This is a genomic window from Pedobacter sp. AC379 (assembly GCF_979258145.1).
The window spans coordinates 4,844,223-4,959,565 of sequence record NZ_OZ409839.1 but is presented as its reverse complement, the minus strand read 5'-3'; the positions used below and the strand labels follow the sequence as shown (position 1 = coordinate 4,959,565).

Genomic DNA, 115,343 nt, shown 5'->3' with positions numbered 1-115,343 from the left:
GCTGTCACTGTAAAGCAGGGTAAGCTCGCGAACGTTTAAAATGTTTAGTCCGGTAAGTTCATAATAGCGTTTTAAAAACCAACGGGTAGAAAGATAATCTTCTGCCATCCCGTCTAAAAAAGGCGAACACCAGAGGTTGGCATCGTTAACTTTCCCTTCGGTATATACTGCACTTCCTAAACCCGTACCCAGTGTAATGCCAATAAGGTTCTGATAAGATCTTGCTTCGCCTGCAAATATTTCGCCTGCTAAAAAGCATGAAGCATCATTGCTCATCAAAATCTGCTTGCGGTTAATCTGGAGTTCACTGGCCAGCATTTCTTTTACATTAAGGCCATAAAAAGCAGCATATTTATCATTCCCGGCGATATAAGAAATTCCGTTTTCATAATCAAAGGGCCCTGGCATTGCAATGCCTAAAGTGCCGATTTCCATATTAACTTTTTTATAGGCCAGTTTAATTGCCGTGCACCAGGTATGTATAATCTGTTCGGTTGTACCATGAGAATCAACACGCTCGCGGGTAAAGGAGTTTTTAAGGATATTGCGCTGCTGCATATCAATTACTGCCGCTGTAATGTGCGAGCCGCCAATATCAATGCCCAGTACATATTTATTTTTATTCATTGTATTCTGCTTATATAGATCTATAAATGGCTGGTGCCAGAGTACTGCACCACTAATAAGAATCCTTTTTAATGTTGAATTGCCTACAGCTGGAACATTTTTTTATGAAATATTTTTTATTACCTTACATTTGATTCTAAAACTAACCAAGTTGAAAGCAGGGAAGCCAGATCTAATCGTTTTATGGAATAAGATTTGCCTCGAAGATGACCTTAAATCTTTTGAGCAGCTTTACCGCTTCCTCTACAGCAGGCTATTAAAGTTTTCCGTTTACTATGTTATTGATAAGCAGGCAGCAGAAGATCTGGTTACCGAAGTATTTGTAAAATGCTGGGAAAACCGCGCAGCAAGCACCCATGTGCTAAACCCTGAAAGTTATTTCTTTATTGCAGTTAAAAATCAATCGCTTAAATACATTAAAAAAAATTCTTCTGTTACGTTTATCGATTTAGTAGATGCTGAAGACGATTTGCAGGTGAGTATGGAAACGCCAGTTTACCTCATGGAAACCAAAGAACTGCATAAACAGCTCGATAAGGCAATTGCAGGTTTAGCACCGCAGGCTGCAACAGTTTTCAGGTTGATTAAGGAAAGTGGAATGAAATATAAGGAAGTGGCAGAGCTGCTTAATATTTCGCCACGTACAGTGCAAACCCAATTGTTCAGGGCCATTGCAAAGTTACGGTTGGTGCTACAACCTTTGCACGAGAAAGGAAATGATGAAAAGAAGTTCGGAAAATTAATCTCACTGATTATATTAGGGGGTACTTTATCTTTTTTATATTTTTTGTAGGCAATTTTAACATAAAAAGGAACATACAATAAAGGACGGAAAAAAATGACAGATCAAAGATTTACAGAATTGCTTGGAAAACAATTGGCTGATGAAATATCATCAGATGAATCTGTTGAACTGAAAACTATTTTAGCAGAAAGCACTGCGCACCGATCTGAATATGAAAAGTTGCAAAGCTATTTCGATGCCGTAAGTACTACAGATGAAAATATAGATTCTGTTTTTGAAGAGATTAAAGCGCAAATTCATGTTCCTGCAGAGGCTGGTTTGAATGTTGTAAAGCGTAATAATTACAGCATCTGGCTTAAAGTAGCTGCTGTAGCGGCCATTGTTTTGGCAGGCTTACTGGTATACAATAAAGCAGCTGTTTTCTTTAATCATAACAATTTACCAACCTTAACACAAACAACAACCAAGGCTGCTGAGGTAAAAAAGATTGTACTTGCCGATGGTTCTACCGTTAAAATAAACTCGGGCAGCAGTTTGAAATATCCTGCACATTTTACTGGCAATACCAGGAATGTTTACCTTTTGGGAGAGGCTTTTTTCGATGTAAAAAAAGATCCTCAACATCCTTTTATTGTACATACCGAGCAACTTGCGGTAAAAGTACTGGGCACTGCATTTGATGTTAAAGCGTACCGGGATGATGCTTTTACCGAAACTACATTAATCAGGGGAAGGGTTTCCATCACACTTAAGCACAACGGCACCGCAAGTTTTATCTTAAAGCCAAACGATAAATTTACCTTTGCAAATGGGAAAGCAAATATGAGTAAGCTTAGCCATTATGATGGAACAGGAGCAAACCGGGTAATTGAAACGGCGTGGACAAACCATGAGCTGATTTATAAGAATAACCGTTTCGATGAAATAGCCAAACTTTTCGAGCGTTGGTATGGCATTAATATATCTTTTAAAGAACCTGAACTGAAAACGGTGAGATTTACCGGCTATGTAGATAAAGAAACCCTTGATGAAGCGTTGAATGTTTTAAAATCGATTGAAAACTTCAATTATTCGATAAAAGGTAAAAATGTGTACATCTATCGCTAGCACAATAAGTTAAGCCGTGTATATTTGTAGCCATGAATTTTGCGCAGCGGCTTATATTGTTAATTGGATTGATTTTTCCGCTGGGTGTACAGGCGCAAACCAAGGTTACCTTAAACTTTACCAATGCCAGTTTTGAACAGGTAATTGAAGAAATACAGCAACAAACAGTTTATCATTTTGCTTACGGCGAATTTAAAATTCCCAAACACCAGGTAAATATTAAGGCCGAAGATGAAGAGGCCGTAAAGGTGATCGATCAGCTGCTGGTTGGGAGTGGTTACACTTATTCCGTTTTGCCCAACAACCTGATCGTGATCAGAAAGTATACAGAGGGCAAGGCTGGAGATAGCGTACGTTTTTTAAAAGAAGTGGTAATTACTGCTTTGGGCATAGAAAAAGATAACCAGAAAGTGGGCTATGCTTTAACAACCATTAAAGGCTCATCCATTGCCAAAGCGCGCGAAAGTAATATGATTATGGCCTTGCAGGGTAGGGTAGCAGGTTTAAATATTACCGGGGTAAACGGTGGTCCCGGTTCTGCTGCGCGTGTACTAATCCGTGGGGTTTCGAGTATGACAGCTGCTTCGCCATTATTTATTGTAAACGGTGTACCAATTGATAACAGCATCAGAGGGAGTGCAAACGAATATGGTGGTGCCGATTATGGTGATGGTATCAGCAACATCAACCCCGATGATATTGAAACGATAACGATTTTAAAAGGTTCTGCGGCTTCAGCGCTATATGGTGCCAGGGCTGCAAATGGGGTAATACTCATTAACCTTAAAAGTGGTGGCGAAAATGCTGAGCCGAAGCTCGAATACAATGCCAACCTCTCTTTCGATGTTCCGGTAAATGCTACCGATTTTCAATATATTTATGGTCAGGGAATGCAGAATAAACGTCCGGCCGATTTATACAATGCCATTTCTACAGGTTTGTTGAGCTGGGGTGAAATGATGGATGGTAAATTAACGCCCCAGGTAGATGGTTCAATGCGGCCTTATTCGCCGGTAAAAAATAACATTCAAAATTTCTACCGTACAGCTCCTGCTTTCATTAACACGCTTTCTGTTGTGGGCGGAAATACAAGGAACAATTACCGGGTTTCGGTTTCCAACCTGGATTACAATTCTGTTTTAAGCAACGGTGCACTAAACCGTAAAACGTTCAACCTCTACGGTACAGTGGCCCTAAGTAAGCACTTATCGCTAAGCCTTACAGGTAATTACATCTACGAAAGAAACAAAAATAAGAGCTACCTGAGCGATGGTCCGTTAAACCCCAATTATGGTATTTCAGCATTGGCAACAAGTTTGAATCAATCCATCCTGGCACCTGGCTTCGATGCCGAAACAGGTTTCGAAAGTCGTTGGAATGCAGATGAATACAAAACAAATCCTTATTTTTTGATGAACAAACAGGCCGATTATGCCAACCGGAACCGCTACATCACATCTGCTGTGTTAAAATATCAGCTGGCCAGTTGGGCATCACTTCAGGGGCGGATTGGTTATGATTCGAGCAAGGATGAAGTGGTGAGTATTTTACCTACAGGCACAGCTTTCTCCATCAACAGGCAGGGGGGAATTAATGCATACGATCAAAACCATACTTCAGAACTTAACAGTGATATTTTGTTCAGTGCCAGCCAAAACCTGAGCGATAAACTTAACGTAGAACTTTCAATGGGTGCTAACTACCGCGAAAGAAAAGGGAACAGCGAAAAGTTAAAAGGCTCTCAATTTAAGGTTCCTTATCTGTATGTTCCCGAAAACCTGATTACCAGTACCAAAACCCTCGCCATTTCGAGGATTGTAACAGAATCGGCTTATTACACGGCAGATTTGAGTTATAATCGTTTCCTCAATTTATCGGTTACGGGGCGTTATGATATTTATTCTACCCTGCCGGCCAATAGCCGCGGTATTTTTGTGCCAGGTATATCGGGCAGTTTTATATTTTCAGACTTATTGAAAATGAAAGGTTTGGATTTCGGTAAACTGCGGATTGATTTTGCCAAAACCAGTGGGGAACCCATTGTTCCTTATACCACGCAGATCTATTATACGGTAGATAACCAGGTTAACGGTATTCCTGTTGGTGGCTTTTCGGGCGATTTGCCCAATTATAATTTAAAGCCTTTTACACTGAATGAGATAGAAGCCGGCCTCGACCTTAAGTTTTTTAACAGCAGGCTTGATGTAGATTTTACATATTTCAACCGGCTTACGCACAACGAAATCATCAATGCAAAACAATCAGTTACTACAGGTTTTACTTCAGCTTACGTTAACCTTGGCGAAACCCGCAATGCTGGCATAGAGGTGGCTTTGGGTTACACACCAGTGCTAACCTCGAACAGTAAATGGCAGATTAACTTAAATGTAACCAAGGTAAAAAATACCTTACGCGCTATCGATGGCAATAGTAATTATACACTTACTGGCACATACAGGCCACTAAATGCCAATACCGCATTGGTGGTGGGCAAACCGATTACGCAGATTATGGCTTACGATTACCAGCGCGATGCCAGCGGGAACATAATTATTGGCTCTGATGGGATACCCAAGCGTGGCAATTTTATTCCCATGGGTGGTACCATGCCTACTTTATATGGCGGTATAACCAATAGCTTCAGTTATAAACAGTTTAATTTTTCATTCCTGATTGATTACCGTTTTGGAAATAATATTTTATCGGCAACAGAATATTATAGCTATGTGCTCGGTTTAAACAAGGCCACTTTAAGTGGCAGGGAAACTGGTATTGTTGCTGATGGTGTGTTGGAAAATGGCCAGAAGAATAATATAAATGTTCCGGCCTATGCTTACTACCCTGAACTGGCCACCAATATTTCGGCACTGGCGGTGCTTAACGGAAGTTTTATTAAGTTAAGACAGGCCACATTGGGCTATACTTTTAGCAATAATTTTTTAAAAAGAACACCTTTCAGCAGTATTGGGATTGATCTTGTGGCGCGCAACGTACTTACTTTGCTTAAATACACCAAAAATATAGATCCTGAATCGCAATTTTCGCCTACGCTTGGCTATGCTGGTATTGAGGGGGCTTCGTTGCCTGCCACACGCAGCTTTGGGATTAATTTTAACTTTAAATTTAAATAATGATGGGCAGGATAAGGATTTATTTTATTGTTGTGCTATTGTTATTGTTAGCTGGCAGCTGTTCTAAAGAAAAGCTCGATGAAATTAATACCGACCCCACCAAACTTACCGAAAACAATTACGATCCGAACAGCCTGCTGGCCCAGGCACAACTTAAATATGCCAACCTAGGTTATTACCAGCTGCTGTACCAAAGTACCATGATGCAGTTACTGGCATCAAGTTATTACTATTATAATAATGGCGATAAATACATCAATGTTGGCAGCTTTACCGATTACCAGGGGCGAATTTTCGACGAAGGTTATGCCGATGCTTCCTACATCAGGGAAATGCAGCGACTGGCAAAACTTAAAGATCCGGCAGCTTATCAAAACCTGATTGCAATAGGTGATATTATGTATGTGCTGGTTTTGCAAAGGATTACCGATACCTATGGAGATGTGCCGTATTCGCAAGCGGTTAAAGCGATGCAGGGCATAAAATACCCAATCTACGACCGTCAGGAAGATATTTACACCCAAATGCTCAACGATCTTGAAGCCGCTACCACCCAACTTGATGCTGATAAGCCTGCTCCAAGCGCAGATCTTTTTTATAAGGGGGATATTGTAAAGTGGAAAAAATTTGGTTATTCTTTAATGCTTAGGGTTGCAATGCGGTTAACAAAAATCGATGCGGCTAAGGCTAAATTATGGGCAGAAAAAGCTGCGGGCAAAACCTTTGGCAGCATAAACGATAATGCAATTCTGTTAACTGATGCTTCTTCTTTTAACAGCCAGAATGGTACATCCCTTGCTTTAAGAACGTATTCGGATTACCTGGAAGTACGTTGGAGCAAAACGCTGATTGATCAGCTAAAAAATACGAACGACCCAAGGTTGGGCATAATTGGTGAGGTGCCGAAAGATGGACTGGCAAAAAATGCAGATCAGAACCTGAGTGGCAATACAGATCCGGCTGTTCAGTTGGGGATGCCAAACGGATTTGATCTGCAGGGTGGGGCTACAGACATTAGTCATTCTCCTGATTATCCTGGTGGAACAGGAAATGGGAGTGATTTTGCACCACTTGGTAAATATTCCAGGCCGCGTACCGAAATGTACCTGAAACTTGGAGGTCCGATTTTTATTTTGAGCTTTGCCGAAACAGAGTTTTTGCTTGCCGAAGCAAAGGTGAGGGGGTGGAATATTGACGGGACAGCAAAATTGCATTATACGAATGGATTAACGGGAGCAATACAGTCGCTTGCCCAACTCGATCCTTTGGCTGCGGTTGATGCCAATAAAATTACTGCATTTGTAAACCAGAACCCGCTTGATGAAAGCAATAGCGAAAAAGCTTTAGGTACTATTAACACACAATATTGGGTAGCTACAGGTACTAATTTTAATTTTATAGAAGCCTGGTTAAATTGGAAAAGGAGCGATTATCCTAAACTTATTCCTGTAAATTACAAAGGCAACGTTACCAATTCGACCATTCCACGCCGGATGATATACCTATCAACAGAGGTACTGAACAACCCTCAGAATTATAAAGATGCTGTGGCCAGGATAGCGGGAGGAGACGTACTTACCGCCAGGGTTTGGTGGGATAAGTGATGTATTAACTGCCACTTCAAACCTAGCTACTGCAACTTAAAAACAATTTGTAATATATACCTCTCGTTCATAATGAGGAGTGAGGAGATTCGCATTTCTAATGCGATAAGATAATTTCTCGTGTAAGATTTTTTTCTATTGGTCGGTGTCTCACCGACCGAGGAAGAAAAGTTTAAGACGGGAACATGCGTAGAGATTTAGTGAGTAAAAATCTAGCTAATGCATTAAGATTCCCGCATGTGCGAGAATGACGACCGCAAGTTAAAACTGAAAAGATTGCTTCAGCTCGCTCTCCCCCAGCTTCGCAATGACGGATTTAACGCATTCCCTGTATCATGCTATTTAAACCCCCGCTATCTGCAGCCTGCTTTCTGCTCCCTGCATTCCGGCCTAGGAAATGATGGAAGGAAAAAACGTTAAAGCTTTATCAATAACTTCTTCTTTATAATTGCATTAAGGCAGCACACACTTTCCGCCTCCTTCGGCGGAACTTGTGCTGACGACCAAAAAGCTTTAACGAATTTATCCGACATCAATTCCAAGCCTTGATTTTTGGTTACCTTTTTATCAAGAAAAAGGTAAAAGCCCTTCGGTGGCCAACCGAGGCAACCCAGAGCGAAGCGAAAACATTAAGATTCCCGCATGCGCGAGAATGACGACCGCAAGTTAAAACTGAAAAGATTGCTTCAGCTCGCTCTCCCCCAGCTTCGCAATGACGGATTTAACGCATTCCCTGCATCATGCTATTTAAACCCCCGCTATCTGCAGCCTGCTTTCTGCTCCCTGCATTCCGGCCTAGGAAATGATGGAAGGATAAAACGTTAAAGCTTTATCAATACCTTTCCCTCCATCGTTGCATTGAGGCAGCACACACTTTCCGCCCCCTTCGGCGGAACTTGTGCTGACGACCAAAAAAGCTTTAACGAATTTATCCGACATCAGTTCCAAGCCTTGGGTTTTTGTTACTTTTGGGCCAAGCCAAAAGTAAGAGCCCCTCGGTGGCCAACCGAGGCAAGCCCGAGCGGAGCGAAAACATTAAGATTCCCGCATGCGCGAGAATGACGACAGTATTTCATCAAATTAAAAATCCTTTAACAAAAAATGCCTTCCAAATTTGGAAGGCATTTTATTATGATTTGGAAGTCTCTTGTTTTAGAAAGAATAAGTCAAACCGCCGAAAATGTTAAATCCATTTGCCTGGTAAAATAAGTACCTGCTGTAATTGGTATTTAAGATATTGTTTGCTTTGGCAAAAACAGAGAATTTTTTATTAATCCTGTAATCAGCACCCAGACCTAAATCTACATATCCTTTAACAGTTTCAATTAATTCAATATTGGTGTTTGGGATCACGTATTGTGAGGCAGGAACAGGTGTACCGGTATACACTTTAGCTTTTACATCATCCTGTATAACAACCGCTGCATTAAAGCTTAATTTCTTGTTGAAGGTATACATAAAATTCGAACTTACTTTTAAGCCTGGTTTAAACCATGAGTAAGTTTCAGAAGCAGGTTTCCAATCATCAAGGTTCAGTTTACCGGTCCATTTTAATGCATCGCTTACCTGTATAGAGATTTCACCTTCCAATCCTGTCAATTTTGTTTTACCAAAATCGTAAATTACATCAAACTTGTTAAAATCAGTAAAGTTGTTTACAAACAATGGCATATCATCAAATTGTTTTACATAGATACGCGCCTTGTAACCAAAGCCAGGTCCGCCAGTACCTTTAATACCCGCACTGAAACTTAATTTCTCTACTGTGTTTTTAACTAAGATGTTGCTGTTTAACCAAGGGTTTTCATCGGTAAAGCCTTTTAACGAATTTCTGTTTACATCACCCTTAACTTCTCCGAAAACCTGTAAATAATCAGGAATTAAAGTAAAGTCGGCAGTAACAGCGGGGAATATTTTAGAGCTGCTATAGGCACCAAACTCCTGTACTAAGTTAATTCCCGCAGTTATTTTAGCTCCTTTAACCTGTAAACGGATGTATGGGTTTAAGCGCAAAAGGTTATTGCCAACACTGGTTAAAGCATCTTTTGTATTCCCAAATTCGGTTGAAGCAGCCAGGCCCAGGTTTAAAGAATTAATACGTTTGTTAACATAGCCGTTTAGGCTCAGGTAGTTTTCTTTTGCACTAAACTTATCGTTCCAGATGTAGCCATTCGCTTTTAAGGCATAACTAAAAGCATCCTCATCTTCGGTAAAGTTTTTTACCAGTTCGCCTTCCAGTTCAATTGTGGTGAGTGCCTGTTTATCAGGATTAGGGTTTAACGTTGGGCGGGCATCATCTATACCATAAAAATATGTGCCATTACGTTCAAAGTTTATGCGGCCACTAACGGTATTCTGGTCTAAAATACTGCGACCAAAAACACTCAACTGCTGGTTGCTGCTGTTCTGTTTGTTCAGCTTTCCTTCCTGACTAAAGTGTTTAAAATAACCACCAACCTGTAAACCTTCATCTTTACCGGTGTTAAAATAAGCTTCGCCCAAAAGGGTAGCCAATGAACCGAATGCACCTTTTACATAATTGTTAACCAAAATGCTTTCTTTTTCTTCAGCCAGGGCCTGTGCCTGTAACTTCTGAATATCACTGTTCAATTCCAGCTTCCTATCCAGAATGCTGTAGTTCAGTTTTGCCTTATAGGTTTTAACATCGTCTAAATTCGGACTTCTTCTCAGCTTTACAGCCTCTGCCAAAATTGGTTTATAAGGGCGTACTACCTCAATTTCTTCATTTACAACACCTTTTTCTTCAGGCTTTTTATCCTGCGCCTGTGCAGTCATTAATCCAGCAGCTAACAAAAACAGTGAACTATATATATATTTAATTGATTTCATAATGCTACTTCTTCTGGTTTAGTTTTTCAAGTTTTTCTTTGGCTGTAGGGATGATATCATCCTTGCCTTCGTAATTATCAATTATACTGAGAAGTGTGCTTTTTGCCTGTAAATTATCTTTCAGTGCCACATAGTTATCAGATAAAAGGATAAAAGCTTTTGCTACCCAATAATCGTAAGAAGCCATGTTATTGATCAGATCGAAACAGGTTTTAGATGAAGTTTTGAAATCACCTTTATCGTATTCTAATAAAGCCAGATTGTATTTTGCTTCTGCTGCTGCAATAGTTTTTGTTTTAGCCACTACATTTTTAAATTCTTTTACCGCAGTAGTGGTATCGCCTTTTAACAAATAAGCTTTACCAGAGTATAGGCTAGAGCTGTTTTTTTCTTCCTCAGAAGCCTTTTCAGATTCTTTGGTAAGCTGGGCATATTTAAGCATGTCATCAGGCATATTTAAAGCCGTATAAGCTTTTAACAGGTTATTGATGGCAAAGCTATAGTGCGATTTGTAATCGGTAGTGGTTTCTAATCTTTTCAGGTAAACTATTGCCTCGTTGTATTTCTTTTGGTTTAAAAACAAGGTCGAAATACTCACCAGTGAGCGTTCCGTATAATCACTTGTCCAATCGTTTAAAATAAACTCGTAATCAGGAATGGCTTCGTCAGGGCGACCAAGTTTAACAAGCGATTCAGCCCTGATAAATTTAGCTTCCTTCTCGTGGTTTGCCTTCGGGAATTTATCAAAATAAGCATTAACAGCCTGAAATGCACCGTTGGCATCGCCTTTTAAATAAGTATTGTTGGCGGCAGCAAAAACGATATTATCCTGTTCAGAGCCTGAGTAATTTCCAAGAGGGGTAGTGGCTGCATAAGTAATAAAACCGTTTGCATCGCCTCGGTCTACATAAATATTTTTGATCGACTCCATGGCCTGTTTGGCTTCATCAGCAGTAGGGTAATCGCGGATTACCTTTTTAAATGATTCTAAAGCAGCATCATCCTGATCTTGGTTGTACTGTACCAAACCAATGGTTACCAAAGCCTTTGCCACATAACTGCTGCGTGGGTATTTGGCTACAAGCGCTACAAGATCTGATTTAGATTTATCAAAATCGCCTTTATTGAAATAAGTATAAGCCGTTTCGAAACCAGCATCATCAGCATAGTTTGAATTTGGAAAAGTATTTAACAAACTCTGCATGGTTGCAATTTTTGCATCATACTGGTTTTCCAACCCCTGGATCATTCCTTTCTGGAAAGTGGCATAATCCTCTGAAGTGGTTTTGCGACTGATGATCTTATTGTAATTTGCCATTGCATCGCCGTAACTTTTATTCACAAAATACGAATCGGCTAAACGGATGGTGGCATCATCAATTGTTTTTTGGTCTTTATCATTTCCTGAAAGGAATTTTTCGAAGTAGGTAGCAGCTTTGCTATATTTTTCATCTTCGAAAGCCGCATAAGCCAGGGCATAATTTGCAAAATTGTAAACACCGGTTTTATCAGCATCAGGCATTTTCAAAAACTTTTCAAAGGTACTAACTGCTTCACCAAATTTGCGCAATTCGTACATCGATTCAGCTTTCCAATAAGTATTTAAAGCATTGATTTCATTGTCTTCAGGAAACTTTTCTGACCGTAAAAACATTGATAATGCATTCGGGAATGCTCTTTCGTTATAAAACTCCAGACCACGGAAATACGTAACCTTTTGATAAGCTTCTTTAGCCTCTAAATTTTTATCCGGAATGGGTTCGAGGATATCAACTGCTGCCTGATAATTTTTGGTTGTTAATAAAACCTCACCCAATAAAGTTTTGGCTTCATTAATCTTACGCGATTTCGGGAAAGTTTTTAAGAAACCTTGTGTTGCTTCTAAAGCCTGCTGGTGAAATTCCAATTCGTAACTTAATTTGGCATAGTTTAACCATGCTTCTTCCTGTATACCCTTATCAAAACTTAAACGCGAAGCCCTGAAAAAGGCACTCTGCGCTTTTTGTTTATTGCCCAGCTGGATAAAGGCTTTACCCAGGGTGTGCATACCGTTTTGCAGGTATATATCGTCGTTATTCAGTTTTTCTAAAACTGCAACAGATTCTTTGTACTTTTTATTCTGGAATAAAGAGTAACCGTATTGATAAATGAAAAGGTTGTTTTTAGTCTCATTTTTATCCTTTGCATAATATTCAGCAAAATATTTTTCTGCATTTTTAAATTCAGATTTTGCAAAGTAGGATGCTGCAACCAAACTTAACATTTCTGGTTCAAACTGCTGCTTTGTTTTTTGAATAGAAGCCAAAGCATAGCTGATTACATCATCGTAACGCTCATCAAGATAGTACATCGAAGTGATGTAATACGGATAACTTGCCTCATAAGTAGGGGAGCCCTTTAACTTTTCGAAATTGGCTAATGCTGTTTTATACTCTTTATTTAAGTAGTTGATGTAAGCAAAATAGTAAGTGGCACTTTCCTGAAAATCGCCCTCATCTTTTTTAACTTTTTCGAATAATGGTTCTGCTTTATCGTATTCTTTCAATTCGAAATAAGCATAACCCTGTTTAAACTGGTATTCGTTTCTTTGCTTACCCGAAAGCGTAGATGGATCTGTTTTTTCGAACCACTCTAAAGCTTTTTTATAGTTTTTCTGGTTGAAATAAGTTTTTCCAACGTAGAAATAAGCCAGTTTAGTGTTCGGGTTTAACGGGTAATCACGGATAAACGCCTGAAATAAACTTTCGGCATCAGCATTGGTTAACTCCAGTGCGCAAACAGCAGCATAGAATTTTGCATTCTCTTTAAGTAAAGATAACTCGGCATTACTTTCAGTTTGGGTAGAAGGTTTATAACGTTGCAGCTCAACTAGTTTAAACTGTTGTGCAGCCGCAGTGTATTTCTCTTTGTCTAATAATTCTAAGCCCGTTTGATAGTTTTTGTTGAGGTTCTGCACAGCGCTAACCTGAGCGTAGGTGCTAAAACTTCCAGCTAAAAATAGCGGAATTAGTAAGTATTTTTTCTGCATTGGTTTCAAATATGGTTGGTACTAAATTATAAATAGTATCAAAGCTTATCAACAGAAGTAATTAACATCTGTTAATAACACAAATTAACGACGGGATTTTTGGTTTGGTATTGAAGGGTATACGAATGTGGAAAAGTTGAATGGTTCATTGGTTTAATGGTTGGTTACCTACGGATGATGGTTTGATAGTTCATAGTTGATGGCCAAGTGGTTAAACTAACAGTTTATGAGTAAGTTGCCAGTGTTTATGGTTCAATGCGTACTGGGTTATCCGTATGGCTATCCAGTTATTTACCATGAACTATTAACCAAAACTTTATGGATTGGCGTAGTTTACTATCCAGTACTGAACGTTAAGACTCTGGCCTCAAGACTCAAGACTAATAACTTCGCACTGAGGACTATGCACTATGGACTATTGACTCCAAACTCCAAACTCCCCACTCAAAACTACCCCTGGCTTGCCAATAAATACAGCACGGCCATTCGTACGGCAACACCATTTTCTACCTGTTCTAAAATGATCGATTGTTTACTATCGGCAACATCACTGGTAATCTCTACGCCGCGGTTAATCGGGCCTGGGTGCATTACAATGATTTCTTTATCCAGGTTATCTAAAATCTGTTTGTTTAAGCCGTACATCATGGCATATTCTCTCAATGAAGGAAAATATTTAATGTCTTGCCGTTCCAGTTGAATGCGCAGCATGTTGGCCACATCGCACCAGTTTAAGGCCTTAATTAAGTTGTGCTCTACTTTTACACCCAATTGATGAATGTGTTTTGGAATTAATGTTGTTGGTCCGCAAACCATTACCTCGGCACCTAAACGCTGCAGGCAGAGGATGTTTGAAATGGCTACGCGAGAGTGCAGGATATCGCCAACAATTACCACTTTTTTACCTGCAACATCGCCCAGTTTCTGGCGGATGGAGAAAGCATCCAGTAATGCCTGCGTTGGGTGTTCGTGCGCACCATCGCCTGCATTTACAATCTGTGCTTTAACATGTTTACTTAAAAACTGACCAGCACCAGCGTAAGGATGTCGCATTACCACCATGTCAACCTTCATGGAAAGGATATTGTTTACCGTATCGATAAGGGTTTCGCCTTTACTTACTGATGAAGAAGATGCAGCGAAATTCACTACATCGGCCGAAAGCCTTTTTTCTGCAAGTTCGAACGAAAGTTTGGTACGGGTTGAGTTTTCGAAGAAAATATTGGCAATTGTAATGTCGCGGAGCGATGGAACCTTTTTAATCGGTCGGTTAATCACTTCCTTAAAATTATCTGCAGTTTCGAAAATCAATTCGATATCATTCCGGTTAATATCTTTAATGCCTAAAAGATGTCGGGTTGATAGTTTTTCTGCTGCCATTTTTATTTATTGTTTTCCGATATTAAAATCACTTTATCTTCACTTCCTTCACTCGCCCAGGTTACTTTTACCTGTTGCGAATTTAAGCTATCTACCTTTTGTCCGATATAATCGGGTTCGATAGGTAAATGCCTGCTAAACCTGCGGTCTATTAAAACCAAAAGTTCTACTTTCTCCGGGCGGCCATATGCAAGCAAGGCATCAAGCGCCGCTCTGATGGTTCTGCCTGTCCAAAGTACATCATCAATTAAGATTACCTTTTTGCCTTCAATTATAAAATCGATAGAATTGCTGCTTGCCGTAACCAAACCGTCTTTACGACGGAAATCATCTCTAAAAAAGGTAATATCAAGGTTTCCCTTTAAAATTTTCTTGCTTTTAAGAATCTGTTCAAGTTCCTGGTGAATACGGTCAGCCAAAAAAATACCCCTCGGCTGGATGCCAATTAAAACGGTATTTGCGAAATCGTCGTGGTTTTCAATTAATTGATGGCAAAGCCTCTTAATTGTAATCTGAATTTTTTGTCCGTCAAGAAGTGTTTTCTTTTGCATTGAAGAAGGATTGGGCAAATATATAAAAATGTTTTAAGGTAGGAAAGTTGAAATCGGATTGTTTTAATTTTGATTGCTAAAAGGTTCTATTCCAGTATTAAAAATTCGATCCAGGCTGTGTTTTCTTTCATTCGATGTTTAGATGCAACTTCTTTTACCAGATTATAAAAACGGTTGAAGTAATCCTGGATAGAAATAGGAGTATGGTTATTTGTTTTTAGTAATTAATAGAAAATTATATGCTTGTTAAACCTTGGTAATTGATGATTATTGCACATCATTATCCCTCTTATCGCCAATAAGGCAATTAAAATAAATTGGAATTATACATAAAGCTGATTTTTATTGCTGCGTTAATGGCTAACTTTATTTAATGGAGCAACCGGTAATTTTTTTTGATGGTGTTTGTAATTTATGCAATGCATCCGTGCAGTTTGTTATCGAACATGATGTAAAAAACAAGTTTCATTTTTCGGCATTGCAGGGAGATTATGCTAAAGAAATCTTGGCGAAATTTAGTGTAAATCCAGAAAAGCTTAATACAATTTTATTATTGGAAGGTGATAAAGTATATACCAAATCGTCAGCGGCATTAAGAATTGCTAAAAAACTCAATGGATTTATTCCAGTGCTTTCTGTATTTCTGATTGTTCCAAAATTTATCCGCGATTGGTTTTACGATATCATTGCCAAAAACCGTTACCGTTGGTGGGGGAAAGAAGAAAGCTGCTGGGTGCCTACTCCTGAACTGAAAAGCAAGTTTTACTGATTGTTTTTCTTCCTGCCCGGAGACCATAACCAAAGCGACAGGAGAATAAGTGGAATGCAGATACTTAAAGAAATTACAATTAAAATCGGACGCTGTTTCACCATGTCTGCCTCATGAGATAGGAAAACATAAACCGCTTCTTTGATGGCAAACAAGGTAATGATGGTAGAAAGGACGGCAAATAGTTTACGCATGATTTTGTTTTGAATGCAAAGATTGCATTTATTTTTAAAATTTAAGCAGGTATTCATTGGGAGTTACCTGCAAAACATATACTTTATATGTATTCTCCTGCTAACTGAAGCGTAGCGCAAAGCTGGGCATTAATTTATTCTGCATCTATCTTGCCTGAACCCTGTAAAAATTCAAGGTGAGGTAATAAAAACAAAAAGGCCAGCTGGATTGCTCCAAACTGACCTCTATTTAAACTAACTAACTAAAACTATTCTGCCGTTTTTACAGGAACTAAATTATCCAACTCTTCTGCTGTAAATAAACGGTAATGAATCTTGAAAGTTTTTTGAAGGGGCGTTTCCAGCGAGAAGCCGCCAACACCAAATCCATCCAATACATCCAATGTAAAATGAGAGAATTTCCAGTACTCAAATAAATCCCTGTCTACCCAAAATTCACAGCCTTCTACTTCGCCCAAACAAACATCACGCATGCGCAGGTAATAGCCACCTTTTTCGAAACATTGTGGTTGTGTTCCTTCGCAACATCCGCCTGCCTGATAAAACATGAGTGCTCCGTGTTTTTCTTTTAGTACTTCAATCAGTTCTTTCGCTTTTTCCGTACTGTCTATTCGCTCGATCATGATTATTTATTGTTAAGAGTTAATAGTTTGATGGTTGATAGCCATGTTGCCTATCGCATGTCTGTTTTCTAATCTGCTAAGCTACTGTAATAACTCATAAGCCATGAACCAATCAGCCATTAACCATGAACCAACAAACCATTAACTAGTATCTACTAAAAGAAACCTAATTTATTCTTATCATAAGAAATCAGCATGTTTTTAGTTTGGCGATAATGCCCCAACATCATTTTATGGTTTTCTCTTCCTACACCCGATTGCTTGTAGCCACCAAAAGGAGCACCTGCAGGATAAGCGTGGTATTGGTTTACCCAAACCCGGCCAGCCTGGATAGCTCTCGGAACCTGATACAGCTCGTGGGCATCACGAGTCCACACGCCGGCACCCAAACCATATAAAGTATCGTTTGCAATTTCAATAGCTTCTTCAACGGTTTTAAAGGTGGTTACAGCCAATACGGGACCGAAAATTTCTTCCTGAAAAATCCGCATTTTGTTGTGGCCTTTAAAAATGGTTGGTTTAATGTAGTAACCACCGCCCAGTTCGCCAGGCAGTTCGTTTACTTCTCCGCCTGTTAAAATTTCTGCACCTTCTTCTTTTCCCAATTTGATGTACTGAGCAATTTTTTCGTATTGAATTTTCGAAGCCTGTGCACCCATCATTACTGTTCTATCCAAAGGACTGCCAATTTTAATGGCTTCAGTTCTTTCAATAACTTTGGCGATAAATTTTTCATAAATATCTTCCTGAATCAATAACCTTGAGGGGCATGTACAAATTTCGCCCTGGTTTAAGGCAAACATTACCGCTCCTTCTACCGCTTTATCTAAAAAGGCATCATCTTCGGCCATTACCGAACTAAAAAATACATTTGGCGATTTTCCACCAAGTTCCAGTGTAACCGGGATAATATTTTCGGTAGCATATTGCATCACCAAACGGCCGGTAGGGGTAGAGCCTGTAAATGCGGCTTTAGAAACTTTGGGGTTGGTTACCAATGCCCGGCCTAGTTCTGCACCAAATCCGTTTACCACATTTACCACTCCCGGAGGCAATAAATCGCCAATTAATTCCATTAAAACCATAATCGAAATTGGCGTACTTTCTGCTGGCTTTAACACCACGCAATTCCCGGCGGCAAGGGCAGGAGCCAGTTTCCAGATGCCCATTAATAATGGAAAGTTCCACGGAATAATTTGTGCCACTACGCCAATTGGTTCGTGTACAATAAGCGAAACGGTATTGTGGTCGAGTTCAGATAACGAACCCTCTTCGGCACGAATTACACCAGCAAAATACCTGAAATGGTCTATACCCAAAGGTAAATCTGCAGCCAAGGTTTCCCTAACCGCTTTGCCATTATCAATGGTTTCTACCGTGGCCAGGTATTCCAAATTGTCTTCCATCCGTTGTGCAATCTTATTTAAAATAATGCTTCTTTCGGTTGAAGAGGTTTTGCTCCAGGTTTTAAAAGCCTCATGCGCGGCATCAACGGCTAATGCTAAATCTTCCTTAGTAGAGTGTGCGGCTTTGGTAAAAACTTTACCATCAATGGGTGAAATATTATCGAAATAAGCACCTTTAACAGGAGCTACAAATTTCCCGTCGATATAATTATCGTAATGGGACTTGAATGATGGTTTCTCAATTAAATTTTCCATAATTATTATTGATTATTTATACCTCAAAAGCCATTATGAGCAAATTGTAACAAGAAATTTTAATTGATTGCTCATAATGATTTTTGCGGTAATTAGATTTGGTTAATACAAACCTAATGGCAATGCCAATGGTGCAGATAGTACAATCGAATCAATTGGTAGCACTATTATTTCAGCTGTTGTAACCAATTTGAAACCATAGTGATAGGAGAGAGTTATAGGCAACATTAAGGTAGAATTATATAGGTTGCTTATATTGGCGACTGCAATTTGCTGATTGAAATAGTTATATTTGATTTAAGTAAAACATATCTAACCAAATTTTCTCGGTTTATGCAACATACATTAGATCAGGTGAAACTAAGTGCTTCGGAAACGTTGCAAACTTTGGTAGAAAACAGAACATCCTATACCCTGGAGCGGTGCGAATTGAATGTTTTTGAAACCTATACCCAATCGTACAAGGTACCGCTTACTTTTAACGATTTTGTTATTACCAGTATGCTGAGGGGTAAAAAAGTAATGCATTTATTCGATAAAAAAGGTTTTGATTACTTTCCCGGTCAAACCGTGATTGTTCCGCCTGCCGTTACCATGGAAATAGATTTTCCTGAAGCCACAAACATTAATCCTACCCAATGTATTGCCCTTGCGATTGATCAGGAACAGATTCAGAAAACAATTGTTTATTTGAACGAATTTTTTCCAAAAGATGGAAGTAACGAAAAGTGGTTGCTTAATTATGATGAATACCATTTTTATAACAACGAAGAAATTGCATACCTCATTAATAAAGTAATCAGAATCTGTTCCGAACGGACAAAAGAGAAGGATGTTTTGGCAGATTTAACTTTAAAAGAACTGTTGGTACGCATTATGCAAACTCAAAACCTTAAAACCATTAGCGATGAAGGTTATAACCTGAATCAAAATCCATTGGCTTTTGTGTTGAATTATATTAAAACAAACCTCAGTGAGAAAATTAGTATCAACAGTTTGAGTGATAAGGCCTGCATGAGCAAAGCTACTTTTTACAGGCTGTTTAAGCGGGAATTGGGAATCAGTCCAAACGATTTTATTTTAACAGAAAAAATTAATAAAGCAAAAATTTTACTCGCACAGCCTGGCACAAAAGTCGCGTCGATTAGTTATGAGCTGGGTTTTGGTGATGCTAATTATTTCATCAGGGCTTTTAAAAAGGTAGTAGGCATTACCCCCGGAGCTTATCAGCTTCAGATTGCTAAACAATTGATTCACTAATTTTCCAGGTACCGTTTGGAGTAAGTAATTCCCATTAAATCGTAGCGTTTAAACTGTGTTTTCAACCTTTTTTGAAAATCCGGATAATTCCGTTTTCCTTTTGGACTCCACAAAATTTCGCTCAAGGCATCTAATCTTGGGAATAATAAATACTGAACCTTTTCCCGGCTGGTAATGTATTCGCTCCACAAACAGCCTTGTCCGCCCCAAATATATGTAGCCTGTTCTGCCGTGAGTTCAGCAGGTACAGGTTCATAATTGTACACATCAATTAATGGCGAAAATTTATTTGCTGTAAGGCTATCTTCTTTTACAAATTGAGCGTGATTGAAATACATTTTATCTTCGGGCGTCATAATGGCTTTGTGTTTCTGCTTGGCCGCATCAACACCACCTTTTTCCCCCTGCCAGCTCATTACGATTGCATTTGGTGCCAATCCTCCCTGTAAAATTTCGTTCCAGCCAATAATCGTTTTACCTTTACTGTTTACAAATTTTTCCATTCGACGGATAAAATAACTCTGAAGTTCGCTTTCATTTTTTAAACCGTTTGCGCTCATTATTTCCTGAGAAGCGGCAGATTGTTTCCACCATATTTTAGAAGCTTCATCTCCACCAAGGTGAATGTATTGCGAGGGGAATAAAGCCATTACTTCTGTTAATACATTTTCCAGAAATTTAAAAGTGGTATCCGATGCCTGAAGTACATTATTGTATTTATTCATCATTCCCCAGGTTTGGGCAACTTCATACTTCTTATTTGGTTCGGTACCTAATTCAGGGTAAGCAGCCAATAAAGCCATACTGTGCGCTGGCATTTCAATTTCAGGTATAATCGTGATGTAGCGTTTGGCAGCGTAATCAATCACATCCTTAATCTCGTCCTGGGTGTAAAATCCACCGTGTTTAATACCATCAGTTTTGAGTACCGCATCATTTGGTGTAATCTTCACTGTTTTTGGCAATACCTGATATTTTATATTCTCGTTTCCTTTTCCAGGCCATAAGCCAATAATACTTCCATCTCGCCAGGCACCAATCTCGGTAAGTTTTGGGTATTTTTTAATTTCAATCCGCCAGCCATGGTCATCAGTTAAATGCCAATGGAAATAATTCATTTTATGTAATGCTAAATAATCGATGTACTGTTTTACAAAATCTACAGCAAAAAAATGGCGACTAACATCGAGGTGCATGCCACGGTAACCAAAGCGGGGATAATCGATAATATCTACTGAAGGAATACTGATTTCTTTATCAGCATTTGTTGGTAATAACTGTATAATGGTTTGAACTGCGTAAAACAAACCCTGTGGAGAAGAAGCACCTGCATTAACTGTGGAAGATAATACAGATACAAAGTATTTATCGGAGTTTTTATACAATTGATCTGAAATAATGAGATTAATGGCATTTCCCTTAGTTCCCACTAGATTATTACTTACTTCTAAGTTAAGATTATAATGATTGGCAATATAATTTTTAAGAAAGATAGCAGCGTTCACCGCTGTAGAATCCAATATTCTGATCGTGGTACTATTGTTAATTTTGAATTTATCTGACGGAAAAGCTCCAGGCCTTAGTTCTACGGGTTGGGGAATTATATTCACTTCCTGTGCAGAAAGTTTAAACGAAATAATTGATAAAAACAAAAAGATAAATTTCTTCATTACAAGGGATTTTCCTTTTCAAAAATAATAATTATAGACGGATGAAAGGAAAAGGTTTGGTAGAACGAACTACTATGTTACATAAACCCGATAGGATGAATGCCGTTTTTCACGGCAGAAAGTATAGCGGGGCTGTATTTACCGATGAGCACTAGCTTTCATTTTCTAATTATTATTATTTATCATATCAGGATTTAAGAAAATATAAGCTCCTGCTTTGTTCTCAATTGCATTAATGAGATTGCTTCGGCAGCTGAAAAGCCTTCCTGTATCCGGTAGCTATCGGATGATTATTCATAGGAGGAAGTCCGTGCGTGCTGTGTTTCCGTGGCAAAAGCATGATCAAAAAAAAATCCCGATAACTTTCGCTATCGGGATTAATATAATCAGTTAAAAAGAACTAGCCTTTTTTAGCTTTGCTTTCTTCGCCTTCTAATTGCGATTTCAATTGAGCCAATACGTCTAAGTCTCCTAAAGTAGATTTCTCTACAGAATCTTTAACTTTTTTAACCGCAGTTACAGCAGCTTTAGCTTCTTTTTTCTTAGCATTTCTTTCTTCTGCTACAGCTTCAGCTTTAACCTCTTCCCAAATACGGGCGTGAGATACTACAATGCGTTTTGCTTCTTTGTTAAATTCAATGATTTTGAAGTCATTGGTTTCTTCAGCTTTAACTGAAGTACCATCTTCTTTAACCATGTGTTTAGTTGGTACGAAACCTTCTACACCATATGGTAAAGCAATAACAGCACCTTTATCAGTTACTTTAACAACAGTACCTTGGTGAACCGAATCTAAAGTGAAGATCGTTTCGAAAGTATCCCAAGGGTTTTCTTCCAATTGTTTGTGACCTAAGCTTAATTTACGGTTATCAACATCAAGTTCTAAAACAACAACATCTAATACATCACCAACTTTAGTGAATTCGTTAGGGTGGTTTACTTTTTTAGACCATGATAAATCAGAGATGTGGATTAAACCATCAATACCTTCTTCGATTTCAACAAAAACACCGAAGTTAGTCATGTTTTTAACAGTTGCTTTGTGCTTGCTTCCAACTGGGAATTTAGCAGCAACTTCTTGCCATGGATCGTTAGATAATTGTTTAATACCCAAGCTCATTTTGCGCTCGTCTCTATCTAAAGTTAAAACTTCAGCTTCGATCTCATCACCAACTTTTAAGAATTCTTGTGGATTTCTTAAGTTTTGCGACCAGCTCATTTCAGAAACGTGGATTAAACCTTCAACACCTGGGATGATTTCTAAGAAAGCACCGTAATCTGCAACTGTTACGATTTTTCCTTTTACTTTAGAACCAACTTGAATGTCGGTGCTTAAGTTCTCCCAAGGGTGTGGAGTTAATTGTTTTAAGCCTAAAGCGATACGTTTTTTCTCATCATCGAAATCTAAAACAACAACGTTGATTTTCTCATCTAATGATAATACTTCTTTTGGATGCTCTATGCGGCCCCAAGAAATATCAGTAATGTGAAGTAAACCGTCAACACCACCTAAATCGATGAACACACCGAAATCAGTAATGTTTTTAACAGTACCTTCAAGTACCTGACCTTTTTCTAATTTAGAAACGATCTCTACTTTTTGGCTTTCTAAATCGTCTTCGATTAACACTTTATGAGAAACAACTACGTTTTTAAACTCATGGTTAATTTTAACAACTTTAAATTCCATTGTTTTACCCACGTATACATCGTAATCGCGGATAGGTTTAATATCAATTTGAGATCCTGGTAAGAAAGCTTCAACGCCCATGATATCAACAATTAAACCACCTTTAGTACGGCTCTTAACGAAACCGTTGATGATTCTATCATTTTCAAGAGCCTCGTTAATCGCTTCCCATGATCTTTGGGTTTTTGCTCTTTTGCGAGAAAGGATCAATTGACCGTTAGCATCTTCTGGTGCTTCAACGAAAACGTCAACTGAATCGCCGATTTTAAGATCTGGTGTATCACGGAATTCTGAAGTAGAAACTAAACCGTCTGATTTAAAACCTACGTTTAATACTACATCTTTGTTGTTGATTGAAACAACAATACCACTGATAATTTCACCTTTAGTGATCTGATTGAATGTTCCAGCATACATATCTTCAAACTTTTTACGGTCTGCATCATTGTAATTACCGAAAACTTTTTCATCTGCATCCCAATCGAAATCTTCCGATGGTGTAGCCAATGATGATTTGATCGATTCGATCGAAACTGAATCAGCTTCTGATTCAATAGTTTCTTTTTCAGTTAGGCGTCCGCCTTCTCCCTGAAGTTCAGCTGTTTTTGCTGCTAATTCTTTTTCTGCTACTTGTTTTTTAGCCATTAATTAATTTTCTCCTTTTTTCCCTATTTAGGGACTGCAAAGGTAAAAATATTTTAATTAATAGGAAAGATTTTTTTAATAAATCTTGCTGATTTTTAGCGCTTTATAATTCTCCTCTCATGGAGGGGTGCCTCACAGGCAGGGTGGTCTTTTTCTTTTGCACGGTCTTTATGATGAAAAATGAATGCTTTTTAGCAAAAATTCGCGTTTTTTCATACTATTTTGAAAATGGCCAATAACAAAATTATTGGCTACCTGGCAAGCGTCTCCATGGGACGGCTCGTTGCTTAACAATAAAGGTTGGAATCAAAAAAGATTAATTATTAAAATCAAAATAAGTGACACATTTGAAGGAAATAAATCCACTCATATGCTTGTTGTACACTACGTTCAAACTCCAGATTAATAAATCAATCTTCTATTTTTTCGTAAACGTACCTCTTGTAAAACCTTCGCCTATTAACGTTTTTTCATCTCTGATTAAGAGCATAATCGTATTTTGCTGATCATACAATTTAATCATATCACCATCAATTACATATTTGGATGTGAATATCGAATCCTTATAAGCATCGGCTACAGTTACCGAATCTTTAGATTTAAAATCAAAGGTTTTATATTGTATATCTTCATTGCTCGCAAATGTGCCAGAAACTACCTTTTTTTGGATAAAAGTAATGTAGCAGAAATACCCGGTAACAAGAATAATTACCACCGAGAAACCAATCAGGGCCTTATTGCCACTCGCATATTTAATCGAGAAATATAAAATGGCAATCAGAATTAAGGCCACTATAACAAAAAAAACAACGTTTGTATAATCTTTATTTTCGTGTGGTACCGATGCAGCAACAGTTCCTTTATTTGCAGCAGGCTTATTTATTGGCGAAATCCGTACTAAAAATTCTTTACTCACCCAGCCTTCACCATTGGTCACTTTTATTTTATAGAAACTTGCATCTGATGAATCGATAACAGCTACATTTTCATTTTTCGGCAGGTGTCCAACAATTTTACTTTTGGCATCAGCTTTTTCTCTAACCCGCAAATCATCAGTAGTAGTGCGGTACATGTCAACATTTGTTGCTGCCTGGGCGGTGGTACTGGGTTGAGCAGCACTTGGTTGCACTGCATTAGGTTGCGTGGCGGCTGGTTTAGCCACAGGAGCAATTTTTTCAACGAAATCTTTGCTCACCCATCCCTCTTTGTTCTTAAACTTTACTTTATAGAATTTGGCATTGCTGGCATCTGTAACCGTTATATTTTCGCTTTGAGCAATATTACCAATAACTTTGCTTTCCGGATCGCTTGATGCCCTAACGCGTAGTTTATCTGCTTTTACACGGTAAATATCCTGCGCATTTAAAGTGATCGAAAAAGTAATGAAGGCAATAAGAATAAATAAGATTCTGGTCATGTTGTTTTTTTATAGATGCTTTAACAGAGCGTTAACTGCAAAAAAAGCATCAATGTTAAGATGCCTGGCGAGCCATTATTATGCCAAAAATAGAAATTCTTTTAGTAAAGCTTCCAGAAGATTTAAAAGATTTTTCAGTTTGCCGGTTAAACAACAATAAAAACTTATCCTAAAATAGCTGCAAAAACTATTTTCTTTTGATTACGTATAGTCCATTTGCACCACGATCGCCAATATTTGTTCCATAAGAAAGGATAATAAAGGCAACCTCCGATTTATTTTCAAATGCTTTTGGTACCTTATATAAATCCACACTAATTATTGGTTCGGTAAAAAAACCAACGTTTTTTATTGCAATTTCCTTAAAGCAAATTTCTTCATTCTTATGTTTTAATGTGAGGTAAGCATCTCCACCCCAGGTTTGGGGCAAGCCGCTGTAAGGCGCCCGGCCTTGCAAACGTTCCTTTTTAAAATATTTTAGCACAACCGGATTTGTATTGTCCTTCCAATTGTAACTGAGTTTTTCCTCATTATTGCGGTTTTTATAGCTCAACAATGAGTATTTTCCATCAATACTGCTTTTTAAAGGAATAAATCTATTGCCTTTAACCGGAAAACCTTTAAAATCCAACTCGTTATCTGATCCCGTATCCTGGTAAATTCTATTATCATTCTTTTGAGTATTCATGGCCATCCATCCATCGGATGTTTTAAAGTAGAAGGTTAAATAATCCCAATCTTTACCGGGTTTATACGTAACCGCTAAAGCATTTTTGTAATTACGCTCAAAATTTTCTTCCCAGGCGTTCCCTTCCATTTTAAAATCTTTGTTTAAAAAATTGATAAAAGGTTGCTTGCTTTTGTTGCCAGAGGTATACCAATCAATAAAATAGTTTGCCCCAAAAACAACACCCTCATTGCGGAAAGTATGTATCGCAGTGGTATCGTTAATTAAAGAGTCCGTTACATTCCCCTTTGCATCAAGTTTATGGTAAACTTCAAAATCCTGGTTTACATGAGCGGTGGTGATGATAAAACCATCGGTTTTGGTATCATAATCAATATTTGCAGGATCAAAAAACAGGTATTCAACTTCGAAATTTGCTGATCCAGCACGATTGTTTAAATATGGATAATTTTTAAGTGCATTTGGGAATAAGATATTCGATAATGATATATTAATGGCTGTAAATTTAATAAGGTAAACTATTAATAATGTGGACAATACAGATAAAAAAATCAACATCCTTTTCTTTGTCATAAAATTAGTTTACCAGCTACCCCCGGTACCACCGCCACTGCTGCTGCCACCGCCCCAGCTACTGCTAGAGGATGAAGATGATGAACTGCCGCCTGATGATGAGCTTGATGAAGAACTGGATTCCACCAGCATCGCAAGAGTGATCCATTTAATAAATTCTGTTTTTTTACAGAAACTGCATTCATTAATCAGTTTTGCCTGTCCGTCGTGGCTATATGTAGCTTGCTTAACCGTTACCTGTTTATTTAATTTATAAGTTCTAAAAGTACACTCAGGGCATTCTATATAGCTACTGTATTTTTCTGCCGGCCAGGCTTTAATGATGTGTTCTTTATGGTCGGCACTTTCCCATATATCATAATCGTAAGCTAAAACAACTTCTTCTTTTCGTTGTCCTTCAGTTAAAAATGGTTTGCCTTCAATATTAATATCACGGTCAATACGCGTCATCGGATTGTTTTTACTGTCCATAACCGGTTTAAAACGATCAACTGTTTTGGCGCGTTTTATGAAATGGATTATAATAGCAAAGAGAATAATTGGCGAAAAAAGTATTAACCACCAGTTTTTCTTATGGAAAACCAAAACAGAATCGAAGAAATTTTTATCATCCTGATGAGCTTTCCGCAGGGCAGAAATGCAGAAGAGATACCTGAAAAAAAGACCGATGGCTAAAACGGCGAATAAGATATAAGGTATATGTGCACCCCTTATGTTGCTGAAAATATTGAAAGAGCCTGAAAAAACAAAGATAAATACCGAAACAAATACAATAAATATAATTACTCCACAGCCTTTTGCTATGGTAGTATCCCTACTGTTATTCTTGTCAAAACCTTCTATATATAAACCGTTTTTACCTTGCCTGTTTAAAATTTTAAATACACCAAAAAAGGCCAGTATAATGGCAATTGATGGCAGCCACCAAATATTTAGCGCATTGCTACCATCTCGCTGGGTAAAAAACTGGTTTAGTTCCGATTTATTTTCTGGATTTAAAATAATTTCACCAGTTGCATTAATGGTGTTCGTAATACCGGTACTGAAATCATTTTTCCTAAAAGCTGGCAGGAGCTGCTGCTCGGCAATGTGTTTGAGCTTTACATCGGGCAATACGCCTTCAATTCCAGTACCGGTAATGAAACGGTATTTTTTCCTGTCTTTGGCAATAAAAAGGAGTAAGCCATTGTTACTGGTTTTGGAGCCAATGCCCCAGGTTTTAAACAGCTCATATGCAAAATCAAAGTCTTCTTTATCAGGGTCAAAATCGTTAACAATAACCACCGCCACCTGAACATTGGTTTCTTGTTCAAAGTGGGCGATAGTGCTGTTTAACGAAGAAATTGCACCTTCATCCAAAATTTTATCAGGATCGCTTACATAACCGCCGCCATTTTTCTTGGGATCAGGAATATCTGCAACCTTATAAGCGGTTTGAGCAAAAGAAATATTAACAGCAAAAAGGAAAAATAATAAGGAAAGCGATTTAAATAGATGAAATTTGAGCATCGTACAAATTTAGGTGTAAGCTTTTACATCATCTTTTAACAGCTAAGTGCGAATATGGTTTACTCTTTTAAGATTTTTGCCAAAATCTTGTCCAGTTTAGCTTTATCTTTCATATAAGCTTCCAAATCGTAAAGCTGCACCGTTTTAAACTCTATCGGATGGCTTTCGCTTTGTAATGAAATATAACCTGAAGTTAATGGTTTTCCATCTATTTTAACCTTCGGATCAAAATTGGAAACGCTACCGCCACCAATTTGAGGCTTTGTATACTCCAACACCACTTCACCTGCTATAATGTGTTTTATTACCGAATCGCCTAAAACTAAAAATTCTGCAGTTACCCATTGGTCGCCAGCGTATGTTTTAGATTTTGAATCTAAACAGTGGGGGGTAAACAATTTGCCATTGTAATTAATTAAGGTGCCTGGTGTACATACATTGTTGGTATGGCGTTCATGTTCACCATCACCGCCAAGAATTTGACCTTCAATAGAAATCGGGAAATCCTGATTTTTTAACATGGTTGCCGGATCCTGACAATGCAACATCGCACCGCTATTTCTTGTGGCCCAACCTTCGCCACCTTTAGCCTGATCGCCAACAAAACGGTATGTAACTTTTAAAAGGTAGGCAGAAAAAGGCTTTTTATAGAAAATATGGCCGTATTGCTGGTCAAATTCCGAGTATCCGTCGTAACTTACTTTCATTACTCCGTTTTCTACCCGAAAAGTATTGGCATAATTCTCTTTGTAGTCGTGTTTTGCAATTTTAATGTTCCAATCTTTGAGATCTTTTCCATTAAAAAGATTGATCCAGCCTTTTTGGGCACTGGCGTTTGAGATTATTAGGGATAAAAATAATACTGAAAGGTAAATTGATTTTAATTTCATGGTTAGCATTTGGGTTAGGTGCTAAAAGTATGAAATTTTTTCGTTTCAGGAAACAAGAGTGAGTTAGAGATTAAAGCGTATGTAGTCCAATGTTGATAGTTTATCCTTGGAGCATACAGATCAAAAACAGGTTTTCAGTTGACAATTTACAAAAGGCAATTTTTAATTAACCAATTACAACAGTTAACCAAAACTTAATGAGCTAAAAAAGGCTGAACTCTTTCCAATGCGAATGCCAGTTGTTCTTCTTGTGTAAGATCAGTATTATCTAAAATAACCGCATCATCTGCCCTAACCAAAGGACTTTCCTTTCTGGTGGTATCAGCGTAATCGCGGTGTGCAAGATTTTCAAAAACTTCTTCCAAAGTGGTTTTATTATTGCCTTTACTTTCAAGTTCCTTAAATCTTCGTTCGGCCCTTATTTTTGGATCAGCCGTCATAAAGAATTTTACAGGCGCATCCGGGAAAACGGTTGTGCCGATATCGCGACCGTCCATTACTATGTTTTTTGATTTGCCCATGCGCTGTTGTTGTTTAACCATCTCATGGCGTACAATTTTATGTGCAGAAACCTCACTTACATTTTCTGAAACAGGCATTAAACGGATTTCATCAGAAACTTCTTCGCCGTTTAGGGTAATGTGCGATTCGTAATCGCGTGAGTGAAAATTCAATTCGATGTGCTGTAATGCATCTACAACTTTGGCATCATCGGTAACATCAATGTTGTTTCTTAAAAAATATAGCGTAACGGCACGGTACATTGCCCCGCTATCTACATAGATGAAGCCTAATTTTTTTGCTAATGCCTTTGCTAATGTGCTTTTTCCGCAAGATGAGTAGCCATCAATTGCGATTACAAGGTTTTTCTTCATCGTAGCGCAAAGGTAAAAAATAGAAACAGAATGCTCAATTTTTAGCACTATAAAGATAAAATCTGATAAAATTTTTAATAAATAAATGGTTTGGCAGCTGATAATTAATTAAATAAAATACAAAATTGTAAGTTGAGGTGATTAGGGAAGGGACGAAATTTGTTTCAAATTCCTATTTTTGGTACATGTTACCTACAAGAGATGAAATTTTACGGTCTGTTACTTTCAAAACTTCCAGAAGCGGGGGGAAAGGTGGGCAGAATGTAAATAAGGTATCGAGCAAGGTAGAACTGATCTTTGATATTAATGCCAATGAAAGTTTAAGTGATAACGAGAAAACTCTTTTAAAAGAAAAATTATCGAATCGCCTGGATAGTGAAGGCCTGTTGCATATTGTTTCGCAGGAGGATAGGAGCCAGCTTTTAAATAAAGAGAAAACGATTGCTAAATTGATCGATTTGTTAAAACGGTCACTTATTGTACAGAAAAAGAGAAAACCAACTAAAATTCCTAAAGGAGTTATCGAAAAGAGGTTGAAAAATAAAGCCTCCACAGCAGAAAAGAAAAAAAACCGGAAAATAACTGATTTTTGAAATAAAATATCAGATGGAAATATTTGCCATTACATTTATATAGTTGTTCTTAGTAAAGTCACCTTGAATTTATTTCAGGGCCTTTAACGCAGGAGAGATGATGATCCCCAATCTTCGGGTCAACATGGCAATCGCGGCTGGTAATAAGCTTAGCAATGAATGCCAAACAATATAGGAATTCTAAGTCTTCCCAAACCTGTAGTACAAGCTTAAGCCACCGTAATTCTGTGCCTTAGCTACACTTTTTACTTCTTTAGTTTTAAAAATTACATTAAAATCAGCTGTAAACCTTTTCGAACTATAATTTACACCAAATTGCTGCTCAAAAACAATCGGTTTAACACCAAAGGTAACCGGGCTATTGTTGTTAAAAAGACTGCCCTGAATCGTGGCATCATAAGCTACAAAATTAAGCTGTGGTTTTATATAAAAGAAAAATTCTGAATTGTGTAAGCTTTTCGTTTTGGCATTTCCGATTACTGCATTATGATATGCGCTATTGAATAATTGGTTTACCTTACCAATTCTGAATAAAAGCGATGTTCCCAAGCCAGAAAATGTTGTACCCAAATTGGCATAACCCTGGGCGCTGATATCCACAATCGGATCTTCCGGCCTGAAAAGCAATTTACTATAATTTGCAGCAAGATTTATGGCCAATTCATTTTTAATCTGATAATCCCAACCTGCGGGCGTATAAAAACCAACTGTTTTATGTAAAAAACGTTGTGCTGTTTGAGCGAGCGAATTAGGCCCAACCGTTCCTAATTCTACACTGGTTTTTAAAACACTTTCGTTTTTGTAAAAAATAGAATAAGCACCGCCAGCATACAGATAACCTGCAAAAGGTCGGTCTTGATCTTCCTTGTTTGCTACCATGCCCCAATAAGGCGTATACATTTTCTGGCCCGCAGAAATTTCATAAGTCTTTTTCTCAATTTTATCCGATAGTTTTTCGGTATTTATCGCATGGCGGAAGTAAATAAACAACCCATTTGTATAATAGCGATCGTTTAACGTAGCCAGATAAGCATCGTTTTCGGTTTTAAAACCAAATTCGTTTTTAAACGACTGCGCAAAACTGGTTGAAGCAACCAAACAAAAAACTATGGCAAATAAAAATGATTTCATAAAAAAGCCCGGGCAATTACCCAGGCTATAAAAGTATTTATTGTTATTGGATTTTTGATGATAATCCAAAAGAATTACAATTTAGTTAACAATTGGCGCAATTTTAACGCTCAAATCCAATGGTTTTTTAACCTTGTTTTTGGTTAAGGCTAACTCAATTACCTCACTCATTTCGGTTACATAATGGAATTTTAAATCCTTGATGTAACTTTCTTTAATTTCCAAAATATCTTTGCGGTTGCTTTTGCAAAGAATAATCTCTTTAATATTAGCACGCTTGGCAGCAAGTATTTTTTCTTTTATTCCGCCCACAGGAAGCACCTTTCCCCGTAAGGTAATTTCTCCCGTCATGGCCAGGTGTTGTTTAACTTTACGTTGTGTAAATGCAGAAGTTAATGCGGTAAGCATAGTTACTCCAGCCGATGGACCATCTTTTGGTGTAGCACCTGCAGGCACGTGAACGTGAACATCCCAATTGTCAAACAATGAATAATCGATGTCGAATTCTGAAGCATGCGCTCGTAAATAGGCCAGGGCAATAACCGCCGATTCTTTCATTACATCGCCAAGGTTACCCGTTAGCGTTAATTTTCCTTTACCCGGACTTAAACTCGATTCGATAAATAAAATGTCACCGCCAACGCTTGTCCAGGCTAAACCCGTAACAACACCAGCCACTTCGTTACCTTCATATAAATCTTTATCGTAAATCGGTGCGCCTAAAATACGTTCAACATCATCATTGCTTAAGTTGGCATCATAGGTTTCTTCCATGGCAATTTTTGTAGCAACACCACGCACCAATGAACCTATTTTTTTCTCTAAGCCACGAACCCCCGATTCTCTGGTATAATCTTCGATCACTTTCTCAATCAATGCAGTTTTTAAGCTGATATCTTTCGTTTGTAAACCATGATTTTCCTTCTGTTTTGGCAAAAGGTATTTTTTGGCAATTTCTATTTTTTCTTCAATGGTATAGCCGTTTACCTCAATAATTTCCATACGATCCAACAAAGCAGGTTGTATGGTACTTAAAGAGTTCGCGGTTGCAATGAACAAAATATTTGATAAATCGTAATCTACCTCTACATAATGATCGTAGAAAGCATTGTTCTGTTCAGGATCTAAAACCTCAAGCAAAGCTGATGATGGATCGCCACGGTGGTCAGTTCCTACTTTATCAATCTCATCCAATACAAAAACAGGATTATCTGCACCGGCTTTTTTAATGGAAGAAATAATACGGCCTGGCATAGCACCAATATAAGTTTTACGGTGACCGCGAATTTCTGCCTCATCGCGGATGCCACCTAAAGCCATACGCACATATTTACGGCCCAATGCCTTTGCAATTGACTTTCCTAATGAAGTTTTACCAACTCCCGGAGGGCCAACCAAACATAAAATTGGCGCTTTCATATTGCGCTTTAATTTTAATACAGCCAGGTATTCGATAATGCGCTGCTTAACTTTTTCTAAACCGAAATGATCTTTATCTAAAATCCGCTGTGCTCTTTTTAGGTCGAAATTATCTTTGGTAAATTCACTCCAGGGCAAATCCAAAAGTAACTCCAGGTAATTTAACTGTACCGAATAATCAGGTGCAGCCGGATTCATTCTGCCCAGCTTATCAAGTTCTTTATCAAAATGATCTGCAACAGTTTGGGCCCATTTTTTCTTTTTGGCTTTTTCCTGTAAAGCATCAAATTCTAAATCGGCAGAATTGCCACCAAGTTCTTCCTGAATGGTTTTTAATTGCTGATTTAGGAAATAATCACGTTGTTGCTTATCTAAATCAGTACGTACTTTCGATTGAATCTGATTTCTCAATTCGAGCATCTGCAATTCAACCATCAAAAGTTCCATTACCTTTTGTGCCCTTTCCTGCAATTTATCCATTTCCAGGATTTTTTGCTTATCGGACATTTCGGCATTCATGTTTGACGAAATGAAATTAATCAGAAACGAATTGCTCTCTATGTTTTTAAGTGCAATACTGGCTTCACTCGGTATATTTGGAGAAAGCTGTATAATCTGGGCTGACATTTCGCGGATAGATGCAATCAGCGTTTTAAACTCTTTATCTGCTTTATGTTTCTGCTCTTCGAATTTTTTTACAACCGCTTTAATGTAAGGCTCGTTCTGCACTTCTTCAATCAGGCTGAAACGTTGCTTACCCTGGATAATTACCGTAGTATTACCATCAGGCATTTGCAAAAGCTTGATGATGTTTGCAACCGTACCAACAGTGTTAAGTTGCTCAAAAGTAGGGTCTTCGATAGAAACATCCTTCTGAGAAACAACCCCGATGATTTTATTTCCTTTGTAAGCTTCTTTAATTAATTTAATTGATTTATCTCTTCCAACTGTGATGGGAATCACCACACCTGGAAATAAAACTGTGTTTCGCAAAGGCAATATCGCCAATGTATCCGGTGTTTCCTCATTGTTCATTTCCTCCTCGTCTTGTTGAGACATTAAAGGGAAAAATTCGGTATCCTCATTTATAATTGGCATTGCTGTATGGAAATCAAATATATCTTGTTTACTCATTATCACATTTTCCGCTAACGACAAACTGGCAGTTTAATCGTATTCACTTTGTTTAATTTTGGTATTAAGTTAATAAATTCAACTCTTGTGCCAAACTGAAAATAACATTAATCTTATGTTAAAAAGGCAGAGTAACATAAATATTTCAGCCACTATCATATAAAGCATATTTTAGCGTTTAAGCTAATGTTTAGGACAGTTGGTTTTAAATGAAAGATAATTAAAAACTTTTAAATTATCAGAATAGGATTATATTGCAAAAAATTTCTCCTATAAAATTACGTTAGGCGTTTGATTTGTTAAACTTATTACTCATACATGAACTATTTTAAAAAGGCTATTTTAGGATTAATTATTTTTTCATCAACCAGTAGTTTTGCCCAAAGCAGTTACGAAAGAAGTATGCAGGCCATGATGAAAGGTGATTATAAAACTGCCGCCGCTCAATTAGAAAAAGCCGATACCAAAACACCTGATAATGCCAACGTATTAAAAATGCTTGGTTATTCTTATTTTCAGAACCATGAGTATGAGAAATGCATTGCAACTTATAGCCGCTTATTAACCATAAAGCCTACCGAAGTTACTGCCTACTATTACCGGGGGATAGCAAGGTTGAAAATAGCCAATGATCCTAAAGAATCATTAAATACCATGCGCGAAAATTTTTACCTGGCTTCACTTAAAGATTTTACCAAAGCCATCGAAATAAATGGTGATGAAGATGCCCAGATGTTTCAAAACCGTGGATTAGCCTACAAAGATTACGCAATTTTTAAATCTTTTAAGGCAAAGAAAAAGGACGAAAAGGCTGCTTGCGTAGCTTTATTTAATAACTCTATAGTCGATTTTCAAAAGGTATTAACGTTGCAACCGCTAAGAAAAGATATTATTGACTGGGTAACATATGATAAAGCGCAAATTGCGAGTTTAAAATAGAATAATATTTAAAAAGAAAAGGGGACTTGAATATTTTCGAGTCCCCTTTTTTTATTTTAATTTACCAACTATCGAATATTTTTTCTCATTTAACAACCTGATTTTCTGCTGCTTTTTGATCGAATACAAACTATCCGGGAAATAAGTTAAAGTATCCAGCGATCGGTATAAGATATTTTTATTATCGACGATGATCTCTATTTTATCGGCTTTCTCACCTTTCCATGTTATAGAAACCTTTTTGATCGGGATTTTTTTATTATCGGAAATATAACTATCTACTCCGTTTTGTTCTTTTATTTTAAAACTTCCTTTCCACGAGGTTTTATTAATGTCGGCATTAACAAATATGGCCAGCTCTTTTGTCCAGTTGGCTATTTTGGCTATTTTATTTTCTGCCGCGCCATTTATGCTAACCGTTTTGTTTACCTCAGGATTTAACTTTTGAAGGCGGTTAATTTCCTTTTCGAAATATCCTTTAACATCAAAATACAATAAATCAGTATTTGCTTCGGCTTCTTTCCGCTGGTTGCAGGAAAACAAGGCCAAAGCAAATACCAGAAAATACAGTTTCTTAACCATTATACTAAAACATTTCCTGTCATTTCTTCTGGAATGGCAACACCTAATATTTTTAAAACAGTAGGGGCAATGTCGCCTAGCTTTCCATCAGCAATGGTTTTATAATCTTTATCGATTAAAATACATGGAACAAGATTGGTGGTGTGTGCAGTATTTGCAGATCCATCTCCGTTAACCATAAACTCCGAATTACCATGATCGGCTAAAAGAATAAATGAATAACCATGAGCTAAACCTGTGTTTACCACAATTTCTGCACATTTATCAGCGGTTTCTACTGCTTTTATTACGGCTTCAAAAACACCTGTATGTCCAACCATATCAGGATTGGCAAAATTTAAGCAGATAAAATCAGCCCAACCAGTTTCCATTTCTCTGGTAATGGCTTCCGTAATTCCTGCTGCGCTCATCTCCGGCTGAAGATCGTAAGTAGCCACTTTTGGGGAAGGAATTAAAAGTCGCTTCTCATTTTTAAATTCAGCTTCCCTTCCTCCTGAGAAAAAGAAAGTTACGTGAGGGTATTTTTCCGTTTCTGCAATGCGGATCTGGTTTTTGTTGTTATTGGCCAATACTTCGCCAATCGTTTGGGTTAAATCATCTTTAGTGAAAATTACATTAACCCTTTCAAAACTTTCGTCGTAAGTAGTCATTGTAACATAATACAACGGTAATTTGTGCATTTGTTGCTCTGGAAAATCCTTTTGAGTTAAGGCTGTTGTTATTTCACGGCCTCTATCAGTACGGAAATTGAAACAGATCACCACATCATCGTTTTGAATAGTGGCTACCGGAGCACCATCAGCTTGCGTTAAAACTATTGGTTTTAAAAATTCGTCGGTTACGCCCTCTGCATACGATTTTTTGATCGCTGCCAAAGCATCCTGAGTTTTCTCACCAACTCCATTAACCATCACATCATAAGCCTGTTTAACGCGTTCCCAGCGGTTATCGCGGTCCATAGCGTAATAACGGCCAACCATAGTTGCTAATTTAGCATTGGTATGCTGAATGTGGTTTTCGAGGTCGGTTATAAAACCCAATCCAGAATTTGGATCAGTATCGCGGCCATCTAAAAATGCGTGTATAAAAGTGTTTGGTACTTGCGCTTCATTAGCGGCATCGCACAAAGCTTTTAAATGTTCAATGTGGGCATGTACGCCACCATTGGAAACCAGGCCTATAAAATGAACAGCTTTATTATTTTGTTTTGCATAATCGAATGCGTTTAACAAAATAGGGTTGGTATGCAATTCTCTGTCGGTAATTGATTTGTTTATTCTTCCAAGCTCCTGGTAAACTACCCGGCCAGCACCTAAATTCATATGCCCAACTTCAGAATTACCCATTTGCCCGGCTGGTAAACCCACTGCTTCACCAGATGCTTCGAGCTTAGAGTTTGGATAGTTTTTTAATAACGAATCGAAAAAAGGAGTATTTGCAGCATAGGCGGCATCGGAATTATCTTGTTTTCCGTAGCCCCAACCATCTAGAATTATTAGCGCGAGTTTTTTATCGTTTACCATCTTTATAGAAAAATTTATTGATCCACATTAAAACATTTTCATGTATAACATGTTTTAGTGTTTTGTTAATATCGCAAATATAGCTTTATTGAAGCTTATACAAATTAAGAAATCCTTTTTTTGATGTGCTAATGGCATAATTTTAGCTAGAGGGTTCTGTATAAAATACAGAAATGATCCGGAGCTTATTTTTATTCATTATCAGTTTATCTTCATTATATGGTCCAACAGTTATCCAGGCTGATATAATTGATGATTTATCCTCGTATTTTAAGTCTGCAAACTCAAAAGAAATAGCCAAAAATTTTGCCTCAACTATCGAACTTATCATTATTGATGAAGAAGATGTATACTCAAAAGCACAGGGTGAACAAATTTTGAGAGATTTTTTTATCAAACACCCCCCAGTTAAAACAAGTATTTTTCATAAAATTAACACCAATCCAAACTACCGCTTTGGTGTAATCATCCTGAGTACCGCAAAGGAAACTTTCAGGATTTCCATCACAATGAAAAAATTCAATACCAGTTTTTCAATTACTGAATTACGGATAGAACCGGCAAAAGATTAATTGTCCCAAAGCCATTATATATTTTACCATCGCTTTGCTTTTTGCCGACTCCCCAAGTTGTAGAGACAATTATATAAACTTCTGAAGTTAACAGCTCACTTTAAAGCTTCAGTAAATTGTCTGCTAATAAATATTTCTTATTTTTGCGGCATAAAATCTACATTTTGGATATTAAGCTTATACATCAGTTCATAAAAAATGCCCTTACCGAAGATGTTGGTGATGGCGATCATACTTCACTTTCAACCATTCCTTCAGGAACACAGGGAAAAGCAAAACTGATCATCAAAGAGGATGGTATTTTAGCCGGAATCGAACTGGCGATTGAGATTTTTAAGGAAGTAGATGCCAATTTGAAAGTTGATGTTTTATTGCATGATGGGGCGGAGGTAAAAGTAGGTGATATTGCATTAACAGTTGAGGGCAGTACCCATGCTATTTTAATTGCCGAACGTTTAGTTTTAAACTGTATGCAGCGCATGAGTGGCATTGCAACAAAAACGCATCGGATTGTTTCATTGCTAAAAACAACTAAAACTAAAATTTTGGATACCCGTAAAACTACCCCAGGACTTCGTTATTTGGAAAAATGGGCGGTTAGAATTGGTGGAGGTGTAAATCACCGCATTGGTTTGTACGATATGATTTTGATTAAGGATAACCATGTAGATTATGCCGGAGGAATTTCGAATGCGATAAATGCGGCTCATCAATATCTGTCAAATGAGAATAAAGTGCTTCAGATTGAAATAGAAGTAAGAAATTTAGAAGAACTGGCTCAGGTTTTGGCTATTGGTGGTGTAGATCGCATTATGTTAGATAATTTTAGCTTTGAAAATTTAAAGGCTGCGGTTTCATTAATCGATGGTAAATTTATTACAGAAGCTTCTGGTGGAATTACAGAAGAAAATGTTGCAGAATATGCCGCTTGTGGTGTTGATTATATTTCGATGGGGGCGCTTACACATTCTGTAAAAAGCCTGGATATGAGTTTAAAAGCATACTAAAGTGAATTGCTATAAAATTAAAAGCTTATTTTTTGTATCATTGTAGGCTATGGTTACGGTTTATTCTCTCAGCGCACTATTAATTGCCTACCTTTTTGGATCTATACCAACAGCTGTATGGCTTGGTCAGGCCTTTTATGGGGTTGATGTAAGAGAATATGGAAGTGGCAATGCCGGTGCAACCAATACTTTTAGGGTATTAGGTAAAAAAGCCGGGATCGCTGTAATGATCATCGATATAGCAAAAGGTTATACCGCAACCAATCTGGCCTATTTTATCGGCATGTCGGTAACCGGACCGCAAAACTCAGTCGTTTTTGTTAATTATCAACTCGCCTTAGGGGTAACCGCAGTAATGGGGCATTTATTCCCTGTTTTTGCAGGTTTTAGGGGAGGAAAAGGTGTGGCTACACTTTTTGGAATGATTTTGGCAGTTAACTTCGAGGCATCTATGCTTTGTGTTCTGGTTTTTGTGGTGGTATTGTTATTAACTAAATACGTTTCATTAAGCTCCATCTGTGCAGGATTTACTTTTCCGCTCAGCGTTGTGTTTTTGTTTCAGGTTTCCATTAAATCTGAAGTATTATACGGGATGGTAGTTTGTGTTCTTATCCTGGTTACCCACCAAAAAAACCTCGAAAGATTGCTGAAAGGCAAAGAATCTAAAGTGTATTTGTTTAGGAAGAAAACTAATTAATTAACAAAACACATTTCACTAAAACATATTTATAGGCTTGCTGTTTAATCATCGGTTTTGCTTATCAGTATTTACTAATCATTTAAAATCGTATTATGAAAAAGTTATTTTTAACAGCAAGTGTTGCTGGGATCTTATTATTTAACTCCTGCTCTACCGTTCCTTTAACAGGGCGCAGCCGGTTTGATTTAGTGAGTAACGATCAGGTTTTGCCGATGGCCTTTCAGGCTTACAGTACGTTTTTAACAGAAAATAAATCAACTGTTTTACCAGCCTCAAATGCACAGGCTTTAAAAGTGAAAACCATTGGAAGCAGGTTAATTACAGCTGTAAAATCTTATATGAACAGCAATAATTATGGTAACCTGATTGCAGATTACCAATGGGAAGTTAATGTTGTTCAAAATAACGAGAAAAACGCATGGTGTATGCCCGGTGGAAAAATTGTAGTTTATACTGGTATTTTACCTGTAACACAGGATGATGCAGGTTTAGCTACCGTAATGGGCCACGAGATTGCTCACGCCATAGCAGGTCACTCAGCAGAACGTATGTCGCAAGAGATGGTTGCACAGGGAGTTGGTGCGGCAGCAGGTGTAGCATTATCTAAAAACCCTAAAACACAGTCTATTTTCAATACGCTTTATGGCGTTGGTACACCGGTTGCAATGCTAAAATTCAGCCGTAATCAGGAGTTGGAAGCAGATCGTTTGGGTTTGATTTTCATGGCTATGGCCGGATATAATCCTCAAAGTGCTACTGCTTTCTGGAATAGAATGTCGGCTGCTTCTGCAGGTGCGCAAAAACCAGCGGAGTTTTTAAGTACGCACCCTAGTGATGCCACGCGTATTGCACAGATTCAAAAATATTTGCCTGAAGCACAACAATATTATAAGAAATAAGGTTAGAAGCCAGAAGGTATAAAGGTGGAAGGTTTTTGCGTCATGCAGAAATTTTCCACCTTTTTGTTTTCGTAATCTTCAAAACGTCCCTAAGCTTCGGGATCAGCATCTTCCTTGCTATAAGATCCTGAAATAAATCCGATAGCTATCGGATTACGATGACGGATTTCTATTCGTTAAGTTGGAGCCAGGCGTTACGATCAGATTATAATCAATTACTTAATAAACCAATCCTGAAATGAACTAACTAGCCAAAACCTTCAAAATTGCACTGGCTTTTAATAAACATTCTTCATATTCTGAAACGGCATCGCTTTGATATGTAATTGCACCACCAACCTGAAAAGATAGGTATTTGCAAGTTGCGTTGTATAAAATACTTCTGATCACAACATTAAAATCGAAATCTCCATCCGGACTGATGCAGCCGAATGAGCCTGAATAAATGCCTCTTTTGGTTACTTCATATTCTTCAATCAGTTTCATGGCTTTAACTTTAGGCGCGCCTGTCATGGAGCCCATTGGAAATGCGTTTTTAATGGCATCTATAGCATTAACCCCGGGATCTAATTCACAGCTGACGGTAGAAATCATCTGGTGTACCTGCGGAAAGCTGTAAATACCAAATAACTCATCCACCATAACAGAACCCTTAACAGCCGATTTCGTAAGGTCATGACGTACCAAATCAACAATCATAACGTTTTCTGCTTGTTCTTTAATACTGTTCCTGAGCTGCATTTTTATATGCTCGTCTTCAATTGGATCTAAGCTTCTTTTTGCGGTACCTTTAATGGGCTGAGAGGTCAATTTTGATCCTCGTTTGCAAAGAAACCTCTCTGGTGTTGCGGATAGAATATATTTATCGTAAACTTTAAAATAGCCAGCAAAAGGGGTGGGGGATAATTGATTTAGTGCCTCAAAAGTTTCAACTGAGTGTATTTCTGCATTTTTAGCAAAAAATTCCTGACAAAAATTAACCTCGTAAATATCGCCCCTAATAATATGATCTCTTAAAGCTTCTACCTTATTAATATATTGATCTTTCGATAATCTTTGTGCAATTGTTATGGCCTTCGCGAGTTTTTTTCCTGGTAAGTTAAAAGTCTCTATTTCTGTTAGTATGGATTGATCTCCAAGCAAAACCTCTGCTTTGCCGTTTTTAAATGCAATTAAATGTTTTGGCACAAAAAAGTAAAGATCAGGAAAATTTAAGTGGTCTGGATTATTAGAATGGACTGCTTCAATCTCATTTTTTAAATCATAGCTAAAGAAACCAAAAACCCATTGTTTATGTTCAGCATAAAAGCTTTTCAACTGCTGAAAGGCATTGCCTGATGTATATTTAAGTTCATGATGTGCATCGGCAGCTAAAATAAAATCATAGGCAGAATAGGCGTCTTTGTAATCATTTGAATCTAAAATGCAGCACACTTCAAATTGGTTGGCCCAATGCAATGCTTTTTGTTTAAAATTAGATATGTTTTGTGTGGTTTTCAAGCTTCGGCAAAGGTAAAAATAGCGTTGATAATTGTAAGAAATTAATTTTTATCTTTTGGAACGGCTTATTGATTTTCTCATGCCAATTTCATTCAGATAGATCGTCATTTCGAGCGGAGTGCAACGCAGTCGAGAAATCTGTTTAGATAGATCTCTCCGCTTTGGTCGAGATGAAATTTCGGGTAGATAGAGAGCCCTGGAGTCTATTGCATTAAGATTCCCGCCTGCGCGAGAATGACGATTTTTTTATAATAATTAACTAAAAAACAAAAAAGCAACCCGGTTGTGGGTTGCCTTTTCTTTTATGAACCGTCAACCTGAATTTATTTCTAGACGACGGAATCTTATGTTTTAACGTAATTCAAGCGTTTGTGCTCTATCTGGTCCTACTGAAAGGAATTTAATCGGCACTTCTAACTCTTTCTCTAGGAAAGCTATATAATCGTTCAATTTAGCAGGAATTTCATCTACAGATGTAATTTTGGTTACATCAGTAGCCCAACCATCAATTGCTTTTAACACTGGTTTTGGTTCGATTGAAATAATATCGTATGGCATATAATCGATCGTTTCACCATTATATTCATAGTGTGTACAAGCATAGATCGTATCGAAAGTATCCAGAACATCAGCTTTCATCATAATTAACTCGGTTACACCGTTTAGCATGATGGCATATTTTAATGCAGGAAGATCAATCCAGCCACAACGACGGGCACGGCCTGTTGTTGCACCAAATTCGTGACCTAAAGCCCTTAAATTTTCGCCAACTTCATTATCAAGTTCGGTAGGGAAAGGTCCGCCGCCAACACGTGTGCAATACGCTTTGAAGATACCATAAACGGCACCCACCTTATTTGGTGCAATACCTAAACCAGTACAGGCACCAGCAGTGGTAGTGTTGCTTGAAGTTACAAAAGGGTATGAACCGAAATCCACATCCAATAATGTTCCTTGCGCACCTTCTGCTAAAACTGCTTTTCCTTCTCTTAAGAAACCATTCACATAATGTTCGCTATCTACATGAGGAATCGTTTTTAAGAATTCGATTGCTTCAAAGAATGAGGCTTCTTTTTCTGCCAGTTCGTATTCAAAACCTTCATAATGAGAAAGGATTTCAGTGTGTTTTTCTACCAATTTAGCATAACGCTCTTTGAAATCAGGTAGTGTAGTATCACCAACCCGTAAACCGTTACGGCCGGTTTTATCCATATAAGTTGGACCAATACCTTTTAAGGTTGATCCAATCTTATTTTTACCCATGCGTGCTTCATTAGCAGCATCCAATAACTGGTGGGTTGGTAAAATTAAGTGTGCTTTACGGGCAATTACCAGTTTGCCATCTGCAACAGGGTCATGACCAGCTTTTTTTAAATTATCTAACTCTCTTTTAAGGATAATTGGGTCGATTACTACGCCATTACCGATAAGATTCATGGTTTTTTCGTTAAAAATTCCTGAAGGGATTGTATTTAAAACGAATTTTTTGCCATCGAACTCTAAAGTATGTCCGGCATTTGGGCCACCCTGAAAACGGGCAATAAGATCATATTTTGGACTTAGTACATCAACGATTTTTCCCTTTCCTTCGTCGCCCCATTGCAGGCCGAGAAGTACATCTACTTGCGTCATTATTTAATAAATTAAGCTGGTTTTATTTGTATTATGATTTAATTTCTTCGATTTTTTCAGCTGATGCTGCACTTTCGCTAACTTTTCTGGCCATACTGCAATCAGAGCAGAAACCATAAAGGTTTAACGAATGGTGTTTTACATCAAATTTTAAAAGATCTCCAACCATGGTTTGGATCTGGTGAATTCGTGGATCGCAGAATTCTACTACTTTACCACATTCTATACAGATTACATGATCGTGCTGGCGGTAACCATAAGATTTTTCGAATTGCGCCATGTTTTTACCAAACTGGTGTTTGGTAACCAAATCGCACGAAACCAATAACTCCAATGTATTGTAAACCGTAGCACGACTTACGCGGTACTTTTGGTTTTTCATATGGATATAAAGGGTTTCTACGTCAAAGTGGTCGTTTCTAGAATATATTTCTTCCAATATAGCGAAACGCTCTGGTGTTTTACGTAGATTTTTGTTTTCTAAATAAGCCTCAAAAATCTTGCGAACGAGCTCATTTGTTTTTTGTTCAGACATAGTTTTTAAACTCCATTCAAAGGTAGGTAAATTGTTTTGAAAAATGATTACACCGATGAAATGATTACACAGATTTGTAATTAGTTAGTGGGCCGTGGCCGGAAGTTAGAAGTTTAAATTGCAAATAACATCCGGCATCTAATTTCAAACTAACTAAGCATCAAACCTCGTTACCCCGGTAACACCTCTTACTTTCAATAAATTTTTAATCAGGTTTTCCAGGTGCTCGGTATCGTTTACAAAAATCATAATCGAACCATCAAAAATGCCTTCATTGGTATCTACTGTAATCGACCGCATGTTTACTTTAAAGTCGGTAGAAATAACCCTGGTAATGTTATTAATCAAACCTACATCATCAATGCCTACAATGCGTAAGCCGGTTAAGAAAGTGAGTTCCTGTTGTTTGTTCCATTTGGCTTTCACCACGCGATAACCATAATTTGCCATCAGCTGGGCAGCGTTAGGGCAATTGGTACGGTGTATTTTAATGCCTTCGCTCACGGTAATAAAACCAAAAACATCATCTCCAGGAATTGGGTTACAACAGGCTGCAAGAGTATAATCAATGCGCTGCATATCTTCTCCGATCAGTAAAATGTCAGATTCTCCGCCTTTAATTTTACTTTTTATGCCATCAACTGAGAGATTTTCAGGGCGTTCTGGTCCGCGGTTTTCAACTTCTTTTTCGCTCGAAAGGTATTCTTTGATATCTTTCAGTTCGATTTTTCCAAGGGCTACATTAACAAAAAGCTCCTGCGTAGAAGGGAGTTTAAAGAAATAACTGAGTTTTTGTAAATTATCGGTATTGTAAGTGATTTTTAACGATTTAAGCTTTCTTTCCAGAATTTCCTTGCCATTTTCGGCAATTTTCCGCTTTTCTTCTTTTAAAGATGATTTAATTTTTGATTTGGCTTTCGCCGTAACCACTACATTAAGCCAATCTTCTTTAGGCGTTTGTTTGCTTGAAGTGATAATCTCTACCTGATCGCCATTTTGCAGTTTATACGAAATTGGAACAAGTTTGTGGTTTACTTTAGCACCAATACAGGTTGCACCCACATCTGTATGAATTTCGAAAGCAAAATCAAGGGCGGTAGCACCTAATGGCAATTGGATTAATGCGCCTTTTGGGGTAAAAATGAAAATCTCATCAGAGAAAAGGTTCATTTTAAAATCATCAAGAAAATCCAAAGCATTGGCTTCGGGGTTACTCAGCATTTCGCGCACTTTCTGAATCCATTGATCCAAACCGTTATCATTGCTCGATTCCTTATACTTCCAGTGCGCAGCAAAACCTTTTTCTGCAATCTCATTCATGCGTTGTGTACGAATCTGTACCTCAACCCATTGGCCGCGAGGCCCCATCACTGTGGTGTGCAAACTTTCATAGCCATTTCCTTTTGGCGAAGATACCCAATCGCGTAATCGATCGGGATTAGGGCGGTATAAATCGGTAACGATAGAGTAGGCTTTCCAACAATCGGCTTTCTCATTTTCGGGGGCAGAATCCAAAATAATCCGGATGGCAAAAAGATCATAAACCTCTTCAAAAGGAATATTTTTCTTTTTCATTTTATTCCAGATGGAGTGTATTGATTTCGGCCTGCCATATACGTCGGCCACTAAACCCTGTTCATGAACGATTTCATCAATAGGCTCCACGAATTTTTTAATAAAAAGCGCACGCTCGGCTTTTTTCTCGTTTAATTTCTTTGCGATAAATTTATAGGTGTCAGGGTCAAGATATTTCATTGAAAGATCTTCCAACTCTGATTTTATGGCATATAAACCCAATCTATGGGCTAATGGAGCGTATAAGTAAATGGTTTCTGATGCGATTTTAAGTTGCTTGTGGCGCGGCATAAAATCCATTGTACGCATATTGTGCAAACGATCGGCAAGTTTGATCAGGATTACACGAACATCATCGGCCAGGGTAAGCAGCATTTTACGGAAATTTTCGGCCTGTAAAGAGCTGTTGGTATCGAAAACCCCAGATATTTTGGTTAATCCATCGATAATTTTAGCAGTTTTTTTGCCGAATTCGCGTTCAATATCTTCTAAAGTTATATCGGTATCTTCTACAACATCATGCAGTAACGCACAAACAATAGAGGTTGTTCCAAGCCCAATTTCTTCGGCCGCAATTTGCGCTACTGCTATGGGGTGATAAATATAAGGTTCGCCAGATTTTCGGCGCATATCTTTATGGCTTTCCAGCGCCATATCAAAAGCTTTCCTGATTTCTTTTTTATCGCCCTTTTGTAAAGTAGATTTGCTTGCCCGTAATAATGCCCTATATCTTTTTAGAATTTCTTGCTTTTCCGCCTCTAAATCAATCACTAACTCTGTTTTCATTTGTATTTTTTGCGTAAAAATTGCGTCTTATTTATGAATAAAACTTATATTAGTTTTGTGAAACACCTAATATATGAAATAACACCTAACTTTGTAAAAGTATAAATTTATGAAATTTAAAGGGCTCTTTTTTCTTTGTATTGTAATGATTTGTAGCTTTTCGCTACGGGCTCAGGATTCAAATGCCCCTATGTTTCCTAAAATGGGGAAAAGTGATACAATAAGAGTAGCCTCTACAAATGATAATGGTGTAATGATTCCATGGATGCAGTTGCAGGATGTAAGTATCTATGCTGCACGAATCTGGAAATCGCCGGCAGAGCAAGCGGCTTACAACCGTTTACGGTACAATGTATTAAAGGTAATGCCTTATGCATTGTTTGCAAAGCGGAGATATGAGCAACTGGAGCAGGATATTGCAAAAACACCAGAAAAAAAGGAACAAAAACAGTTGGTTAAACAATGTGATAAGGAAATTAAAGACATGTTTAACCGCGAAATAAAAGATTTAACGATTACCCAAGGTCAGATTTTAACGAAACTGATCGACCGTGAAGTGGGCAGAACAACTTATGAAATTGTGAAGCAGACCAAAGGTGGTTTTGCTGCATTTTCATACCAGATTGTTGCGCGTGTAGTGGGCCATAATTTAAAAAGCACTTACGATCCGAACGAGGATAAGGATATAGAATCCATTATCCGTACCTCGGGATTTTATCAATAACATAATGCAGGAACGCATTCCGAATATTTATTCATTTAAGGTAAAGAAAATTAATGGCGAAGAACAGCCGTTATCTGCCTACCGAAATAAAGTTGTTTTAATTGTAAATACAGCTTCAGAATGTGGTTTTACACCACAATTAAAAGAATTGCAACAGCTTAAAGATGAGGTTAATAACCCTGATTTTGAAATTTTAGGTTTTCCTACCAACGATTTTGGTAAACAGGAACCTTTAAACGGGACTGACATAGCTTCTTTTTGCGAAATTAACCATGGCGTAAAATTCCCCGTGTTTGATAAAATTATGGTGCGTGGCGAACATGCCCATCCGCTTTACCAGTTTTTGAGCGATAAAAAACAAAACTCAAAATTAAGTTCCAAACCCCGCTGGAACTTTCATAAATATATTGTGAACAAAAATGGTGAACTGGAAGATTATTTTCTAGCGTTTACCAAACCATTGAGTTCGAAAATTAAAAGAAAATTCAGCAATTGCTGAATCAAAATGCCCAATAATTACATCATGAAATTAGATATTTTAGTTATAGCCGTGCATCCAGATGATGCTGAGCTTTGCTGTTCAGGTACTATTTTGAAACACATTGCGCTTGGTAAAAAAGTTGGAATTGTAGATTTAACCCGTGGCGAGCTGGGTACACGTGGTACAGCAGAAACCAGAGATGAAGAAGCTGCCGACTCTGCAAAAATTTTGGGTTTACATGCCCGCGAAAATTTGAGGTTAAGGGATGGGTTTTTTCAAAATGATGAATTTCACCGCCTGGAAGTAATTAAGGCAATCCGAAAATACCAGCCCGAAATTATATTGAGCAATGCGCTCGAAGATCGCCACCCCGATCATGGAAGAGCTGGCGATTTGGTATATGATTCAGTTTTTTTATCCGGTTTACCAAAAATAGAAACTGCTATAGATGGTATCAGTCAGGAAGCACACCGCCCAAGGTTATTGTTGCAATACATCCAGGATCGGTACTTAAAGCCTGATATTATTGTTGATATATCTGATCATATGGATAAAAAAATTGAATCGATAAAGGCTTTTAAAACGCAGTTTTATAATCCTGATGTTGAAGGTTTACAAACCTATATTTCTTCACCAGAATTTTTTGAAACTGTAATCGGCCGATCGAGAGAATTTGGCAAAAGCATTGGTGCAACTTTCGGCGAAGGTTTTACTTCAAGGAAATTGCTAGGGGTTGATAATCTGTTTGATTTAAAATAAAAACAATTTTTTAACAAATTGAAAGCGCATGCCTGCATTATCAGGCATGCGCTTTTGTTATAAATAACTATTATTTGTTTGCCTCAAAATTTCCCTTTATCTCACCAGCTTTAAAGGCAGCTTGTGTTTTTAGGTCATCGGTTTTATCAGCAGCTTTTTCGGCCAAATCACTAGCCTTGTCTTTCAAAGTTTCGCCTGTTGTTTCTGCTTCACCTTTGGCTTCTCCGGCAGCAAATGCGCCTTTCGTTTTCAGTTCATCATATTTATCTTCAGCCTTATCTTTTAAATCTTCGGCTTTGTCCTTTACATCTTCCCAAACATCTTCAGCTTTATCTTTTGCATCGTCCCAGGCATCCTCAGCTTTATCTTTTAAGTCGCTTAATTTACTCTTGGCCTTATCAAAGAAACTTTGTTCTTCTTCAGGTAATTGATTTTCTGTGCTCATACAATTAAATTTAAATTAGAACGATAGAACAGCGCTTTGTTGATAATGTTTTATGTTACACTTTTTGGTTGTGAAGTTACAAGATAACGTAACCGATCTAGGTCGTCGCCCAACAAAACAACCCTTCATTTGTTACTCTCAAAACGAATAATAATGGCGAACATATTCTCTTCTCTTAAAAACGCATACAATCTTTTCAAACACGTAGATTTTGATAAGTTAGAAGCTTTGTCGAAAAAAGTAGACCTGCCAAAAATGGTCGAAACCATATCCAGTTTAGATGATAAACAGATACAGGGCATGATGAAAATGATGGGTGGCTCTGGTAAAAAGAGAGAATTACCTCCTATAGAAGGTGATTTTTATCATTTGGGTGATGAAGCCTTAAAAGAGGAAGACCGTGAACTTCAGTTAAAAGTACGCGCTTTTTTAGAAAAAGAAGTAAAACCCATAGTGAACCATTATTGGAACAAAGCAGAATTCCCTTTTGAGATTATTCCAAAACTTGCTGAACTAAATATTTGTGGATTAACTTATAAAGGTTATGGCTGTCCGGGCAAGTCGAATTTAATGGAAGGGATTTTAGCAATGGAAATGGCCCGGATTGATACCTCTATTTCTACGTTTTTTGGTGTTCAAAGTGGTTTGGCAATGGGATCAATTTATTTATGCGGATCTGAAGAACAAAAACAACAATGGTTGCCGCTTATGCAGCAATTTAAAATTATAGGTGCATTTGGATTAACAGAACCCGAAGTTGGCTCTGCCGCTGCGGGTGGTTTAACAACAACGTGTAAAAAAGTAGACGGCAAATGGGTATTGAATGGGCAGAAAAAATGGATTGGCAATGCAACTTTCGCCGATATTTTAATTATTTGGGCGCGTGATGAAGATAGTGGCGAGGTGAAGGGTTTTATTGTGAAAAAAGATAATCCTGGCTTTGCGGTAGAAAAAATGCAGGATAAAATGGCCTTGAGAATTGTGCAAAATGGAATTATCACCTTAACAAACTGCGAGGTAGATGAAGCAGACCGTTTACAAAATGCGAATTCTTTTAAAGATACCGCTAAAGTATTGCAAATGACGAGGGCAGGAGTGGCCTGGCAAGCGGTAGGTTGTGCACGTGGTGCTTATGAAAATGCTTTAGCATATACACGCACCAGGAAACAGTTTGGAAAACCAATTGCTTCTTTCCAATTGATTCAGAACCACTTGGTAGAAATGCTATCCAATTTAACCGCTATGCAAACGCTTTGTTTCCGTTTATCTCAATTGCAGGATCAAGGATTATTAAAAGATGAACATGCCTCGCTGGCAAAGGTATTCTGTTCGTTAAGAACACGCGATGTGGTGAGTAAAGCACGGGAAGTAATGGGCGGAAATGGAATTCTGCTTGAATATAATGTAGCAAGATTTGTGGCCGATGCAGAAGCCATTTATTCGTACGAAGGCACAAAGGAAATTAATACGCTGATTGTTGGCCGGGCGATAACCGGGTTTTCAGCATTTGTTTAAGGTGGGGAAACTTCGTTTGTTTAAGCGGAACACGTGCTAAATCATAAAAGATATTTTTCAATCTGAACTTATGGGTTTTGCCAAGGAAACACAGAAAGCACGGAGAATTTATAGATGATTATACTACATCGTCCTCGTTTGTAACGAGGATGTACGGGTAAAGCGATTTTATCGCTCTTAAAGGAATTATTTTTGCATTGCAAATGCGTACCTCAAAAATCCTCGTTACAAACGAGGGCTACTTAAGAACTTTAACCACAGATTTACACAGAGGTCGGTTTTTGCTACGGAAACACAGAAAGCACGGAGAATTTATAGATGATCATCTACATCGTCCTCGTTTGTAACGAGGATGTACGAGTAAAGCGATTTTATCGCTCTTAAAGGAATTATTTTTACATTGCAAATGTGGGACTATTTAAGATTTTAGGTTTAGGAAACGAATGTCAGCATTTCATAGGTGCTGTAGTCCTGCCATTTGCTTTATCCCGATGAAGAATCGGGATGCTCGCTGCTGTCAGGTTTATAAACAAAGGTAGTGCGCCTTTTAACCCAATGCCATTAAGCTAAGCCCTATAAAAAGGCAATCCTACTTTAAACATAGGTAAAAAGGATATACACAGGTATAAAAATCTGTGTTTATCAGTGTCTATCTGTGGTTAACAATTTTTAACTTAATAAAATTGAAAGCGTAAAACGGGAAGAAACTTATTTTTTGAACAGGTCTTGGGCTTCTTAAGAAAATTTATGTTTTAAAAATGAAGTGTTTATAGCCCTGCCTTAATCATTTAAATCGCTTTTAACACCCAGGTTTCGCGGATTCTCCCAACTTTATTTGACTGCTCTTTTATTTTTTTGATTAACGCTGCATCAATATATTTTAGCGATGAGAGTTGATGCCAAACAGAGGTTGCTTTGGTGATCAGCTTGAAACCTTGTGCCAAGAAGAACTGTTCTGCTTGCTCAAAACTTTCAAACTTGTTATCATCTACATGATGTGCGGCTAAAAACTGAGAAAAATGATCGTCATTGTCATTTTTAAGGTCTGGCCGTTTAATGTAAACATCAGCGGTAATCCAATAACCACCTCTTAGTTTTAGTGATTTGTGGATAGTTTTACAAAGAGATATCTTTTCTTCGGTATTTAAATACACCAATAAACCTTCGTTAATGATACTTACAGGGCCAAGCGGCATTTGATTTATGGCATTTAAAAAAGCATCCTCGTCCAAGGCATTTAAGGCCTCAATTTTGAGTTTTCCTTTTAATGATAACTTTTCTTCAACTATTAATCTGTTAACCAAATCTTTCTTAATGTCGATTACACCCGGTAAATCGGTATCCAGGTAATAAATAGTTGGGTGCCTTAAAACAAGATCAAGCCCTCTAAACGAGTAACCGGAAGAAATTTCAAGGATATTTAGGGAGCCTGAAGCAAAAAGTAAACTATCCAGCGATAAATACCTGCTTTCGAAATGCACCAGCCGTTTTAAAAATATCTCATCAAAATCTTTAGTGTACAAATTTTCAAGGTCGTGGTTACCATAAATTAATTTAACAGCATCAGCAACAAAGGGGATATTGGTTAAACTTTTGGCAAGTAGCAAAGATTTCGCTGAAGGACTTATCGAACTATAATCACGATTCATTTGTAATTATAACAAAAAAAATCTGCGTTTAAAACGGATGTTTATTAAATGCCACCTGGCTCATTGCACTTTTTTCGAATAGTGCGATGCAGGATTTATTGTATTGAGGATCAAAGTTCACTTCTCCAGGTTCTAATGTTTTAGGCACATTGGTGTGCTCCATAAAGAAGTAAACTTTTGTATTTCCATATTTGGTATGCGGCATTAAATTGCCATAATCTTCCATCTCTTTCCATACCGAATCTTTAACGGTAACAATATAAATGCGTTGCACAGGCCCAGTATTATTGGCATTTCTGTATTTAGCTATTTCTGTAAAACCAGCTTTCATATCTTCAACTCCCTTTTGATTCAGCGTATCCTTCACAATGAAGAAAGTTAGGATTACAACAGCAGCCAGTATAATATAGGTAAGCGAATTTTTCTTCATGCTTACAATAAAGGCAATATTTTTTCCATAACCGTCAGCCCTTCGTCAATATGCTTTTGTTCGATACATAGCGCGGGCCTGAAACGGATTGTTTTTTCTCCGCATCCTAAAAACATTACGTTGTTTTCCAGTCCTTTACTAATAAAATTGTTCCGTATTTCTTTGTTAGGGAAATCGAAAGAGCAGAGTAGGCCTCTGCCGCGTACATTGCTCATTTGATCAAATTTGTGCGAAAATTGGGTCAGCTGATCTTTTAAATATCCACCAACTTTAGCTGCATTTTCGCAAAGTTGATCTTCTTCTACAATTTGTAAAATCTGGGTAGAACGTACCATATCTACAAGGTTTCCTCCCCAGGTAGAATTAATCCGGCTTGGAACCTTAAACACATTTGTTTCAATTTCATCTACCTTGTTGCCAACAAGAATGCCGCAAACCTGCATTTTTTTACCAAAAGCGATAATATCTGGTTGTGCCTTTTCACTAAAGTGCTGATGACACCAGAATTTACCTGTTAAACCAACGCCGGTTTGTACTTCATCATAAATTAAAAAGGCTTCATTTTCATCAGCCAAAGTTTTAAGCTGGATCAGAAACTCTTCCCTTAAATGGTTGTCGCCCCCTTCAGATTGGATTGGCTCTACAATTATTGCACAGATATCATCTTTATTGTCGGCAAAAGCTTTTTTAATTTGTGCCAAAGATGTTTCTTCAGTTTGAATGGCGTTATTTAAATTATCATTTACAAGTGGAAACTTAACCTCAGGAACAGAAACTCTGGGCCAGTCGAATTTGGCAAACCATTTGGTTTTATCAGGTAGTGTATTGGTTAAACTTAAAGTATAGCCTGTTCTGCCATGAAAAGCCCTTTCGAAGTGCAATACTTTAAAGCCTTTTTCTTCGGTATACCCTTTTGCAAAATTCTTCTGTACTTTCCAGTCCATGGCCACCTTAATTGCATTTTCAACGGCTAAGCCACCGCCGGCAATAAAAAAAGCATGAGGAAGGTAAGCTGGAATACCAACTTTAGAAAATGTTTCTACAAACTGTGCATATTGCTGGGTATATACATCCGAATTGGAAGGGTTTGCTAAAGCCGCTTGAAAAAGATTTTTCTTAAACTCTTCATCATTGATCATTTTGGGATGGTTATAACCCAATGGAACGGAAGCAAAACAGGTAAAAAAATCGAGTAAAGTTCTATTGTATTTAGAATCGTAAATGTACGCTCCATTACTTTTTTCCATGTCGTAAGTCAGGTCGAAACCATCAGCCAAAATGTGCTTACTTAACGATTCGCTAACGCGATTTGCAGGTACTGTTAATTGATACATAAACTTGATTTTGGTATATTTCAAATTTAGTTAAATGTGCCTGAAATCAAAATTTAAGCACTTTTTGTGCATTTTAGTTAAAAAATAGGTTTAAACAGTTTAAAGTTAGATTATAGACAAATTCAGGTTTTGGACTTCACAGGTGTGGAAAACTTTTTGATGATAATTTGCCAAATAACGGGCCGTTTTTCTAACTATTTGCTTGCGTATGGATATTTGAGCCGCTAATATTTCATTGCATCGCAATATTTTAAGTCAACACTTTAATCATCCTAAAGTGAACACCTAAAAGGATCACAATAACCCTTTTATTTGAGTTAACATTAACTTAATACGAATCATGTTCTTTTGTTAAAGATTGCAATGGTGATCATAATGACATGTTAAAATACGTTATCCTCCTCCTCATCTCTTTAAGTTTTATTTCATTTACCAAAGCGCAAGACGAAAAGTTTGAGTCTATAATTTCTGTTAATCAAAGAAACCCAACACAGGCATTGGTTGAGCTGAAGAAAATTTATGCACAGGCGATTGATGGAAATGATGAACTTTTAGAAGGAAAGTGTTTACAGCAAATGGGTAAGGTATGCTATACACAAGGGCATTTTAGCCAATCGCTGGAGTTTTTTTTAAAAGCCGATCATATCTTCAACAATGCAGAAAAGCCATTATTAATAGCAGCTAATTTAGCCGATGTGGGTATTTTGTACTATTACATGAAACAGCACGATAAAGCCACGAATGCCTATCGGAAAGCATTGAATATTTACAAGCAGCACGACGATTTAAAAGGGGAGGCTGCTGTTTTTGGTAATATTGGGCAGCTTTACGAAAAGCGGCAAAATTACGATAGTGCCTTTTATTACCAGAATTTGGCCTTAAAAATAAACGAACAGATCAATGATAAAAGTGGTGCTGCTAAAATTTACGAAAACCTGGGAAGCATCTATGAAGATCAGGAAAAATACGACCTCGCTTATGTGAATTTCAAACAGTCGCTAAATCTTTACAGGCTCGATCATAACAATTTGGGAAGCATCGAAGTCATTAACAATTTAGGTGATATTTTGCGTAAAACCGGCCGTTATCGAGAAAGCATTAAACAAACTGCTGCGGCGATGAAGCTGGCTGGCGATTTGGGCAATATCTACCAACTGGCCTCTTGTTGCCGCGATCTGGGTAAAGCTTATGAGCTGTTAAACCAAATGGACAGTGCCTATTATTATGTTAAACTTGGCTATAAATATACAATCGATCTCTACTCACAGGATGGGGCCAAACAAGTGGCTTTTTTACAGGTATTATACGATATCAATAAAAAAACCACCGAAATAAATAAGCTGGAAAATGATAGAAAAGTTAATAAAATAATTGCTTTTGCTTCAACCATAGTCATTATATTATTGGTGGTATTGGGTTTGGTCGTTTTCAGCAGGCAAAGGTTTAAACTCAAAGATCAGCAAACTTTGGCCAGGCAAAAGGATATTGAACACGATATGACGAGTTTGGCGTTAAAAAATCTACAGCTGAAAGAGCATAACTTAAAGCAATTGCTCGAGGTTAAAAGTAGAGAACTTTCTACCCATACTTTAAACCTGATTAAGCAGAACCAGTTTTTGGAAAACCTTCGCACAACTTTACAGGCAATGGTAAAAGATGATAAACGCGATCAGAAAAAGCAGATGAACCAAATTTTGGCCGAGATTAACCAGAGTTTTAACCACGAACGCAACTGGAAAGAATTTACTGTTGCTTTTGAACAGGTGCATCACCAGTTTCTCGAAGGGTTAAAGAAATATAGCAATGAACTTACTTCTGCTGATATGCGCTTAATTGCATTGCTCAAAATGAATCTTGATTCAGGAGATATTTCAACCTTACTTGGCATCTCTACCGATAGCTTAAGGGTTTCGAGATACCGGCTCCGTAAAAAGCTCAACCTGGCGCAAGGCGACAATTTATCTGCATTTATACAGGCATTGTAAGCGTTACATTTATATCAAAATATCACCTTTTTTAAGTGGTTTTTAGGGCTTAACAATTTGTTAATGTAACGGTAATAAAAGCATAACGGCGTTTTTTAAGGTGCTTAAGTATTTGATAATTAGTTTTTTAATTATTGGTGTTGCCTTTTGATATATGCCTCATGTAACGCTGTTGCCTTTATGTAACCCTCATAATTTCTTTGTGTAAAATGGTGTATACACCTTTGCCCGTCGATAAATAAAAAAGACATTACCAAACACAATGAATAAATCATTACAAATTCTGTTTTTACTTCTTTTTTGTGCAGGCACAGCCAATGCCACAAAACTGAAGGGGCACGTTTATGATAAGCAAACTGGAGAGGCTATAGTAGGTGCTACAGTTGTTTTAGATAACCCACGGCGTATTACCAACACAGGCCTGGATGGAACTTTTGAATTTAAGGATGTAAAAGTTGGGGCTACTACAATTAGTGTAAGTTACATTACCTACAAAACGATTGTAAAAACTGTAACTGTGGTGAAAGAGGATAACGATCATTTAAAGTTTTATATGGAAAGTGATTCCCAAAGCCTTGATGACATCACCATTAAAACCAATGCAGTAAGTTCTACCGATCAGGGGGCAAGGCGATTGGAAAAAAATGCCACCCAACTGATGAATATCGTATCAGGCAAATCCATAGAGATTTCACCAGATTTAACTGTTGCAAATGTAATGCAACGCGTTTCGGGGGTATCTATAGAGCGTAACAGCAATGGCGACGGACAGTATGCCATATTGAGGGGGATGGATAAACGTTACAATTATACATTGGTAAACGGGGTTAAAATTCCTAGTCCGGATAATAAATACCGTTACGTTCCGCTTGATCTTTTTCCTGCTGACATTCTCGACCGCTTAGAGGTATATAAAACACTTACACCAAATTTAGAGGGTGATGCCATTGGAGGAGCCATAAATATGGTGATGAAAAATGCGCCCCGTCAGTTACAGGTAAATGCAAATGTATCTACCGGTTACAGCCAGTTGTTTTTCGATCGTAAGTTTACCAGCTACAATGCTTCAGGCATTCAATATAAATCGCCTTACGAGTTAAACGGTAAAAACTATACTGCAACACAGAACGATTTTACAAAAGGCACACTTGATTATAAATATAAAAATCCGGCACCAAATTTAATCGGAAGCTTATCTATAGGTAAGCGTTTCTTCGATGAAAAGCTGGGCGTAATTTTGGCCGGAAGCTATCAAAACACTTACCGCGGCAGCAACAGTACTTTTTACAACAATGCTGTAGTTGGCACCAATGCATTTGCTTCAATTACCAGTAAAAGTTACCGCGAGTTTTCTGAACAACAGCAACGTACCGGTTTACATGGTAAAATTGATTACGTATTTAACAAAGATCACCAAATCAGCTTTTACAATGTGTATGTTAACCTTAAAAACCAACAGGTTAGAGATGCAGTATTCACTACTTATAACGGTGTGTATAATCCTACCGCAGGAAATGCAGAGTTGGTTTACGATACCCGTAGCCGTTTAACCGAACAGCAGATTTACAACAGTACATTGCATGGCGATCATCATTTTTTTGATAATAAATTTAAGGTACAATGGTCGGCGGTATATTCTTCAGCTAAAAATGATGTACCCGAAAACACAAGTATCATTCTGAATGGTGTAGAACAGAATTTCCAGCGCAAACGCACCACTTTGGTCAATACCAATCCGGTTACACGCAGGTGGGAGCGCAATACCGACGAAGATTTAGCAGGATATCTCGACTTAACCTACCACCTTTTAACCGGAACTGATAAACTGGATATTATGGCAGGAGGATTGTACCGTGATAAGCAAAGAAGCAGTTTTTTTAACAACTACAACATGGCTCCAAGTGCGGCGAATGCATTTGATGTTTATGGCATAAATTTCCAGAATTATACTGATTTGAACTTGGTTGTGAGTAACCCAACCGGTGCAGTAGCCAATTCGCTTACCTATGATGCAACTGAAAAAATTGGTGCAGGTTATGGGATGTTTAAATACGCATCAGCTAAGTTGGAAATAGTGGGAGGGGCAAGGGTAGAACACACCAACCAGGGCTATAACCTGCTTTTCGCTGCAGGAGAATCTTTCCCGAAAGGAAATCAGGTTTATACAGATGTGTTGCCAAGTTTAACGGCCAAATATTTTCTAACAGAAAAGGCCCAGTTGCACGCTTCTTATTACAAAGCGTTAAACCGCCCTGGTTTTTATGAAATTGCACCCGGAAAAGTAGTAAATGAAGAGTTTCAGGAACGTGGTAACCCGAATTTGCAACGTGCCCTGGCAGATAATTATGATTTACGGTATGAGCTTTTTCCAGGCGCATCAGAACAGTTGTTGATCGGTGCTTTTTACAAGAAAATCAAAAATCCGATTGAATATACTTTCCAGGCTGATGCCACCCGCGGACAGGACATTTATTATACCCCAAGAAACTTTGGAACAGCCAATAACTATGGTGCAGAGGTAGATTATATCAAGTATTTTAGCAAAATCGGTTTAAAAGCCAATTATACCTATACACATTCGCGCATTGTTACCACTAAAACAACAAGAACCATTAACGCTACCACCGGAGACATCCAGGCACTATCTGTTGATCAGGAACGCCCGCTTTATGGTCAGTCAGCACATATTGCCAACCTCTCTTTATTATTTAAGGATACTAAAAAAGGTTGGGATGCGCAAGTTGCAGGGGCATATACAGGTCAACGTATCAACACGGTTTCCCAGTTTTTAAATAACGACTTATGGCAGAAAGGAGTTATCCAGATGGATGCATCAGCCGAGAAACGTTTTAAAGGGGGGATGAGCGTATTTATAAAAGCAAATAACATTTTAAATACGCCAACCAAATTATTTATTAAAGGTACCAATCCGGAAAACGATAAGATTAATGAAGACCTGGTTAAAAACGGAAATACATTAATCAGAAGTGATTACTATGGCCAAAACTACCTTGTTGGCTTCAGATATAAATTTAATTAAATAGAATTTAAAGATACAAAGACATGAAATCGAATCAGATTTTTAAATTATTAATCCTTCTTGTAGTGGCCCTTGCAGGATGTGAAAAAGCCAATATCGATGTAGATACCACTGCTGTGAATGGCTCGGCAATCGGAGAAATTTCTGGTGTGTGGGCAAAAGGCAGCACACAGGTAATTAAAGGTGATGTAATTATCCCTGAAGGTAAAACCTTAACCATTGAAGAAGGGGTTACGATTTTAATGGATACAGTTGCTAAACCCGAGTTTATTGTAAAAGGCAATCTGTACGCCCTTGGAACAACAGAAAATCCAATTAAATTTACCGTGAATGAGTTTTATAAAACGCCAACAACTAAGTTCGGCAAGCTTTGGGGCGGTATTTTGGCCGGACCAACCTGCGAGGAATTGGTGTTAGATCATGTGATTATTGAATATGGAGGTGCTAAAACTTCCGATGCCTCAACATCTGTCAAAATGGGACTTTACAAGGCTGTTGCCGGCGAAAGTTTGCCGGCACTTTGGTTCGCTAATGCAAAAGGCAAACTTGTTGTTCAAAACACTATTTTTAGAAACCTTCAGGAGGATTGCACTTATATTGAGGGCGGAAAAATTATTTTTGCAAACAATGTTTTTTATACCACAGGTGTTACTGGGGGAGAAGCCATGAATTTTAAATCAGGTTGCCTGGCAGATATAGCCTATAATTTAGTGTATAGCACCAATACCAATGCCTTAAAATTATCCAATACCGGCGATAAAACACCGCAAACTTATATCATTGCCTATAACAATACCATGGTAAATACCGGCTGGAGAAGGCCTACAGCCAAAGGTGGATCGATTTGGTTAGAAAGTAACGTACGTGCCGATCTTTACAATAACCTTTTTGCCAATACCCGCTTTGGGGTGAAAAGAGACCCTAAAAAGCCCGAAGACAGCCGCTCTGCTTATAGCAATAACTGGTATTATGGTTTCGATCAAGCCACTGTAAACCAGTTTCAGCCAACAGGCGATATTGTAGGCGGTAAAAATGATGTGATCAGCAATGTAGCAGGTGCCAACGACCCTAAATTTGTAAATTATCCGGTAAATACTGCCGTAAATACTGCCGATTTTAATACAGCCTGGGATTTTCACCTGCAAGGAAACTCTCCTGCATTAGGCAAAGGAACAACAAACTTTACCCGCCACCATCAGGCAGGTATCATAATGAAAAACGGAATTACCTATACCTCACCACAGCCATCTACCTTTGTTGGCGCTTATGGAACTAAATTGTAAAATGAAGAAAAATAATATTTTAAACCTCGCTATACTTGCTGTTTTAGGCATAACCGTAGCTTGCAATAACAATACAACAAAAAACAATATTAATACAGCTGAAGTAAAACCATTGTACATTTCAGACCCTGTAGATTTTGATACCGATGATCCGGCAATATGGGTAAACCCTGCCGATGCAGCACAATCGCTTGTGGTTGGAACCGATAAAGATGAAAATGGTGGTTTGTATGTATTTGACCTTAAGGGGAAGATTATTAAAACTAAAACCGTTAAAGGCTTAAAAAGACCTGATAATGTAGATATTGCTTATGGCCTAACCTTAGCCGGAAAACCGACCGATATTGCAGTTACTACAGAACGGTTGACGCATAAGCTCAGAATCTTCTCCATGCCTGATATGAAGCCAGTAGACAATGGCGGAATTGAGGTTTTTGTGGGAGAAACCGGTGCTGAGTTTCGCGATTTGATGGGCATTTCGATGTATAAGAATAAAGCAGGACAGATTTATGCCATAGTTGGTCGTAAAAGCGGACCAAAAGAGGGTTCTTATCTTTGGCAATACCTGTTAACTGATGATGGAAAGGGAAACGTTAAAGCAGAATTGGTACGGAAATTCGGTAAATACAGTGGCAAAAAAGAAATTGAAGCCATTGCTGTTGATAATGAGCTAGGTTATGTGTATTACTGTGATGAACAGGTAGGCGTACGCAAATATTATGTAGATCCGGAGAAAGGAAACCAGGAACTTTCATTTTTCGGTCAGGGAGATTTTGCTGTAGATAATGAAGGGATTGCGATATACAAAACCTCAGCAGATAAAGGTTATATTCTCGTTTCCGATCAAGGTGCAAAACAACTTAAAGTGTACAATAGAGTGGCCGATCAGAAGGATGGTGTTTTTACACATCCATTATTAACCACAATTAAGTATTCGGCAAACCAAACGGATGGAATTGATGTGGTATCTGTACCGTTAAATGCTGATTTTAAACATGGTTTGCTCGTAGCCATGAGTGATGATAAAACTTTTCATTATTACAGATGGGAAGATATTGCTGGCAAAAAACTTACTGTAAATTAAGGTGATTGCAGATGGTTGATTATAACCATTTACAATGAGGCTAGTTCTTGATTTGTCAGTCTGAGCGGAGTCGAAGACCATTTGTGATGTAAAAGGCCCTTCGACTACGCTCAGAATGACTGGTTTATTGAAAAGGCTTGGGCCATGAGCCATTAAGATTGCTTCGTCGGCTGAAAAAGCCTTCTCGCAATGACGAATGCGGTACCAGAGGTAACAGGTTTTATAGAAATGATCTCATTTCGAGCAGAGTACAATGCCGTCGAGAAATTTGTTTTGTAGTTACCTATTTGAGATGCTTTAAAAGAAAGATCCTGAAACAAGTTCAGGAAGACGTAAGAACGGGACTTAAATGATTTAAGGTTCTTCGACTACGCTCAGGGTGACTGGTTTAAGGAAAAAGCGTGGGCCATAAGCCATTAAGATTGCTTCCTTTACTTCCCATCCAATATTTTCTTAAAAACCCTCACCAAACTTTCTGCAATTACTTTGTTTCCTTTATCAGATGGGTGCAAACCATCATAGGTCATCCTCATGGCATCAATCGGGTAGGGGTAATCATCACGTTTAGGATCGAATGGAATTGTTGAGGATTCAGGATAGCTATAATTTTGGTAATTACCTGATGAAGGATTTTTTAGCCGTTTAAACTTAACCAATTTTTCGAGTTTAAGCTTTTTGTTGTGGTATAGATCAACCACAACAAAGTTTTCATACTTACCGATTGCGGTTATTGCATTCGCGAAGCTTTCTAAAGTTTGACCGTTTTTTTCTTTGTAAGATCCATACGCATTGTTGTTTGCATTGGCTATATATACAAAATCGTTTCGCTGCATGGGTGTAATCAGCACTATTTTAGCTTTTGGGTTAATACTCCTTATTTTATTAACTATTTTACGGTAAGCACCACAGCTGGTTGCTGTGCCGGTATCATTAATGTAATCGTTAATAGATCCTACAGGAATACCCGCCCACCAATCATTCGTGCCTAGAAAAATAGAATAAAGTTCCGATTCCTCAATGCCTAATTTATCAATCGCTTTGGCTATGCCAACGGTTGTCCAGCCATTATGCCCCTGGTTAATGTAGTTAATGTTTGGCAACCGTTCTTTAACCATATCCAAATATCCTTTTTTTGTCCGGTTGCCAGTTTCATCCAAATGATTATTCAGATAAGTTATAGAGTCACCAATGGCTGTCCATTTCACTTCTTTAACGGGTATAAATGAGAAATTGATAATTGTAATAGCAAGTAATAATATGCTGAAGCGTGTAAAGGATCGTTTGTTCATAAAATAGTATGTTAAATTCATTTCCTTTGCGATCAACCAACTATCAGCAATTCGGCTAAAAGTAAACGATCGGCAATGAATTTAAGGAGATTTCCATTAGTTTTTAGCAATATTTCTTTATTGGTAAAACAGATGTGTATCTAAAGCTACCTTACATCTATTATTTAATGCCATTGCTCTATTTTAATTTCTTTATGAAACCTTGCGCAATACATTTACATTAAGAATCAAATCATCGGGACGGTTTAGAAATCTTATTGGGGTTCCTCAGCAATGAGGGCCCTTTTTTTATTCCATTCCCATAATGTTCATCATAAAATTGATTGCATCTGTACTATGAAGTGCTGCGGTAGATTGCATAGTGATATCTGCCGTTTCTGAAGCCCTTTTTAACATCTGTTTTTCATAGGCGAAAATGGCTTCCCCGCTATTATTGTAACGCGGATCTTTAAAGCAATTGCTAAGCTCCAATGCATCCAGCATGGCCATATTAACACCTTCGCCTGCATAAGGGGGCATTAAATGGGCTGCATCACCCAGCATGGTTAAATTTGGTAGCGACGACCAGTTTTGATCCAGCGGCATACAATACTGAGGGCGTGGAACAAAACCAGTTGAAGCATTTTCGAACAACTCCAGCCAGATCGGATCCCAATCTGAAAACTCATTTTTAAACCAGTTAATTACCTGCAGTTTATCAGAAAAGTTTATGCCCGATTCTTTAACCCAATTTTCTGTGGTATTGCATCCTGTGTAAAATACCAGGCTACCATCACCTTTTGAGCTCACAATTAGCGATTTTTCACCGCCTAGTGCAAATATTTTGCCGCCGTTTAGCAATTTATGCATTTCCGGACTTGAAGTTGCTGATGCATAAACAGCACCTTCCACAATGGTTACGCCAGCGTAAAATGGTTTAATTGGGGTAATGTACGGGCGGATTTTTGAGTTTGCGCCATCTGCTGCGATTACAATATCAGCCGCTAGCAATTTGCCGTTTTTAAATTCAATCAGCCACGAATCTCCGTTTCTTTTAAGCCCTTCAAAATGGCTGTTCCAGATTACAGTTTCTGGTTTTAAAGAATCCAAAAGGATTTTTTGTAGTGGGCCACGGTCAATTTCAGGACGGAAATCTTCTCTGTTTTGATTATCGTTGTCTTCAAATATAATTTCGCCATGTTGATCAATGATGCGGGTCCGATCTGCTCCGGGGCGATAGTTCGCTTTAAAAGCATCCATTAAACCAGCTTCGCGAAGTGCGGCTAAACCCGATTCATCATGTAAATCTAAAGTTGCACCTTTTGGCCTGGCATTTTCGTCAACATCGCGTTCATAAACATTCACCTCAAAACCATTCATTTGTAACAGTCGTGCAAGTGTTAAACCTCCGGGGCCGGCCCCAATAATGGCAATTTTTTTATCTTTAATCTGTTTCATTTTAATGTAGTTATTCCTTTAATCACGGTTTCACAGCAGGTTAAAATCATTTCTTCAGTAATAATCTGAATTGGCCGGTCTGCATGGTCAAAATATTCTGCCACCAGATCATTCACAGGCGAAAAAAGTAAAGCCTTGTATACATCGAGTGGTAAATCAGGTATCAAGCCTGCCTCAATATTTGTTTTTAAAAAGATAGGAATGGGCGCAAAAAATTCACCTTGCCTGATGTTTTTTTCCTGATAAGCTTTATTTAAAAGGGGGGATGATTTGCCGTGTTGGAGCAGGGAAAAAGAAGGTTTGTGGTTTTTAAGGTAATGGAAAGTATTTAACCATAACCTTTTCATCCCTTCCCTGAAATCCATTTTTGGATCAAAATTTTCAAGGATGGCTTTTTCATATCCACCAAGTACTTCCTCTATAAAGAGCTTAATTAAAAGATCTTCTTTGTTTTCATATTTGATGTAGATGGTTCGGGGAGAAATATTGGCCGCTTTAGCCAGTTTCTGCATACTCAAATTCTCCAGTCCTTCCTCAGAAATAATTTGTAATGCAATCGATCGGATAGCATCTTCCTTGATTAAATTTTTTGGCCGCATATATTAATGTTTCAATATGGATCAAAAGTAAGTAAACGTTTGTTTACTTATGATGTTTTTCGAAAGTATTAACTTTAACTGACAATTCTCTAACAGTATTCCAATTGCAATTACATTCCCTAAGCTACTTATTAGACCCGGTGCCGACCCTTTTTCACCCTCGTTGGTACTTAATAGGCCAGGTGCCGACCCTTTTACACCGTCATTGGTACTTAATAGGCCCGGTGCCGACCCTTTTACACCCTTGTTGGTACTTAATAGGCCCGGTGCCGACCCTTTTACACCCTCATTGGTACTTAATAGGCCCGGTGCCGACCCTTTTACACCCTCATTGGTACTTAATAGGCCCGGTGCCGACCTTATTAGGTCCGAAAATGAATTTTTAGAGTGTAAGTTTGAGGTTATTTAGCTCCCCAGGTAGTAAAAAAGCTTTGTTTTGGCGGTTTTTATTAAGGTGAGATAACTAAAGGATATAGTTTTAAGCTAATGTTGATCTGGAGATATCTTTTTTGGTACTAAATTCTATTATTTCATTAGTTTGAAGCTGATAATAGTTGGTTTAAGGCACTTGAATTGGGGAAATAATAAATATTGATTCCCTTAGGCATCTGGTTTATGTTTAAAACTTATCCTTCATGCCAAAAAGCCCCATCAATCCTCCGGTATGAATAGCCAGGATGCGTTCATTACTACCGATAACTTGCTTTTGTTGTAAATCATCAATGGCGAAAAACATTTTTGCGGTATAAACAGGATCTAAAAGTAAGCCGGTTCGACTTGTAAAAGCCTTAATAAAATCAATTAATTCAGGTGTGGTTTTCGCATATCCACCGAAATGATAATCAAGATGGAGTTCGATGTGATTGGAAAGGGGTGTATATTTTGCTATCTCATCGCTAATGAACGAGCCACCTTTTAACACCGGGATAATATGGAGTTTGGTATGCAATACATTTTGTTGAATGCCCCCTAACAGTCCCGCTGCAGTAGTTCCTGTGCCTGCCGCACAAAAAATGTGGTCGTATGTTTCTGTAAGTTCATTAATGATTTCTGCACAACCGATGGTGGCCTCTAAGGATGCACCACCTTCATCAATAAAATAGGCTTCAGGATCATCAGCAAAATGTTGTTTAAACAACTCAGGCTTGTTCCGATAGCTTTCGCGGTCGGTAAACATGAGCTTCATGCCAAATAAACTGCACAGTAACAACATTTCATTTTTTACTTCTTCACCGCGCACAAAGGCTGTTGCTTTTAAACCCGATCTTGATGCAGCTGCGGCTGTGGCCACCAGGTGGTTAGAATAAGCACCTCCAAAGGTAACCAGGTGCGTTTTGTTTCCTGCTTTGGCCTTTGCTAAAATGTATTTAAGTTTCCGCCATTTGTTTCCAGAAATATAAGGATCAATCAGGTCGTCCCTTTTAACGAAAAGCTGGTTAAGGGAGGCAAATTTTATGTGTTGTATCGGGCTATATATTTCTTTGAACACGCGTAAAAATAAATAAAGAATGGTTGATAAAATTGATTTCTTTAAGAATTTGTAATGATGCTCCTTTCCAATTTATAGGAAAGGAGCATAGAAATACTTTACAGGTTTTTTTATGATGATGCGGTTGGCATCTCCTGATGTGCAGCAAAACGAGCGATCTGTGAGTTAAAACAAAATTGCAAGGCAGATTTCCCGGTTGCGCTATGCTCTAAATGATGTAATTTACTATTTACCAATACCTAAGCCTATACCTGCATTAACCATACTGTATTTAGCTGCGGTATAAGAACCATAAAATTTAAAGAAACCGAATTTCAGCTGAAACCCTAAACTACCCCTCACGCCATCAATATCTGTCTGTTTAACCGAAATCGGATCAACATAGGTTGCACTATTAATACCATCTTCAAATTTATATGTTCCTAAAGCTTTTAAATTGGTTTTAGAAGTTTGGTAACCTATGCTGGCGAATGGCGTAAAAAACAGGATGCTTTTAGAAACGATTGCATCAAAATTAACACCATTAAATTTCGCATCAATACGCTGATCTGAATTTTGTGTATTATTCACATTTAAGGGCAGGTTGTATTTATACTGCGTAAATCCTCCGGCAACGGCAATATCTACCGGGATCAGTTTTTCTGTTGTAGAACCCATAAATAGTGGCAAAAGTTCAACCTTTGCGCCAAAACCGATCATTGATAAATCACCAAGATCGCTGCCTATCCCAACTTTAGGCATTGCCCTTAAGGTAACTTCAATATTTTTAGGTAAACCCAAAGTAGCCTGAATCTGCGCTGAAGGTACCACATGGAAACCCACGCCCTGAGGCAGGTTGAAGAATTTTCCTGTAGGAATTCCACCGCTGGTGTATACCTGCATTTTACCACCTTCATGGTCATCGCCAAAGGCAGTTGGCCCTATAGAAGAAGCACCGGGAGCTGGTTTAATGGTACTTAAGCCCAAAGTATTTACATCATAACTTCTGGCCGATTGTGGTACAAATGCTGCCGATACAGATACCCTTACATCAAATTTTAAAAATCCTTTCGATTTTGCGGTATTGGTCCACCCATCTGTTAAACCAAGGCCCAAACCTTTGTATAAAGGATCGAAATAGGCGTTAACCAATTTGGTTGCATCTGCTGGTCCACCAACAAATAAACCTCCAACATCTTTTTGAGCATTTGCTTTTTGCGATATTACCAATAAAAATAAGGCCCCTAAAGCCTTTAAAGAGTAGCATTTTTTCATATAAATAATTTAGAATGTTTTGATTAAGGGTAAAGATAATGCTGTTTTATCGAAAACTGTAATCATTAAAAAATTCTTGAAGTTAAAAGTTTATTTTTGCGCCATGGAAAATGTGGTCGAATTGCAGGAATCAGAGGAGCAGGAATTATATGAACACCTCAAAATAATTGTAGATAAGGGGCAATCTTTGCTTCGGATCGATAAATTTTTGATGGTGCGTGTAGAAAATGCCTCGCGTAACCGTATTCAGAATGCAATTGATGCAGGCAATGTATTGGTTAATCAAAAACAGATAAAATCAAGCTATAAGGTTAAACCTTTTGATGAAATCTCTATTGTTTTGCCTCATCCACCACGCGATACGGAGGTTTACCCGGAAGATTTGCCGCTTGATATTATTTATGAAGATAGCGATCTCCTAGTGGTAAATAAAGCCGCCGGAATGGTGGTGCACCCCGGCTTTAACAATTATACAGGAACCCTGGTTAATGCTTTGGCCTTCCATTTTGAACAACTTCCCCAGCTACCGGGTAATGATGGCCGGCCAGGTTTGGTACACCGGATTGATAAAGATACCTCAGGTTTATTACTCATCAGTAAAAATGAAAAGTCGATTACGCATTTGGCCAGGCAGTTTTTTGATCACAGCATTACCCGTAAATATATTGCGCTGGTTTGGGGCGATATCGAAAATGATGGCACGGTAACGGGCTACATCGGACGAAGTGTGAAAGATCGCCGTGTGATGGATATTTACGATGATGAAGAGAAAGGAAAATGGTCTGTAACGCATTATAAAGTGTTAAAACGCCTGGGTTACGTAACCTTGGTTAGTTGCGAGCTGGAAACTGGTCGCACACACCAGATCAGGGCGCACATGCAACACATCGGCCATCCTTTATTTAACGATGCCATGTATGGTGGCGATAAGATTTTAAAGGGAACTACGTTTAATAAATACAAGCAGTTTGTAGATAATTGTTTTGAATTATTGCCCCGCCAGGCATTACATGCACAAAGTTTAGGTTTTATCCACCCAACCACAAAAGAATACATGTACTTCGAATCCCCTTTGCCACCCGATTTTAAAGCTGGTTTAACCAAATGGGAAAATTATATCGTTACATCATAACATATGCTTAACGAGTACCTTATATTTAATGATGAATTTCATGCTGCAGATGCTCCTGTTCTGACAGCTTCGAACAGAAGTTTCAAATTTGGAGACGGGCTGTTCGAAAGTATGCGCATGATCAATAATAAACTGCAATTTGCCGATTTGCACGCCGATAGGCTTACTGCAGGTATGAAAGTGTTGAAAATTGACGGTCATGCCCTTATGGACGATTATTTTTTGCGCCAGAAAACGGCCGATCTTACCAAAAGAAATAAATGGAACGGCAATGTACGCTTTCGCCTTTCGGTTTACAGGGGCGGAGCAGGGGTTTATACCCCCGAAATTAATAAAGCAGGTTATGTTTTGGAGGGAATTCCCTTAAAAGCATCCACATATGAGTTAAACAGCAAAGGTTTGATCATTGATGTGTTCGACGAGATAACCAAACCCGTAAACAAGCTCTCCAATTTTAAAACATCCAATGCGCTGCTTTATGTAATGGCCGGAATTTTTAAAAGTCAAAACCGTTTGGATGAAGCAATGATTTTAAACCAATATGGTTTTCTTTGCGAAAGCATCAGTGCCAATGTTTTTGTGGTGTATAATAAACAGATTTATACCCCATCATTGGCTGAAGGTTGCGTAAGTGGAGTGATGCGTACCGCGATTATGCAATTGTGTAAAATGAACGATATGCCTTTGGTTGAAGCACAGATTAATCCAGAAATTTTAAAAGAAGCAGAAGAAGTTTTTATTACCAATGCTACACAAGGCATTCAATGGGTGATGGGTTACGGCAGGAAACGTTATTTCAATGAGGTTTCGAAGTTCTTGATCGAAAAGCTGAATGGTATTTAGTTCTTTGGTTCATTAGTGGTTGCTCTTCTACTCCGCTACCATTAGCAGGCTTTAGTAATGCGGTCGTTATTGCGTGGGATGAAGCAATCTTTCCTGCTAATTACCTTAAGGATAAATTGCTTGACTTAAATAGTCCTCGTTTGAAACGAGGATTTTAGAGGTACGCATTTGCAATGCGAAAATATTCCTTTAGGAGCAATAGAATCGCTTTACTCGTACATCCTCGTTACAAACGAGGACGTTATAGCCTGAAAAAGCCTTCTCAGCAATGACGATACCCAAAGGATATTCATTTCCTTAAAATCATGTCACTTATATTGATTTTTACCCAAATAGTCCTCGTTTGTAACGAGGATTTTAGAGGTACGCATTTGCAATGCGAAATAATTCCTTTAGGAGCGATAGAATCGCTTTACTCGTACATCCTCGTTACAAACGAGGACGATATAGCCTAAAAAAGCCTTCTCAGCAATGACGATACCCAAGGGATATTCATTTCCTTAAAATCATGTCACTTATATTGATTTTTACTTAAATAGTCCTCGTTTGTAACGAGGATTTTAGAGGTACGCATTTGCAATGCGAAAATAATTCCTTTAGGAGCGATAGAATCGCTTTACTCGTACATCCTCGTTATAAACGAGGACGATATAGCCTAAAATAGCCTTCTCAGCAATGACGATACCCAAAGGATATTCATTTCCTTAAAATCATGTTACCTCCGTGCTTTCTGTGTTTCCGTGGCAAACTGAGCTGTAAATCTGTGGTTAAAATCCTTCGAATGCCAAATACCTTTACAACCGCATTCCCCTTAAAAAATCCTCAATCAACATCCGTTTCTTACCTTCGTACTGAATATCCAGAAGATTTATAAAACCATCTTTTGCAGCAAACTTAAGGTAAGTTTTACCATCTGTTAAAAAGCCACCGGCGGCAATTCCAGGTTCTTTATCTTCTATTTCTGCTTTAAATACCTTTAAATTTTTATCGTTTAGTAGAGTAAAAGCCGTAGGGTAAGGACTTAAACCACGAATTAAATTATGGATGCGCTGTGCAGTATTGTTCCAATCAATTTTGCAGTCTTCTTTAAAAATTTTAGGTGCATGTTTTAGTTCGCCGCTTTGTGGTTGCGGCTGTTCGTTTACATCTCCTGCTTCAATTGCATGTAGGGTTTTTACTAAAAGTTTAGCTCCAATAACCATCAGTTTATCGTGTAAATCGCCAGCGGTATCGTTATCTGCAATGGCAACACTATCGCTAAGGATAATATCACCGGTATCAATTTCCTCCTTAAGAAAAAAGGTAGTTACACCACTTTCTTTTTCACCATTTATAATGGCATGGTTAATTGGTGCAGCCCCTCTATATTGAGGTAACAATGAACCATGTAAATTTATGGTGCCTTTAGCAGGCATGCTCCATACCACTACAGGCAACATTCTAAAGGCAACCACTACTTGTAAATCAGCCTGGTACGACCTTAATTCTTCAATAAACTCAGGGTTTTTAAGTTTTTCTGGTTGCAGAACAGGAATCCCTTTTTCTACAGCATATTTTTTTACAGCACTTTCATTCATTTTCTGTCCGCGGCCGGCAGGTTTATCTGGAGCAGTAACCACTGCAACTACATCGAAATTGGCTTGAACTAAAGCATCTAAAGAAGCTACAGCGAAATCGGGCGTACCCATAAAAACTATTTTCATATGAAAGTGTTGTGTTTCTAAAAAATAACGTGACTACCCGCGTTAAAGTTTTGCAAAATAACTAAAAATAAACCCATACTTACAGGCAAAAATGGTACAAGGCAAAGATGTTGTTAAAGCAAGTGGATTGGTATATGTAACTGATACTATGCCTGGGATTTACCGGAAAGGGAAACCGGGAAAATTCCATTACGAAGATAAGAATGGCGATAAAATCACTGATGAAAAGCACCTCGACAGAATTAAAGCACTCGTTATTCCGCCTGCATGGCAAAATGTATGGATAGCCAATAAACCCAATGCCTACTTACAGGTTACGGGGATTGATGCTGCGGGCAGGAAGCAGTATAGGTACCATGCAAAATGGACCAGCCGCAGATCGGAAGATAAGTATTTTCGCTTGCTTGAATTTGGAAAAGCATTGCCCAATGCACGTAAAAACCTGGAAAAAGACCTCCGCAGAAAAGATTTCGACGAACGCAAAGTTTTAGCGATCTCAGTAGATGTACTTCAAAAAACGTTAATCCGTGTAGGTAACGAGAGTTATAAGCAGCTTTATGGCTCATTCGGACTTACAACCCTTCGCGATAAGCACGTTAAAATAGAAGGCAGTAAAATAACCATGGATTTTGTGGGTAAAAAAGGGGTACAGCAAAAGGTTGAACTGAATGATAGATCGCTTGCCAAAATGGTGAAAAAATGCAGGGATATTCCTGGTCAGGAACTTTTCCAGTTTTACTCAAACGGTAAAGAACATAAAAGCATTGATTCTGGCAAAATAAACGCCTACATTAAAGAAATTACCGGAGATGATTTTACCGCTAAAGATTTTAGAACCTGGGGAGGTACCCTTGAGGCTTTGCGCCAATTTTCCAAATGCAGTATAGACGAGCATTTAAGTTTGAATTCGAAAAAAGCTATTGTTTCTGTTTTGGATTGTGTGGCCAAAAAACTGGGAAATACAAGAGCCGTATGTAAAAGTTCGTACGTATATCCTTTACTGCTTACCGCTTACGAAAATAATGAGCTTGGTAAATACATGAAAAAAATGAATAACAATAAAGAACTGGGTAAATTGGGTTTAGCACATGATGAAAAAGTTTTATTGTCGTTTTTAAAATCAAATACTAAATAGAAAACCCATTATATTTGTTTTTTTATCCCCCATATGCAAATTAACCTTGACGATAACGCTACTATTTTTTACACCTTAATTGAAGAATCTCCGATGCCAATTGGCCTTTATATCGGAGAAAAGATGGTTATAAAAGTAGCCAACAAGGCAATTCTTAAAGCGTGGGGGCGAGAGCGTGATGTTATAGGGCAAGAACTTGCCATTGCTTTGCCAGAGCTGGAAGGTCAGCCTTTTTTAGAGATTTTACAAAATGTTCGCCAAACCGGCATTGCTTACGAAACAAAAGAAGACCGCGTAATGCTGATCATTAACGGCATACTCCAAACTTTTTACTTCGATTTTATTTACAAACCTTTAAAAGATGAAGAAGGCAATGTTTGGGGGATTCTTAATAATGCTACAGATGTTACCGAATTGGTAAATGCCAGGTTAAAAGTAAAAGCAAGTGAAGAACTGTTTCGCAAAATGATTTTGGATGCGCCCGTAGCCATTGGAATTTTAAAGGGCGAAAACTTTGTTATTGAGCAGGCAAATGCAGACCTACTAAAATTGTGGGGCAAAACGGAAGATGTAATCAGTAAAGATTTAATAGATGGTTTGCCCGAACTTAAAGGGCAGCCTTTTCATGATTTGCTTACCAATGTTTACACTACCGGGGTTGCCCACTATGGTTACGAAACCATGGCGAGGATAGAGCGTGAGGGCACCTTACAAGATTGTTATTTCAATTTTGTTTATGATCCAATCCGCGATCAGCACAACACAGTTACCGGAATTATGGTGGTGGCCAATGAGATTACCTCCCTGGTAACTTCGCGGATGGAGATGGCTAAAAGTGAAGCGCGTTTTAGAAATTTATTGCTCGATACACCAATGGCCACAGGTTATTACGAAACCGAAGATATTATTATTTCTTTAGCCAATGATGAAATGCTACAGTTTTGGGGTAAAGATAAAAGTGTACTTGGAAAACCGATGGAAGATGCCATACCGGAGTTAAAAGGGCAACCCTTTGTTGATATCCTCAAAGAAGTATATAGAACCGGAGTTCCATATCATGCCGACCAACAGGAAGCTATATTGCCTGTAGATGGTAAGCTGCAAAAACTATGGTTTAATTTTACTTATAAACCTTTACGAAATGCGGATGGTGAAGTTTACGCCATTTTACATGCCGCAATGGACGTAACCAAACAGGTGCAGCTTCAGCAACAGAAAGATGAGTTTTTAGGCATTGCAAGCCATGAGTTGAAAACACCCGTTACCAGTATTAAGGCCTATACCCAGGTGTTGGAAAAAATGATCAGGAATGAAGGTGATGATAAAAAGGCCGCAATGGTGCACAAAATGGACCTTCAGTTAAACCGCTTAACTGGTTTAATTGGTGATTTGCTTGATGTAACCAAAATTCAATCCGGTAAAATGACCTTTAATCCTACAAAATTCGATTTCGATCAGGCGGTGACAGAGATTGTTGATGAAATGCAGCACATTACTTCCAAACACCGTATTACAGTTGATTTAAAAAGTAATGGTATAGTTTACTTTGATCGCGAACGTATTGGGCAGGTAATTACCAACTTTTTATCAAATGCCATTAAATATTCTACAGATGCCAACCAGATTGATGTAATTACCTATACGCAGCATAATCAAGTGATTTTAAGTGTGCGCGATTATGGTATCGGAATTTCCAAAGCACTACAACACCTGGTTTTCGATCAGTTTTATCGCGTAGGCGGCAATCTACAACATACCTACCCAGGCTTAGGCCTTGGATTGTATATTTCTTCAGAAATTATTAAAAATGAAGGTGGCAGAATTTGGGTGGAGAGCGAAGAAGGTAAAGGTTCTACTTTTTCTTTTGCATTGAAAATTTAAGTAGAACCATAAATTATTCTTTTGGTGCTTTTTTAATCGGATGAACAGGTTGCTCTTCCAGTTCTCGCTGCTTAGCAGGATCATTGGTTTTAGGTGCCTTATTTGGCGTACTGTCGTTTTCTTTTCTAACCGTTTTATGGTCAACTGGTTCTCTGCCTTTTGGCACCTCTTCCTGGTAATTGCTTCCAGGTTTATCACTTTTAACTTTCGGACCGCTCATAACTAAATTATTGAGTTTAAATGATTGAATGGCACAGTGCCTATCAATTATCTATAACAACAAACCTCTTTCGGTTAAGTTTGAAAAGAATTGCCAGCGCAATTTAAGGATTACTTCTTCTGCCATTCAAGCTCTCAAACATTCAACTCTTAATCATAAAGTAAATATTTTTTACGCATCGTTTTGTAAGCACTTAAGCCAGGTTCCCAGCTTGCCCTGATTTCTTCCTCGCTTTTTCCATCAATTACCTGTTGCCTAAAATCGGCCACACCAACCAATCTCTCAATAGTTCCCATCTCTTTACTCAGTTTGCTGTTAAAGAAATCTTCTTTTCTTGGCGATGCATTATACAATTCAATTAACCAACTGATGTTTACCTGCTTTGATTTTACAAGTATTGAGGTGTCGTAATTTCTTAAATCCAGGCCATAACATACCTGATCCTGAAATAATGGTGTTTCCGACATGCCTTTTATACTTTTTGGCGTAAAACTGAAATCGAATTTACCTTTTAAATAAGGTGCGCCAACCACAGTAAAAGGAAACATTGTTCCGCGGCCATGGTTTAAATAAGTGCCCTCAAATAAACAGGTAGAAGGATAAAGTAAAATGGATTGCTGTGTGTTTAAGTTCGGAGAAGGTTTAACAGGCAAAGTATATTCCATGTCGTGGTTATAATTGGCATTTTTGATGATCGTGATTTTACATTTCACTTTATCTTTTAACCAGCCTTCGCCATTCAACATTTGTGCATATTCGCCCACAGTTAAGCCGTGTGCAATTGGAATGGGTTGTACGCCGATACCTGATTTAAACTTAGGATCTAATATTGGGCCATCAATTAAATAGCCGTTCGGATTAGGGCGATCTAATATCAATAAGGTTTTATTGTTTACCGCGCAGGCTTCCATTACGTGCTGCAAAGTATTTATGTACGTGTAAAAGCGTACGCCCACATCCTGAATATCAAAAACCATTATATCAATATCCGCCAAATCCTCTGCAGTAGGGGTACTGTGCTTACCATAAAGCGAAATGGCTTTTATGCCTGTTTTGGTATCTACATCGTCATTAACGGTAACACCTGCGCTTGCATTGCCCCTAAACCCATGTTCAGGGCCAAATATTTTCTGAATTTTTACGCCAAGTTTTAATAGGCTGTCAACCGAAGTTTCTGTGCCGATAACCGAGGTTGGATTTACCACCATGCCAACCCGCTTTCCTTTTAAAATAGAGAGGTATTTTTCGGTTTGTTCGGCACCTGTTTTTAAGGTTGATGGAAGCTTAACACTCCTGATCATCAATTTCCTGTTTTCAGGGCTTTTTTTGCCAAGCACTTCCTGCTCCAGTGGTTTTGGCTGTCCGCAGGCCGATAATGCAATTAAACTGGTTAAAGCAAAGCTGATGTAGTTTTTCATATTCAGTAATTCTTATCTTTCGGTATTATAACAAAACAATTTACCCAATATTTTGATTGATGCTATGGTACCGGCTCATTATAACTTGATGAAGGATCTTTAAAGTTGGTTATTTATTTTTTAAAATGCCATTTTTTAAAAGGAATTGAGCATTTTTGTTACTTAACAAATAGATTAAATTGAATTTCGAATATTTCATAGCAGGGCGGATAGCCATTAAATCTGAACGTACTTTTTCAAAACTGATTGTTCGCATTGCAATAGCAGGGGTAATGTTGAGTTTGGCTGTTATGATTCTTTCAATCGCCATTATTAAAGGTTTTAAAACAGAAATTCAGGATAAGGTGAGGGGCTATTTGGGCGATGTGCAGATTACCCGCTATGATTTGAACAATTCTTTTGAACATTCGCCTTTTGTGCTTGATGCCGAAACGCAGAAAATGCTTAAAACCAATAGTGATATAGAATATTATTATCCATTTGCTACCAAACCAGCCATCCTTTCGGCCAATAATGAAATAGAAGGGATTAATTTTAAAGGTGTAGATAAAAATTATAAGTGGGATTACATTAAACAGCACATCATCAGCGGCACAATTATCGATTTTGCAGATAGTACCGCTGCCATGCAGGAACTTTTAATCTCCAATTATACAGCCAACCGGCTAAAGCTCAAAACTGGCGATGATTTTATCATGTATTTTGTTCAGAATCAGTTACGCCCGCGTAAATTTAAAATTGTAGGCATTTATGATATTGGTGTAGAAGATATCGACAAGGGTTTTGTACTGGGCAACCTGAATATAATTAAACGCTTAAATAATTGGAATGCCAACGAAATTGGCGGCATAGAGATCAGGATTAAAGATTTTAACAGACTTAAACCCATTGCTGATCAAATTTACGAAGGGCTACCACGTAATTTACGTTCTTATTCTATTGAAGAAAATTTCCCTAATATTTTTACCTGGTTAGGATTACTGGATGTAAATACCAATGTGCTGTTAATTTTAATGCTTATTGTTGGCGTAATTAACATGGTAACGGCATTACTCATCATGATTTTAGAGAAAACAAATATGATTGGTATGTTAAAATCTTTTGGGGCTACTAACTGGAGCATCATGAAGATTTTTCTCTACAATGCAGCTTATCTAATTGGTATCGGTCTTTTGCTTGGTAATATATTAGGCTTAGGCCTTGGTTTTTTACAGCAATCAACACATATTTTTAAACTTAACCAGGCCTCTTATTTTCTGGCTTACGCACCAATAGAATTTCATTTTATTGATGTGCTGTTGCTTAACGTGGTTACAGTGGTGGTATGTTTAACCGTTTTGATCATCCCTTCACTATTAATAAGTAAGGTTTCTCCATTGAAGGCCATCAGGTTTAAATAGCGTGAAGTAAAAAACTTGGGTCATCGAACAGATCAATTTTCGATGCCCAAGCAAACCTAAACCTAAAATCTTGTTAACTCAACCTTTACCGTCTGTGCAGTATTCTCTTCTCGAAAACTAACTTCTATTAATTTGATTACGTAATTCACTCCGTTAATTTTCAATTTGGCTGTAGCACCTATGGTACCGCAATCTCCTTTACATAAAATGATCTCCTGCTCAGTATTACCTGATTTCAGCTTGAAATAGGTTTGCGTTGAACTAGGACCAATACAAAAAGCACTTGATGTACAACGGCTATCGTTTATTTTTGTCAATATTAAATTGGCTTCATCAATCTGCTTTGAGGTATTTATTTCGAAAGAATAACCAGTGGTGGTTCCTTCCGTTTTCTTTTTACAACCAAAAGCTAATGCCGAGAGGATAATGATGGAGAGTATTAAATTTTTCATATATAAGAGTTTAATTTGTTCTTTTTAAAATGTATTCGTATTCCAGCGTAGCATAAGATGTAGCCGGAGATAAATCTGTTTTTGTTTTACTTTTTCTTCTGAGCGTTAAATCTACGCCACTGCTTCTGATATCGTATTCGCCATTTAAAATCATGTTCCAATCGAAATCTGCTGTCCAAATGCCTTCATCAGTAAAATAACCCGTTCCATTTTCGAAAGTATAAGTTCCTTTGCCTCCGTAGGGTTTAAGATTCGAATTGGCGTTAGGCATGATGTTAAACCTGCCATCTTTTAAGGTAATTGAAATCGGTCGGGTTTCAGGTACAGATTTTACGCTGTTGGTAATTACTAAAACACCTGTATAATGGCCATCCAATAGCACATCGACTGTTGTTGCTTTTTTACAGCCAAAAGATAGCAGTGCAAGAGCAAATAAAAGAATACAGATTTGGACTTTCATACCCTTTAAACGTGGGCCGAAGTAAAAACGCTACAGTTAAAGTAAAATCCACTGTGTAGCCTCGCCATGGATAAACTCTGTACGGGGTGCTAAATTAAGGTAAGGGTAAGTAACCTTGGAAAGGTATAAGCCTGTAGGGTGGGCGGGTAATGATAGTTTAGCAGCCTTTAACGTAATCAGCTCACTCTCAAATTCATCAAAACTTAGTTCTCCTTTACCAACCATTAATAATTTGCCCATTATAATGCGGATCATTTTACCTAAAAAGCGGTTGCTCGCAATATGGAACCTGAACCTATCACCTTTTGGATTTACAAATAAAGCAGCTTCCATTACATTACAAATGGTATGTTCGTATTTATCCGGATGGGTGCAAAAAGCCCTGTAATCTTTGTACTGAGGTAAAAGTGCTACAACAGCTTTCATTTTATCAAAATCGAGATTATTAACTTGATAAAATGAACTTTGTGTGCTGAGGAAAGGATCTTTATAAGTATGAACAAAATAGTCGTATTTCCGTTGAACGGCATCGAAGCGGGCATGAGGTTTACCTTCCATTTTCATAATGTCGAACACGGCAATGTTATATGGCAATGCTTTGTTGAGGATATAAAGCAGATCAAAAGTGATTTCTTTTTCGATATCAGCATGGAAGAAAAACTGACTGGCATGCACATGCGCATCGGTGCGCCCGCAACCATTAATGGCAATCGGCGTTTTTAAAATTTTTGAAAGTGTTTGTTCAATAACTTCCTGAACGCTTTTAACCCCTGGCTGTTTTTGCCATCCACTAAAATACTGACCCTGATAGGCGATGTGAAAGAAATACCTCATTTTTCTGCTGCAATTTTACGGAAATTTTAGCAGCAGGAATATTAAATCCTATTTTTGCCTTTTAAATTTTAATCATGGATGTAATAACCTGTCCCTGTGGGAGTGGATTAACCTTTAAGCAATGTTGCCAGCCTTATCATTTAAAAATGAAGCCAGCGCCCACGGCAGAGGCTTTAATGCGCTCAAGGTATTCGGCATTTGTGGTGGCCGATGCGGATTATCTTTTCCAAACTACGCATGAAAGTAAAAGAAAAAATCATTCGAAAAACGCGTATTTAAACAGCGCAAAAAATACCAGATGGCTTAAACTCGAAATTGTATTTTCGGACTTTGATGTGGTTGAGTTTAAAGCTTTTTACCTGAATAAGAAGTTTGAAACTGAGGTATTGCACGAAAAATCGAATTTCAGACTGGAAGATGGGAAATGGTATTATGTAGATGGTGAATATTACTCATAACAAGAACTCGCTAATATTATCTGGCGTAATTACTTTGGTATTTACATTTTCATAAGCACCTAAAAATGTTTTCGGAAACTTTACAGTAGATTTTGGATTCCACTTAATTTCATAAGCATTCATTAGCCCGTTTCTTTCTTCAATATAATCTATTTCCTGTTGTGCATGAGTGCGCCAAAAATATTGGTTGCAGTTAATCTGTTTGTATGCAAGAAACTTAACCCTTTCGCTAATTACAAAGTTTTCCCAAAGTGCACCAATGTCCTGTCGTAATACTGCAGGACTGAATTGATTAATTACTGCATTTCTGATTCCATTATCGTAAAAGTATATTTTTCTGCTTTTCTTTAACTCATTCCTTAAATTACGGCTTAAAGATCCCAATCTGAATACAATAAATGCTTTTTCAAGCAGGTCGATATATTTTTCAGTTGTTTGGTTATCCAATCCTGCCAATTGGCCTAACTCGTTATACGATACCTCATTCCCAACCTGAAAAGCCAGTGCCTGAATTAATCTTTCCATTTTATCCGGTTTTTGTATTTTTTCCCAGATTAAAATATCCTTATAAAGGTAACTGTCTGATAATTGCTTCAACCTGATTTCTTCTCCACCCGGATTATTTACAATTTCAGGATAGTAGCCATAAACAAGGCGGTGATTTAATAGTCTTTTTTCAGTAAGTAAGCCATGTTCTTCTACCATTTCTCCAAATGAAAAGGGAAACATATGGTATTCCCATTTTCTTCCAGTAAGCGGTTCATTAATATGGTTGGCAAGTTCAAATGCTGATGAACCTGTGGCGATTACTTTTATATCTTTAAGCTGGTCGATAATTAATTTAATCGATATACCAATATTATCAATCCTTTGTGCCTCATCTATTACCAGTGTTTTTGATTTCCCTAAAAGCGCACGTAATGAAGTAGACGTGGTATTGGTTAGTATTGTTCTAACATCTGCATCATCTCCATTCCACCACATAATCTGTTTAGCAAATTTTGGCGACAATTGATGAAGCAACGTGCTTTTTCCAACTTGCCTGGGGCCTAAAAGGATGATCGCTTTTTCATCTTTAAGGTGTTTTTCGATAGAATCCGAAATTACTCTTGAAATCATAATCGCAAATTTAATATAAATTTTGCGATTCCATTCGCAAAATTCATATGAATTTTGCGAATTTACGCCTTTTAGCTATAATTTCTTGGCTTCATTCCAATATATGTCCATTTCTGCAAGCGTCATATCGGCCAGTGCTTTTCCGTTTTCTTTGGCTTTGGTTTCGAGGTATTGAAAACGTTTAATGAATTTTTTATTGGTTTTTTCAAGGGCATTTTCAGGGTTAATATTAATGAAGCGTGCATAATTGATCAGAGAGAATAAAACATCTCCAAATTCTGATTCTGCTTTTTCTATATCAATAGCGGTATTGTCGGCTACATTAAATTCAGCTTTAAATTCTTGCAGTTCTTCTTCAACTTTTTCCCAAACCTGGTTTTTATCTTCCCAATCGAAACCCACTCCACGGGCTTTCTCTTGTATACGGGCGGCCTTAACCAATGCCGGCAAAGAAGAAGGCACTCCTGCCAATACTGATTTATTGCCTTCTTTTAATTTAATCTGCTCCCAATTGCGTTTTACATCTTCCTCATTCTGTACCTCAACATCTCCATAAATGTGCGGATGCCGGTTTACCAGTTTGTCACAAACCCCGTTTAAAACATCTGTAATATTAAAGTGATTCGTTTCTGAAGCAATCCGCGAATAGAAAACCAAATGCATCATAACATCACCAAGTTCCTTTTTAATTTCATCTAAATCACCTTCCAAAATCGCATCACTTAGCTCGTAGGTTTCTTCGATAGTAAGGTGCCGAAGGGTTTCCATTGTTTGTTTTTTATCCCAGGGGCATTGCGTACGTAAGGTATCCAATACAGTAAGTAAACGTGTAAAAGCATCGGCTGGGTTGTTGGCACTGGCAGGAATCGGGTTGTTGGGCATGTTGTGGGTTTAAGCTAAATTTATCTGATGCTAAAGTACCAAACCCAGGCGATTAAGAAAAGCTGAAAAGGAATTCTGAACCATAAATATTTTGGCCCGGGCCCGGGTTTGTACAAATCTTCATAGTTGATGCTGTGTTTGGCTGCGTAAATATTGGTAGGTAAAATGGCGATGAAGAAAACAATCAAGGCTATTCCGGTATAATAACGGGTATTATCGATGGCTAAACCAATTGCAAATAAAATTTCAAGCACACCTGTAAAAAGTACAATTTCTACCTTTTTAGGAATGAATAAAGGTATCATGGCGGCCATGCTGGTTTTAAACTTAAAATGGCCAATTGCCGTAAAAAGCAACATTACGCCCATGGCAATATTGCCTGCAAAAATATTTCCCTTATCAAATGTAGTATGACCGCCAAAAGCTAATAAGGCAACATATACTATAACTAATACAAATAAAGGTTTCATGACTGAATATCCTATTTTATCAGGTTAAAAGCAATTAATATTGTGGCTACAAATAAGATTACCAAACCGGAAAGAAAAACAAAATCGGCAACTTTTTCTAACCTTTGACTTGCTGTTTTTACTCTTCTCATTGAAACAAAAGATAAAATACAGCTCGTCATAAAAAACATTACTGCAGCCACAGCAAATTCATCAATTAAAGAGCCATCGGTAAGGGCAAGTTTTTTTAAGGAGGTAAGCACAATAAAACAGATGCCTAACAGGTTGGCAGAAGTGCTTAAAATATGTGGCGATCTATTTTCGGCCATTTTTAATCTTTTTCCTCTAATTTAATCTTTTTTGTAATGCGGTAAATGCGTTTCTTTTTGTCGGGTTTATGTTCTTCGCCCATTAAAATGCCCCAGGGTTTCAGGTTATCAACGCGGTCGAAAATTATTTTAAGCATGGCTAGGTATGGAATGCATAAAAACATACCCGAAATGCCCCAGATCATTTCGCCAACTACAATGCCAATAAAGGCAAACAATGCATTAATTTTAACTTTTGAGCCTACTACAAGCGGCATCAGCACATTTCCATCAATTGCATGTACGCCAACAAAGGCAATTAATACCAAAAGTACTTTGCCCGCTCCGGCCGTGGCAAAAGTAATTAAACAGCTAACCAGCAAGGCAAAGAATATTCCTAAATAAGGTACAACATTAAAAATACCAGCCACCAAGCCTAGTAAAACAGCATATTTAACGCCGAGTAAACTGAGTACGGTGATCATTAACACAGTAACAATCAGCATTTGTAAGAAAAGACCAATGATGTATTTTTTTATGATGTATTGAATCTGACTAACAATTTCGGTAACCTTTTCTTTATGTTCTTTACTGAAAACGGAGGTTAAAAAAGTAAATAATACCCGTCTGTAATTTAATATGAAGAACGTAAACAATAGAGTAAAGCCCAAAAACAACAAGGTAGAAGATAAGGTAGCTAAAGTTGTGGCTACAATGGCCGCACTTGTGGCCAATGCTTTTTCGGTACTATCATTCAAATAATCCAACTGTTTTTGAGAATTTACGCCAAAGGTATGCGAAATCCATTTTTGCAATTCATGGTATGAAACGTTGGCTTTTTCTTTTAGTAAAGGCCAATCGGCCCATAAATCACTCAATTGGTTACCAAAGAAATATATAATGCCCCCAATTATGGCAATCATCAGAATAACTGAAACCAAGGTAGACAGACCTCTCTTAAATTTTAAACGCCGCTCTAAAAAATTACCCACTGGTAATAATAAAATGGCCATTAAAAAGGAGAAAAGTAAGGGAGCAAGTAACGATTGCCCTAAAATAGCTATGTAGGTTAGGCTTATTAAACAGAAAAGAACCAATGCAAGCTTTGGTAGAAATGATAATTTGTCTTTCATATATTTTAAATCCTGTTTAATACAAAATGCCCGATTAATTGTTTCATTAATCGGGCATTTAAATATAAGGGATTATTTTTAATAGATACTTGCTTTATCTAAAAGAGAAATATCTTCGGGTGTGAGTTTCAGGTTTGCAGCTTCAACAAATGATTTTAGCTGGCTTAAATCGGTAACGCTGGCAATTGGGGCTGTTATTGATGGATGGTAAATTAACCAGGCCAATGCTACTGATGCCTGCTCTACTTGATGTTGACCAGCAACCTGATCCAATGCATCCAGGATTTTGTAACCCCGCTCATTCATGAATTTTTTTACGCCTCCACCGCGCTGGCTTTTCTTCAGGTCATCTTCGCTGCGGTATTTTCCTGTTAAAAATCCGCTAGCTAACGAATAATAAGTTACCACACCAAGACCATGATCTAAACAGATTTTTTCATGTTCCTGTTCAAAATCAGCTCTATCATAAAGGTTATATCCTGGCTGATAAACTTCGTAACGTGGCAGGTTATGTTCGGTAGAATAAATCAGCGATTCTTTTAACCGGTCAGCAGAGAAGTTTGAAGCACCGATCCAACGTACCTTTCCGGCTTTAATTAATGTTTCGTAAGCACTTAGAGTTTCCTCTACGGGGGTGGTCTCATCATCAAAATGAGAAAAATATAGATCGATATAATCGGTTTGCAGTCGCGTTAAAGAATGTTCTACCTGGTTGATGATGTAATCTTTTTTAAGTGATTTACCCTGCCCCATATCTGAGCCTACCTTGGTTGCAATAATTACATCGTGGCGTTTATTGTGTTGTTTTAACCAGTTGCCAATAATTGTTTCTGATTCTCCACCTTTATTTCCTGGTACCCAACGCGAGTATACATCGGCTGTATCGATAAAATTGAAACCGCTATCTACAAAATGATCCAGTATTTCAAATGATTTTTGCTCATCAATCGTCCAGCCAAAAACGTTTCCTCCAAATACAATGGGCGCAATATTTAAATCGGTTTTTCCTAAAGTTCTTTTTTCCATAATATGAATATTAATCTAATGCTAACAATTTTTGGAAGTTGTGGTTTTTCCAGAAGATCAAATTTGCATTAAAATGAGATGGGCATGTTTTACCTGGAAAGCAACCTGCTATTTCAATTATCGTCAGTCCTGTTTTACGCTATAGCTCCGTAGAAAAAACGGAGGCTGCCGCTGCACCCAGGTTTAGGTAAATAATCCTTTGCTGCTATTTGTGTTTTCCGGTAAAATGCCCAAAAACCTAAGCAGTCTCAATCTCTCTAGACTTTATCGCCCTCAGCATTTCTCTTTTTCCAGGTGCTCCTGGTAATTTCTCTATGGTAAATCCACAGGCTTTAACTGCTCTTTTCAGTTTCCCAGTAATGGCATAGGTTACAAAAGTACCTCCAGGTTTTAAGAAACTGCAGGCATGGGCAATTATCTCGTCGCTCCACATTTCTGGTTGATGCTGAACCGAAAAAGCATCGTAATATATTACATCAAACTTTTTATCAGTATGGTATTCGGCAAGTGTTGTATGCGGAATTTCTAATGTACAAAGTGAGGAGAGTTTTTGTTCAGATTTTAGCGCATTAGCATAATTGGTGGTAAATTGAGCCCAAATCTCATCCGGAACATAAGCCGAATAACCGGTTTGCTCAATTACTTCGCTGGTAAGCGGAAAAGCTTCAATGCTGGTGTAATTAAGGTTAATGTTGTTTGCTTCACAATATTCGAAGCTTAAAATAAAATTAAGTCCGGTACCAAAGCCAACTTCTAAAATGGAAATCTGAGGTTGGTCGGAAGATGCAAATTTCAATCCTGCATCAATAAAAACATGTTTACTTTCTTGCAATGCGCCATGCTTACTATGGTAATGTTCGCCAATTGTTTCATTGTAAAGTGTATTCGAACCATCAGCAGTAGGGGTTATAATATTCATGCGCTAGGATTTGGATTGATTATTTTTAAGATTGCAAATATAGGAATAGGATAGAAAGGATCAGGATAAAAAAGGGTCAGGATAAAAAGGATTATAGGATTATAGGATCTAACAGGAATAGGATAAGAAAGATTTTAAGATTTCAGGATAATCTGCTTCATGCTTTGCCTGGCCGAAGAGGCATTGGACTACTGGCTCCCAACTCCGGACATTTTCGCTTTCAGCTTTAAACTTTTGTTATTAGCTTTGGTTTTACCCTAAACCCTAAACCCTAAACCCTAAACCCTAAACCCTAAACCCTAAATATGGATATCGAATCTTTCAGAGAATATTGTTTGAGTTTGCCAGGCACAACCGAGGGCATGAAATGGGAACATCTTTGTTTTATGATTGAGGAGAAAATATACATTATCATTGCGATTGATGAGGGTAATAGCTTTTCTATTAAATGCAATCCTGATGAGTTTGATGAACTTGCTGCAAGAGATGGTATTGCGCAGGCGTATCACATGGCGAAAAGGCAATGGATACAGATTGAAAACTTGGATGTTTTAAACGATAAAGAACTTAAAAGTAGGGTAGCAGAATCTAGAGCGATGGTTATGGCCAAATTACCAAAGAAAATACAAGCCAAATACATTTAAATTTTGCGAGGTTTTTATATCAGCTTTTTTAAAGCCATAATGTAACCAATATGCATCCCTTCATGAAAGGGAATAAAATTTATGGCATCTTCTATCGAGTTTAGTTTCATGCCATAACGTTTGTCCCACGGATCGAAATTTTTAAAAATACCTTGCGTATAATCTTCCATTAAGCGATCTATACTATTTAATAATGCGCTGAAAATAGCATCAATTGCTTCTTTATCAATAAAAGTATCTGGCTTTGTTCCACTTAAAAAAGGGGCGAAATGATTTTCTTCAACAGTGATTTCCAAACCCGACCTTACATAACACATATTTTGTTGTGCAGCGGTTAAATGCGCTATATTCCAGATAATGTTGTTGTTAAAACCTGTCGGAATTTTGTTCAATGCCTCAATACTTAAATCTTTAACCAACTCAAGAATGAAAAGCCTGGTATTTTTAATTTGTGTAATGGTAGCGGTTGTATTTAACATTTAATTGTTTTTACAGGCAATAATCGGTATTACTGCTCAGTTTTGGTTTCTTGTTTTTTACTCTCGTCTTTTTTAATGCCTTTATCAGCATTAAGCTCCTTCGATTTCATAATGTTGAAACGGTACATATCTTCAATGCCCACAAGTTTTCTGGTACATTTTTCAATATCTGTACCTTCTTGCCATAAATACGGTCGGAAACTATAGGTTTTGGTGCCATCTAAATTTCCAATAAACTGGTTCCAGTTATTCCAACGCAGGCCTTTGTAAAATTTAGAGAGATCACTGTCGAAACAAAAAACAAGAAACTCACCATAACCAGCACCCAATGGCTGCCAGGTTAAAGTATTTGGTTCGAGGTAGTACACATTTTTAATGTCTTTCCCTAAACCGCCATAGTTAATAGCGAAAAAGCCACCAACGGCATCATCAGCAATTAAAAGGTAAGGGATATTGTCGCCATACTCTTTAATTGTTTTTCCCTTGTTCCATTCGGCTATATTTCTTGTTAATCTCTCACTTCCCGAGCCCAAAATTCTTATCCATCCGTTATCAATCATAATACCACCGGTATTGTAAATTACAGAGCCAAGTGTGGCATAGGTTGTCATTTGGGCATTGTATAAAACCTCTTTTGCTTTGGCAGAGTCTACAGGTAAAACCTCAACCTTGTTTTTGGCAGAATCAATCCATTTCTTTACCAAAGGCCATGCAGGGTCTGTTTTATTTACTAATGCCTCAAGGCTTATTAATTTATTGTCTTGAGCAAAAACTGTTGCAGAAAATAAGGTTAAAGCGAGGATAAAGATAGTTCTGGATGCACTTTTCATGAAAAGGTGATTATGTTTTTTCAAAGATAGGATGATAATTAAGAATTGCCGAAAGGAGTTGAATATTTTTGATTGTTCAGAAGGAATATTGAGCATGGGGTAATTGTTGATTCGTGAAAACATGAATCAAGGTCGCATGAATAATCTTACAGTCAGATGTTGTCATGGTATAATTTGTTAGATACCAATCGGAAATTAACTAACCAGCTAAAAGGAATTAATCATTGCAGCCAAAATGTACAAGGGTATTATTTTACACCAGGAAAAACAAAACGCCCCGAATAATCCGGAGCGTTTGTAATATAGGGATACTATTAAGTTTAAGCTAGCCTGTGAAATGAAAAAGCTTTTAGCCCTTAACCTTCCAAGCTTTCGCCTTAAATTACCACATTCTAATCCTATCTTCAGGTTTTTTGTACAATTTATCGCCAGGTTTAACATCAAAGGCATTGTACCAGGCATCCATATTTACAGGCGCGCCAATGGTACGGTACGGACCTGGAGAATGCGGATCGGTTTTAATTAACTGTGCCGCGCTTTCTGGTAAAATATTGCCTCTCCAAACTTGTGCCCAGGCTAAAAAGAAACGTTGATCTGGAGTAAAACCATCTATCTTTTCGTTACTCTGGCCTTGTTTTGTCATTTTAAAAGCAGTATAAGCTGCATTTAAACCACCTAAATCGCCAATGTTTTCACCCATGGTTAATTTACCAATTACATGAACAGTATCTAGTACAGTATAACCATCAAATTGCTCACCTAATGCCTTGGTTTTAGCGTCAAATTTAGCTTTATCCTCAGCTGTCCACCAGTTTTTTAAATTTCCTGCAGCATCGTACTGACTGCCGCTATCATCAAAACCATGGCTCATTTCATGGCCGATTACCGCACCAATTCCGCCGTAATTAACGGCATCATCTGCATTTGGATCAAAGAAAGGGAATTGTAAAATTCCGGCAGGGAAAACAATTTCGTTTAAAGTTGGGCTGTAATAAGCATTAACTGTTGGTGGCGTCATGCCAAAACGCTTACGGTCAACCGGTTTACCCAATTGATCAACCATTTCATTATATCCCCAAACACTTGCATTACGTAAATTCTGGAAATAAGTACCTTTATTAATTGTTAAACCATCATAGTTTTTCCATTTTTCAGGATAACCAACCTTTGGTGTAAATGCGTGTAGTTTAGCCAGTGCTTTTTGTTTGGTTTCAGCACTCATCCATTCTAAACCATTGATTCTGATTTCGAACGCTTTGCGTAAGTTTACAATCATCTGGTTCATGCGTTCTTTTGCTTCAGGCTTAAAATACTTGGCTACATAAAGCTGACCAAGCAATTCGCCTATGGTACCATCTGTTAAGGATGACATGCGCTGCCAGCGTGGTGTTTGTACTTTTTGCCCGGTTTGTGCCTGTGTAAAAGCGAAACTTGCCTTAACAAACGGAGAACTTAAGCTTGAGGCAGAACCTTTTAATATGTTCCATTCTAAATAGGTTTTCCAATCTTCTACAGGAACCGATTTTAGCATTCCATCCAAACTTGCCATAAACTTAGGCGAAGAAACCAGAACGGTATCCTGATTTTTGATTTTGAATTTAGGCAGATAGGTTGTCCAGTTAATATCAGGAGTCTTTTTGTTCAGTTCGGCAACAGTAATTTTGTTGTAAGTAGCGTAAGGATCGCGCATTTCTAAACGGCTCATTTGCGCCTCTGCAAATTGCTTTTCAATCTTATAAACAGTTGCAGCTTTTTGTTTTGCTTCTTCGGCAGTACTTCCGGTTAGCGTAAATAAGGTAACCATGTAAGTATTGTACGCCTCGCGTATTTTTACGCTGCGGGCATCATCTTTCAGGTAATAATCACGGTCGGGCAGGGTAGTGCCACCTTGCCCAATGTTTACCATATATTTATTTACGTTTTTGCGGTCTTGGCCAACACCCAAACCAAACATGCCACCACCAAGGCCGTTGGTACGCATATACGCTACCTGATCTAAAACGCCCTGAACATTTTTAATTTGCTTAACTTTTTCTAAATCTGATTTTATGGGTGTGTAACCTAGCTTTTCAATTGTTGCGCTGTCCATTGCAGCGGTATAAAAATCGCCTACTCTGCGTTTTACCGAGCCTGCCGGAGCAGCTTTATCTGTGGCTGCATCTTCTACTAAAGATTTTACTGCGTTAATGTTAAAATCACGCAGTTCGTTAAATGAACCCCAGCGTGTTTCTTTAGCGGGAACAGGATTGTTTTTTACCCAAGAACCACTTGCGTAGGTATAAAAATCGTCGCCTGGTTTAACGGAAAGATCCATGTTGGCAGGGTCGATAAACTTTTTGGTTTGTGCATTTGCAGAAAAGCCAGCAGCAATAATACCCAGTGCCGCAAAATATCTTTTCAAATTTTGGTATTTCATTCGCTTAATAAGTTAGTATTTGAAGCGAAATTTATGAAATACAAATTAATACTGAAACAATATACTAATAATATTACTTGTTAAACCAGTAGTAAATTTTTGCTAAACCCAAACGTCTGATAAGTTCGGATGCTGAAAATTGGATTTTAATAGATTTCATAATTTTAAATCTTTTATACACTATTAACATTTTTTAACAAAATTTATTGTGTGCTTGTAAAAATTATTGCTATCAAGAATGATTCAGCATAAAGCATTTTATTTTCCATAAATTTGAAATACTTATCCAAAACCCCACAGGTTATGAAACCCGCAAGGTTTAGCGGTAAATAAAAACTAATGTATTTGTATACAATATATAATGAGCCATACCCACGATAAAGAAGATAGCTGTTGCAGCACCAAAGTACATCCGGCACCAAAAGATAACCACCAACATGTTCACGATCACGAAGAAGGTGATGAGCACGACCACGATCATGGAGGCGATCCATCGGCGTTTAAAACTTACTTACCGGCCCTTGTAACCCTGGTTATGTTATTGATCGGAATTGCTTTCGATAATATTTTTAAAGTTCCTGCCTTTCAAACCATAAGGCCTTATTGGTATATTGTAGCTTATCTGCCTGTTGGTATTCCGGTTTTACGCGAGGTTTGGGAGACTTTTAAAGCCAAAGATTTTTTTACCGAATTTTCACTGATGTCAATTGCTACAATAGGGGCCTTTGGCATTGGTCAGTATCCTGAAGGTGTAACCGTGATGCTTTTTTATACCATTGGCGAACTGTTTCAAATGGCAGCGGTAAACAGGGCTAAAAGAAATATTAAAGCTTTGCTTGATGTACGTGCCGATGTAGCGCACGTTTTACGCAATGGAAAATATGAGGATGTTAACCCCGAAAAAGTAGCCATTGGCGAAACGATACAAATTAAAGCCGGTGAGAAAATTCCGTTGGATGGAGCATTGATGAGTGATAAAAGCAGTTTTAATACCGCTGCACTTACCGGAGAAAGCAAACCCCGTACAATTAATAAGGGTGAGCCGATTTTAGCTGGTATGCTTAATTTAGATAAAGTAATAGAAGTACAGGTAAGCAAGGCTTTTGCCGATAGTGCACTGTCGCGGATACTCGAAATGGTACAAAATGCCACTACACGTAAAGCTAAAACTGAGCTTTTTATACGCAAGTTTGCTAAAGTATATACGCCAATTGTTTTCTTTTTGGCTTTAGCACTCGTTACCATTCCGATGTTGGTTTTAGGGAGCGATTATCATTTTCAAACCTGGTTATACCGTTCGCTTGTTTTCCTGGTGATATCCTGTCCTTGTGCATTGGTTATTTCCATCCCACTCGGTTATTTTGGCGGAATTGGTGCTGCATCCTCAAACGGAATTCTTTTTAAAGGTTCTAATTTTCTTGATCTGATTACCAAACTGAATACGGTAGTGATGGACAAAACCGGAACTTTAACAAAAGGCGTTTTTAATGTTCAGAAAGTAGAAAGTGTAATCGATGAAAAGGAACTTTTGAACTTATTAACCGCTGTAGAAGCAAAATCAACGCATCCCATAGCCAAAGCGATTGTAGCCTATGTGGGTAATCAGGAAATCCATCCGGCAGAAAATATAGCGGAAATTGCAGGGATGGGCTTAAAGGGAGTGGTAAATGGTAAAGAGGTTTTAGCTGGTAATGTAAAACTTTTAGAAAAATTTAATATTGAATTTGATACCCGCATTGCAGCAATTGAAGAAAGTATTGTGGTTGTAGCTGTTGATCAGAAATACGCAGGTTATGTGCTCATTGCCGATGAGATAAAAGAAGATGCTGGCGAAGCCGTTAAACAGCTCCATGAAATTGGAATAAAACAGGTGGTAATGCTGAGTGGAGATAAAACATCGATTGTTAAAAAAGTTGCAACCGGCTTAGGTATTGATGCTTACTATGGTGATTTATTACCAGAGGATAAGGTGGCGAAACTTGAAGAAATTAAAAAGGATAAAACCAAAGTAGTTGCCTTTGTTGGCGATGGGATAAACGATACCCCGGTTTTGGCCATTAGCGATATAGGTATTGCGATGGGTGCAATGGGCAGCGATGCCGCAATTGAAACAGCAGATGTTGTTATTCAGACGGATCAACCTTCTAAAATTGTAACAGCGATTAAAATTGGTAAGGCAACTAAGAATGTGGTAATCCAGAATATTGTATTGGCATTTGCAGTAAAAGCATTGGTGTTAATTTTAGGTGCAGGCGGTATTGCCACCATGTGGGAAGCCGTTTTTGCCGATGTTGGTGTTGCACTTCTGGCCATTTTAAATGCAGTTAGGATTCAGAAAATGAAGTTTTAATACCTTAAACTATTGCCATTAAGAAGTTAAGGTAATTAAGAATGTACTTAAAACTTAATTTATTAATTGTGAGTGAGGTATGCCAAAAATAAGAAGATAAACAAAGCTAAAAACCTGTCCATTCAGTAACAATTAATCGTAATTAATACCAATTTGAAGCTATACTCAAATCTCATGCTTTCCTATTTCATGGTGCAACCACCTTTTTAAAAGAAAAGAAAATTTAAACCCATAAGTATGCCATTTGGCTTATGCTCCTTTGGTCTTTCAGCTTAAATAGCTATTTTTGAGCTTTTAATATCATTCATGAGCATATCCACCAAGTACAATCCTGCAGAAACAGAAGATAAATGGTATAGCTATTGGCTATCAAAGAAATTTTTTCACTCCGAACCCGATGAGCGCGAGCCTTACACCATTGTAATTCCGCCGCCCAATGTTACGGGAGTACTGCACATGGGGCACATGCTAAACAATACCATTCAGGATGTGTTAATCCGTAAGGCCCGTATGCAAGGTAAAAATGCTTGCTGGGTACCTGGTACCGATCATGCCTCTATTGCTACCGAAGCAAAAGTAGTGGCAATGTTAAAGGAAAAAGGGATCAATAAAAAAGACCTTTCCCGCGAAGAATTTTTAAAGTATGCCTGGGAGTGGAAAGAGAAATACGGCGGCATTATATTAGATCAGTTAAAGAAACTGGGTGCAAGTTGCGATTGGGACCGTACCCGTTTCACCATGGAAGAAGATCTTTCTGAAGCAGTTATCGATTCATTTATCCATTTGTATAAAAAAGGGTGGATTTATCGCGGTATCCGTATGGTTAACTGGGATCCTGCTGGTAAAACAGCTGTTTCTGATGAAGAAGTAATCCGCAAGGAAGTAAACCAGAAACTCTATTACATTAAATACCTGATTTCGGGAACGGAAGATCAGTTTTTAACAATAGCCACCACGCGTCCTGAAACAATTATGGCAGATGCCGCAATCTGTATCAACCCGAACGATGAACGTTTTACGCACTTAAAAGGTAAAAAAGTTTTTGTTCCGCTGGTTAACCACGAAATTCCGGTTATTGAGGATGAATATGTGGATATTGAATTTGGAACAGGCTGTTTAAAAGTAACGCCAGCACACGATTTAAATGATTATGAACTGGGTGTTAAACACAATTTGCCAGTTACGGATATTTTAAACGATGATGGAACTTTAAATGAACTGGCAGTTATTTTAGTTGGCGAAGACAGGTTTGTTGCCCGTAAAAAAATTGCCAAAATGCTCGAAGAAGCTGGTCATTTATATAAAGTAGAAGATTATAAATCTCAGGTTGGTTTCTCAGAACGTACCGATGCCGCTATCGAACCTAAACTTTCGATGCAATGGTTTGTGAAGATGAAAGAAATGGCACAGCCTGCTTTGGATGATGTGCTGAATGGTGAGGTAAACCTGATTCCGAATAAATTTGAGAATACTTACCGCCATTGGATGGAGAATGTTCGGGATTGGAACATCAGTCGCCAGTTGTGGTGGGGACAGCGAATTCCGGCCTGGTATGATGACAAAGGAAACTGGGTGGTTGCCAAAACTAAAGATGAGGCATTAGAAGAATTCTGGAAGAAAAAACACTTGGATGAAAGCTGCTCAGAGACTGAAAAAGCTGGATTTAAGCATCAGCTAGAGCCTTTTTTAAGGCAGGATGATGATGTAATGGATACCTGGTTCTCGTCGTGGTTGTGGCCAATTTCTGTTTTCGATGGTTTTAAAAACCCTGAAAATAAAGACATCAATTATTATTATCCAACCAACGATCTGGTTACTGCACCCGAAATATTATTTTTCTGGGTGGCACGTATGATTATGGCCGGACATGAGTTTATGGGCAAAAAGCCCTTTACCAATGTATATTTAACAGGTATTGTGCGCGATAAATTAGGCCGTAAAATGTCTAAATCGTTGGGTAATTCACCTGATCCTATTGGGTTGATCGAGAAATATGGTGCTGATGCAGTACGTGTAGGAATGCTAATGTCATCGCCTGCTGGTAACGATTTAATGTTTGATGAAAGTTACTGTGAACAAGGACGTAATTTCGCCAGTAAAATATGGAATGCTTTCCGTTTGGTAAAAGGATGGGAAGTTGACGAAAACTTAGCCAACCCGAATACCCAGGCCATATCGTGGTTCGAAAACCGCTTTAATGAGGCATTGGTAGAAATTGAGGCTAACTTTAAACAATACCGCTTATCAGAAGCATTAATGATCACTTACAAACTCGTTTGGGATGATTTCTGTGCCTGGTATTTAGAAATGGTTAAACCCGCTTACCAACAGCCAATAGATGCTGAGAGTTACAAAGCCACGATAGGATTTTTCGAAAATATAATTAAATTATTGCATCCAAATATGCCCTTCCTTACGGAAGAATTATGGCATGATGATCTGTTTGCCGAACGTGGAGAAATGGATTGCTGTATTGTAGCCGAATTTCCGAAAGGCGGAGCATTTGATGAGAAATTATTAAAAGATGCTGAGGTAATTAAAACTGTTGTTGCCGAAATTAGAAATGTAAGAAATCAAAAACAGATTTCTCCAAAAGAAGCATTGCCTTTAAATATTAAGGTAAACTCTGATCTTGATTATGAGAAATGGCTAAACATTGTTTTCAAATTGGCCAATGTATCAGAAGCAGAAATTGTTAATGATAAAATTGTTGGCGCAACTGCTTTTATGGCGGGTAAAGATGAGTTTTTTATTCCTTTAACCGAGAGTATAGATGTAGAAGCAGAACGCGAACGCCTAAATGCTGATTTAATTTATCTACAGGGTTTTTTAAAGTCGGTTGATTCGAAACTGAGCAACGAACGTTTTGTACAAAATGCAAAACCCGAAATTATTGCCAATGAGCGCAATAAAAAAGCCGATGCTGAAGCGAAAATCAAAATTATTGAAGAAAGCCTGGCGGTTTTAGGATAATTGTAAATTTCAGCCGATGCAACCGTCATACCGTCCCGAGTGTTAGGGTCAGGATAACAAGTCTTATTATAAAGCCTTTCAGATTATTTTTCTGAAGGGCTTTTTCGTTATTTTAAGGAAAAGGAATAAATTATTTCAAACGTTTTCCTTATCGCGATAGAAATGCATTATCCGTTTAAAAAGGGTTTCTTGGCCATTTATTTAAGGTTACTGCAATAGTTAGCCATTATTTTAATTTAAGGTTTCAAAAATATTACTTGCAAAAACTTAAGGTTTGTTTTTATTAACCATATTTTAGATTTTGTTAAAACGGTTTACCAAACCGTTAACTATTTAAGTGATAATCTAACCTAATATCCTCAAATGGAAAATTCCAGAAGAAAATTCATTAAACAATCTGCAATATTTGCTGCGGCAACCTATGCGGGTACAATGGGCATGAGTGCCAAAAGTTATGGGCGCATTATTGGTGCAAACGATAGGGTTCGTGTAGGTGTTGTTGGATTTTCTGATCGTTTTAAAGACACGCTTTTACCTTGTTTCCTGAACCACAACAAGGAGCTGAATTTTGATATTGTTGGCCTTTCTGATTTGTGGAACTACCGCAGAGATTTGGGAATTGCCCATTTAAAAGCAAAATTTGGTCACGATATTAAAGCCTGCCGCAACAATGACGAGCTTTATGCCACCAAAGATCTTGATGCGGTAATTATCAGTACAGCCGATTTTCAGCATGCTTTACATACCATCGAAGCTGTAAAAGCCAGTTGTGATGCTTATGTGGAAAAACCTTTTGCCGAAACTATGGACGATGCCAAAGCAGCATTTAAAGCAGTTAAAGCAAGCAAACAAATTGTACAAATTGGCTCGCAAAGAAGGAGTGGAGAAAATTATACCAATGCGGCAAAATTTATTCAGGATGGTAAATTCGGACCGATAACCGCCGTAGATTTAGTTTGGAATGTAAACCAACCCGGCCGGTGGCGCAGACCGGATTTGGTAGCGAAACTTAAAGAAGAAGATATTGATTGGAAACGCTTTTTGCTCAATAGGCCCAATGAGGCTTTTGATCCAAGGAAATATTTAGAATACAGGTTGTTCTGGCCTTATTCATCAGGCATGCCAGGCCAGTGGATGTCGCACCAGATTGATACTGTTCATTGGTTTACCAATTTAAAACACCCACGGAGTGTAGTAGCAAACGGAGGCATTTACACCTGGAAAGATGGTCGCAGAAATTGGGATTCGATGGTTGCCGTGTTTGATTACGGTCAGCCCGATACCACAGATGGTTTTCAGGTTACCTTTACCTCCCGGATGCAAAACAGTGTAGGCGATGTAGGTGAGGTATATTATTCGAACGGTGGTGAGTTAAATTTAATTACCAATAAAGTATCACCAAAAGGTGGGTTAAGGCAACAAGAAGCAGCAGCGATGGGTTTAAAAGCCAACCTTTTACCTGAATTTGATTTAAGTAAAACCGAAGTTAAGGCCGCTACAGGCGCAAATATGGGGGGCGATGCATTAACCTCCGGCCACATGCGCAACTGGATGGAATGTGTACGCAGCCGTAAAACACCAAATGCACCGGTAGAAGCAGGTTATTCGCATTCTATTGCCAATATCATGACAAATGCCGCAGTAAGAACCGGAGCAAAAGCAGTTTTTGATGAAGGCAAACAAGAAGTAATGGCAAACGGAAAAGTATTTAAATATTAATCAATATATCGTCGGTAGGAGGTAAAGTAATCGATCCCGCAAGAAAGATTGCTTCGACATTCTTCCTCGCAATGACGGAAAGAAAAATCTAATCATGTTAAACATTAAAAAATATAGTATCCTTGCCCTCTCCCTGATGAGTTTATCAGCAGCAGCGCAAAAAGCAAAACCATTATTTGATGGCAAAACCCTAACCGGATGGAAAGCCGTTGCAGGTGCCGCCCCATACAAAGTTGAAGATGGAATGATAGTGGGTGCAATGACCAAAGGCACACCAAATTCATTTTTGATTACTGAAAAAGAATATGGCGACTTTGTATTGGAACTGGATGTGAAATTAGAAGGTGAAACCACCAACTCAGGCATTCAAACCCGTAGCCATATTAAACCGGAAGGAAATAATGGCAAAGGATTGGTTTTTGGCAGGCAGGTGGAAATAGACCCCACACCTAGGGCATGGACAGGCGGAATTTATGATGAAGCCAGAAGATTGTGGTTATATCCTTTGGAGCTTAATCCATCAGCAAAACCTTTGTACAAAAAGAACGAATTTAACCATTATAAAATTGAGTGCATTGGTAATGAAACCAAAACCTGGGTTAACGGAACTCCCGTAGCTTATGTGATTGATACCCTTGATAAAACTGGTTTTATCGGTTTACAGGTACATGGCATTGGTAGCAATTTAGAAAACGATGGCAAGAAAGTTTATTTCAAAAACATCAATATCCAAACCGAAGGCTTAAAAGCCAAAACCTTTCCTAAAGGGATTTATACAGTTAATTTAACACCAAATACATTATCTGCCTACGAAAAATCAGAAGGATATAAACTGTTGTTCGATGGTAAAAGCAATGCCGGTTGGATTGGTGCCTATAAAAGTACCTTCCCTGCAAAGGGCTGGAAAATAGCCGATGGAGTAATCAGCGTAGAGCCATCAGGCGGAGCCGAATCAACCAATGGGGGCGATATTGTAACCAAAGATGAATATGCTGCTTTCGATATGTCGTTCGAGTTTAAACTTACCCCTGGGGCAAATAGCGGGGTTAAATACTTTGTTACCCTGAGCGAAAAAAATACAGGTTCAGCCATTGGGCTCGAGTACCAGGTTCTGGATGATGTATTGCACCCCGATGCCAAATTGGGCAGGGATGGAAACCGCACGCTGGCCTCTTTATACGATTTAATGACGGCTAAAAAAGAAGCACGTTACCTGCGCCCAATTGGTAGCTGGAACAACGGCCGCTTGGTAGTGTACCCCAACAACAAAGTAGAGCATTATTTAAATGGTGTAAAAGTGTTGGAATATACACGCGGATCAGAAGAATTTAAAAAATTGGTTGCCATCAGTAAATATAAAGATTGGAAAAACTTTGGCGAAGCACTAAAAGGACATATCCTGCTGCAAGATCATGGCAATAAGGTAGATTTCAGAACAATTAAAATCAAGAATTTATAAACTGAGTTCGATTAATATTTATGCGTTTTGATTTGTTTTAGCCTAATTTCTTAACGCGATCGTTATGCTGATCCGATAGCTATCGGATCAGGGTGACTAATTTTGGTTTTCTGTATTAATCTATGGTTAAATATATTTACGAATAAAGAAATAATATTAATATAAACATGCATCGTCGATCTTTTGTAAAACATACTACTTTGTTAGGTTCTGGTTTGCTTCTGGGTAATCAGGGCTTTGCCAGTTTAATGGCTGATGAAATTATTAATGTGGCCATGATTGGTTGTGGCGATAGGGGCAAAGGGGTGCTGTCTGTAATTAAATCCATGCCTGCTAAGTATAACATTAAGGCTTATTGTGATGTACTCGATTTTAGATTAAAAGAAACCGAAAAGTATGTACCTGCAGATGCGAAAGCAGTAAAAGATTACCATAAAGTTTTGGATGATAAAACCATTGAGGCGGTTTTTATTGCCACGCCTTTAAGCGAGCATTTTAAAATTGCTAAAGATGCAGTGCTTGCAGGCAAACATGTGTATGTAGAAAAAACCATGACATACAATATTGCCCAGGCACTCGAACTTAAAAAGCTGGTAAAGCAATATCCAAATCAGGTTTTTCAGGTGGGCTATCAATACCGTTATTCGCCTTTGTATTTTAAGGTGAAAGATATGATTCAGAGTGGTTATTTGGGTAAGGTTAGTCAGATAGATTGCCGTTGGGACCGTAATGGCAACTGGCGCAGGGCCGTGCCAGAACCTGCTTTGGAGCGTAAAATCAATTGGCGGATGTATAAAGAATATTCTGGCGGGTTGGCTGCCGAACTGCTCTCCCATCAAATCGATTTTATCAACTGGGCTTTCGAAACACAGCCTGATGAAATTATGGGATCAGGCGGGATTGATGTTTTTAAAGATGGGCGCGAAACCTATGATAATATACAGGCCATTCTGCGATACAAAGAAAAGGGGATGATCGGAAATTTTGGTGCCACTTGTGGCAATGCCCATGATGGTTACCTCTTTAAAATAAAAGGTACCAACGGATCGGTTTCTTTGCTTACCAACACCGGTTTGTTTTACCCCGAAGAGCGCACCAAAAAAGAATTAGGTATAGTTGATGGCGTAACTGGAGCAACAAAAATTGTAGTGAATAAAGATGGAGGAATCCCGATTTTGGATAAAGCAACCTTAGATGGTACCAATTATGCTCTTGATGAATTTTATAAGTCGGTAATTACCAAGCAAGAACCAGCATCGAATATCAATACCGGCACCCAGGCCGCCATATGTGTAGCCATGTGTAATGAAGCGATTTATAGCGGCAATAAGCAACTTTGGAAGAAAGAGTATAGTGTTTAGGTAAGTGCTACCCCAAGTTATGTTTCTGTTGGTGAAACACAAGTTGGTAGGTGAGAGGGTTTTTAACCACAGATGGACACAGATAAACACGGATTTTAATATCTGTGTTCAGCCTTTTTATCTGTGGTAAAATTATTATAATGCGGTCGTCATTGTTGTGCGATATCGTCATTCCTAACTCGATTGGGAATCGTAATGCAAACGCTTTAAGATTCCCGCCTGCGCGGGAATGACGACCGTGCTAATGGATGCTGTCTATGGTAGCGTAATCGAAAACCTTTCAATAAATCGTCATTTCGACTGGAGCTCACCGATTTTTCATCGGTAGCGCAATGGAGAAATCTTTAAACTTTGGTTCTACTGGTCGGTGTCTCACCGACCAGCATTATAATGCGGTCGTCATTCCCAACTTGATTGGGAATCGTAATGCGAACGCTTTAAAATTCCCGCCTTCACGGGAAAGAGACCGTTATTATTATAGTCCCAGATATTCAGGCATTTCCTGTACGAAGTTAAACTTGCCTTTCTGCAAGTCCATTTTTGCATAAACATGCTGTAAGCCGTTGGTTAGTACAATCCATTTGGCTTGATGAATAGAGTTATAACGTGATGCCTGATCGAAAACCGATTGCGTAATCTTAACCTTTGGGGCTTTACATTCAATCAACATCAGCTTTTCGCCAGCTGTATTGTACACTAAAATATCGCTCCGTTTTTGCAATTGGTTCAGCACCAAACCACCTTCAATTTGGATCAGGGTGCGCGGAAATTTCTTTTCTAAAATCAGGTTCTGTATAAAATGTTGTCGCACCCACTCCTCAGGGGTAAGCACCAGGTGTTTCTTTCTCAACTCATCGAAAATAAAAACCACTTCATCCTTTTGGGTAATTTTAAATGGATACGGAGGGAGGTTAAGCGGAGTAGGGTTAAACATTTTTCAGTTGGCAGTAGTCAGTTTTCAGTTAACAGTTGGAAGTTATCCGTTAAAAATGGAACAATCTATCAATTATTATTGTGCCAAAGTTAAATTAATTCTAAGATATGCAAGGAAATCTTCTGTCTCAAATCTCATATCTCCCGTCGAAAATCTCACATCTTTAATTATAAACATTTATCCAAATCCTTAAACCTAAATCGTAATTTTACGGGCAATGACTGCTGCCGAAATTATTAAAGATCTTAAAGCCCGAAAGTTTAAACCTGTGTACCTTTTACATGGTGAAGAATCTTTCTATATCGATCAGGTAACCGATTATATAGAAGATAAACTGTTAAATGATGCCGAAAAAGGTTTCAACCAAACGGTATTATATGGGAAAGATACCGATATGGCTACAGTGCTGGGTGCTGCAAAACGTTACCCGATGATGGCTGAATACCAGGTGGTAATTGTTAAAGAGGCACAGGATTTAAAGTGGGGCAAAGAAGATTCTGGGAGTAAAGAGGGCGAGTTTGTACTCAACTATTTCGAGAAACCTTTGCCGAGTACCATTTTGGTATTGGCTTATAAATATGCCAATTTCGATAAGCGTAAAAAAATCTACAAAGCCATTAATAAAAGCGGATTGATTTTTCAGTCTGATCCGGTGCGCGATTATAAACTCGTGCCCTGGATTGAAGATTTTATTAAAGAAAAAGGCTATAAGGTTGATCAGCAGGCATCGGCATTAATGGCCGAATATTTAGGAACAGATCTTTCCAAAATAGCCAACGAAATTGAAAAGTTGATGCTCAATGTTCCGAAAGAGGTAACCATTACTACCGATCTTGTTCAGAAAAATATTGGCATTAGTAAAGAGTATAATGTTTTTGAGTTGCAGAAAGCCCTTGCCATCCGCGATGTATTGAAATGCAATAAAATAATCAATTACTTCGCAAGCAATCCGAAAGCCAATCCAACGGTTATGGTACTGGCCAATTTAGGGGGGTATTTTACCAAGCTTTTAAAATACCACTATATTCCGAACAAGGCCGATGCTGCATCTGCCCTGGGGGTGCCACCCTTTTTTATTAAAGATTATGAAGTTGCTGCCAGAAACTATAATACGGGTAAAGTTTTCCAGGTAATCAGTTTGCTGCGCGAGTACGATTTAAAAAGTAAAGGTTTGGATAGTACGGGCAATGTTGAAGATGGGGAACTCCTGAAAGAACTTGTTTTTAAAATTGTTCACTAATCTTTCTTAAACAAAAACCTCCGCAATATTCACCATCAAACGTTTGCGTAATTTTTAAGTGTTTTATTGTAAGTTAATATCATTATTTTAGAATTCGATAGCTATTATGAGCACTCGTTTTTCTGAAACCAAATGAAAACTAAAATTACAATCATCCTGTTGCTGCTCTGCCTTTCGCTGGCGGGCTACACACAATCATTAACGCCTTATAATCTTTCTTTTACTAAACTTGCCGATAAATGGGATGAAGCCATGCCTTTGGGCAATGGGATGTTGGGGGCCTTAATCTGGGAGAAAAACAATAAACTCCGCCTTTCTTTAGATCGGGCAGATTTATGGGATGAACGCAAGGCACTCGATATGTCGAAACTTACCTTTAAATGGGTAGAAGAACAGGTGCATAAAAATAATTATGCTGCTGTTCAAAAAATAGGCGATGAGCCTTATGATACCAGTCCTTACCCCACCAAGTTACCTGCTGCGGCAATGGAGTTCGACATTTCAAAATTCGGTAAAGTGGTATCTAATGTGCTGGATATTGAAACGGCCTTAAATACCGTGAAGTTCGAAAACGGAACTGTTTTTAACTGCTATATTCATGCTGCCCAGCAACAGGGTTATTTCAGTTTAGAAAAACTTAAATCTACCGCGATATTACCAGCACTGATTGTTCACAATTACAACAACACCCAAACTGAAAAAGGCGACAACAGCCATGCTGGTGAAGGCTTGCAAAAACTGGGTTATGCCAAAGGTACAGTAACCAACACGGCCAATAGTATCCGGTACCATCAACCTACTTATCAAGGCCATTATTACGAAGTTTTGGTGCAGTGGAAAAAGTTAGCAAAGGGCAAGTTAATCGGTTCATGGACAATCAGCAACGATAAAGTAGCAAGCTTACCAAGCATTACAGCTAATGCGAAACAGCCAACAGGCTGGAATACACATACCAAATGGTGGAAAACGTTTTGGGCAAAATCGAACATTTCCGTTCCGGATACTACCATTCAAAAACAATATTTTTTAGAAATGTATAAGCTGGGCTGCGTAGCCAGAAAGGGTGCACCAGCCATTACCCTGCAAGCGGTGTGGACAGCTGATAACGGCAGTTTGCCACCCTGGAAAGGTGATTTCCACAATGATTTAAATACCCAGCTAAGCTATTGGCCTACCTATACTGCAAACCACCTGGCCGAAGGTGCTACTTTTACAGATTGGTTGTGGAAAATCAGGAACAAGAACCTGAGTTATACCAAACAGTATTTTGGTGTTGAGGGTTTAAACGTACCGGGGGTAATTACTTTAAATGGCGATCCGATGGGGGGATGGATCCAGTATTCACTTTCACCTACTGTTAGCGCATGGACTTCGCAGCATTTTTATTGGCAATGGAAATACAGTATGGATGATGGTTTCCTCAAAGCAAGGGCTTATCCTTATATCCATGATGCGGCAACCTACCTGGAAAATATAACCCGCTTAAAAAACGGCAAACGAACATTACCGCTAAGCTCTAGTCCTGAATATAATGATAACAGCATTAAAGCCTGGTTTTTAAACTGGAGCAATTTCGATTTATCCCTGGCCAAATTTTTGTTTAAAGCAGCGGCTGAAGTAAGTAAAGCAAATGGCAAAACTGAAGAAAATAAACACTGGCTGGCTGTATTAAATGAGCTGCCCGATTATGAGATAAATAAAACGGGCTTTACGATAGCACCGGGTTCAAATTTAACAAGTTCGCATAGGCACATGTCGCAATATATGGCCATTTACCCCCTCGATTTATTGGATGCAAACCATCCGGATGATAAAACCATTATCGATAACTCATTAAAACGTTTGGAAGAGATTGGAACAAGGGCATGGTGCGGATATTCTTTTAGTTGGATGGCTTCTTTATATGCAAGGGCATACCAGGCCGATAAAGCGGTAAAACAATTGGAGATTTTTGCTGCTAATTTTTGTTCGCCGAACAGCTTTCATTTAAATGGCGATCAGAAAGGCGGTCAGTATTCGGGTTTTACCTATCGCCCTTTTACATTGGAAGGTAATTTTGCTTTTGCACAGGGTGTACACGAATTGTTGTTGCAGAGTAGAAATGGATACATCCAGGTTTTTCCGGCAGTACCCCAAAATTGGAAAGATGTTTCATTTAATAATCTGCGTACCGAAGGCGCCTTTATTGTAAGCGCAAAAAAAGAAAATGGTGTTCCAACGTGGGTCAAAATCTCTGCTGAACAAGGAGGTGTTTTAAGGATTAAATTGCCTTTTAAAACTTTTGTAGTAAAAGATTTCCCTGCGGGTACAGTTAAAATGGGGGATGATGGGGTTGCTGTAGTGAGTTTGAAAAAGCAACAGGTGATTGTTTTTGAAAATGGTTATGAGTAGTTTAATCATAATGTTTTCGCTCCGCTTGGGCTTGCCATTCTCGCAGTCTTGCCTCGGTTACCGATATAAAATCGGTACAGATCAGCCGCCACCGAGGGGGCTCTTACTTTTGGCTTGGCCCAAAAGTAACAAACCTGAGCGCAGCGAAAGCATGACTACCTATAAAAACAACAAACAATAAGGCATAACTGAAAGGCTTGGAACTGATGTCGGATAAATTCGTTAAAGCTTTTTGGTCGCCAGCACAAGTTCCGCCGAAGGGGGCGGAAAGTGTGTGCTGCCTCGATGCAACGATGGAAGGAAAGGTAATGCTAAAGCTTTAACGTTTTCTCCTTCCATCATTTCCTATGCCCTATAGCATGGAGCATATAGCGATGTGCAGATACTGTTAGCCACCCTGCTTAAGGCGATCGTCATGCTGAATTTATTTCAGCACCTTTCCTGTTGTTTAAAACTATGAGGGAACGCATAAAGTCCGTCATTGCGAAGCTGGGGAGAGCGAGCTGAAGCAATCTTTGTTGTAAGTTTCTAACACGGTCGTCATTCCCGCGCATGCGGGAATCGTAATGCGGTTGCTGTTTTTCGCTCCGCTCGGGCTTGCCTCGGTTCACCGCCACCGAGGGGGCTCTTACTTTTGGCTTGGCCCAAAAGTAACAAAAGTCCAAGGCTTGGAACTGATGTCGGATAAATTCGTTAAAGCTTTTTGGTCGTCAGCACAAGTTCCGCCAAAGGGGGCGGAAAGTGTGTGCTGCCTCAATTCAGTGATGGAAGGAAAGGTAATGCTAAACCTTTAACGTTTTCTCCTTCCATCATTTCCTATGCCAGATAGCAGGGAGCATATAGCATAATTCAAATAGCGAGGTGCAAATAGCATGATGCAGGGAATGCGTTAAATCCGTCATTGGTTAAAGGTCAAATAATTTAGGTCGGAGGGCAAACGATTGGGGTCGGAGGGCAAACGATTAGGGTTAAAGGGCAAACGATTTAGGTCCGAGGGCAAACGATTGGGGTCGGAGGGCAAACGATTGGGGTCGGAGGGCAAACGATTGGGGTCGGAGGCCAAATGATTAGGGTTAAAGGTAAAACGATTGGGGTCGGAGGGCAAACGATTGGGGTCAGAGGGCAAACGATTGGGGTCGGAGGGCAAATGATTGGGGTCGGAGGGCAAACGATTGGGGTCGGAGGGCAAACGATTGGGGTCGGAGGGCAAATGATTAGGGTTAAAGGGCAAACGATTGGGGTCGAAGGGCAAACGATTGGGGTCGAAGGGCAAACGATTGGGGTCAGAGGGCAAACGATTAGGGTCGGAGGGCAAACGATTGGGGTCGGAGGTCAAACGATTGGGGTCGGAGGTGAAACGATTGGGGTCAGAGGTCAAACGATTAGGGTCGGAGGGCAAATGATTGGGGTCGGAGGTCAAACGATTGGGGTCGGAGGGCAAATGATTGGGGTCGGAGGTCAAACGATTGGGGTCAGAGGGCAAACGATTGGGGTCGGAGGGCAAACGATTGGGGTCGGAGGTCAAACGATTGGGGTCGGAGGGCAAATGATTAGGGTTAAAGGGCAAATGATTAGGGTCAAAGTTCAATAAACTCAGAATTTTATGGATGGATAGACACTTCCACATTTGACAGATTTTCTTTTAGTTTTTTAAACTTGGCATTTGATATTATAGCCGAGGCCAACAGTAAACCTGTGAGGTGTTATCATGACCTTAAAACTTCTATGATTTGGGGCATAGAACTACATCGCCTACCGCGAAAGAAATATTTTCCAAATTTGGCAATTCTTCCAATTCAACTGGTAATTCTCTCACAAACAAGCCCACTAAATGAAGGTTTTCCAGCTTGCTATAAAATTTTATAAAACTAATAGTAATAATTACAAAGAGTCTGAATACTCTATTTTTTTGTGCGCCAATCACTATCTCTTTTATAAGGCTACGGGCAGAGGTGCCAGAAGTGAGTCTTTTTAAATTTGTTGCTGCAAAACAAATTATTGTTTCAATGGGGGGCGCATCTTTGGCATTTTGTTAACTGGCCTAACATACTTTATTCCCGATGCTAAACCTAAAACCCCCTGATGAAGATTTATTGCTAAAAACGTGTATTCCTTGTTATATGGGGTATTTACAGAATAATAGTGACTCAATATCTAATGTAAACTGATATTTAAAACTTCTTCTTTCCGTTATGAAGATCCTTTGGTGCCTCAGATTTGATGGAAACGCCTGCCTCTTTATTCTGGATACTATATTGTTTCTGAAGTTCTTCTTTGCTTAATACTTTGATCTCTTTAAAAACCTTATCATCGATTACAGCTAAATTTCCCTCGAAATTCTTATCCAGAACTTTACCATTTAGTATGTACTGAATAGTAGTATCTTGACCAGCGACAGGTACTAAAGCACTATATTCGGCTGATTTGCTGCGAAAGTATCTCCAATATCTTGATTTGGCGAATGAAATTGTTTCTATATATACAACTCCGTCCTTGCCATCCTCACCAATTATATCTATTGCCTCTTTGCCTTTTAAAACCGTAACAAGTGCTATACTGCTCGGATCACACTTCATCAACTCACTTTTATCAACATTAATGCTATCCATAAAGTAAACAGGCTCTGCACCGAGTTTCTTAAGGGCTCGTTTAGGCGATTGACTGAAAGCTACCATTGTTGTGAAAGCAAAGACTGTAGTAAAGAAAAATTTAGATGAGCGCATACTGTTCTTTTTAGTGTAGCGAATATATCGCATTCTACAGGAACTTGCAATAAGAAATTTGCGTACCGACATGCGTATGGAGCGACGGTCGTTGCAGTAAAGTTCGCAGAACGATGCAACGTTATGTTTTATGTAATAAGCACGAGGCAATGGGAACACTAGTAAAACCTAATCATATGTCAACTTTAGGTTTTTCAATCACCTGCATTCTTCCATATTTATTTTTTAAGTGCTCAACCACAGATTTGTAGTCTGTATTAGGTTTGATAACAATATTGCCACGCTTATCTATAGCGCCCCAATTATCTCCTTCTTGTATTATTGCATAACCACCAATAAAATCTTCGCAATACTGGAACTTAACTGGAATAGCTAATTTTCCATTAGGGTATATGAAACCATATTTATTCCCTATTCTGGCTTTAGCAACACCTTCTTTGAAATCTCCAAAGACTTTATACTCGAAGCCAGTGAGTTGCTTGCCTTTTCTATTAAATAATGCTTGATGCCCACTTTTATCATCTTTCGTCAAGACTAGAAGCTTATTATTGGCCCATAGCAAATAACTATATTCACAAGGGATTATAGTCTTTCCATCATTATCAATCAGACCGTATAGCTTCTTGACTGAACGTAGATCGCCCATGGAGGTTTTACTAATTACGCTATCCAAATTCTTTGTTACTGCATACAATCCATTGGTTTTACTGATGTAGCTGTACGCTTTAGGAATGATTACTGAATTATCTTTATGGATTACACCCATTATATACTCACCGAAGTACTTTGATTTATCACCAAACAGGAAATCATCCGTCCCCAAACTGGCTAAATACTCATGTTGAATTGGAATAATTAACCTATTGGCTTTATCAATTGCTCCAAGCAGTCGACCATCGCTAACAATAGCATATTGGCCACTAAACTTTGTTATATATTTATATTGAGGAACTATCTTAGTTTCTCCAGCCTCATCACGAAATCCCCAGAGAGAGTCTTGGCGAAACGGCAGAAGCTCTTGAGCATTACAAATTGATCTTGAACTTAACACTATGTAAAGGATAAAGGCAAACATGAAATACTTTGGCATATGAGGGAGTTATAAGCTAAAGATATGGGTTTAAATAGTATTTAGAAATAAAATATAATATTGCTCACCGCCTGCGAACTGAGAATATGTGCTAAATCATCAGCTGTACACCAACATGATTCGTCCTTATTTTACACAAGCGTAACGCAGCATTTTCGATTACACAAGATACGCTGAATTTGAATCCTTCCCACTCGCTGGCGCACGTGTCCCGCGTGTGCGAAATTCTCCAACCTATTTTCTAATCCATTCCGTTTTGTTAGTTTTGGGCTTTTAAATAAAGAAACACAGATGAACCATTGGTTAGTAAAATCAGAGCCTTTTAAATACAGTTGGGAAAAATTTAATCAGGATGGCCGTACCTTTTGGGATGGCGTGCGTAACTATCAGGCCCGGAATAACCTCAAAGCCATGAAAGAGGGCGATTTAGTGCTTTTTTACCACAGTAACGAAGGCAAGAACGTTGTTGGAATTGCAAAGGTTGTAAAAGAATTTTATCAGGATCCTACCACCGATGATGCAAATTGGGTAGTGGTTGATTTATCACCTGTGGAGAGTCTGAAAAATCCGGTATCATTGGAGCAGATTAAAGCTGAGCCAAGTTTAACTGATATTTCTTTGGTGCGCCAGGGCCGTTTATCGGTAATGCCTTTAAAGGCAGCAGAATTTGATAAGATTTTAGAAATGGGGAGTTAGGTTCCAGTCAATAATCTAAAATCCAGGGTTGATTAACTAAGGTGCTTATCCTGGGGAGTCTCATAAAATAAATCTTTACATTTTGCAATACTTTGGTTGAGGTGAAGCCCTCTCAACCAGGTGCTGGTAATAATAGCGTAGTCGAAATGCGATTACTTATATTTCGAGTGATGAAATTATTTAGAATACGTCATTATCATCAGCATTTTGGATTAATTCAGTGAGTAAAAAATTTGTAATCCGGTAGAAACCTTACTATATTGATTCACCTTAAAACATCAATATGAAAACGCTCTATTTTACTTTCGTCTTTTTCCTGTTTGCCAATTTTGCAATGGCTCAAATTATAAAACCACATATTGCCATTCTTAAAACCCAAAACGGCAAGTATAAAGGGATTTTGTACAAAGTAGATTCGCTTGATGTTGTTTTAAACCACGATGGCGAATATATAAATGTCCCTATTAAAGAAATTAAAACAGTACAGATCAGAACCATTAAAAAAGGATATAAAGGCACAAGTTTTTTAAAGGTTGGCGATGAACCCGGAACGGAATACAAAACCGATTCGCGGGGCAAAATGATAGATCAATGGGGGCACGAACAGCCAGATTTAGCAGGATACGCTTCAAAAACCATTATTTCGGTAGTGTTTAACGCACTTGTAAATACCCTTGCACTTCCCATTCATGCCATTAATCCCAATATCGCCCGCTTTAATTTCAAACAGCATCCAGGTAATCAATTAAACGAGCTCAGCTACTATTCCATTTATTATCAGGCTAACCCAAATGTTTTGGCAGAGCTGCGCAGAATGAAAGATATTTCATCTACATTTAAACCATAGGTGATTTATTTTCATTAGCCGATCACCTCGCGTTTCCGGATCTAGAAGGATCATCTTTCGCGAAAAAAGACATTTGAGTGGAGATGACAGATGCAAAAAACCGACTTTAAACCACAGTGCAGAAAGCTTTTAATTCCAATAAGATATTTTAAAGATCTCTCCATTCCGCGTGGCTTCGTTCACCTACGATCTTATGATTGGGTTGCTCAATAAAACAATTGAGTGCCCAAATCAATCAACAAATCAACCTTTTTTTGTGCTCAAGGTAATCCCTAAGGTCATTACAATGCTCGATCCGAGTACAACAAGGAACAAAAATGGTGTACCCACTTGCTGTATTTTTAAACTTGCCGGTAAATTGAAATAGAGTAAAATACTGATCAGCCCGCGGGGTGCAATGTATAAAATCGGGGTAAGGCTTTCCTTTTTAAATACCTTAAGAAAGAAAATCCTGATGGTGTATATAGAGGCCAGAATGAAAAAGCCGTTGGCCAGCACAATTTTATTGTTCAGGTCGTTAATATTCATGGTAAAACCAAAAATAACAAAGAAAAAGGTGCGTAAAATAAAGGCACTCTCTGCCGATAACTGATAAAGCTGCGATAAATCGGCAGTTAAGTTTTTATATAAAAATATACTTCTGAACCATACATTCCGGATGGTATCGGCATTGTTGAGAAAAAGCCCTGTACTGAGGATCAAAACCAGTGAAGAAAGGTGATACGATTGGCCGATGGCATACACAAGGATCAGTATGGCAATAATTAAAAAGAACTTAATATGGTGTACCAAACGCCCCATGATATACAACAGTACCACACAGGCAATGGCAGATAATAACAGAATTAGAAATGTACTCAGCCCAAGCCCAATAAATGCCGAGGTGGTAATGGAGTGGTTTGTAATTGCGAAATTGAAGATAATGATCCCTAGAATATCAGAAAACGAAGATTCATAAATCACAAATTCTTTGTCTTTATTACTTAAAGCTGCGGCAGAAGGTATGGCAATAGCAGAGCTGATTACACTAAAAGGAATGGCATTTGCAATACAGGTATAGAGGTTTTGATGGCTAATTTGATAAATTATAATTGTGATTACCGAAATGGTACCCAATAATATGGTTAAGGCAGATAGAAATGCACTTTTAATGATCTTATTTTTATGTTGATCGTATTTGAGTTCGAGCGAGCCTTCAAAAACGATTAAAATTAAGCCAACCGTACCCAGCGTTGGTAAAATGGAAAGGAAATTAAAGGTTTGTATTTTAAGGTAGTCTACTAAAAAACGTAAGCCAATGCCCAACAATAGCAGCAATAAAACTGATGGTATTTTAGTTTTACTCGCCACTAAATCAAACAGATAAGAGAAAATTACTAATCCGCTTAAAATAATAAGAATGGTATAAGTTGTCATATTTTTCAGCGTAGGTAAGCTGCTAAAATAAAACAATCAAACTAAGGGCAAAGAAATTTAATGTAAAAATTATGCTTTAAAGAAAAGTGCCTTAAGTTCGCTTGCATCATCAGGGCTCATTTTTCCACCTAAAACCAGGCGCAACTGCCTGCGGCGTAAAGCACCATCATACAAATCTACCTCTTCGGGTGTTTCGGGTATTAATTCTGGTACAGGGATGGTGCGCGCGCTCTGATCTAAAGCAACAAAGGTATAATATGCTTCGTTACTTTTTTGGCGTGCACCGCTAGGAATATTTTCTGCCCAAACATCCAAACGTACCTCTACTGAAGTATTAAATGCACGGGTTACCTTGGCTTCAATGGTTATTACATCGCCCAGTTTTATTGGATGTTTAAAAGAAACATTATCAACAGAGGCGGTAACCACAATCCGGTTGCAATGTTTTTGTGCCGAAATTGCTGCGGCAATATCCATCCAATGCAGTAAACGCCCACCCATCAGGTTATTTAATGTATTGGTATCATTCGGCAATACCAACTCGTTCATGATGGTAAAGCTTTCTTTGGCAAATTTCTTTTTAAGGCTCATTTAAGCGCAAAAGTAAATAAATTGTGTGTTAAAATGGCATTGCAAATGGATGCCAATGGGTTGAAAAGATATTTTTCTTACTGATCTGTTTAATTAGTGTAAAAACTTGTAGAAGATTCATCACGCAGTTTAAACAGCTAACCACCAAATTAACTCGTTTGGTGCCTGTATCGGCAGCATCAGGGGCGTAGCGCACGCAGAATTGTTGCCTGTTAATGCCGAAAACAATTCCACAATTATCATGTTATCCTTAAAAAAAAATCGAATTAATGCAAAACCAGACCCTGATCCAATTTTTCCATTGGTACTATAACGAGGAACAAAATTTATGGACAAAAGTAGCTACTGAAGCCAATCATTTAAAAGAAATTGGCGTAACATCCGTTTGGTTGCCACCAGCCTACAAATCGAACAATGCAGCCTATGATGTAGGTTATGCCGTTTACGATTTGTTTGATTTGGGGGAGTTTGATCAAAAAGGTAGTGTTGTAACCAAACATGGTTCCAAAGAAGAATATCTTAAAGCGATAAATGCCCTGCATGATAATGGAATAGCAGCCCTGGCCGATGCCGTATTTAACCACAAAGCCGGTGGCGATGAGCTGGAAAAAGTTAAAGTGAAAACGGTAAATCCTGACAATAGAAATGAATTTACAAGTGATGTTTTTGAAATAGAAGCATGGACGAAATTTACTTTCCCCGGCAGGCAAGGCAAATATTCAGAATTTATCTGGGATCATATGTGTTTTAGCGGGGTAGATTGGGCCGAAGACAGAAAGGAAACAGCAATTTATTCTATTCAGAACTATTTAGGTGAAGGTTTTGAGAATGTTCCATCTACAGAGTTCGGCAATTACGATTATTTAATGTTTAATGATATCGATTACCGCAATAGGGCTGTAATTGAAGAATTGAAATATTGGGGCGAGTGGGTGGTTGAAACCACAAAAGTGGATGGCTTTAGGCTAGATGCCGTTAAACACATTAGCTCAGACTTTATTGTAGAATGGATTGACCATTTAAACCATAAGTTTAACCGCGAGTTTTTTATTGTTGCCGAAGATTGGAATGTAGTCGATATTCAAGGTCAGCTGGCCTATATTGAAGCAACTGGCGGTCGTACACAGATATTTGATTCCCTATTGCACCACAAATTCTTTATGGCCAGCAAAGATGAATCTTTTGATATGCGCACCATTTTTGAAGGCACCCTGGTTCAAACCAAGCCAGATCTTGCGGTAACTTTCGTCGATAACCACGATTCACAACCTTTACAGGCCTTAGAATCTTATGTAGAATTTTGGTTCAGGCCATTGGCTTATGCCATCATTTTATTGCGTATGCAAGGGATTCCTTGTTTATTCTTCCCTGATTTATATGGTGGAATTTATGATGATAAAAACAATGAAGGTGAAGATGTGCATATTGAATTGGCGGCAATTCCGGCTGTAGAAACAATGAGTAAAATTCGTGCCGAACTGGCCTACGGTGAACAACGCGATTATTTTGATCATGGCATTTGCGTAGGCTGGACACGCGCTGGCGACGAAGAGCATGAAAACAGTGGTGTAGCGGTATTGTTAAGCACCGGAGAAGAAGGCTTTAAGGCAATGGAGGTTGGAAAACACTTTGCCGGAAAAACATTTATTGATGCCCTAGGCTATAGAGAAGGGCAAGTAACCATTGATGAGAACGGCTGGGCTGAGTTTCATTGTAATGCCGGTAGCGTATCAGTTTGGATTTTGAAAGTAGGGTAGTTGTCGGCCGTCATTTCGACTGAAGTGCAACGGAATGGAGAAATCTTTGAACTTGGTAATTAGTTTGTACGCTATGGTCCGTGTCCTCACGGACCATTTCTATAAAATCGTAGCAAGTGGTCTGTGAGGACACAGACCACGGACGCTATTAATAGGTTAATATTTTTAACCACAGATGAACACTGATTAACACGGATTTCTGCATCAAATACCATGGTCCGTGTCCTCACGGACCATTTCTATGAAATTATAACAAGTGGTATGTAAGCACACAGACCACGGACGATATGAAATTGGCAATCGCATAAACACGGGTTTCATTGAAGCACTGTTAATTGTCGGCCGTCATTTCGACTGGAGTGCAACGGAATGGAGAAATCTTTGAACTTGGTAATTAGTGAGAACGCCATGGCCTCTATCTATACCCCATGCGTCATTCCCGTGCATACGGGAATCTTAATGCGAACGCCATTTTATATGTCCTTACTTATCTTTACTCTGAAATCGTAACAAGTGGTATGTAAGCACACAGACCACGGATGATACGAAATTGGCAATCGCATAAACGCGGGTTTCATTGAAGCACTGTTAGTTGTCGGCCGTCATTTCGACTGAAGTGCAACGGAATGGAGAAATCTTTGAACTTGGTAATTAGTGAGAACGCCATGGTCTCTATCTATACCCATGCGTCATTCCCGTGCATACGTGAATCTTAATGCGAACGCAACTGTATATACTCACTAACCATTTCTATGAAATTCTAACAAGTTGTCTGTAAGCACACAGATTACCGATGATATGAATAATTAGGCTTACAAAACTTATCTCTATAAAAAATTATCTTCTGCTCTATAAGCAGAAATAACAGCCAGCTCACCTTCTTTGCCACCTTTAGAATTACCGTGTTCCATACCCATAACTCCTTTATAACCTTTTTGGTGGAGGTGTTTAAACAGGTTTTTATAGTTGATTTCTCCGGTAGTAGGTTCCTTCCTGCCCGGGTTATCACCAATTTGGATGTAGGCAATTTCATCCCAGCAGCGATCGATAGTTTTAATTAAATCACCTTCCGTACGCTGCATATGGTAAATATCATACAGAATTTTACACGACGGGCTTTTAACTGCCTTACAAACGGCATAAGTTTCGTTTGTTTTTTGGAGAAATAGTTCCGGAGTATCGCTTAAGGTTTCTAAAACCATAATCAATCCATGAGGCTCAAAAATTTCAGCACCTGCACGCATGGCATCAATTACATTGGCAAACTGATTGCCATATGGCAAATTGCGTTCGTAAAAGCCCGGTACAACAGTAAGCCATTTTGCGTTGCAACGTTTAGCGGCTTCAACAGATTTTTTACAGGTTTCGATAAACTTATCTTTAAATTCCTTTTTACCGGTTGTTAAAGAAGTTTTCCAGTTATCGCCACCATCAACCACAAAAACACCCATGCGCATGCCCAGTTTTGCCAATAAGTTTCCTATTTTTTCCTGCTCTTCAACCGGGCGGTTTAAAAAGCCGTTATCTTCGATAGATCGGAAACCCTTATCGTACATAAATTGGATCTGATCTAAAAAACTTTTGCCCGCATGGTTTTCGAACATGCCTTGATGGGGCGCATAATCAAGGTTAAAAGTTTTATCGCTTAATAATGCCTGCTGTTTTTCGGTGGCGAATGTATTGGTAATTCCGGCTCCGGTGGTAATTGCTCCTGCCGTAAGCAAGCTGTTTCTTATAAATTCACTTCTTTTCATCGGTTTGGTTCTAAACTGATTGGTATTAGTGTGTAATTAGTTCTTTAAATCCTGCGGATAACGTATCGGCAACTGTGCCATCTTTTTGGTGGTATACAAAATAAGCTTCCAGGTTTTTTCTTTTTGCTACAAAAGCCATTGCATCTTTGAGGTGCATCGCCATTAAGGCATTATCATAGCCATCGGCAGTGATGGCATCGTTGGCATAAACGGTAACGCTGATCATCTCATTATCGAGCGGATATCCCGTTTTAGGATCAATCAGGTGTGAAATCTTTTTCTTTCCACTTTGATGAAACTTACGGTAGTTGCCAGATGTAGTAATGGCTCCCGAATTTATAGCAGCAATATGCCTGATTACCGGAGTTCCATCTTTATCCGGACCTTCAATGCCAATTTTCATGGCTTCTCCATTTGGTTTAGGTCCGGAAATTCTGATTTCTCCACCAAGTTCGGCCACATACTTTTTAATTCCCTTTTTTTCGAGATAAGCAGCAATTAAATCTACACTATAACCTTGTGCAATTCCGTTTAAATCGATTTGCACGCATGGCTTTAATTTACTCAGTATCCCGTTTTTAAGTTTAAGGTTTTTCATGCCTACGCATGCCAGTATCGATTGGATAGTCGAAGGATCTGGTTCCGCTTTTGCATCTTTCGGTCCGAAACCCCAGGCCTGTACCAAAGGCGCAACGGTAATATCGAAAATCCCTTTGGTATCCTGGTTAATTTCGAAACTCCTTTTAAGCACATCGTTTATCAAATGATCGGTTTTGATCGCTTGCTCTGCCGAATTAAACTGATTTATCAATGATCCCTTTTTATAAAGCGACATTGATAAATCAATTTCATTTAATAAACTATCTACTCCTTGTTTGGTAGCCAGGCTATCAGTGGCATAGTACATTATAGCATAATCTGTTCCCTGTGCATAACCGCTAATTTTATATTGCCTTAATTCCTTTTTAAAAGGAAAAGCGAAAATAACCGGTAAAAAGAAAAGCAGAGATCTATAGCGCATTAATTTATGGTTAGATCACTTTTCCTTGTCCTGGCATAGCAATCGGGTATAAACCATTCTGATCAGGCA

The 115,343-nt window shown here is 38.3% G+C and carries 93 protein-coding genes (2 of these 93 cut by a window edge); 37 read left to right on the top strand and 56 right to left on the bottom strand.

Features of this window, described 5'->3' with window-relative positions; all coding sequences use genetic code 11:
• A protein-coding gene (locus tag ACZZZW_RS21415) for an ROK family protein (RefSeq protein ID WP_463496404.1) crosses the window boundary here: on the bottom strand, positions 1-627 show its 5' portion. It extends 270 nt beyond the left edge of the window; 627 of the gene's 897 nt are visible here — the first part of the coding sequence; it begins with the start codon at positions 625-627; its stop codon lies beyond the left edge, outside the window.
• A 151-nt stretch (positions 628-778) separates the two neighbouring features.
• Here ACZZZW_RS21415 and ACZZZW_RS21410 point away from each other — a divergent pair, with 151 nt between their 5' ends.
• The 4 genes from ACZZZW_RS21410 to ACZZZW_RS21395 are packed head-to-tail and all read left to right on the top strand — an operon-like array spanning position 779 to position 7,214.
• Positions 779-1,420, top strand: a complete 642-nt coding sequence (locus ACZZZW_RS21410) for an RNA polymerase sigma-70 factor (RefSeq protein ID WP_463496402.1) — start codon at positions 779-781, stop codon at positions 1,418-1,420.
• A gap of 45 nt (positions 1,421-1,465) precedes the next feature.
• A complete protein-coding gene (locus ACZZZW_RS21405; protein ID WP_463496400.1) occupies positions 1,466-2,479 on the top strand; it encodes a FecR family protein in 1,014 nt (337 codons plus the stop codon).
• 32 nt (positions 2,480-2,511) lie between these two features.
• Entirely contained in the window at positions 2,512-5,610 is a 3,099-nt protein-coding gene (locus tag ACZZZW_RS21400; RefSeq protein WP_463496398.1) for a SusC/RagA family TonB-linked outer membrane protein, read from the top strand.
• Positions 5,610-7,214, top strand: a complete 1,605-nt coding sequence (locus ACZZZW_RS21395) for a SusD/RagB family nutrient-binding outer membrane lipoprotein (protein ID WP_463496396.1) — start codon at positions 5,610-5,612, stop codon at positions 7,212-7,214. Before ACZZZW_RS21400 ends, ACZZZW_RS21395 begins: the two co-directional genes overlap by 1 nt.
• 1,152 nt (positions 7,215-8,366) lie before the next feature.
• Here the strand turns inward: ACZZZW_RS21395 and ACZZZW_RS21390 are convergent.
• From ACZZZW_RS21390 to pyrR, 4 genes are all read right to left on the bottom strand, one after another.
• On the bottom strand, positions 8,367-10,064 hold the full coding sequence (locus tag ACZZZW_RS21390) for a hypothetical protein (RefSeq protein ID WP_463496393.1): 1,698 nt from the start codon (positions 10,062-10,064) through the stop codon (positions 8,367-8,369).
• A 4-nt stretch (positions 10,065-10,068) separates the two neighbouring features.
• The gene (locus tag ACZZZW_RS21385; RefSeq protein WP_463496391.1) at positions 10,069-13,092 is read right to left on the bottom strand and encodes a tetratricopeptide repeat protein; all 3,024 of its coding nucleotides are present in this window, start codon (positions 13,090-13,092) and stop codon (positions 10,069-10,071) included.
• A 450-nt stretch (positions 13,093-13,542) separates the two neighbouring features.
• Positions 13,543-14,472: an aspartate carbamoyltransferase catalytic subunit gene (locus ACZZZW_RS21380; protein WP_029279355.1), complete on the bottom strand. Its 930-nt coding sequence runs from the start codon at positions 14,470-14,472 to the stop codon at positions 13,543-13,545.
• Positions 14,473-14,474: 2 nt separating this feature from the next.
• Positions 14,475-15,023: a bifunctional pyr operon transcriptional regulator/uracil phosphoribosyltransferase PyrR gene (gene pyrR, locus ACZZZW_RS21375; protein WP_463496387.1), complete on the bottom strand. Its 549-nt coding sequence runs from the start codon at positions 15,021-15,023 to the stop codon at positions 14,475-14,477.
• 373 nt (positions 15,024-15,396) lie between these two features.
• Between pyrR and ACZZZW_RS21370 the strand changes: the two genes are divergently transcribed.
• A complete protein-coding gene (locus ACZZZW_RS21370; protein ID WP_463496384.1) occupies positions 15,397-15,792 on the top strand; it encodes a thiol-disulfide oxidoreductase DCC family protein in 396 nt (131 codons plus the stop codon).
• Here the strand turns inward: ACZZZW_RS21370 and ACZZZW_RS21365 are convergent.
• The 3 genes from ACZZZW_RS21365 to ACZZZW_RS21355 all read right to left on the bottom strand — a co-directional run bounded on the left by ACZZZW_RS21365 (position 15,786) and on the right by ACZZZW_RS21355 (position 18,270).
• Positions 15,786-15,986 carry a hypothetical protein gene (locus ACZZZW_RS21365; protein ID WP_055906494.1) on the bottom strand — a complete coding sequence of 67 codons (201 nt, stop codon included), beginning with the start codon at positions 15,984-15,986 and terminating at the stop codon, positions 15,786-15,788. The two genes, ACZZZW_RS21370 and ACZZZW_RS21365, sit on opposite strands and share 7 nt — an antisense overlap.
• A gap of 248 nt (positions 15,987-16,234) precedes the next feature.
• The gene (locus ACZZZW_RS21360) at positions 16,235-16,609 is read right to left on the bottom strand and encodes a DUF779 domain-containing protein (protein ID WP_055906491.1); all 375 of its coding nucleotides are present in this window, start codon (positions 16,607-16,609) and stop codon (positions 16,235-16,237) included.
• Positions 16,610-16,764: 155 nt separating this feature from the next.
• Positions 16,765-18,270: an aldehyde dehydrogenase family protein gene (locus ACZZZW_RS21355; protein ID WP_463496381.1), complete on the bottom strand. Its 1,506-nt coding sequence runs from the start codon at positions 18,268-18,270 to the stop codon at positions 16,765-16,767.
• A 333-nt stretch (positions 18,271-18,603) separates the two neighbouring features.
• Between ACZZZW_RS21355 and ACZZZW_RS21350 the strand changes: the two genes are divergently transcribed.
• Positions 18,604-19,530, top strand: a complete 927-nt coding sequence (locus ACZZZW_RS21350; RefSeq protein WP_055906485.1) for an AraC family transcriptional regulator — start codon at positions 18,604-18,606, stop codon at positions 19,528-19,530.
• On the opposite strand, the gene ACZZZW_RS21345 is transcribed toward ACZZZW_RS21350, so the two are convergent.
• The 7 genes from ACZZZW_RS21345 to cmk form a co-directional block, all read right to left on the bottom strand.
• Positions 19,527-21,200, bottom strand: coding sequence for a beta-N-acetylhexosaminidase (locus tag ACZZZW_RS21345; protein WP_463496378.1), 1,674 nt, complete (start codon positions 21,198-21,200; stop codon positions 19,527-19,529). The two genes, ACZZZW_RS21350 and ACZZZW_RS21345, sit on opposite strands and share 4 nt — an antisense overlap.
• 400 nt (positions 21,201-21,600) lie before the next feature.
• Positions 21,601-23,535 (bottom strand): 30S ribosomal protein S1, encoded by a 1,935-nt coding sequence (gene rpsA, locus ACZZZW_RS21340; protein WP_055906480.1) that lies wholly within the window; start codon positions 23,533-23,535, stop codon positions 21,601-21,603.
• Between the two features lie 418 nt (positions 23,536-23,953).
• A complete protein-coding gene (locus ACZZZW_RS21335; protein WP_463496376.1) occupies positions 23,954-24,952 on the bottom strand; it encodes an SH3 domain-containing protein in 999 nt (332 codons plus the stop codon).
• Positions 24,953-25,139: 187 nt separating this feature from the next.
• The gene (locus tag ACZZZW_RS21330) at positions 25,140-26,213 is read right to left on the bottom strand and encodes a hypothetical protein (protein WP_463496375.1); all 1,074 of its coding nucleotides are present in this window, start codon (positions 26,211-26,213) and stop codon (positions 25,140-25,142) included.
• Between the two features lie 9 nt (positions 26,214-26,222).
• Entirely contained in the window at positions 26,223-27,722 is a 1,500-nt protein-coding gene (locus tag ACZZZW_RS21325) for a TPM domain-containing protein (protein WP_463496374.1), read from the bottom strand.
• Positions 27,723-27,781: 59 nt separating this feature from the next.
• The gene (locus ACZZZW_RS21320; protein WP_463496373.1) at positions 27,782-28,612 is read right to left on the bottom strand and encodes a 3-keto-disaccharide hydrolase; all 831 of its coding nucleotides are present in this window, start codon (positions 28,610-28,612) and stop codon (positions 27,782-27,784) included.
• 194 nt (positions 28,613-28,806) lie between these two features.
• Positions 28,807-29,487, bottom strand: coding sequence for a (d)CMP kinase (gene cmk / locus ACZZZW_RS21315; RefSeq protein ID WP_055906466.1), 681 nt, complete (start codon positions 29,485-29,487; stop codon positions 28,807-28,809).
• 185 nt (positions 29,488-29,672) lie between these two features.
• Here cmk and arfB point away from each other — a divergent pair, with 185 nt between their 5' ends.
• Complete coding sequence (gene arfB / locus ACZZZW_RS21310) at positions 29,673-30,080, top strand: alternative ribosome rescue aminoacyl-tRNA hydrolase ArfB (RefSeq protein ID WP_463496372.1); 408 nt, start codon at positions 29,673-29,675, stop codon at positions 30,078-30,080.
• A 180-nt stretch (positions 30,081-30,260) separates the two neighbouring features.
• Here arfB and ACZZZW_RS21305 read toward each other — a convergent pair whose 3' ends face one another.
• Both ACZZZW_RS21305 and lon read right to left on the bottom strand, forming a co-directional pair.
• The gene (locus ACZZZW_RS21305) at positions 30,261-31,211 is read right to left on the bottom strand and encodes a lipid A deacylase LpxR family protein (protein ID WP_055906460.1); all 951 of its coding nucleotides are present in this window, start codon (positions 31,209-31,211) and stop codon (positions 30,261-30,263) included.
• Between the two features lie 81 nt (positions 31,212-31,292).
• A complete protein-coding gene (gene lon / locus ACZZZW_RS21300; RefSeq protein WP_055906457.1) occupies positions 31,293-33,764 on the bottom strand; it encodes an endopeptidase La in 2,472 nt (823 codons plus the stop codon).
• Between the two features lie 318 nt (positions 33,765-34,082).
• Here lon and ACZZZW_RS21295 point away from each other — a divergent pair, with 318 nt between their 5' ends.
• On the top strand, positions 34,083-34,703 hold the full coding sequence (locus ACZZZW_RS21295) for a tetratricopeptide repeat protein (RefSeq protein WP_055906454.1): 621 nt from the start codon (positions 34,083-34,085) through the stop codon (positions 34,701-34,703).
• Between the two features lie 51 nt (positions 34,704-34,754).
• Here ACZZZW_RS21295 and ACZZZW_RS21290 read toward each other — a convergent pair whose 3' ends face one another.
• Positions 34,755-35,285 (bottom strand): hypothetical protein, encoded by a 531-nt coding sequence (locus tag ACZZZW_RS21290; RefSeq protein WP_055906452.1) that lies wholly within the window; start codon positions 35,283-35,285, stop codon positions 34,755-34,757.
• Positions 35,285-36,808 (bottom strand): 2,3-bisphosphoglycerate-independent phosphoglycerate mutase, encoded by a 1,524-nt coding sequence (gpmI, locus tag ACZZZW_RS21285; protein ID WP_055906449.1) that lies wholly within the window; start codon positions 36,806-36,808, stop codon positions 35,285-35,287. The genes ACZZZW_RS21290 and gpmI overlap by 1 nt, the downstream gene beginning before the upstream one ends.
• A gap of 173 nt (positions 36,809-36,981) precedes the next feature.
• Here gpmI and ACZZZW_RS21280 point away from each other — a divergent pair, with 173 nt between their 5' ends.
• The 4 genes from ACZZZW_RS21280 to ACZZZW_RS21265 all read left to right on the top strand — a co-directional run bounded on the left by ACZZZW_RS21280 (position 36,982) and on the right by ACZZZW_RS21265 (position 39,986).
• Positions 36,982-37,380, top strand: coding sequence for a DUF4783 domain-containing protein (locus ACZZZW_RS21280; protein WP_055906447.1), 399 nt, complete (start codon positions 36,982-36,984; stop codon positions 37,378-37,380).
• A gap of 161 nt (positions 37,381-37,541) precedes the next feature.
• Positions 37,542-38,387 carry a carboxylating nicotinate-nucleotide diphosphorylase gene (gene nadC, locus ACZZZW_RS21275; RefSeq protein WP_369800138.1) on the top strand — a complete coding sequence of 282 codons (846 nt, stop codon included), beginning with the start codon at positions 37,542-37,544 and terminating at the stop codon, positions 38,385-38,387.
• A 49-nt stretch (positions 38,388-38,436) separates the two neighbouring features.
• Entirely contained in the window at positions 38,437-39,084 is a 648-nt protein-coding gene (gene plsY, locus ACZZZW_RS21270; protein WP_055906441.1) for a glycerol-3-phosphate 1-O-acyltransferase PlsY, read from the top strand.
• 95 nt (positions 39,085-39,179) lie between these two features.
• Positions 39,180-39,986 (top strand): M48 family metallopeptidase, encoded by an 807-nt coding sequence (locus ACZZZW_RS21265; RefSeq protein ID WP_055906438.1) that lies wholly within the window; start codon positions 39,180-39,182, stop codon positions 39,984-39,986.
• 243 nt (positions 39,987-40,229) lie between these two features.
• On the opposite strand, the gene ACZZZW_RS21260 is transcribed toward ACZZZW_RS21265, so the two are convergent.
• The 4 genes from ACZZZW_RS21260 to ACZZZW_RS21245 form a co-directional block, all read right to left on the bottom strand.
• Positions 40,230-41,486, bottom strand: coding sequence for an anthranilate synthase component I family protein (locus tag ACZZZW_RS21260; protein ID WP_055906435.1), 1,257 nt, complete (start codon positions 41,484-41,486; stop codon positions 40,230-40,232).
• A gap of 351 nt (positions 41,487-41,837) precedes the next feature.
• A complete protein-coding gene (locus ACZZZW_RS21255; RefSeq protein WP_055906433.1) occupies positions 41,838-43,118 on the bottom strand; it encodes an adenylosuccinate synthase in 1,281 nt (426 codons plus the stop codon).
• Between the two features lie 31 nt (positions 43,119-43,149).
• Entirely contained in the window at positions 43,150-43,653 is a 504-nt protein-coding gene (locus tag ACZZZW_RS21250; protein ID WP_055906430.1) for a Fur family transcriptional regulator, read from the bottom strand.
• Between the two features lie 153 nt (positions 43,654-43,806).
• Positions 43,807-46,014: a RelA/SpoT family protein gene (locus tag ACZZZW_RS21245; RefSeq protein WP_055906427.1), complete on the bottom strand. Its 2,208-nt coding sequence runs from the start codon at positions 46,012-46,014 to the stop codon at positions 43,807-43,809.
• 109 nt (positions 46,015-46,123) lie between these two features.
• On the opposite strand from ACZZZW_RS21245, the gene ACZZZW_RS21240 reads away from it, so the two are divergent.
• From ACZZZW_RS21240 to bshB1, 3 genes are read left to right on the top strand one after another with little or no spacing between them, the layout of a single operon-like run.
• A complete protein-coding gene (locus tag ACZZZW_RS21240) occupies positions 46,124-46,738 on the top strand; it encodes a DUF4294 domain-containing protein (RefSeq protein WP_055906423.1) in 615 nt (204 codons plus the stop codon).
• Positions 46,739-46,742: 4 nt separating this feature from the next.
• Positions 46,743-47,237, top strand: coding sequence for a glutathione peroxidase (locus tag ACZZZW_RS21235; protein WP_463496371.1), 495 nt, complete (start codon positions 46,743-46,745; stop codon positions 47,235-47,237).
• Positions 47,238-47,261: 24 nt separating this feature from the next.
• The gene (gene bshB1 / locus ACZZZW_RS21230) at positions 47,262-47,978 is read left to right on the top strand and encodes a bacillithiol biosynthesis deacetylase BshB1 (RefSeq protein ID WP_055906656.1); all 717 of its coding nucleotides are present in this window, start codon (positions 47,262-47,264) and stop codon (positions 47,976-47,978) included.
• A 70-nt stretch (positions 47,979-48,048) separates the two neighbouring features.
• On the opposite strand, the gene ACZZZW_RS21225 is transcribed toward bshB1, so the two are convergent.
• The gene (locus ACZZZW_RS21225; RefSeq protein ID WP_157255367.1) at positions 48,049-48,423 is read right to left on the bottom strand and encodes a YtxH domain-containing protein; all 375 of its coding nucleotides are present in this window, start codon (positions 48,421-48,423) and stop codon (positions 48,049-48,051) included.
• Between the two features lie 153 nt (positions 48,424-48,576).
• Here ACZZZW_RS21225 and ACZZZW_RS21220 point away from each other — a divergent pair, with 153 nt between their 5' ends.
• On the top strand, positions 48,577-49,938 hold the full coding sequence (locus ACZZZW_RS21220) for an acyl-CoA dehydrogenase family protein (RefSeq protein ID WP_055906416.1): 1,362 nt from the start codon (positions 48,577-48,579) through the stop codon (positions 49,936-49,938).
• A gap of 788 nt (positions 49,939-50,726) precedes the next feature.
• Here ACZZZW_RS21220 and ACZZZW_RS21215 read toward each other — a convergent pair.
• From ACZZZW_RS21215 to lat, 3 genes are read right to left on the bottom strand one after another with little or no spacing between them, the layout of a single operon-like run.
• The gene (locus ACZZZW_RS21215; RefSeq protein WP_055906411.1) at positions 50,727-51,587 is read right to left on the bottom strand and encodes a hypothetical protein; all 861 of its coding nucleotides are present in this window, start codon (positions 51,585-51,587) and stop codon (positions 50,727-50,729) included.
• 28 nt (positions 51,588-51,615) lie between these two features.
• Positions 51,616-52,017, bottom strand: a complete 402-nt coding sequence (locus ACZZZW_RS21210) for a hypothetical protein (protein ID WP_463496370.1) — start codon at positions 52,015-52,017, stop codon at positions 51,616-51,618.
• Between the two features lie 2 nt (positions 52,018-52,019).
• Positions 52,020-53,351: an L-lysine 6-transaminase gene (lat, locus tag ACZZZW_RS21205; RefSeq protein WP_055906404.1), complete on the bottom strand. Its 1,332-nt coding sequence runs from the start codon at positions 53,349-53,351 to the stop codon at positions 52,020-52,022.
• A 380-nt stretch (positions 53,352-53,731) separates the two neighbouring features.
• On the opposite strand from lat, the gene ACZZZW_RS21200 reads away from it, so the two are divergent.
• The 4 genes from ACZZZW_RS21200 to ACZZZW_RS21185 all read left to right on the top strand — a co-directional run bounded on the left by ACZZZW_RS21200 (position 53,732) and on the right by ACZZZW_RS21185 (position 60,743).
• A complete protein-coding gene (locus ACZZZW_RS21200) occupies positions 53,732-55,336 on the top strand; it encodes a tetratricopeptide repeat protein (RefSeq protein ID WP_055906401.1) in 1,605 nt (534 codons plus the stop codon).
• 262 nt (positions 55,337-55,598) lie between these two features.
• Positions 55,599-58,376, top strand: a complete 2,778-nt coding sequence (locus ACZZZW_RS21195) for a TonB-dependent receptor (protein WP_463496367.1) — start codon at positions 55,599-55,601, stop codon at positions 58,374-58,376.
• 23 nt (positions 58,377-58,399) lie between these two features.
• Entirely contained in the window at positions 58,400-59,659 is a 1,260-nt protein-coding gene (locus tag ACZZZW_RS21190; protein ID WP_055906395.1) for a hypothetical protein, read from the top strand.
• 1 nt (position 59,660) lies between these two features.
• Complete coding sequence (locus ACZZZW_RS21185) at positions 59,661-60,743, top strand: phytase (RefSeq protein ID WP_055906391.1); 1,083 nt, start codon at positions 59,661-59,663, stop codon at positions 60,741-60,743.
• Between the two features lie 431 nt (positions 60,744-61,174).
• On the opposite strand, the gene ACZZZW_RS21180 is transcribed toward ACZZZW_RS21185, so the two are convergent.
• The 5 genes from ACZZZW_RS21180 to ACZZZW_RS21160 all read right to left on the bottom strand — a co-directional run bounded on the left by ACZZZW_RS21180 (position 61,175) and on the right by ACZZZW_RS21160 (position 66,811).
• A complete protein-coding gene (locus ACZZZW_RS21180) occupies positions 61,175-62,032 on the bottom strand; it encodes an SGNH/GDSL hydrolase family protein (RefSeq protein ID WP_055906653.1) in 858 nt (285 codons plus the stop codon).
• 288 nt (positions 62,033-62,320) lie between these two features.
• Positions 62,321-63,469 carry an FAD-dependent oxidoreductase gene (locus ACZZZW_RS21175; protein ID WP_463496365.1) on the bottom strand — a complete coding sequence of 383 codons (1,149 nt, stop codon included), beginning with the start codon at positions 63,467-63,469 and terminating at the stop codon, positions 62,321-62,323.
• Positions 63,466-64,068: a TetR/AcrR family transcriptional regulator gene (locus tag ACZZZW_RS21170; RefSeq protein ID WP_055906384.1), complete on the bottom strand. Its 603-nt coding sequence runs from the start codon at positions 64,066-64,068 to the stop codon at positions 63,466-63,468. The genes ACZZZW_RS21175 and ACZZZW_RS21170 overlap by 4 nt, the downstream gene beginning before the upstream one ends.
• Before the next feature lie 619 nt (positions 64,069-64,687).
• Positions 64,688-65,557 carry a 1-aminocyclopropane-1-carboxylate deaminase/D-cysteine desulfhydrase gene (locus ACZZZW_RS21165; RefSeq protein ID WP_055906378.1) on the bottom strand — a complete coding sequence of 290 codons (870 nt, stop codon included), beginning with the start codon at positions 65,555-65,557 and terminating at the stop codon, positions 64,688-64,690.
• Between the two features lie 225 nt (positions 65,558-65,782).
• Positions 65,783-66,811, bottom strand: a complete 1,029-nt coding sequence (locus ACZZZW_RS21160) for a DUF6588 family protein (RefSeq protein ID WP_055906375.1) — start codon at positions 66,809-66,811, stop codon at positions 65,783-65,785.
• A 103-nt stretch (positions 66,812-66,914) separates the two neighbouring features.
• On the opposite strand from ACZZZW_RS21160, the gene ACZZZW_RS21155 reads away from it, so the two are divergent.
• Together ACZZZW_RS21155 and ACZZZW_RS21150 are read left to right on the top strand one after the other, a co-directional pair.
• A complete protein-coding gene (locus tag ACZZZW_RS21155; protein WP_055906650.1) occupies positions 66,915-67,943 on the top strand; it encodes an RluA family pseudouridine synthase in 1,029 nt (342 codons plus the stop codon).
• 3 nt (positions 67,944-67,946) lie between these two features.
• Positions 67,947-68,786 carry an aminotransferase class IV gene (locus ACZZZW_RS21150; RefSeq protein WP_055906372.1) on the top strand — a complete coding sequence of 280 codons (840 nt, stop codon included), beginning with the start codon at positions 67,947-67,949 and terminating at the stop codon, positions 68,784-68,786.
• Positions 68,787-69,580: 794 nt separating this feature from the next.
• Here the strand turns inward: ACZZZW_RS21150 and fmt are convergent.
• A complete protein-coding gene (gene fmt, locus ACZZZW_RS21145; protein ID WP_082458681.1) occupies positions 69,581-70,489 on the bottom strand; it encodes a methionyl-tRNA formyltransferase in 909 nt (302 codons plus the stop codon).
• Positions 70,490-70,580: 91 nt separating this feature from the next.
• Here fmt and ACZZZW_RS21140 point away from each other — a divergent pair, with 91 nt between their 5' ends.
• Together ACZZZW_RS21140 and ACZZZW_RS21135 are read left to right on the top strand one after the other, a co-directional pair.
• Positions 70,581-71,624 (top strand): DNA topoisomerase IB, encoded by a 1,044-nt coding sequence (locus ACZZZW_RS21140; RefSeq protein WP_055906366.1) that lies wholly within the window; start codon positions 70,581-70,583, stop codon positions 71,622-71,624.
• A gap of 33 nt (positions 71,625-71,657) precedes the next feature.
• Entirely contained in the window at positions 71,658-73,505 is a 1,848-nt protein-coding gene (locus ACZZZW_RS21135) for a PAS domain-containing sensor histidine kinase (RefSeq protein ID WP_055906361.1), read from the top strand.
• A 13-nt stretch (positions 73,506-73,518) separates the two neighbouring features.
• Here the strand turns inward: ACZZZW_RS21135 and ACZZZW_RS21130 are convergent, their stop codons facing one another.
• Both ACZZZW_RS21130 and ACZZZW_RS21125 read right to left on the bottom strand, forming a co-directional pair.
• Entirely contained in the window at positions 73,519-73,725 is a 207-nt protein-coding gene (locus tag ACZZZW_RS21130; protein WP_055906358.1) for a hypothetical protein, read from the bottom strand.
• 149 nt (positions 73,726-73,874) lie between these two features.
• On the bottom strand, positions 73,875-75,143 hold the full coding sequence (locus tag ACZZZW_RS21125; RefSeq protein ID WP_055906355.1) for an exo-beta-N-acetylmuramidase NamZ family protein: 1,269 nt from the start codon (positions 75,141-75,143) through the stop codon (positions 73,875-73,877).
• Between the two features lie 179 nt (positions 75,144-75,322).
• Between ACZZZW_RS21125 and ACZZZW_RS21120 the strand changes: the two genes are divergently transcribed.
• Positions 75,323-76,543, top strand: coding sequence for an ABC transporter permease (locus tag ACZZZW_RS21120; RefSeq protein ID WP_055906352.1), 1,221 nt, complete (start codon positions 75,323-75,325; stop codon positions 76,541-76,543).
• A 62-nt stretch (positions 76,544-76,605) separates the two neighbouring features.
• On the opposite strand, the gene ACZZZW_RS21115 is transcribed toward ACZZZW_RS21120, so the two are convergent.
• Genes ACZZZW_RS21115 through ACZZZW_RS21105 form a run of 3 tightly spaced genes read right to left on the bottom strand, consistent with a single transcriptional unit; the run spans position 76,606 to position 78,289 of the window.
• Positions 76,606-76,995, bottom strand: a complete 390-nt coding sequence (locus tag ACZZZW_RS21115) for a hypothetical protein (RefSeq protein ID WP_055906350.1) — start codon at positions 76,993-76,995, stop codon at positions 76,606-76,608.
• Between the two features lie 10 nt (positions 76,996-77,005).
• Positions 77,006-77,455, bottom strand: a complete 450-nt coding sequence (locus ACZZZW_RS21110) for a hypothetical protein (protein ID WP_055906347.1) — start codon at positions 77,453-77,455, stop codon at positions 77,006-77,008.
• Between the two features lie 36 nt (positions 77,456-77,491).
• The gene (locus ACZZZW_RS21105) at positions 77,492-78,289 is read right to left on the bottom strand and encodes a tRNA pseudouridine synthase A (RefSeq protein WP_055906344.1); all 798 of its coding nucleotides are present in this window, start codon (positions 78,287-78,289) and stop codon (positions 77,492-77,494) included.
• A 74-nt stretch (positions 78,290-78,363) separates the two neighbouring features.
• Between ACZZZW_RS21105 and ACZZZW_RS21100 the strand changes: the two genes are divergently transcribed.
• Positions 78,364-78,747, top strand: coding sequence for a YchJ family protein (locus tag ACZZZW_RS21100; protein WP_055906341.1), 384 nt, complete (start codon positions 78,364-78,366; stop codon positions 78,745-78,747).
• Here the strand turns inward: ACZZZW_RS21100 and ACZZZW_RS21095 are convergent.
• From ACZZZW_RS21095 to mnmC2, 7 genes are all read right to left on the bottom strand, one after another.
• Positions 78,742-79,866 (bottom strand): ATP-binding protein, encoded by a 1,125-nt coding sequence (locus ACZZZW_RS21095; protein WP_055906339.1) that lies wholly within the window; start codon positions 79,864-79,866, stop codon positions 78,742-78,744. The two genes, ACZZZW_RS21100 and ACZZZW_RS21095, sit on opposite strands and share 6 nt — an antisense overlap.
• 75 nt (positions 79,867-79,941) lie before the next feature.
• Positions 79,942-80,748 carry a nucleoside triphosphate pyrophosphohydrolase gene (mazG, locus tag ACZZZW_RS21090; RefSeq protein ID WP_055906337.1) on the bottom strand — a complete coding sequence of 269 codons (807 nt, stop codon included), beginning with the start codon at positions 80,746-80,748 and terminating at the stop codon, positions 79,942-79,944.
• 20 nt (positions 80,749-80,768) lie between these two features.
• The gene (locus ACZZZW_RS21085; protein WP_055906334.1) at positions 80,769-81,218 is read right to left on the bottom strand and encodes a DoxX family protein; all 450 of its coding nucleotides are present in this window, start codon (positions 81,216-81,218) and stop codon (positions 80,769-80,771) included.
• Between the two features lie 11 nt (positions 81,219-81,229).
• Complete coding sequence (locus ACZZZW_RS21080) at positions 81,230-81,526, bottom strand: hypothetical protein (protein ID WP_055906331.1); 297 nt, start codon at positions 81,524-81,526, stop codon at positions 81,230-81,232.
• Positions 81,527-81,528: 2 nt separating this feature from the next.
• Positions 81,529-82,638, bottom strand: a complete 1,110-nt coding sequence (locus ACZZZW_RS21075) for an AI-2E family transporter (RefSeq protein ID WP_055906328.1) — start codon at positions 82,636-82,638, stop codon at positions 81,529-81,531.
• Between the two features lie 78 nt (positions 82,639-82,716).
• The gene (locus tag ACZZZW_RS21070; RefSeq protein ID WP_463496356.1) at positions 82,717-83,664 is read right to left on the bottom strand and encodes an aldo/keto reductase; all 948 of its coding nucleotides are present in this window, start codon (positions 83,662-83,664) and stop codon (positions 82,717-82,719) included.
• A gap of 238 nt (positions 83,665-83,902) precedes the next feature.
• Positions 83,903-84,583 carry a tRNA (5-methylaminomethyl-2-thiouridine)(34)-methyltransferase MnmC2 gene (gene mnmC2 / locus ACZZZW_RS21065; protein ID WP_055906324.1) on the bottom strand — a complete coding sequence of 227 codons (681 nt, stop codon included), beginning with the start codon at positions 84,581-84,583 and terminating at the stop codon, positions 83,903-83,905.
• A 305-nt stretch (positions 84,584-84,888) separates the two neighbouring features.
• On the opposite strand from mnmC2, the gene ACZZZW_RS21060 reads away from it, so the two are divergent.
• Entirely contained in the window at positions 84,889-85,227 is a 339-nt protein-coding gene (locus ACZZZW_RS21060; RefSeq protein ID WP_082458680.1) for an MmcQ/YjbR family DNA-binding protein, read from the top strand.
• A 14-nt stretch (positions 85,228-85,241) separates the two neighbouring features.
• Here ACZZZW_RS21060 and ACZZZW_RS21055 read toward each other — a convergent pair whose 3' ends face one another.
• From ACZZZW_RS21055 to ACZZZW_RS21045, 3 genes are all read right to left on the bottom strand, one after another.
• On the bottom strand, positions 85,242-85,706 hold the full coding sequence (locus ACZZZW_RS21055) for a DinB family protein (RefSeq protein ID WP_055906319.1): 465 nt from the start codon (positions 85,704-85,706) through the stop codon (positions 85,242-85,244).
• 29 nt (positions 85,707-85,735) lie between these two features.
• Positions 85,736-86,536, bottom strand: coding sequence for a DUF2625 domain-containing protein (locus tag ACZZZW_RS21050; RefSeq protein ID WP_055906316.1), 801 nt, complete (start codon positions 86,534-86,536; stop codon positions 85,736-85,738).
• A 382-nt stretch (positions 86,537-86,918) separates the two neighbouring features.
• Positions 86,919-88,952, bottom strand: a complete 2,034-nt coding sequence (locus ACZZZW_RS21045; RefSeq protein WP_055906313.1) for a M13 family metallopeptidase — start codon at positions 88,950-88,952, stop codon at positions 86,919-86,921.
• Positions 88,953-89,313: 361 nt separating this feature from the next.
• Between ACZZZW_RS21045 and ACZZZW_RS21040 the strand changes: the two genes are divergently transcribed.
• From ACZZZW_RS21040 to ACZZZW_RS21020, 5 genes are all read left to right on the top strand, one after another.
• Positions 89,314-91,302 carry a heavy metal translocating P-type ATPase gene (locus ACZZZW_RS21040; protein ID WP_463496353.1) on the top strand — a complete coding sequence of 663 codons (1,989 nt, stop codon included), beginning with the start codon at positions 89,314-89,316 and terminating at the stop codon, positions 91,300-91,302.
• A 306-nt stretch (positions 91,303-91,608) separates the two neighbouring features.
• The gene (locus ACZZZW_RS21035; protein WP_055906307.1) at positions 91,609-94,275 is read left to right on the top strand and encodes a valine--tRNA ligase; all 2,667 of its coding nucleotides are present in this window, start codon (positions 91,609-91,611) and stop codon (positions 94,273-94,275) included.
• Positions 94,276-94,638: 363 nt separating this feature from the next.
• A complete protein-coding gene (locus ACZZZW_RS21030; RefSeq protein ID WP_055906304.1) occupies positions 94,639-95,994 on the top strand; it encodes a Gfo/Idh/MocA family protein in 1,356 nt (451 codons plus the stop codon).
• A 94-nt stretch (positions 95,995-96,088) separates the two neighbouring features.
• A complete protein-coding gene (locus ACZZZW_RS21025) occupies positions 96,089-97,453 on the top strand; it encodes a 3-keto-disaccharide hydrolase (protein ID WP_055906301.1) in 1,365 nt (454 codons plus the stop codon).
• Between the two features lie 167 nt (positions 97,454-97,620).
• Positions 97,621-98,814 carry a Gfo/Idh/MocA family protein gene (locus ACZZZW_RS21020; protein WP_055906298.1) on the top strand — a complete coding sequence of 398 codons (1,194 nt, stop codon included), beginning with the start codon at positions 97,621-97,623 and terminating at the stop codon, positions 98,812-98,814.
• Between the two features lie 475 nt (positions 98,815-99,289).
• Here ACZZZW_RS21020 and ACZZZW_RS21015 read toward each other — a convergent pair whose 3' ends face one another.
• On the bottom strand, positions 99,290-99,748 hold the full coding sequence (locus ACZZZW_RS21015; RefSeq protein ID WP_055906295.1) for a type I restriction enzyme HsdR N-terminal domain-containing protein: 459 nt from the start codon (positions 99,746-99,748) through the stop codon (positions 99,290-99,292).
• A 217-nt stretch (positions 99,749-99,965) separates the two neighbouring features.
• Between ACZZZW_RS21015 and holA the strand changes: the two genes are divergently transcribed.
• Positions 99,966-100,988, top strand: coding sequence for a DNA polymerase III subunit delta (gene holA / locus ACZZZW_RS21010; RefSeq protein ID WP_055906292.1), 1,023 nt, complete (start codon positions 99,966-99,968; stop codon positions 100,986-100,988).
• A 132-nt stretch (positions 100,989-101,120) separates the two neighbouring features.
• The gene (locus ACZZZW_RS21005) at positions 101,121-103,379 is read left to right on the top strand and encodes a glycosyl hydrolase family 95 catalytic domain-containing protein (RefSeq protein WP_055906289.1); all 2,259 of its coding nucleotides are present in this window, start codon (positions 101,121-101,123) and stop codon (positions 103,377-103,379) included.
• A gap of 2,171 nt (positions 103,380-105,550) precedes the next feature.
• Here the strand turns inward: ACZZZW_RS21005 and ACZZZW_RS21000 are convergent.
• Both ACZZZW_RS21000 and ACZZZW_RS20995 read right to left on the bottom strand, forming a co-directional pair.
• The gene (locus ACZZZW_RS21000) at positions 105,551-106,102 is read right to left on the bottom strand and encodes a hypothetical protein (protein ID WP_157255366.1); all 552 of its coding nucleotides are present in this window, start codon (positions 106,100-106,102) and stop codon (positions 105,551-105,553) included.
• Positions 106,103-106,274: 172 nt separating this feature from the next.
• Positions 106,275-107,192: a WG repeat-containing protein gene (locus ACZZZW_RS20995; RefSeq protein ID WP_200912275.1), complete on the bottom strand. Its 918-nt coding sequence runs from the start codon at positions 107,190-107,192 to the stop codon at positions 106,275-106,277.
• A 291-nt stretch (positions 107,193-107,483) separates the two neighbouring features.
• Between ACZZZW_RS20995 and ACZZZW_RS20990 the strand changes: the two genes are divergently transcribed.
• A complete protein-coding gene (locus tag ACZZZW_RS20990; protein ID WP_055906275.1) occupies positions 107,484-107,888 on the top strand; it encodes an EVE domain-containing protein in 405 nt (134 codons plus the stop codon).
• Positions 107,889-108,171: 283 nt separating this feature from the next.
• Positions 108,172-108,735, top strand: coding sequence for a hypothetical protein (locus ACZZZW_RS20985; protein WP_055906272.1), 564 nt, complete (start codon positions 108,172-108,174; stop codon positions 108,733-108,735).
• A 243-nt stretch (positions 108,736-108,978) separates the two neighbouring features.
• On the opposite strand, the gene ACZZZW_RS20980 is transcribed toward ACZZZW_RS20985, so the two are convergent.
• The gene (locus ACZZZW_RS20980) at positions 108,979-110,151 is read right to left on the bottom strand and encodes a cation:proton antiporter (RefSeq protein WP_055906269.1); all 1,173 of its coding nucleotides are present in this window, start codon (positions 110,149-110,151) and stop codon (positions 108,979-108,981) included.
• 69 nt (positions 110,152-110,220) lie between these two features.
• A complete protein-coding gene (locus tag ACZZZW_RS20975) occupies positions 110,221-110,742 on the bottom strand; it encodes an acyl-CoA thioesterase (RefSeq protein WP_055906266.1) in 522 nt (173 codons plus the stop codon).
• Positions 110,743-111,011: 269 nt separating this feature from the next.
• Here ACZZZW_RS20975 and ACZZZW_RS20970 point away from each other — a divergent pair, with 269 nt between their 5' ends.
• Complete coding sequence (locus ACZZZW_RS20970; protein ID WP_055906645.1) at positions 111,012-112,499, top strand: alpha-amylase; 1,488 nt, start codon at positions 111,012-111,014, stop codon at positions 112,497-112,499.
• An 827-nt stretch (positions 112,500-113,326) separates the two neighbouring features.
• Here ACZZZW_RS20970 and ACZZZW_RS20965 read toward each other — a convergent pair.
• The 3 genes in view from ACZZZW_RS20965 to ACZZZW_RS20955 are tightly spaced (at most 25 nt apart) and all read right to left on the bottom strand, a layout consistent with a single transcriptional unit that may run on beyond the window.
• Positions 113,327-114,253, bottom strand: a complete 927-nt coding sequence (locus ACZZZW_RS20965) for a hydroxypyruvate isomerase family protein (RefSeq protein WP_055906263.1) — start codon at positions 114,251-114,253, stop codon at positions 113,327-113,329.
• A 25-nt stretch (positions 114,254-114,278) separates the two neighbouring features.
• Complete coding sequence (locus ACZZZW_RS20960; protein WP_055906260.1) at positions 114,279-115,274, bottom strand: FAD:protein FMN transferase; 996 nt, start codon at positions 115,272-115,274, stop codon at positions 114,279-114,281.
• Between the two features lie 10 nt (positions 115,275-115,284).
• On the bottom strand, positions 115,285-115,343 hold the end of the coding sequence (locus tag ACZZZW_RS20955; protein WP_055906258.1) for a Gfo/Idh/MocA family protein. 1,261 nt of this gene lie beyond the right edge of the window; 59 of the gene's 1,320 nt are visible here — the last part of the coding sequence; its start codon lies off the right edge, out of view; it ends in the stop codon at positions 115,285-115,287.

Excerpts from the sequence above, each read along its gene's own strand:
- ACZZZW_RS20980 (WP_055906269.1), bottom strand. The coding sequence starts at position 110,151 with ATGACAACTTATACCATTCTTATTATTTTAAGCGGATTAGTAATTTTC.
- ACZZZW_RS21405 (WP_463496400.1), top strand. The coding sequence starts at position 1,466 with ATGACAGATCAAAGATTTACAGAATTGCTTGGAAAACAATTGGCTGAT.
- fmt (WP_082458681.1), bottom strand. The coding sequence starts at position 70,489 with ATGAAAATAGTTTTTATGGGTACGCCCGATTTCGCTGTAGCTTCTTTA.
- ACZZZW_RS21240 (WP_055906423.1), top strand. The coding sequence starts at position 46,124 with ATGAAATTTAAAGGGCTCTTTTTTCTTTGTATTGTAATGATTTGTAGC.
- ACZZZW_RS21320 (WP_463496373.1), bottom strand. The coding sequence starts at position 28,612 with ATGAAATTAAAATCAATTTACCTTTCAGTATTATTTTTATCCCTAATA.
- ACZZZW_RS20960 (WP_055906260.1), bottom strand. The coding sequence starts at position 115,274 with ATGCGCTATAGATCTCTGCTTTTCTTTTTACCGGTTATTTTCGCTTTT.
- ACZZZW_RS21210 (WP_463496370.1), bottom strand. The coding sequence starts at position 52,017 with ATGAAGAAAAATTCGCTTACCTATATTATACTGGCTGCTGTTGTAATC.
- ACZZZW_RS21215 (WP_055906411.1), bottom strand. The coding sequence starts at position 51,587 with ATGAATCGTGATTATAGTTCGATAAGTCCTTCAGCGAAATCTTTGCTA.
- ACZZZW_RS21365 (WP_055906494.1), bottom strand. The coding sequence starts at position 15,986 with ATGCGTAAACTATTTGCCGTCCTTTCTACCATCATTACCTTGTTTGCC.
- ACZZZW_RS21255 (WP_055906433.1), bottom strand. The coding sequence starts at position 43,118 with ATGACGCAAGTAGATGTACTTCTCGGCCTGCAATGGGGCGACGAAGGA.
- ACZZZW_RS21235 (WP_463496371.1), top strand. The coding sequence starts at position 46,743 with ATGCAGGAACGCATTCCGAATATTTATTCATTTAAGGTAAAGAAAATT.
- ACZZZW_RS21125 (WP_055906355.1), bottom strand. The coding sequence starts at position 75,143 with ATGAAAAACTACATCAGCTTTGCTTTAACCAGTTTAATTGCATTATCG.
- ACZZZW_RS21175 (WP_463496365.1), bottom strand. The coding sequence starts at position 63,469 with ATGAAACAGATTAAAGATAAAAAAATTGCCATTATTGGGGCCGGCCCC.
- ACZZZW_RS21030 (WP_055906304.1), top strand. The coding sequence starts at position 94,639 with ATGGAAAATTCCAGAAGAAAATTCATTAAACAATCTGCAATATTTGCT.
- ACZZZW_RS21355 (WP_463496381.1), bottom strand. The coding sequence starts at position 18,270 with ATGGAAAATTTAATTGAGAAACCATCATTCAAGTCCCATTACGATAAT.
- ACZZZW_RS21105 (WP_055906344.1), bottom strand. The coding sequence starts at position 78,289 with ATGAGGTATTTCTTTCACATCGCCTATCAGGGTCAGTATTTTAGTGGA.
- ACZZZW_RS20985 (WP_055906272.1), top strand. The coding sequence starts at position 108,172 with ATGAAAACGCTCTATTTTACTTTCGTCTTTTTCCTGTTTGCCAATTTT.
- ACZZZW_RS21400 (WP_463496398.1), top strand. The coding sequence starts at position 2,512 with ATGAATTTTGCGCAGCGGCTTATATTGTTAATTGGATTGATTTTTCCG.
- ACZZZW_RS21360 (WP_055906491.1), bottom strand. The coding sequence starts at position 16,609 with ATGATCGAGCGAATAGACAGTACGGAAAAAGCGAAAGAACTGATTGAA.
- ACZZZW_RS21060 (WP_082458680.1), top strand. The coding sequence starts at position 84,889 with ATGGATATCGAATCTTTCAGAGAATATTGTTTGAGTTTGCCAGGCACA.
- ACZZZW_RS21170 (WP_055906384.1), bottom strand. The coding sequence starts at position 64,068 with ATGCGGCCAAAAAATTTAATCAAGGAAGATGCTATCCGATCGATTGCA.
- ACZZZW_RS20965 (WP_055906263.1), bottom strand. The coding sequence starts at position 114,253 with ATGAAAAGAAGTGAATTTATAAGAAACAGCTTGCTTACGGCAGGAGCA.
- holA (WP_055906292.1), top strand. The coding sequence starts at position 99,966 with ATGACTGCTGCCGAAATTATTAAAGATCTTAAAGCCCGAAAGTTTAAA.
- ACZZZW_RS21095 (WP_055906339.1), bottom strand. The coding sequence starts at position 79,866 with ATGATTTCAAGAGTAATTTCGGATTCTATCGAAAAACACCTTAAAGAT.
- arfB (WP_463496372.1), top strand. The coding sequence starts at position 29,673 with ATGTTACCTACAAGAGATGAAATTTTACGGTCTGTTACTTTCAAAACT.
- ACZZZW_RS21080 (WP_055906331.1), bottom strand. The coding sequence starts at position 81,526 with ATGGCCGAAAATAGATCGCCACATATTTTAAGCACTTCTGCCAACCTG.
- ACZZZW_RS20975 (WP_055906266.1), bottom strand. The coding sequence starts at position 110,742 with ATGAGCCTTAAAAAGAAATTTGCCAAAGAAAGCTTTACCATCATGAAC.
- ACZZZW_RS21200 (WP_055906401.1), top strand. The coding sequence starts at position 53,732 with ATGTTAAAATACGTTATCCTCCTCCTCATCTCTTTAAGTTTTATTTCA.
- ACZZZW_RS21020 (WP_055906298.1), top strand. The coding sequence starts at position 97,621 with ATGCATCGTCGATCTTTTGTAAAACATACTACTTTGTTAGGTTCTGGT.
- ACZZZW_RS21050 (WP_055906316.1), bottom strand. The coding sequence starts at position 86,536 with ATGAAAAGTGCATCCAGAACTATCTTTATCCTCGCTTTAACCTTATTT.
- ACZZZW_RS21390 (WP_463496393.1), bottom strand. The coding sequence starts at position 10,064 with ATGAAATCAATTAAATATATATATAGTTCACTGTTTTTGTTAGCTGCT.
- ACZZZW_RS21305 (WP_055906460.1), bottom strand. The coding sequence starts at position 31,211 with ATGAAATCATTTTTATTTGCCATAGTTTTTTGTTTGGTTGCTTCAACC.
- ACZZZW_RS21130 (WP_055906358.1), bottom strand. The coding sequence starts at position 73,725 with ATGAGCGGTCCGAAAGTTAAAAGTGATAAACCTGGAAGCAATTACCAG.
- ACZZZW_RS21380 (WP_029279355.1), bottom strand. The coding sequence starts at position 14,472 with ATGGCAGCAGAAAAACTATCAACCCGACATCTTTTAGGCATTAAAGAT.
- ACZZZW_RS21025 (WP_055906301.1), top strand. The coding sequence starts at position 96,089 with ATGTTAAACATTAAAAAATATAGTATCCTTGCCCTCTCCCTGATGAGT.
- ACZZZW_RS21265 (WP_055906438.1), top strand. The coding sequence starts at position 39,180 with ATGAAAAAGTTATTTTTAACAGCAAGTGTTGCTGGGATCTTATTATTT.
- ACZZZW_RS21140 (WP_055906366.1), top strand. The coding sequence starts at position 70,581 with ATGGTACAAGGCAAAGATGTTGTTAAAGCAAGTGGATTGGTATATGTA.
- ACZZZW_RS21350 (WP_055906485.1), top strand. The coding sequence starts at position 18,604 with ATGCAACATACATTAGATCAGGTGAAACTAAGTGCTTCGGAAACGTTG.
- ACZZZW_RS21005 (WP_055906289.1), top strand. The coding sequence starts at position 101,121 with ATGAAAACTAAAATTACAATCATCCTGTTGCTGCTCTGCCTTTCGCTG.
- ACZZZW_RS21045 (WP_055906313.1), bottom strand. The coding sequence starts at position 88,952 with ATGAAATACCAAAATTTGAAAAGATATTTTGCGGCACTGGGTATTATT.
- ACZZZW_RS21280 (WP_055906447.1), top strand. The coding sequence starts at position 36,982 with ATGATCCGGAGCTTATTTTTATTCATTATCAGTTTATCTTCATTATAT.
- ACZZZW_RS21115 (WP_055906350.1), bottom strand. The coding sequence starts at position 76,995 with ATGAAAAATTTAATACTCTCCATCATTATCCTCTCGGCATTAGCTTTT.
- ACZZZW_RS21035 (WP_055906307.1), top strand. The coding sequence starts at position 91,609 with ATGAGCATATCCACCAAGTACAATCCTGCAGAAACAGAAGATAAATGG.
- ACZZZW_RS21160 (WP_055906375.1), bottom strand. The coding sequence starts at position 66,811 with ATGAAAAAATGCTACTCTTTAAAGGCTTTAGGGGCCTTATTTTTATTG.
- ACZZZW_RS21075 (WP_055906328.1), bottom strand. The coding sequence starts at position 82,638 with ATGAAAGACAAATTATCATTTCTACCAAAGCTTGCATTGGTTCTTTTC.
- ACZZZW_RS21290 (WP_055906452.1), bottom strand. The coding sequence starts at position 35,285 with ATGGTTAAGAAACTGTATTTTCTGGTATTTGCTTTGGCCTTGTTTTCC.
- plsY (WP_055906441.1), top strand. The coding sequence starts at position 38,437 with ATGGTTACGGTTTATTCTCTCAGCGCACTATTAATTGCCTACCTTTTT.
- cmk (WP_055906466.1), bottom strand. The coding sequence starts at position 29,487 with ATGAAGAAAAACCTTGTAATCGCAATTGATGGCTACTCATCTTGCGGA.
- lat (WP_055906404.1), bottom strand. The coding sequence starts at position 53,351 with ATGTATCAATTAACAGTACCTGCAAATCGCGTTAGCGAATCGTTAAGT.
- mazG (WP_055906337.1), bottom strand. The coding sequence starts at position 80,748 with ATGCCCAACAACCCGATTCCTGCCAGTGCCAACAACCCAGCCGATGCT.
- ACZZZW_RS21055 (WP_055906319.1), bottom strand. The coding sequence starts at position 85,706 with ATGTTAAATACAACCGCTACCATTACACAAATTAAAAATACCAGGCTT.
- ACZZZW_RS21370 (WP_463496384.1), top strand. The coding sequence starts at position 15,397 with ATGGAGCAACCGGTAATTTTTTTTGATGGTGTTTGTAATTTATGCAAT.
- ACZZZW_RS21220 (WP_055906416.1), top strand. The coding sequence starts at position 48,577 with ATGGCGAACATATTCTCTTCTCTTAAAAACGCATACAATCTTTTCAAA.
- ACZZZW_RS21085 (WP_055906334.1), bottom strand. The coding sequence starts at position 81,218 with ATGAAACCTTTATTTGTATTAGTTATAGTATATGTTGCCTTATTAGCT.
- gpmI (WP_055906449.1), bottom strand. The coding sequence starts at position 36,808 with ATGGTAAACGATAAAAAACTCGCGCTAATAATTCTAGATGGTTGGGGC.
- ACZZZW_RS21335 (WP_463496376.1), bottom strand. The coding sequence starts at position 24,952 with ATGACCAGAATCTTATTTATTCTTATTGCCTTCATTACTTTTTCGATC.
- ACZZZW_RS21295 (WP_055906454.1), top strand. The coding sequence starts at position 34,083 with ATGAACTATTTTAAAAAGGCTATTTTAGGATTAATTATTTTTTCATCA.
- ACZZZW_RS21100 (WP_055906341.1), top strand. The coding sequence starts at position 78,364 with ATGGATGTAATAACCTGTCCCTGTGGGAGTGGATTAACCTTTAAGCAA.
- ACZZZW_RS20970 (WP_055906645.1), top strand. The coding sequence starts at position 111,012 with ATGCAAAACCAGACCCTGATCCAATTTTTCCATTGGTACTATAACGAG.
- ACZZZW_RS21150 (WP_055906372.1), top strand. The coding sequence starts at position 67,947 with ATGCTTAACGAGTACCTTATATTTAATGATGAATTTCATGCTGCAGAT.
- ACZZZW_RS21250 (WP_055906430.1), bottom strand. The coding sequence starts at position 43,653 with ATGTCTGAACAAAAAACAAATGAGCTCGTTCGCAAGATTTTTGAGGCT.
- ACZZZW_RS21180 (WP_055906653.1), bottom strand. The coding sequence starts at position 62,032 with ATGAACAAACGATCCTTTACACGCTTCAGCATATTATTACTTGCTATT.
- ACZZZW_RS20995 (WP_200912275.1), bottom strand. The coding sequence starts at position 107,192 with ATGCCAAAGTATTTCATGTTTGCCTTTATCCTTTACATAGTGTTAAGT.
- ACZZZW_RS21245 (WP_055906427.1), bottom strand. The coding sequence starts at position 46,014 with ATGAAAACAGAGTTAGTGATTGATTTAGAGGCGGAAAAGCAAGAAATT.
- ACZZZW_RS21155 (WP_055906650.1), top strand. The coding sequence starts at position 66,915 with ATGGAAAATGTGGTCGAATTGCAGGAATCAGAGGAGCAGGAATTATAT.
- ACZZZW_RS20990 (WP_055906275.1), top strand. The coding sequence starts at position 107,484 with ATGAACCATTGGTTAGTAAAATCAGAGCCTTTTAAATACAGTTGGGAA.
- ACZZZW_RS21345 (WP_463496378.1), bottom strand. The coding sequence starts at position 21,200 with ATGAAGAAATTTATCTTTTTGTTTTTATCAATTATTTCGTTTAAACTT.
- ACZZZW_RS21195 (WP_463496367.1), top strand. The coding sequence starts at position 55,599 with ATGAATAAATCATTACAAATTCTGTTTTTACTTCTTTTTTGTGCAGGC.
- ACZZZW_RS21190 (WP_055906395.1), top strand. The coding sequence starts at position 58,400 with ATGAAATCGAATCAGATTTTTAAATTATTAATCCTTCTTGTAGTGGCC.
- ACZZZW_RS21325 (WP_463496374.1), bottom strand. The coding sequence starts at position 27,722 with ATGCTCAAATTTCATCTATTTAAATCGCTTTCCTTATTATTTTTCCTT.
- rpsA (WP_055906480.1), bottom strand. The coding sequence starts at position 23,535 with ATGGCTAAAAAACAAGTAGCAGAAAAAGAATTAGCAGCAAAAACAGCT.
- ACZZZW_RS21225 (WP_157255367.1), bottom strand. The coding sequence starts at position 48,423 with ATGAGCACAGAAAATCAATTACCTGAAGAAGAACAAAGTTTCTTTGAT.
- mnmC2 (WP_055906324.1), bottom strand. The coding sequence starts at position 84,583 with ATGAATATTATAACCCCTACTGCTGATGGTTCGAATACACTTTACAAT.
- ACZZZW_RS21135 (WP_055906361.1), top strand. The coding sequence starts at position 71,658 with ATGCAAATTAACCTTGACGATAACGCTACTATTTTTTACACCTTAATT.
- ACZZZW_RS21040 (WP_463496353.1), top strand. The coding sequence starts at position 89,314 with ATGAGCCATACCCACGATAAAGAAGATAGCTGTTGCAGCACCAAAGTA.
- bshB1 (WP_055906656.1), top strand. The coding sequence starts at position 47,262 with ATGAAATTAGATATTTTAGTTATAGCCGTGCATCCAGATGATGCTGAG.
- ACZZZW_RS21110 (WP_055906347.1), bottom strand. The coding sequence starts at position 77,455 with ATGAAAGTCCAAATCTGTATTCTTTTATTTGCTCTTGCACTGCTATCT.
- ACZZZW_RS21000 (WP_157255366.1), bottom strand. The coding sequence starts at position 106,102 with ATGCGCTCATCTAAATTTTTCTTTACTACAGTCTTTGCTTTCACAACA.
- pyrR (WP_463496387.1), bottom strand. The coding sequence starts at position 15,023 with ATGCAAAAGAAAACACTTCTTGACGGACAAAAAATTCAGATTACAATT.
- lon (WP_055906457.1), bottom strand. The coding sequence starts at position 33,764 with ATGAGTAAACAAGATATATTTGATTTCCATACAGCAATGCCAATTATA.
- ACZZZW_RS21070 (WP_463496356.1), bottom strand. The coding sequence starts at position 83,664 with ATGGAAAAAAGAACTTTAGGAAAAACCGATTTAAATATTGCGCCCATT.
- ACZZZW_RS21395 (WP_463496396.1), top strand. The coding sequence starts at position 5,610 with ATGATGGGCAGGATAAGGATTTATTTTATTGTTGTGCTATTGTTATTG.
- ACZZZW_RS21015 (WP_055906295.1), bottom strand. The coding sequence starts at position 99,748 with ATGTTTAACCCTACTCCGCTTAACCTCCCTCCGTATCCATTTAAAATT.
- ACZZZW_RS21385 (WP_463496391.1), bottom strand. The coding sequence starts at position 13,092 with ATGCAGAAAAAATACTTACTAATTCCGCTATTTTTAGCTGGAAGTTTT.
- ACZZZW_RS21185 (WP_055906391.1), top strand. The coding sequence starts at position 59,661 with ATGAAGAAAAATAATATTTTAAACCTCGCTATACTTGCTGTTTTAGGC.
- ACZZZW_RS21330 (WP_463496375.1), bottom strand. The coding sequence starts at position 26,213 with ATGACAAAGAAAAGGATGTTGATTTTTTTATCTGTATTGTCCACATTA.